This is a genomic window from Onishia taeanensis (genome assembly GCF_013349955.1).
Classification (GTDB): domain Bacteria; phylum Pseudomonadota; class Gammaproteobacteria; order Pseudomonadales; family Halomonadaceae; genus Onishia; species Onishia taeanensis_B.
This window is the reverse complement of the sequence record NZ_JABVXC010000006.1, coordinates 1-114,580: the sequence shown is the minus strand read 5'-3', so window position 1 is coordinate 114,580 and position 114,580 is coordinate 1. Positions and strand designations below refer to the sequence as shown.

101 protein-coding genes, 3 pseudogenes and 2 CRISPR repeat arrays (1 of these 106 cut by a window edge) are annotated in these 114,580 nt (G+C 63.8%); of the genes and pseudogenes, 45 read left to right on the top strand and 59 right to left on the bottom strand.

Annotated features, from left to right (window positions below; all coding sequences use genetic code 11):
- The 8 genes from HUS66_RS09365 to HUS66_RS09330 form a co-directional block, all read right to left on the bottom strand.
- Window positions 1-214, bottom strand: partial view of a thermostable hemolysin gene (locus HUS66_RS09365; protein ID WP_175070640.1) — the 5' portion only. 629 nt of this gene lie to the left of the window's left edge; 214 of the gene's 843 nt are visible here — the first part of the coding sequence; it begins with the start codon at window positions 212-214; its stop codon lies off the left edge, out of view.
- A 97-nt stretch (window positions 215-311) separates the two neighbouring features.
- Window positions 312-614, bottom strand: a complete 303-nt coding sequence (locus HUS66_RS09360; RefSeq protein WP_175070639.1) for a hypothetical protein — start codon at window positions 612-614, stop codon at window positions 312-314.
- A 91-nt stretch (window positions 615-705) separates the two neighbouring features.
- Window positions 706-1,509, bottom strand: coding sequence for an ABC transporter ATP-binding protein (locus HUS66_RS09355; RefSeq protein ID WP_282848535.1), 804 nt, complete (start codon window positions 1,507-1,509; stop codon window positions 706-708).
- Complete coding sequence (locus HUS66_RS09350; RefSeq protein WP_282848533.1) at window positions 1,497-2,258, bottom strand: ABC transporter permease; 762 nt, start codon at window positions 2,256-2,258, stop codon at window positions 1,497-1,499. The genes HUS66_RS09355 and HUS66_RS09350 overlap by 13 nt, the downstream gene beginning before the upstream one ends.
- Window positions 2,255-3,316 (bottom strand): ABC transporter substrate-binding protein, encoded by a 1,062-nt coding sequence (locus tag HUS66_RS09345; RefSeq protein ID WP_175070638.1) that lies wholly within the window; start codon window positions 3,314-3,316, stop codon window positions 2,255-2,257. Before HUS66_RS09345 ends, HUS66_RS09350 begins: the two co-directional genes overlap by 4 nt.
- Before the next feature lie 182 nt (window positions 3,317-3,498).
- A complete protein-coding gene (locus HUS66_RS09340; RefSeq protein WP_175070637.1) occupies window positions 3,499-4,137 on the bottom strand; it encodes a peroxiredoxin in 639 nt (212 codons plus the stop codon).
- Window positions 4,138-4,296: 159 nt separating this feature from the next.
- Window positions 4,297-4,803, bottom strand: a complete 507-nt coding sequence (locus HUS66_RS09335) for a C40 family peptidase (RefSeq protein WP_175070636.1) — start codon at window positions 4,801-4,803, stop codon at window positions 4,297-4,299.
- Window positions 4,804-4,916: 113 nt separating this feature from the next.
- A complete protein-coding gene (locus HUS66_RS09330; protein ID WP_175070635.1) occupies window positions 4,917-5,210 on the bottom strand; it encodes a ribbon-helix-helix domain-containing protein in 294 nt (97 codons plus the stop codon).
- Between the two features lie 250 nt (window positions 5,211-5,460).
- Here HUS66_RS09330 and HUS66_RS09325 point away from each other — a divergent pair, with 250 nt between their 5' ends.
- From HUS66_RS09325 to HUS66_RS09310, 4 genes are all read left to right on the top strand, one after another.
- On the top strand, window positions 5,461-6,027 hold the full coding sequence (locus HUS66_RS09325; protein ID WP_254628769.1) for a twin-arginine translocation signal domain-containing protein: 567 nt from the start codon (window positions 5,461-5,463) through the stop codon (window positions 6,025-6,027).
- A gap of 45 nt (window positions 6,028-6,072) precedes the next feature.
- A complete protein-coding gene (locus HUS66_RS09320; protein WP_175070634.1) occupies window positions 6,073-7,656 on the top strand; it encodes a GMC family oxidoreductase in 1,584 nt (527 codons plus the stop codon).
- Window positions 7,657-7,750: 94 nt separating this feature from the next.
- Window positions 7,751-8,284: a lactoylglutathione lyase gene (gene gloA / locus HUS66_RS09315; protein WP_175070633.1), complete on the top strand. Its 534-nt coding sequence runs from the start codon at window positions 7,751-7,753 to the stop codon at window positions 8,282-8,284.
- A 211-nt stretch (window positions 8,285-8,495) separates the two neighbouring features.
- Complete coding sequence (locus HUS66_RS09310) at window positions 8,496-9,464, top strand: ABC transporter substrate-binding protein (RefSeq protein WP_254628768.1); 969 nt, start codon at window positions 8,496-8,498, stop codon at window positions 9,462-9,464.
- A gap of 240 nt (window positions 9,465-9,704) precedes the next feature.
- Here HUS66_RS09310 and HUS66_RS09305 read toward each other — a convergent pair whose 3' ends face one another.
- From HUS66_RS09305 to HUS66_RS09270, 8 genes are all read right to left on the bottom strand, one after another.
- The gene (locus HUS66_RS09305; RefSeq protein ID WP_175070632.1) at window positions 9,705-10,067 is read right to left on the bottom strand and encodes a DUF6482 family protein; all 363 of its coding nucleotides are present in this window, start codon (window positions 10,065-10,067) and stop codon (window positions 9,705-9,707) included.
- 264 nt (window positions 10,068-10,331) lie between these two features.
- Window positions 10,332-11,597 carry a lipocalin-like domain-containing protein gene (locus HUS66_RS09300; RefSeq protein WP_254628767.1) on the bottom strand — a complete coding sequence of 422 codons (1,266 nt, stop codon included), beginning with the start codon at window positions 11,595-11,597 and terminating at the stop codon, window positions 10,332-10,334.
- Window positions 11,594-14,146, bottom strand: a complete 2,553-nt coding sequence (locus tag HUS66_RS09295; RefSeq protein WP_254628766.1) for an FtsX-like permease family protein — start codon at window positions 14,144-14,146, stop codon at window positions 11,594-11,596. The genes HUS66_RS09300 and HUS66_RS09295 overlap by 4 nt, the downstream gene beginning before the upstream one ends.
- Before the next feature lie 35 nt (window positions 14,147-14,181).
- On the bottom strand, window positions 14,182-14,850 hold the full coding sequence (locus HUS66_RS09290) for an ABC transporter ATP-binding protein (protein WP_175070631.1): 669 nt from the start codon (window positions 14,848-14,850) through the stop codon (window positions 14,182-14,184).
- A 102-nt stretch (window positions 14,851-14,952) separates the two neighbouring features.
- Window positions 14,953-16,068, bottom strand: a complete 1,116-nt coding sequence (locus HUS66_RS09285) for a metal ABC transporter solute-binding protein, Zn/Mn family (protein WP_175070630.1) — start codon at window positions 16,066-16,068, stop codon at window positions 14,953-14,955.
- A 38-nt stretch (window positions 16,069-16,106) separates the two neighbouring features.
- A complete protein-coding gene (locus HUS66_RS09280; RefSeq protein WP_175070629.1) occupies window positions 16,107-16,997 on the bottom strand; it encodes a metal ABC transporter permease in 891 nt (296 codons plus the stop codon).
- Window positions 16,990-17,718, bottom strand: coding sequence for a metal ABC transporter ATP-binding protein (locus HUS66_RS09275; RefSeq protein ID WP_175070628.1), 729 nt, complete (start codon window positions 17,716-17,718; stop codon window positions 16,990-16,992). The genes HUS66_RS09280 and HUS66_RS09275 overlap by 8 nt, the downstream gene beginning before the upstream one ends.
- The gene (locus tag HUS66_RS09270; RefSeq protein WP_175070625.1) at window positions 17,718-17,858 is read right to left on the bottom strand and encodes a hypothetical protein; all 141 of its coding nucleotides are present in this window, start codon (window positions 17,856-17,858) and stop codon (window positions 17,718-17,720) included. The genes HUS66_RS09275 and HUS66_RS09270 overlap by 1 nt, the downstream gene beginning before the upstream one ends.
- Before the next feature lie 380 nt (window positions 17,859-18,238).
- Between HUS66_RS09270 and HUS66_RS18110 the strand changes: the two are divergent.
- A pseudogene (locus tag HUS66_RS18110) lies at window positions 18,239-18,514 on the top strand (HD domain-containing protein); the annotation flags it as partial.
- Window positions 18,515-18,674: 160 nt separating this feature from the next.
- Window positions 18,675-18,743 carry a type I-E CRISPR-associated endoribonuclease Cas2 gene (locus HUS66_RS18105; protein ID WP_425340081.1) on the top strand — a complete coding sequence of 23 codons (69 nt, stop codon included), beginning with the start codon at window positions 18,675-18,677 and terminating at the stop codon, window positions 18,741-18,743.
- A 266-nt stretch (window positions 18,744-19,009) separates the two neighbouring features.
- A CRISPR array of direct repeats spans window positions 19,010-22,946; the repeat unit is 29 nt; unit sequence CCGATCCCCGCAGGCGCGGGGCTCAACCG.
- A 279-nt stretch (window positions 22,947-23,225) separates the two neighbouring features.
- On the opposite strand, the gene HUS66_RS09255 is transcribed toward HUS66_RS18105, so the two are convergent.
- Entirely contained in the window at window positions 23,226-23,795 is a 570-nt protein-coding gene (locus HUS66_RS09255; protein ID WP_175070627.1) for a DUF2335 domain-containing protein, read from the bottom strand.
- Window positions 23,767-23,964 (bottom strand): hypothetical protein, encoded by a 198-nt coding sequence (locus HUS66_RS09250; RefSeq protein WP_175070626.1) that lies wholly within the window; start codon window positions 23,962-23,964, stop codon window positions 23,767-23,769. The genes HUS66_RS09255 and HUS66_RS09250 overlap by 29 nt, the downstream gene beginning before the upstream one ends.
- Before the next feature lie 376 nt (window positions 23,965-24,340).
- On the opposite strand from HUS66_RS09250, the gene HUS66_RS09245 reads away from it, so the two are divergent.
- On the top strand, window positions 24,341-24,634 hold the full coding sequence (locus HUS66_RS09245; protein ID WP_217487974.1) for an HD domain-containing protein: 294 nt from the start codon (window positions 24,341-24,343) through the stop codon (window positions 24,632-24,634).
- Here the strand turns inward: HUS66_RS09245 and HUS66_RS09240 are convergent.
- Both HUS66_RS09240 and HUS66_RS09235 read right to left on the bottom strand, forming a co-directional pair.
- Window positions 24,597-25,137 (bottom strand): annotated as a pseudogene (locus HUS66_RS09240) (metal ABC transporter ATP-binding protein). The gene HUS66_RS09245 and the pseudogene HUS66_RS09240 sit on opposite strands and share 38 nt — an antisense overlap.
- Window positions 25,137-25,277, bottom strand: a complete 141-nt coding sequence (locus tag HUS66_RS09235) for a hypothetical protein (RefSeq protein WP_175070625.1) — start codon at window positions 25,275-25,277, stop codon at window positions 25,137-25,139. The pseudogene HUS66_RS09240 and the gene HUS66_RS09235 overlap by 1 nt, the downstream one beginning before the upstream one ends.
- Window positions 25,278-25,620: 343 nt before the next feature.
- Between HUS66_RS09235 and cas3 the strand changes: the two genes are divergently transcribed.
- From cas3 to HUS66_RS09190, 9 genes are all read left to right on the top strand, one after another.
- Window positions 25,621-28,284 carry a CRISPR-associated helicase Cas3' gene (gene cas3 / locus HUS66_RS09230; protein ID WP_175070624.1) on the top strand — a complete coding sequence of 888 codons (2,664 nt, stop codon included), beginning with the start codon at window positions 25,621-25,623 and terminating at the stop codon, window positions 28,282-28,284.
- A 499-nt stretch (window positions 28,285-28,783) separates the two neighbouring features.
- Complete coding sequence (gene casA, locus HUS66_RS09225) at window positions 28,784-30,463, top strand: type I-E CRISPR-associated protein Cse1/CasA (RefSeq protein ID WP_175070623.1); 1,680 nt, start codon at window positions 28,784-28,786, stop codon at window positions 30,461-30,463.
- The gene (gene casB, locus HUS66_RS09220) at window positions 30,460-31,116 is read left to right on the top strand and encodes a type I-E CRISPR-associated protein Cse2/CasB (protein WP_175070622.1); all 657 of its coding nucleotides are present in this window, start codon (window positions 30,460-30,462) and stop codon (window positions 31,114-31,116) included. Before casA ends, casB begins: the two co-directional genes overlap by 4 nt.
- A 40-nt stretch (window positions 31,117-31,156) precedes the next feature.
- The gene (cas7e, locus tag HUS66_RS09215; RefSeq protein ID WP_175070621.1) at window positions 31,157-32,230 is read left to right on the top strand and encodes a type I-E CRISPR-associated protein Cas7/Cse4/CasC; all 1,074 of its coding nucleotides are present in this window, start codon (window positions 31,157-31,159) and stop codon (window positions 32,228-32,230) included.
- Window positions 32,231-32,239: 9 nt separating this feature from the next.
- Window positions 32,240-32,992 carry a type I-E CRISPR-associated protein Cas5/CasD gene (cas5e, locus tag HUS66_RS09210; protein ID WP_175070620.1) on the top strand — a complete coding sequence of 251 codons (753 nt, stop codon included), beginning with the start codon at window positions 32,240-32,242 and terminating at the stop codon, window positions 32,990-32,992.
- On the top strand, window positions 32,992-33,693 hold the full coding sequence (cas6e, locus tag HUS66_RS09205) for a type I-E CRISPR-associated protein Cas6/Cse3/CasE (protein ID WP_175070619.1): 702 nt from the start codon (window positions 32,992-32,994) through the stop codon (window positions 33,691-33,693). Before cas5e ends, cas6e begins: the two co-directional genes overlap by 1 nt.
- A gap of 37 nt (window positions 33,694-33,730) precedes the next feature.
- Complete coding sequence (gene cas1e, locus HUS66_RS09200) at window positions 33,731-34,651, top strand: type I-E CRISPR-associated endonuclease Cas1e (protein ID WP_175070618.1); 921 nt, start codon at window positions 33,731-33,733, stop codon at window positions 34,649-34,651.
- Between the two features lies 1 nt (window position 34,652).
- Complete coding sequence (cas2e, locus tag HUS66_RS09195) at window positions 34,653-34,946, top strand: type I-E CRISPR-associated endoribonuclease Cas2e (protein ID WP_175070617.1); 294 nt, start codon at window positions 34,653-34,655, stop codon at window positions 34,944-34,946.
- A 110-nt stretch (window positions 34,947-35,056) separates the two neighbouring features.
- Window positions 35,057-37,832: direct repeats of the CRISPR family, unit length 29 nt; unit sequence CCGATCCCCGCAGGCGCGGGGCTCAACCG.
- A gap of 192 nt (window positions 37,833-38,024) precedes the next feature.
- Window positions 38,025-38,606: a DUF4202 domain-containing protein gene (locus HUS66_RS09190; RefSeq protein ID WP_175070616.1), complete on the top strand. Its 582-nt coding sequence runs from the start codon at window positions 38,025-38,027 to the stop codon at window positions 38,604-38,606.
- Window positions 38,607-38,697: 91 nt separating this feature from the next.
- On the opposite strand, the gene HUS66_RS09185 is transcribed toward HUS66_RS09190, so the two are convergent.
- Window positions 38,698-39,621: a glycerophosphodiester phosphodiesterase gene (locus HUS66_RS09185; RefSeq protein WP_175070615.1), complete on the bottom strand. Its 924-nt coding sequence runs from the start codon at window positions 39,619-39,621 to the stop codon at window positions 38,698-38,700.
- 262 nt (window positions 39,622-39,883) lie between these two features.
- On the opposite strand from HUS66_RS09185, the gene HUS66_RS09180 reads away from it, so the two are divergent.
- Entirely contained in the window at window positions 39,884-40,132 is a 249-nt protein-coding gene (locus HUS66_RS09180) for a hypothetical protein (protein ID WP_175070614.1), read from the top strand.
- Window positions 40,133-40,328: 196 nt separating this feature from the next.
- On the opposite strand, the gene HUS66_RS09175 is transcribed toward HUS66_RS09180, so the two are convergent.
- The 5 genes from HUS66_RS09175 to HUS66_RS09155 all read right to left on the bottom strand — a co-directional run bounded on the left by HUS66_RS09175 (window position 40,329) and on the right by HUS66_RS09155 (window position 45,844).
- Window positions 40,329-41,585, bottom strand: a complete 1,257-nt coding sequence (locus HUS66_RS09175) for a dicarboxylate/amino acid:cation symporter (RefSeq protein WP_175070613.1) — start codon at window positions 41,583-41,585, stop codon at window positions 40,329-40,331.
- 145 nt (window positions 41,586-41,730) lie between these two features.
- On the bottom strand, window positions 41,731-42,462 hold the full coding sequence (locus HUS66_RS09170; protein WP_175070612.1) for a dienelactone hydrolase family protein: 732 nt from the start codon (window positions 42,460-42,462) through the stop codon (window positions 41,731-41,733).
- A gap of 122 nt (window positions 42,463-42,584) precedes the next feature.
- A complete protein-coding gene (locus tag HUS66_RS09165) occupies window positions 42,585-42,911 on the bottom strand; it encodes a hypothetical protein (RefSeq protein ID WP_175070611.1) in 327 nt (108 codons plus the stop codon).
- A 233-nt stretch (window positions 42,912-43,144) separates the two neighbouring features.
- A complete protein-coding gene (typA, locus tag HUS66_RS09160; RefSeq protein WP_175070610.1) occupies window positions 43,145-44,974 on the bottom strand; it encodes a translational GTPase TypA in 1,830 nt (609 codons plus the stop codon).
- A gap of 330 nt (window positions 44,975-45,304) precedes the next feature.
- Entirely contained in the window at window positions 45,305-45,844 is a 540-nt protein-coding gene (locus HUS66_RS09155) for a hypothetical protein (protein ID WP_175070609.1), read from the bottom strand.
- 640 nt (window positions 45,845-46,484) lie between these two features.
- On the opposite strand from HUS66_RS09155, the gene glnA reads away from it, so the two are divergent.
- Window positions 46,485-47,891, top strand: a complete 1,407-nt coding sequence (gene glnA / locus HUS66_RS09150) for a glutamate--ammonia ligase (RefSeq protein ID WP_175070608.1) — start codon at window positions 46,485-46,487, stop codon at window positions 47,889-47,891.
- 146 nt (window positions 47,892-48,037) lie between these two features.
- Here the strand turns inward: glnA and HUS66_RS09145 are convergent, their stop codons facing one another.
- Window positions 48,038-48,217: a hypothetical protein gene (locus HUS66_RS09145; RefSeq protein WP_175070607.1), complete on the bottom strand. Its 180-nt coding sequence runs from the start codon at window positions 48,215-48,217 to the stop codon at window positions 48,038-48,040.
- Here HUS66_RS09145 and HUS66_RS09140 point away from each other — a divergent pair.
- The 7 genes and pseudogenes from HUS66_RS09140 to HUS66_RS09110 all read left to right on the top strand — a co-directional run bounded on the left by HUS66_RS09140 (window position 48,216) and on the right by HUS66_RS09110 (window position 53,680).
- A complete protein-coding gene (locus HUS66_RS09140) occupies window positions 48,216-48,815 on the top strand; it encodes a DUF4124 domain-containing protein (RefSeq protein WP_175070606.1) in 600 nt (199 codons plus the stop codon). The two genes, HUS66_RS09145 and HUS66_RS09140, sit on opposite strands and share 2 nt — an antisense overlap.
- Before the next feature lie 379 nt (window positions 48,816-49,194).
- Window positions 49,195-50,259: a nitrogen regulation protein NR(II) gene (gene glnL, locus HUS66_RS09135; RefSeq protein ID WP_175070605.1), complete on the top strand. Its 1,065-nt coding sequence runs from the start codon at window positions 49,195-49,197 to the stop codon at window positions 50,257-50,259.
- A gap of 52 nt (window positions 50,260-50,311) precedes the next feature.
- A complete protein-coding gene (gene glnG, locus HUS66_RS09130) occupies window positions 50,312-51,721 on the top strand; it encodes a nitrogen regulation protein NR(I) (protein ID WP_175070604.1) in 1,410 nt (469 codons plus the stop codon).
- Between the two features lie 33 nt (window positions 51,722-51,754).
- Window positions 51,755-51,899: pseudogene (locus tag HUS66_RS18100) on the top strand (helix-turn-helix domain-containing protein); the annotation flags it as partial.
- Between the two features lie 106 nt (window positions 51,900-52,005).
- Entirely contained in the window at window positions 52,006-52,077 is a 72-nt protein-coding gene (locus tag HUS66_RS18095) for a hypothetical protein (RefSeq protein WP_175070703.1), read from the top strand.
- 106 nt (window positions 52,078-52,183) lie between these two features.
- The gene (locus HUS66_RS18090) at window positions 52,184-52,255 is read left to right on the top strand and encodes a hypothetical protein (RefSeq protein WP_175070702.1); all 72 of its coding nucleotides are present in this window, start codon (window positions 52,184-52,186) and stop codon (window positions 52,253-52,255) included.
- Window positions 52,256-52,342: 87 nt separating this feature from the next.
- Complete coding sequence (locus HUS66_RS09110) at window positions 52,343-53,680, top strand: deoxyguanosinetriphosphate triphosphohydrolase (RefSeq protein WP_175070603.1); 1,338 nt, start codon at window positions 52,343-52,345, stop codon at window positions 53,678-53,680.
- Window positions 53,681-53,714: 34 nt separating this feature from the next.
- Here HUS66_RS09110 and HUS66_RS09105 read toward each other — a convergent pair whose 3' ends face one another.
- A complete protein-coding gene (locus HUS66_RS09105) occupies window positions 53,715-54,545 on the bottom strand; it encodes an ATP-grasp domain-containing protein (protein ID WP_175070602.1) in 831 nt (276 codons plus the stop codon).
- 306 nt (window positions 54,546-54,851) lie between these two features.
- On the opposite strand from HUS66_RS09105, the gene HUS66_RS09100 reads away from it, so the two are divergent.
- The gene (locus tag HUS66_RS09100; protein WP_254628765.1) at window positions 54,852-55,685 is read left to right on the top strand and encodes a ribonuclease T2 family protein; all 834 of its coding nucleotides are present in this window, start codon (window positions 54,852-54,854) and stop codon (window positions 55,683-55,685) included.
- A gap of 101 nt (window positions 55,686-55,786) precedes the next feature.
- On the opposite strand, the gene HUS66_RS09095 is transcribed toward HUS66_RS09100, so the two are convergent.
- Window positions 55,787-56,698, bottom strand: coding sequence for a nuclease-related domain-containing protein (locus HUS66_RS09095; RefSeq protein WP_175070601.1), 912 nt, complete (start codon window positions 56,696-56,698; stop codon window positions 55,787-55,789).
- Between the two features lie 174 nt (window positions 56,699-56,872).
- On the opposite strand from HUS66_RS09095, the gene HUS66_RS09090 reads away from it, so the two are divergent.
- A complete protein-coding gene (locus HUS66_RS09090) occupies window positions 56,873-57,757 on the top strand; it encodes an NAD-dependent protein deacetylase (protein ID WP_175070600.1) in 885 nt (294 codons plus the stop codon).
- 18 nt (window positions 57,758-57,775) lie between these two features.
- On the opposite strand, the gene HUS66_RS09085 is transcribed toward HUS66_RS09090, so the two are convergent.
- From HUS66_RS09085 to HUS66_RS09020, 14 genes are all read right to left on the bottom strand, one after another.
- Window positions 57,776-58,150: a translation initiation factor Sui1 gene (locus HUS66_RS09085; protein ID WP_175070599.1), complete on the bottom strand. Its 375-nt coding sequence runs from the start codon at window positions 58,148-58,150 to the stop codon at window positions 57,776-57,778.
- Window positions 58,151-58,381: 231 nt separating this feature from the next.
- On the bottom strand, window positions 58,382-59,065 hold the full coding sequence (locus HUS66_RS09080) for an HAD family hydrolase (protein WP_175070598.1): 684 nt from the start codon (window positions 59,063-59,065) through the stop codon (window positions 58,382-58,384).
- A 377-nt stretch (window positions 59,066-59,442) separates the two neighbouring features.
- On the bottom strand, window positions 59,443-60,111 hold the full coding sequence (locus HUS66_RS09075; protein WP_175070597.1) for an HAD family hydrolase: 669 nt from the start codon (window positions 60,109-60,111) through the stop codon (window positions 59,443-59,445).
- 64 nt (window positions 60,112-60,175) lie between these two features.
- Window positions 60,176-61,483 (bottom strand): TRAP transporter large permease, encoded by a 1,308-nt coding sequence (locus HUS66_RS09070; RefSeq protein ID WP_175070596.1) that lies wholly within the window; start codon window positions 61,481-61,483, stop codon window positions 60,176-60,178.
- On the bottom strand, window positions 61,480-62,091 hold the full coding sequence (locus HUS66_RS09065; RefSeq protein WP_175070595.1) for a TRAP transporter small permease: 612 nt from the start codon (window positions 62,089-62,091) through the stop codon (window positions 61,480-61,482). The genes HUS66_RS09070 and HUS66_RS09065 overlap by 4 nt, the downstream gene beginning before the upstream one ends.
- Window positions 62,092-62,149: 58 nt before the next feature.
- Window positions 62,150-63,121: a TRAP transporter substrate-binding protein gene (locus HUS66_RS09060; RefSeq protein ID WP_254628764.1), complete on the bottom strand. Its 972-nt coding sequence runs from the start codon at window positions 63,119-63,121 to the stop codon at window positions 62,150-62,152.
- A gap of 138 nt (window positions 63,122-63,259) precedes the next feature.
- Window positions 63,260-64,348, bottom strand: a complete 1,089-nt coding sequence (locus HUS66_RS09055) for a LacI family DNA-binding transcriptional regulator (protein WP_175070593.1) — start codon at window positions 64,346-64,348, stop codon at window positions 63,260-63,262.
- Window positions 64,349-64,698: 350 nt separating this feature from the next.
- On the bottom strand, window positions 64,699-65,685 hold the full coding sequence (locus HUS66_RS09050) for a 2-hydroxyacid dehydrogenase (protein WP_175070592.1): 987 nt from the start codon (window positions 65,683-65,685) through the stop codon (window positions 64,699-64,701).
- Window positions 65,686-65,798: 113 nt separating this feature from the next.
- The gene (locus HUS66_RS09045) at window positions 65,799-66,809 is read right to left on the bottom strand and encodes a sugar kinase (RefSeq protein ID WP_175070700.1); all 1,011 of its coding nucleotides are present in this window, start codon (window positions 66,807-66,809) and stop codon (window positions 65,799-65,801) included.
- 116 nt (window positions 66,810-66,925) lie between these two features.
- On the bottom strand, window positions 66,926-67,771 hold the full coding sequence (locus HUS66_RS09040; RefSeq protein ID WP_254628763.1) for a sugar phosphate isomerase/epimerase family protein: 846 nt from the start codon (window positions 67,769-67,771) through the stop codon (window positions 66,926-66,928).
- A gap of 80 nt (window positions 67,772-67,851) precedes the next feature.
- On the bottom strand, window positions 67,852-68,901 hold the full coding sequence (locus HUS66_RS09035; RefSeq protein ID WP_175070591.1) for a LacI family DNA-binding transcriptional regulator: 1,050 nt from the start codon (window positions 68,899-68,901) through the stop codon (window positions 67,852-67,854).
- A 222-nt stretch (window positions 68,902-69,123) separates the two neighbouring features.
- Entirely contained in the window at window positions 69,124-70,212 is a 1,089-nt protein-coding gene (locus HUS66_RS09030) for an asparaginase (protein WP_175070590.1), read from the bottom strand.
- Between the two features lie 2 nt (window positions 70,213-70,214).
- A complete protein-coding gene (locus HUS66_RS09025; RefSeq protein ID WP_175070589.1) occupies window positions 70,215-71,615 on the bottom strand; it encodes an aspartate ammonia-lyase in 1,401 nt (466 codons plus the stop codon).
- A 168-nt stretch (window positions 71,616-71,783) separates the two neighbouring features.
- Complete coding sequence (locus HUS66_RS09020; protein ID WP_175070588.1) at window positions 71,784-73,256, bottom strand: alanine/glycine:cation symporter family protein; 1,473 nt, start codon at window positions 73,254-73,256, stop codon at window positions 71,784-71,786.
- Between the two features lie 189 nt (window positions 73,257-73,445).
- On the opposite strand from HUS66_RS09020, the gene HUS66_RS09015 reads away from it, so the two are divergent.
- Together HUS66_RS09015 and HUS66_RS09010 are read left to right on the top strand one after the other, a co-directional pair.
- Window positions 73,446-74,270: a helix-turn-helix transcriptional regulator gene (locus HUS66_RS09015; RefSeq protein WP_175070587.1), complete on the top strand. Its 825-nt coding sequence runs from the start codon at window positions 73,446-73,448 to the stop codon at window positions 74,268-74,270.
- A gap of 12 nt (window positions 74,271-74,282) precedes the next feature.
- On the top strand, window positions 74,283-74,966 hold the full coding sequence (locus HUS66_RS09010) for a histidine phosphatase family protein (RefSeq protein ID WP_282848513.1): 684 nt from the start codon (window positions 74,283-74,285) through the stop codon (window positions 74,964-74,966).
- A gap of 13 nt (window positions 74,967-74,979) precedes the next feature.
- On the opposite strand, the gene HUS66_RS09005 is transcribed toward HUS66_RS09010, so the two are convergent.
- The 6 genes from HUS66_RS09005 to HUS66_RS08980 all read right to left on the bottom strand — a co-directional run bounded on the left by HUS66_RS09005 (window position 74,980) and on the right by HUS66_RS08980 (window position 80,171).
- Window positions 74,980-75,288, bottom strand: coding sequence for a hypothetical protein (locus tag HUS66_RS09005; protein ID WP_175070586.1), 309 nt, complete (start codon window positions 75,286-75,288; stop codon window positions 74,980-74,982).
- A gap of 64 nt (window positions 75,289-75,352) precedes the next feature.
- Complete coding sequence (gene fba / locus HUS66_RS09000) at window positions 75,353-76,417, bottom strand: class II fructose-bisphosphate aldolase (protein ID WP_175070585.1); 1,065 nt, start codon at window positions 76,415-76,417, stop codon at window positions 75,353-75,355.
- Between the two features lie 134 nt (window positions 76,418-76,551).
- Window positions 76,552-77,724, bottom strand: a complete 1,173-nt coding sequence (locus HUS66_RS08995) for a phosphoglycerate kinase (RefSeq protein WP_112056137.1) — start codon at window positions 77,722-77,724, stop codon at window positions 76,552-76,554.
- 86 nt (window positions 77,725-77,810) lie between these two features.
- Window positions 77,811-78,881 (bottom strand): type I glyceraldehyde-3-phosphate dehydrogenase, encoded by a 1,071-nt coding sequence (locus tag HUS66_RS08990; protein ID WP_175070697.1) that lies wholly within the window; start codon window positions 78,879-78,881, stop codon window positions 77,811-77,813.
- Between the two features lie 193 nt (window positions 78,882-79,074).
- On the bottom strand, window positions 79,075-79,797 hold the full coding sequence (locus HUS66_RS08985; protein WP_175070584.1) for an LrgB family protein: 723 nt from the start codon (window positions 79,795-79,797) through the stop codon (window positions 79,075-79,077).
- Complete coding sequence (locus HUS66_RS08980; protein WP_175070583.1) at window positions 79,794-80,171, bottom strand: CidA/LrgA family protein; 378 nt, start codon at window positions 80,169-80,171, stop codon at window positions 79,794-79,796. Before HUS66_RS08980 ends, HUS66_RS08985 begins: the two co-directional genes overlap by 4 nt.
- Window positions 80,172-80,329: 158 nt before the next feature.
- Between HUS66_RS08980 and HUS66_RS08975 the strand changes: the two genes are divergently transcribed.
- From HUS66_RS08975 to HUS66_RS08965, 3 genes are all read left to right on the top strand, one after another.
- Window positions 80,330-80,788 carry an Hsp20/alpha crystallin family protein gene (locus tag HUS66_RS08975; protein ID WP_175070582.1) on the top strand — a complete coding sequence of 153 codons (459 nt, stop codon included), beginning with the start codon at window positions 80,330-80,332 and terminating at the stop codon, window positions 80,786-80,788.
- Between the two features lie 11 nt (window positions 80,789-80,799).
- Window positions 80,800-81,234 carry an Hsp20/alpha crystallin family protein gene (locus HUS66_RS08970; protein ID WP_175070581.1) on the top strand — a complete coding sequence of 145 codons (435 nt, stop codon included), beginning with the start codon at window positions 80,800-80,802 and terminating at the stop codon, window positions 81,232-81,234.
- A 195-nt stretch (window positions 81,235-81,429) separates the two neighbouring features.
- A complete protein-coding gene (locus tag HUS66_RS08965) occupies window positions 81,430-82,482 on the top strand; it encodes a class I fructose-bisphosphate aldolase (RefSeq protein WP_175070580.1) in 1,053 nt (350 codons plus the stop codon).
- A gap of 96 nt (window positions 82,483-82,578) precedes the next feature.
- Here HUS66_RS08965 and HUS66_RS08960 read toward each other — a convergent pair whose 3' ends face one another.
- Window positions 82,579-83,547 carry a diguanylate cyclase gene (locus HUS66_RS08960; protein ID WP_175070579.1) on the bottom strand — a complete coding sequence of 323 codons (969 nt, stop codon included), beginning with the start codon at window positions 83,545-83,547 and terminating at the stop codon, window positions 82,579-82,581.
- A gap of 386 nt (window positions 83,548-83,933) precedes the next feature.
- Entirely contained in the window at window positions 83,934-85,937 is a 2,004-nt protein-coding gene (tkt, locus tag HUS66_RS08955; RefSeq protein WP_175070578.1) for a transketolase, read from the bottom strand.
- Between the two features lie 343 nt (window positions 85,938-86,280).
- Here tkt and metK point away from each other — a divergent pair, with 343 nt between their 5' ends.
- The 6 genes from metK to HUS66_RS08925 all read left to right on the top strand — a co-directional run bounded on the left by metK (window position 86,281) and on the right by HUS66_RS08925 (window position 93,172).
- Window positions 86,281-87,501 (top strand): methionine adenosyltransferase, encoded by a 1,221-nt coding sequence (metK, locus tag HUS66_RS08950; RefSeq protein ID WP_175070577.1) that lies wholly within the window; start codon window positions 86,281-86,283, stop codon window positions 87,499-87,501.
- Between the two features lie 175 nt (window positions 87,502-87,676).
- Window positions 87,677-88,924: a cation:proton antiporter gene (locus HUS66_RS08945; RefSeq protein WP_175070576.1), complete on the top strand. Its 1,248-nt coding sequence runs from the start codon at window positions 87,677-87,679 to the stop codon at window positions 88,922-88,924.
- A 174-nt stretch (window positions 88,925-89,098) separates the two neighbouring features.
- The gene (gene ahcY / locus HUS66_RS08940) at window positions 89,099-90,508 is read left to right on the top strand and encodes an adenosylhomocysteinase (protein WP_217487973.1); all 1,410 of its coding nucleotides are present in this window, start codon (window positions 89,099-89,101) and stop codon (window positions 90,506-90,508) included.
- A gap of 93 nt (window positions 90,509-90,601) precedes the next feature.
- Window positions 90,602-91,264, top strand: coding sequence for a glutathione S-transferase family protein (locus HUS66_RS08935; protein ID WP_175070575.1), 663 nt, complete (start codon window positions 90,602-90,604; stop codon window positions 91,262-91,264).
- 144 nt (window positions 91,265-91,408) lie between these two features.
- Window positions 91,409-92,227 carry a UDP-2,3-diacylglucosamine diphosphatase gene (locus tag HUS66_RS08930; RefSeq protein WP_175070574.1) on the top strand — a complete coding sequence of 273 codons (819 nt, stop codon included), beginning with the start codon at window positions 91,409-91,411 and terminating at the stop codon, window positions 92,225-92,227.
- Window positions 92,228-92,413: 186 nt separating this feature from the next.
- Complete coding sequence (locus HUS66_RS08925) at window positions 92,414-93,172, top strand: helix-turn-helix transcriptional regulator (protein WP_175070573.1); 759 nt, start codon at window positions 92,414-92,416, stop codon at window positions 93,170-93,172.
- Here HUS66_RS08925 and HUS66_RS08920 read toward each other — a convergent pair.
- Window positions 93,133-94,074 carry an AEC family transporter gene (locus HUS66_RS08920; protein WP_175070572.1) on the bottom strand — a complete coding sequence of 314 codons (942 nt, stop codon included), beginning with the start codon at window positions 94,072-94,074 and terminating at the stop codon, window positions 93,133-93,135. The genes HUS66_RS08925 and HUS66_RS08920 overlap by 40 nt on opposite strands.
- A gap of 216 nt (window positions 94,075-94,290) precedes the next feature.
- On the opposite strand from HUS66_RS08920, the gene HUS66_RS08915 reads away from it, so the two are divergent.
- Both HUS66_RS08915 and metF read left to right on the top strand, forming a co-directional pair.
- Window positions 94,291-95,199, top strand: coding sequence for a DMT family transporter (locus tag HUS66_RS08915; protein WP_175070571.1), 909 nt, complete (start codon window positions 94,291-94,293; stop codon window positions 95,197-95,199).
- A gap of 304 nt (window positions 95,200-95,503) precedes the next feature.
- The gene (metF, locus tag HUS66_RS08910; RefSeq protein WP_175070570.1) at window positions 95,504-96,346 is read left to right on the top strand and encodes a methylenetetrahydrofolate reductase [NAD(P)H]; all 843 of its coding nucleotides are present in this window, start codon (window positions 95,504-95,506) and stop codon (window positions 96,344-96,346) included.
- 231 nt (window positions 96,347-96,577) lie between these two features.
- Here metF and HUS66_RS08905 read toward each other — a convergent pair whose 3' ends face one another.
- From HUS66_RS08905 to prlC, 4 genes are all read right to left on the bottom strand, one after another.
- A complete protein-coding gene (locus tag HUS66_RS08905; protein WP_175070569.1) occupies window positions 96,578-98,773 on the bottom strand; it encodes a TRAP transporter permease in 2,196 nt (731 codons plus the stop codon).
- A gap of 82 nt (window positions 98,774-98,855) precedes the next feature.
- Window positions 98,856-99,890, bottom strand: coding sequence for a TAXI family TRAP transporter solute-binding subunit (locus tag HUS66_RS08900; RefSeq protein ID WP_175070568.1), 1,035 nt, complete (start codon window positions 99,888-99,890; stop codon window positions 98,856-98,858).
- Window positions 99,891-100,216: 326 nt separating this feature from the next.
- Complete coding sequence (locus HUS66_RS08895) at window positions 100,217-100,459, bottom strand: YheV family putative zinc ribbon protein (protein ID WP_175070567.1); 243 nt, start codon at window positions 100,457-100,459, stop codon at window positions 100,217-100,219.
- A 34-nt stretch (window positions 100,460-100,493) separates the two neighbouring features.
- On the bottom strand, window positions 100,494-102,572 hold the full coding sequence (prlC, locus tag HUS66_RS08890) for an oligopeptidase A (RefSeq protein WP_175070566.1): 2,079 nt from the start codon (window positions 102,570-102,572) through the stop codon (window positions 100,494-100,496).
- A gap of 236 nt (window positions 102,573-102,808) precedes the next feature.
- Between prlC and HUS66_RS08885 the strand changes: the two genes are divergently transcribed.
- From HUS66_RS08885 to HUS66_RS08875, 3 genes are all read left to right on the top strand, one after another.
- Window positions 102,809-104,149, top strand: coding sequence for a sodium-dependent transporter (locus tag HUS66_RS08885; protein WP_175070565.1), 1,341 nt, complete (start codon window positions 102,809-102,811; stop codon window positions 104,147-104,149).
- A gap of 79 nt (window positions 104,150-104,228) precedes the next feature.
- Entirely contained in the window at window positions 104,229-104,774 is a 546-nt protein-coding gene (locus tag HUS66_RS08880; RefSeq protein ID WP_175070564.1) for a gamma carbonic anhydrase family protein, read from the top strand.
- A 98-nt stretch (window positions 104,775-104,872) separates the two neighbouring features.
- On the top strand, window positions 104,873-105,544 hold the full coding sequence (locus tag HUS66_RS08875; RefSeq protein WP_175070563.1) for a metal-dependent hydrolase: 672 nt from the start codon (window positions 104,873-104,875) through the stop codon (window positions 105,542-105,544).
- 34 nt (window positions 105,545-105,578) lie between these two features.
- Here the strand turns inward: HUS66_RS08875 and HUS66_RS08870 are convergent, their stop codons facing one another.
- The 3 genes from HUS66_RS08870 to HUS66_RS08860 are packed head-to-tail and all read right to left on the bottom strand — an operon-like array spanning window position 105,579 to window position 109,667.
- Window positions 105,579-106,958 (bottom strand): sigma-54-dependent transcriptional regulator, encoded by a 1,380-nt coding sequence (locus HUS66_RS08870; protein WP_175070562.1) that lies wholly within the window; start codon window positions 106,956-106,958, stop codon window positions 105,579-105,581.
- Entirely contained in the window at window positions 106,951-108,897 is a 1,947-nt protein-coding gene (locus HUS66_RS08865; RefSeq protein WP_175070561.1) for a sensor histidine kinase, read from the bottom strand. Before HUS66_RS08865 ends, HUS66_RS08870 begins: the two co-directional genes overlap by 8 nt.
- The gene (locus HUS66_RS08860) at window positions 108,894-109,667 is read right to left on the bottom strand and encodes a GntR family transcriptional regulator (protein WP_175070560.1); all 774 of its coding nucleotides are present in this window, start codon (window positions 109,665-109,667) and stop codon (window positions 108,894-108,896) included. The genes HUS66_RS08865 and HUS66_RS08860 overlap by 4 nt, the downstream gene beginning before the upstream one ends.
- Window positions 109,668-110,116: 449 nt before the next feature.
- Between HUS66_RS08860 and lldD the strand changes: the two genes are divergently transcribed.
- Window positions 110,117-111,271: an FMN-dependent L-lactate dehydrogenase LldD gene (gene lldD / locus HUS66_RS08855; protein WP_175070559.1), complete on the top strand. Its 1,155-nt coding sequence runs from the start codon at window positions 110,117-110,119 to the stop codon at window positions 111,269-111,271.
- The gene (locus HUS66_RS08850; protein ID WP_175070558.1) at window positions 111,272-114,181 is read left to right on the top strand and encodes an FAD-binding and (Fe-S)-binding domain-containing protein; all 2,910 of its coding nucleotides are present in this window, start codon (window positions 111,272-111,274) and stop codon (window positions 114,179-114,181) included.
- Window positions 114,182-114,580 lie beyond the last annotated feature (399 nt).

Sequence of the window (114,580 nt, the reverse complement as noted above, 5' to 3'; positions counted from 1 at the left end):
CTGAACGGTCAGACGATCGTTCGGCCGAGCTTACGCCGGGCAGCGGATCGGGCAAGTTGTTGGCAAGCGTACCGCCAAGAGTGCGGTCACGAGTACCTTCAAGAGTACCTTCAAGAGTACCCGACGGGGGAGCGGAGAGGGTGCCCGGTAAGGTGGCGCCGGCTCGGCCTTCTAGCGGTGCATCGAACAGGGACGTAGCTGGGTGATAGGACATCAGGGTCGCCTCCATGAGCTTCCCTGACAGTGTGGTCGGCGAGTATTAACGCTGGCTTAAGATAGCCACCCCCATTCGAATATGTGTGGGGATATTTTCAACAGCGGATATAGCCCCATCCAGCGGCCTGATGCTCGGCCAGGGTGACCACCGCCGCTTCGACTTCCTCGATGCCTGCCGGGTTCTCGAGCCCCTGGGCCGTCAGCGAGTTGCGGCACAGCCGCAGCAGCGGGTCGGTGGCCGCATCGGGGGTTTCCAGCGCCGCCGCAACACCGCCGCCGTTGGCGACGATCAGCACCTCGGCGCTTGGGCGCGCGGCCAGCAGGTTGACGGCATTGCGCCGGGCCCTGGCAAGCGAGCCGGGGGTGGGGGCATGCAGCAGTACGTTAAGGGTCGACATGGCGAGACTCCAGACATGATGTAAAACGCGACGTAAAGGCTGGCCGCTCGGTTAATTTTCACCTTCATGCTGCATGTTCAGAGAGCGCGTATCAGGGCGCATCGTTGGCAGCCGAGGTGCCGATCAGGCCTTCGATGCGCTGCACGCACTCGGCGAAGCCGGGGTGCTCGCGGCGCTCCTCTTTGGGCAGCGCGACATCGATCACATCGCGCATGCCGGCCGGGGTGTCGTCCTTTCCACCGCCCAGCACCAGCACCCGGTCGGCCAGCAGCACGGCCTCCTCGATATCGTGGGTGACGAAGACGATGGCGGCGTCGCTTCGGCGCCGCAGGTCGACGAGCTCGTTCTGCAGGCGGCGCCGGGTGATGGCATCCAGCGCCGAGAAGGGCTCGTCCATGAACAGCACGCGCGGCCGCACGGCCAATGCCCGGGCGATGCCGACCCGCTGCTGCTGGCCGCCAGACAGGGTATGCGGCCAACGCTCGGCGTAGTCGTCGAGGCCGACCAGCGCCAGGGGCTCCAGGGCGCGCTCGCGTCGTTGGGCCCTGGACAGCGACAAGCCCTCGAGGCCCAGTTCGACGTTGGCGCGCACCCGGCGCCAAGGGAAGAGGCGCGGTGCCTGGAAGACCATCGACCAGGCGCGGGTGTCGGGGCTGTTGCCGGCGGGGATCTCGACCTCTCCCCGGCGGGGGGCGATCAGCCCGGCCAGGGCGCGCAAGAGGGTCGACTTGCCGACCCCCGAGGCGCCGACCACGGCGACGAACTCACGGGGCTGCACCTCGAGATCGACGCCTTGCAGGATGGTGGTGCCGCTAAAGCCGAGGCTGACTCCCTGGGCGCGCAGCACCGCCGAGGACGCATCATCTTGAAGGGGAGTATCGCTCAGGGTTGCCACCGCAGCATCCTCCGTTGCACGACCATGAACAGCGCATCGAACAGCGCATAGAGTCCGGCGATGGTCAGCATGTAGACCACCACGATATCGGTGGCCAGCAGGCCCGAGGCTTCCATCATGCGCTGGCCAATTCCGGGAATGCCGAATAGCTCGGCGGCGACCACGGTCATCCAGCCCTGGCCGAGGCCGGCGCGCAGGCCGCCGAGGATGCCCGGTGCTGCGGCCGGCAGGCTGACCTTGGCCAGGCGGTCCACGAAGCGCTGCTGGCCGAAGGCGATGGCGACCTCGTCATAGCCCGGGTCCACCGAGCGCACCGCGCTGTAGCTGGTGAAGTAATTGATCCAGAACACGCCGATGCTGATGATAAAGGCCGCCGCGGTGGGGTTGACGCCGAACCAGATGATGGCGAACGGAATCCAGGCCAGCGGCGGAATCGGTCGCAGCAGCCGGGCGAGCCAGGCGTGCAGGGCGTTGAAGGTCGGCACCAGGGCGGCGCCGACACCGACCGTGATGCCGAGCAGCGAGCCGATCGCCACGCCCACGGCGTAGTGCGACAGGCTGGAGCGGACCACTTCGAACCAGATGCCGTCGGCGATCTCGGCCCAGAATACGCCGGGAATGGTCGACGGCAGCGGCACCAGGTTGCCCGGCAGCAACCCGGCGCGCAGGCTCACCTCCCACAGGGCGATGAAGCCGGCAAGCCCCAGGGCGCTGATCAATAGGCGGCGGGGGCGAGACAGGCGACTCACGGCGCGCTGGCCTCGCCGTCGTTGCCTTCATCCAGCTCGGCCTTGGCGGCGTCATAGAGGCCGGTATCGAACAGCGCCTCGATATCCACCGACTGGCGCAGGGTGCCGTTGTCGAGCTGGAAGTCGCGCATCACGCGGGTAGCGTCGATGATCGCGTGGGGATCGCTCAGATAGTTGGACGACGGCGAACGCAGGGCGGCCTCGACGGTGGCCAGCGGCACCAGGCGCTTGCCGACGAACTCGCGCACATGGGGCGCGGCGCGCTCGGGGTCGTCGACCAGCATGTCGGTGGCACGGATGTGCAGCGCCATCAGCCGCTGCATGGCCTCGGGCTGATCGGCGAGTACGCTTTCGCGGGCGGCCAGCACGGCGCCCGGCTGGTTGGGCAGCATGTCGCCGCCGCGGGCGACCACGCGAGCGCTGTCATCGCGCTCCTGGACGGTGGTCAGGATCGGCTCGAGGATCGAGGCGGCATCCACGGCGCCGGCGAGTAGCGCCTGCTGCACCCGGTCGGCGCCCATGGCGACGATGTCCACGCTATCCAGTGACAGGCCCAACTGCTGGGTCAGGTAGTAGCGCAGTACGGTGTCGGGTACCGAGCCCTTGGGGAAGGTGGCGATCTTGGGCTTGCGGCCCTGCGTCTCGGTGAAGTGGGCGATGGCTTCCTGGGCGGTGGCGTTCTCGAACTCACCGGCGAAGTCGCCGCGGGCCACCAGGCCGATCTGTTCCTTGATGCTGGCGGCGAGCACCTTGAGGGGCACGCCATTGGCGCGGGCCACCATGGCGGGGCCGATACCGAAGTACATGACATCCAGCTCGCCGGAAGCCAGCGCCTGAACCATGGCCGGGCCGCTGGAGAAACGGGTCAACTCGAGATCGAGGCCCGCCTCCTCGGTCCAGCCTTCGCCTTCCATGACGAACAGCTGTGCGACGGGCAGGATCGGCATATAGCCGACCTGAAGGGTGGTGGCGTCATCGGCGGTGTTTGCTTGGGCCAGGCCGGGCAGCGCGAGCAACAAAAGGGCCATGGCGCCCAGGCGGCGGGTGAAGCGCAACATGAGCAGTCTCCGGAAGGCGTAAGGGGCCGCCGATCATATCGGTTGGATCAGTGGCTCGGAAAGTTCTGCTTGGACGATTTGCTTATAACCATATCAATAAAAAAAGACCGCCGCCCCCAAGGGCGACGGTCGGCTGCCGGTGCTCAGCGTTCAAGCCGAGCTGGCGGCACTGGATGCTTACCTCAGCCCTTGTTGGGCTGCTTGGTCACGCGCAGGTAAGGCTTCTTCTCGTCCCAGCCTTGCGGGAACAAGGTCTTGGCTTCCTCATTGCTGACGGCAGGCACGATGATGCAGTCATCGCCGTCGCGCCAGTTGACCGGCGTGGCCACCTTGTAACCGTCGGTGAGCTGCAGGCTGTCGAGCACCCGGAGGATTTCGTCGAAGTTGCGCCCGGTGCTGGCCGGGTAGGTGAGGGTTAGGCGCAGCTTCTTGTTGGGGTCGATGATGAAGACGCTGCGCACCGTCAGGGTGTCGTTGGCGTTGGGATGAATCATGCCGTACAGGTCGCTGACCTTGCGGTCGGCATCGGCCAGCAGCGGGAAGTTCAGCGCCTGGCCCTGGGTCTCCTGGATGTCGCCGACCCAGGTCTTGTGATCGGCAAGCGGATCTACTGACAGGCCGATCGCCTTGGTGTGGCGTTTGTCGAATTCTGGCTTGAGGCGCGAAACCTCGCCTAGCTCGGTGGTGCAGACTGGGGTGAAGTCCTTGGGGTGCGAGAACAGGATCACCCAGCTATCGCCGGCCCACTCATGGAAGTTGATCGGGCCGTCGGTGCTGTCCTGGGTGAAGTCCGGAGCGATATCGCCAAGTTGCAGAGCCATGCTGTCCTCCTTGGAAGTCTGTGATCGTCACATCTTGCCTCACCCTCTATATCAGGACGAGGCGGCCGGGAAACAAGGGCTGCGATAAGCCGATTTCCCATAAGGATATGGTGAAAAATAACCCGCGCGGCAGGATGCCGTCGCAGCTTGCCAACGTTTTCAGGGCGCCGGCGCGGCGGCACCCAGAAAGCGTTTCTGCCAGTAGTCCAGGTCCAGCGAGGTCGTGGTGACCTTTCGTCCGCGTCCCGGAGCGTGAATCATCTGGCCGTTGCCTGCATAGATGCCCACATGGCTGGCGCGGCGACCGCTGCCGAAGAACAGCAGGTCTCCCGGACGTGCCGCCTCGATAGGCGGTAAAGCCTGGTACTGATCATCGGCGGTGCGCGGTACTTGCAGCCCTGCCGCGCGGTAGCTGACCAGCACCAGTCCCGAGCAGTCTAGCCCGTTGGTCGAGGCGCCGCCCCAGCGATAGGGCGTGCCGAGGGCGTCACGGGCCTGGTCGAGCACCAGCAGCCGCTCGATGGAGAGCCCGGCGGCGCGATCATCGGTGGCGAGCTGCGGGCTGGCGCAGCCGGCAAGCAGGGTCAGTAGCAGCAGTAACGGCAGCACGGATGCTGGCAGGCCTATCGGCCTTGATCGTCGAGATATCGCCAGAAGACTCTGCATATCGTTGCGCCTTTGCCTTTCGTGGTGTCGTCGTCTCTCGCCGTGCCTGTTCATTTCTTTTTATCTGTTTGTTTCGGCGTGTCTTTTTATTACCAGTCTTTTTTATTGCGCGGCTAGGCCGGTTGGTGCGATAGCGTTGTCGGCACATTGCTGAGGTGAAGATGGACGGCACAAGCCACGCGCAGCATCGATGCCAGATTGGGCACGCTGCCCTTTTCCGCGATGACTTCGCCATAGAGTTTGCTGATGAAGCGTCCGGCCGTCATGCCCTGATCGTTGGCCAGACAATCGAGGATATCCCAGAACTCGTTTTCCAGCCTGACGCTGGTCACGCTGCCCTGCAGACGGACCGAGCGAGTAGTGCTTTCGTAGCGCTTGGGATGCGTTGATGCATAAACATGACACATGGAATTACCCGCCACATAGGATGCTAATAATTTCTACATTAGCTTCGCTATGAGCAGAGAGCCATGTTGAAGCGCTTAACTTCTACCTTCGGCTAAGTAGTAATCCGCTGTTACCCCGCCTCCCTATTTCAGGCATAGCCTCGGAATCAGATGTCTGTCGCCATGCCGCTGGCATGGTGAGTCATCACCACCTGCGAGGTCGCCGCGAGATGTTGTGACCTCTCTGCTCGATCCCATGGGGAGATTCGTCATGCCGTCCACATCGCTATCACGCCGCACCTTCCTGAAAACGACCGGTGGTGCCCTGGTCGGTACCCTGGCCTTCGCCAGTGGGCCTATCGCTCTGTTGGCCCCCAGTCGTAGCTGGGCCATGCCGCTCGATGCGCTGAGTTCACACGAAGGTGAGGTGTTGCTTCAGGTCACGAAACACCTGTTCCCGCATCCCGGGCTCGAGGATGCCGTCTATGCCTTCGTAGTCAAAGACCTGGACCGTGCCGCCGAGGCCGAGGCTAACCGCACCCTGCTACAGGGAGGGGTCAAGGCGCTCGATGATGATGCCAGCGGCGATTGGCTGGCTCTCGCACCAAATGATCAGTATCTGCGGGTCGCCTCGCTTGAAGGCACGTCCTTCTTCGAGAAGGTCCGCTCCACTGCCATCGTCTCGTTATACAACAATCCTTTGGCCTTCACGCATTTCGGCTACCAGGGCGAGGAGGGCGACAAGGGCTACCTCTACAACGGGTTCAGTGACCTGACCTGGTTGCCCGAACCGCCACAGCCCGCCAACGGCTATATGCCCGGCGAAGTGCCGTCCTGAGTCCTAAAAAAGACAAAAAACGCGACAAAGTAGAGGAGAATCATCATGGCCATGACTGACAACCAGACACGTTTCCAGCACGACGACGATCATGTGGCAGTGATCATCGGTTCCGGCGCCGGGGGCGGCACCCTCGCGAACGAACTGGCCCAACAGGGCATCGATGTCGTCGTGCTCGAGGCCGGCGCGATTCATACCCGCGATGACTTCCTGGCCGACGAATGGGCCTCTTTCAGCCAACTGGCGTGGCTGGACCCGCGAACCACCTCCGGCAGCTTTCGGCTGGCCAAGGACTTCCCGAATCTACCGGCCTGGATCGTCAAGTCGGTGGGGGGCACCACGGTACACTGGGCCGGCGCCAGCCTGCGTATTCAGCCCCATGAGTTTCGGGCCCTGAGCGAATACGGCAAGGTCGAGGGGGCCAATCTGCTCGATTGGCCGGTGACCTATGATGAGCTGGCGCCCTATTACACGCGAGCCGAAGACCGCATGGGCGTTACCCGGACCAATGACATTCCCGGGCTGCCGGGCAATAACAACTTTCATGTAATGTACACCGGAGCCAAGAACCTGGGTTATGAATGCAACACCGGGCATATGGCGATCAACAGCCAGATTCGAGATGGCCGAGCGTCCTGTCAGCAGCGCGGCTTCTGCTTCCAGGGCTGTCGCACCGGCGCCAAGTGGTCGACGCTTTACACCGAGCTACCGGCGGCGATCGCCACGGGGCACATGGAGCTGCGGCCCCAGTCGCATGTGGCCCACATCGAGCACGATGCCCAGGGCAAGGTGACAGGCGTGGTCTACTTCGATGCCAATGGCGATCAGCAGCGTCAAAAGGCACGGCTGGTGGCCGTCGCCGGTAATTCACTGGAAACGCCCCGGCTGCTTCTCAATTCGGCGTCATCGCTGTTTCCGGATGGTCTGGCCAACAGCTCAGGCCAGGTTGGTCGCAATTACATGCGCCACACCACCGGCTCGGTTTACGCCACCTTTGACGAGCCGGTCCACATGTATCGCGGCACCACCATGGCCGGGATCATTTCCGACGAAGCGCATCATGATCCATCGCGGGGCTTTGTCGGCGGTTATGAAATGGAAACCGTATCACTGGGCCTGCCGTTCATGGCCGCTTTCTTCGATCCTGGCGCCTGGGGCAGCGACTTCACCGGCGCCCTCGACCAGTACGACCACATGGCCGGGATGTGGCTGGTGGGCGAGGATATGCCCAGGGAAAGCAATCGCATCACCCTGAATACCGATCTCAAGGATGCCTTCGGCATGCCGGTGGCCAACGTCCACTATGATGATCACCCCAATGACATCGCGATGCGCGAACATGCCTATCGTCAAGGCTCGGCGATCTATGAATCGGTGGGGGCCAAGAATATCTATCGCACACCGCCCTATCCCTCGACCCATAACCTGGGCTCGTGCCGCATGAGCCAGCGCGCCCAGGACGGAGTTTGCAACGGCTTCGGGCAGAGCCACGATATCCCCAACCTGTTCATCTCCGATGGCAGCCAGTTCACGACATCCGCAACAGAGAATCCGACGCTGACCATCGTCTCGCTGGCGATTCGCCAGGCCGAGCATATTGGCCAGTTGATGAAGGAAGGCATCGTTTAGGAAAGCCTGCGCATTCCACGGGGGTGGAAGTCGTGCCGGCCCGCCCCCATACCCTACTCAACCGCAACGACTAAACGACTAGAAGGGAGATACCATGAGCTTTACCGGAGAGCAGCATCCCGGCGTTCAGGCGCCCACCGCCGAGTCCCAGGGCTTTCGCCTCAACCACACCATGGTGCGGGTCAAGGATCCCGAAAAGTCGCTGGCCTTCTATACCCGCGTGTTCGGCATGCGCGTGCTGCGCAAGCTGGACTTCGAGGAACTCGGCTTCTCGCTGTATTTCCTGGCGCGGCTCGAAGACGGCGATGAGGTGCCCGAAGACAAGGGGCAGCGCACCGTCTGGACCTTCAGCCAGAAGGGGCTGCTCGAGCTGACCCACAACTGGGGCACCGAGAACCAGGAAGACTTCGCCTACCACGATGGCAATGCCGAGCCACAGGGCTTTGGCCACATCTGCTTTTCGGTACCGGATCTCGACGCCGCCGTTGAGTGGTTCGATGCCAATGAGGTCGAGTTCGTCAAGCGCGCCGATCAAGGCAAGATGAAGGACGTGGTCTTCGTCAAGGATGTCGATGGTTACTGGATCGAGATCGTCGAAGCCGCACGCCTGGCCAACATCGGGGACTGACCCGCGGATGCCTTTGAGAACGGAACTGAGGACAGAGTTGAGGACGGTGTTGGCGATTGTGTCGGCGACATAGGCCGCAACCCCGTCGTCAACTCCTGCCGTGGAGTGCCCAATACGCCCCGCCTGTGCGGGGCGTTTTTGCGACCAACGGTAGATAGGAGTAGCGTTGCTCCGAACCCATTCATGGCATGACCTGCCAAGGATTCATCCCTTGAACAACCCCAACCGTCCCATGACCCGCATCCTCGCTAGCGGCCTTATCGCCGCACCGTTGGCCCTGCTGCCGGCTTTCGCCTCCGCTGATGAAAGCGCTGAGATCCGTTTCGCCACGCCGTCCTGGCCGGGCGTCACGGTCAAGACCCAGCTCGCTGCCGAGCTGCTGGAGGCACTTGGCTACGAGCCCAGCCAGCAGGAAATTGGCGCGACGATTGCCTACGAGGCACTGAACCTGAATGAAGTCGACGCCTTCATGGCGGCTTGGCTGCCCGCTCAGCAGCCGATGTATGACGCCTCAATGGAAAAGGACACCCTGGTCGACCTGGGCAACAACGTCGATGGCGCCCTGATCGGCTTCGCCGTACCGCGTTACGTGGCCGAGGCCGGCGTGAAGCAGGTCGGTGACCTGGACAAGCCGGAGTTCGCCGATAAGTTCGGCCGTGAAATCTTCTCCATCGAAGTCGGCTCCGGCATGAGCGACACCCTCAACGAGGCCATCGATAACGACACCTATGGCCTGGGTGACTGGAAGCCGGTGGAAACATCGACACCGGGCATGCTCAGTGCCGTCAAGAACGCCATCAGCAACGATGAATGGATCGTCTTCGCCGGCTGGACGCCGCACTGGATGAACATCGAATACGATGTGGTCTATCTCGAAGACACCGAGGACATGTGGGGCCCGGACGGTGGCGGCAGTGATGTACGCACGCTGCTTAACAAACCCTATTCAGAGGCGCACCCCAATGCGACTCGTCTGCTCGATCAGCTGACCTTCAGCGCCGACGATCAGAGCGCGATGATCTACGAGTTCAGCTTTGAAGAACGTGACCCGGACGAAGTCGCGGTCGAGTGGATCAACCAGCATCCGGATCGCATCGAAGCCTTTGTCGATGGTGTGACCACCATCGACGGCAAGCCGGCCTGGCCTGCCCTGCAGGAAGCCTTCGACTTCGAGTCCTGAGCGCTGCGCTGCTGCCCTGACGCAAGGGCAAGATCGTAACGACAACGTTAGCGATAGACCGCCTTCGGGCGGTCTTTTTGGTGTATCAGGGATGATTCGTCAGAACCCGTTCGTCACGATGCGCTCTTCGCGACTCGTTCGTCAGGGCTTGCTTGAAAAGACGTATTTCTCGTAAAGAAGAACTTCGCAAGAGTCGTTCGTCGGTCTGGCCCGCGGGTCTTGGAGTGTATGCCATCGCGCTCAGCGAAAGGCAATGCGGGTGCCGTAGGTGAGCATTTCCTCGACGGTGATCGGTTTGCTGGGCACGCCAATCATTTCGTCACCGCACTGGTCTGCCCAGGTCAGCACACCATGAGTCAGGCCAAGCGAGCCCATCAGGTCGCGGATTTCGCCGGTACCCTTGAAGGTACAGACACTCCCTGACTCGTCGACCAAACTCGACATGCCCTTGGCATGATGGAAGCGCACCGAGTAGATGCCATCCATGGACTTGACCTCGACAATCGGCGACATGCCCTGATGGAGAGCGTGGGATAGGCTGGCGAGAGTGAACTGCGCCTCTGGCACGGGATAGTCTTCAATGGGCGTGTCGTTGGCGGCCATGGTGTGGGCTCCAGAATAGGGGTTTGTACAATTAATGTAGAATTTTTTGGCCGACTGTCCAGTGCTTTGTGAGCCGATAAAGGCGATATAAACGCTCGCTGGTGAACGATAGCGCGTTAGGCGCGTGCAGCGCTGCGGGTACTGGCTGATAGCTCTGTATAAGTTTTATCGTTGATTGATCCTCGGCTGGCTGATCCATGGCTGGCTGATCCATGGCTGGCTGATCCATGGCTGACTGATCTGTGGTGGCTTGAGTCCGAGCGCTTAGTAGCCGGTCATTTCCAGATAGCCTTCCCCGCGCGGCCGGCCGTCGGGGCCTGCGACCGTCACCGCGCCTTCCCAATAGGGCACTTGCGTCGTCATCCAGCGGTTGGGGTTGCGTGCGGCGATCGTCAAGTCGAGCCCCTGGCCGGGTACCTCGAGTCGCCAACGGGTGGGTAGCCGCCGACCGGCTACCGAGCTCTCGGCAAGTGGCGTCAGCGAAAGCTCGGTGGGGCCAAGCGGTGTGAGGATGCCATCGGTGCTGATCAGGCTGCCGGACAGGTAATCAGCGCTATCGTCTTGCGCGTTTCCTTCATCCGCCGCGCCACCGCGCAGGCGAAAAGCCATCAGCTTGCTGCCATCGGCGAGATGCAGCGACAGCCAGTCCCAGCCTTGCTGAGCCTCGCCGAGCAGTTGGCTGCTCCATTCCCGGTCGAGCCATGCCCGGCCGCTGACGCGGTGGGTCTCACCGTTAAGGGTCACCTCACCCTCGGCTTGATAAAAGGGCTGGCTGTAATAGAAGGAACCCTGGCCGTCGGCGGCCTTCTGGCTGAAGCCGGCCTCGCCGTGGGCGACGAGCGGCCCCTTGGCGGTCAGCGTCAGCCGATAGCGGGTGGCCTCATCCAGGGTGGCGCTAACGCTCAGCTGGCTCAGAGCATCGGCAGTGCTTGAGAGAGCACTGGGGACGGTGCCGGTTAGCTGCCAGTCGTCGACCCAGGCGGCGAAGGGCGCGGCGCGCACCCCTGCCGGGCCGGCAAGGCCATCCGGGCTGCCGCGTGACAGGCGCTCGGCGACCACATGTTCCTCGCCCTGGGAGACGGCAGCGTGGGCCATCCATAGCTGATTCGAGGCCCAGGGATTGGTCATGCCGGCTGCCTCGCTCGTGCCTCGAGGGGCCAAAGGCGGCGCCAGCGCCTGGCGAAACAGCGTCCACTGCACGCCCAGCGGCCGGCCCTGCTCATCGTGGAGGTTGGCGGTGAGGTACCACCATTCGGTACGAAAGCCGGGATGCGCGCCGTGATCCTCGGGGAAGCGCAGTACCTGGCCGGGCCTCGCCTGCGTGAAACCCTCGGCCGCGCGGCCAAGGCCCGCGAAGCCGCCGTTCGACGCCTGGGCCGCAGGTGGAGTCGAGTGGCGTGTTGGCCAAGCCAGCAGCGCGAGGCTAAGCACAAGCCCCAGCACGAGTGCCAGCATAAGTCCCGCCAGCAGCATGCGCTTCCAGCGTGGAAGGCGGGTAAAAAGACGACGTATCGTCGAGCGACGGTTCATGAGGCGGAGAACTCCTCGAGCAGCTGACGCGGCGGCGCGCGCCATAGCCGCCAGGCCGGCAGCGCGGCGGCCAGCAGGGCCACCAGCACGGCGAGCCCTAGCGCCTGCACCCAGGCGGCGGGGAAGACGTGCAGCGGCAGCCGCCAGCCGAAGGCGGCAACATTGATCTCGGCGACCAGGGCCCAGTTCAACGCGACCCCCAGCGGCAGCGCAAGCAATGCCGTGGCCAGTGCCAGGCCACCGAGCTGAGCCAGTGTCACGCCGAGCAGGGTGGTGCGGCCAAGGCCCAGCGCCCATAGCGGCGCCAGCCGGGCACGGCGCTCGCGGGCCTGGGCCAGCAGGCCGGTGAACAGCGCCAGCGCGGCGACGCCAAGGGTCAGGCCGGTTAGCGCGCGGGTCACGGCGAAGGTGCGCTCGAAGACCTGGCGGGCCTGACGATGCACGCTGCGCTGGTCGACCAGCGATGGTGCCAGCGCCTCGCCCGACGCCGGCAGAGGGCGCGTCAGCCTCTGGCGCAGGGCGGCTTCATCGGCCGCCGCCAGACCTGGAGTGAGCACCAACCCCATTGAGCCCGGCTTGGCCGCGAAGCGCTGGATCAGCCGCTCCACCGTCAGGGTCACTTCGCCGCGAGGATTGCCGTAGTCCGGATAGATGCCTGCCACCTGTGCGGTGAAGGGCCCGCTGGGGCTGGCAAGCGTCAGCATATCCCCCGGGGCCAGGCCGGTGGCAATTGCCAGCTGCTCGTTGATCAGCGCCGCCCCTTCGCGCAGCGACTGCCAGGCCGCCGCTCGGTCAGCGTTCAGGGTCGCCAGTAGCGGCCAGCTTGCGGTCAGCGCCGGGTCGGCGCTGATGCCCTGCAGGGCCACCGGGCGCTCGCCCTCTGCGCCGATCAGGCGGGTATCGGTCTCGCGGCGTTCGAGCAAGGTGGCGATCTCGGGCCGGGTTTCGAGCCAATCGCGCCAGCTGTCATAGGCTGCGGGTGGCGGACGCAGATAAAGGTCGGCGACCAGGCGCTGATCGAGCCAGTCGAGGAAGGTAAGCCGAAAGCCGCCCACCATGCCGGTGACGCCGAGATTGGTGGCAAGCGCCAGCAGCAGCGCCATCATCGCGAGCTGCAGCCGGGGCAACTGCAGCTGAAGGTCGGCCAGCGCCCAGCGAATCAGGGCGGTGCGCGGCGAGTTGCCACCCAGACAGCGTTTGAGGCCTTCCAGGGCCGCGCCAAGCAGCACCGGCAGGGCAAGGGCGCTGCCGGCCAGCGCCAGCGCGACCATGGCGAAACCGGCGATCAAGCTGGGCGTGCCGGAGGGCGCCGGCCATGCCCACAGCCCGAGTGCAAAAACCCAGGCCAGGGTAGCGAGCCCCGCCTGGCGCCGCTGCCGGCGGCGACTGTCCGCGTGGGATGACAGGGCGTGACCGAGGGCGAGAATATCCAACCGTGCCGTGCGCCACAGCATCCCGAGGCCGGCGGTGGCCAGGCCGCCCAGGGTGATGGCTAGGCTGCCGGCCCAGAAATGCCAGGGCAGCGACAGGCTGGCCCCGACCGATGCCGAGAAGAGCGCTTCGAGGCTTGCCGCAACGTCCGGCAGCAGGATGTTGGCCAGCCACAGCCCGGCGAGAATACCGGGCAAGGTGCCAGCCAGCCCCAGCAAGACGAGCTCGACGGCCAGCAGGGCGACCAGGGTACGTCCCGGCACCCCCAAGGCGCGCAGGGTACGCAGTAGCCCCAGGCGCTGCTCCAGGGCAAGACCCAAGGCGGCATGCACGATCAGCAGCCCCACCACCAGCGCCAACAGACCCATGGCGGTCAGGTTGAGATGGAAGCTCTCGGTGAGCTGGCCGGGCGACAGCCCCTGGGCGGCGGGCGTTCGTCGATAGGCCGCGGGCAGCGCTGCCGGTGTGCCCGGTGCCAACAGCAGGGTATCGATGCGGGGGCCGCGCTTGAGCAGCTCGGCGGCGCGAGCGATATCCACCAACAGAGTGCCCGGCGGTAACTGGGCGTCTATGACAAGCGGTGGCAGACGTTCGCCGCCTGCGGTGATAGGGCGCTCTCCCGGGGAAAAATTCAGGGTGGCGAGGGTTTCAGGGGCGAGCCGAGTCTGGCCGGGGGGCTGCAGCAGGCCGAGAGGATTCGCGCCATCCTCACCGCCATTGCCGGTGCGGCGATCTTCACCGATGCCGCCTGCCGGCAGGCTTAGCGGCTCGATGCCCAGCACATTCAGACGCTGGCCGTCGTTAAGCTCGATAGTGCCTTCGATCAGCGGCGATACCGGCAGGCCGGCGCGGCGCAGGGTGGTGAAGTCGGCGTAGCCAAGGGGCGCACCGTCACGGCGTTCGAGGCGCTCGAGGCGGGGGGAGAGCAGCGCCTCGGCGCGGGCGTAGCTGTCGCGGGCCGAGGCATTGATCGCCTGCACGCCGCTCCACAGGGCGCTGGCGACCCACAGGCCGACCAGCAACATGGCCAACTGCCCTGGATGACGGCGGTAGTGAGAAAGCAGCGTGATCAGCGCGGTGCGCGCCATGGCCAAATGAGGAACCAAGTGAGGAGCCATGCGAGAAACCAGACGAGGAGAGCGACGCCCCGTGATCATCGCGCCTCCTCGGCCAGCAGCCGACCATGGGAAAGCGTCAGGCGCCGTTCCAGGCGGCTCGCTACCCGCGTGCTATGGGTTACCATCAACAGTGCACAGCCGCTGTCGCGAACCAGTTCCAGCAGCAGGGTCAGCACCGTTTCGGCGCTGGCCTCATCCAAGTTGCCGGTGGGCTCGTCGGCCAGCAGCAGGGCCGGGCGCCCGGCCAGGGCGCGGCCGATGGCGAGACGCTGCTGCTGGCCACCGGAGAGCTGCTCGGGATAGCGGTCGGCCATCTCGGCAAGCCCCAGTCGCGTCAGCAACTCCCCGCTCCAGTCCGGCGTCTCGCGCCCCGCCAGGCGCGCCTGCAGGGTCAGGTTGTCGGCGACCGACAGGCTCGGCACCAGGTGGAACTGCTGGAAAACCAGTCCCAGCCGCGTGCGGCGCAGGCCAGCCCGAGCGGGTTCGCTGGCCGCCGAGAGGCGCTGGCCGTCGAGGCTGATTTCACCGCTATCGGGGGTATCGAGGCCGGCGGCCAGGTGCAACAGGGTCGACTTGCCGCTGCCCGACTCGCCCATCAGCGCCAGGCTCGCCCCGGCGGCAAGGCTGAGATCGACCCCCTCGAGCACCGACAGCGGCCCTTGTGGGGTGGCGTAGGCCTTGCGGATATCGCGCATCTCGAGCATGACGCCTCCTGGCGAGCGTGAGCCTTGTGCCGACAGCATCCCATAAAAAAGGCGCCCCCCGCAGGGAGCGCCCGATGAAGCGGCTTTTTAACGCCTTAACGCTCAGTGGTCGTGACCGCTGTGATCGTCGGCTAGCTCGTGCTGCTGGTCATATTCATGTGCATGGCCATGGTCGTGACTCTCTTCATGGTCATGCATCTGTTCAGGCGCCCGCTCGGCCTGATGGCCGGCCACGCCCAGGGCGTTATGCAGCACCTCGGCGTTGTGGCGCATCATGCCCAGGTAGGTCGAGGCCTCGCCTTCGGCGGAAAGGGAGCCGGAATACAGGGTGCCGGCGATTGGCAGACCGGTTTCCTCGGAAAGCTGCTCAAGGGTCGCGGTGCTGGTCATGCTCTCGTTGAACAGCGCGCTGACGCCTTCGTCACGGATCACGTCGATCAGTCGGGCCAGGTCGGCCGCCGAGGGCTCGGACGAGGTGGAAAGTCCGCTCGGTGACAGGAAGGTGATGCCATAGGCGTTGGCGAAGTAGTCGAAGGCTTCATGACCGGTGATCACGCTGCTGTTGGCGGGCACCTCGGCGAGCAGGGCGTGGAGTTCCTCATCCAGCGATGTGATGGCTTCGCTGTAGCGGCTGGCATTAGCGCGGTAGGCATCGGCATGGGCCGGGTCGGCGGCGATCAGGCCGTCGCGGATGTTGGCGACATAGGTGATGGCATTGCCGAGATCCTGCCAGGCGTGTGGGTCCGGGCTGCCCTGCTCATGGTGATGGCCACTTTGATCATGATCGTCGTGGCCATGGTGGTCGTGATCGTGTTCTTGGCCGTGAGTTTCATGATCATGACCGCCGTGGTCGTGCCCGTGGAAGGTCAACGGCGTGATGCCTTCGGTGGCGGTGACCATGGCGCCTTGATAGTCGCTGGAGTCGATCAGCCGCTCCATCCAGCCCTCGTAGTTCAGGCCGTTGAAGACTACCAGGTCGGCCTTGGCGACCGCGCGGGCCTCGGTGGGGCTCGGCGAGAACATGTGCGGGTCGCTGTCGGGGCCGACCAGCGCCGTGACCGAGACGTGATCGCCGCCGACTTCTTCGACCATATCGGCAAGCACGCTGAAGCTCGCCACGACATTGATAGGTACGTCGGTCGGCTCATCGGCATAGAGGGGCGTGGCGGTCGCCATCGTGGCGGCCAGGGCAAATCCCAGTGAAATGGAATGGCGCATGGCATGGGCTCCTGTAGGGGATATGGGGATGGCTCGGCCTATTCAGCGGCGCGAGGCTCCAGTGGTGCATCACGGCGGCGCAGTTTTGCCAGCAGGCTGTTGTAGCGACCCAGCAGCGCCGAAAACACATAGCAGGCCCCGGCGAGCAGGATGATGCTCGGCCCCGAGGGCAGCTCCAGATGGTAGGAGAGCAGCAGCCCGCCGCTGGTCGCGAACATGGCCAGCAGAATGCCCAGGCCGATCAGCCCCTCGAGGCGCTTCGACCAGAAGCGGGCGGTGGTGGCCGGCAGCATCATCAGACCCACCGCCATCAAGGTGCCCAGCGTTTGGAAGCCGGCCGTCAGGTTGAGCACCACCAGGCCCAGGAAAATGCCATGCACGAGGCCACCGGCCATGCCCTGGCCACGCAGGAACAGCGGGTCCAGGCATTCGACCACTAGGGCACGGAACACCACCGCCAGCACCACCACGATCAGGGTGCTGATGGCCGCGATCAGTATCAGGGCGGTGGAATCCACGGCGAGGATCGAGCCGAACAGCACATGGGTCAGGTCCACGCTGCTGCCGCCCAGCGACACCAGCATCACCCCGGCGGCCAGCGAGATCAGGAAGAAGCTGGCCATTGCCGAGTCCTCCCGGTGCCCGCTCATGTGTGAAACGCTGCCGGCGAGCCCGGCGACGAGCAACCCCGAGAGAATGCCACCCAGGCTCATCGCCGGTAGCGAGAAGCCCGCCATCAGGAAGCCCAGCGCCACCCCGGGCAGGATGGCGTGCGCCATGGCGTCGCCGATCAGGCTCATGCCGCGCAGCATCAGAAAGACCCCCAGCGCTGGGGCGGCCAGCGACAGCGCCAGTCCCGCGACCAGCGCCCGCTGCATGAAACCGTAGTCGAAGGGCGCGATGAACAGACTATTCAACAGTTCAAGCATGGGGCGTATCCGCGTCTTGGGTCGGCATGAACGGCGAGACCCGGCGGGTGCCGCGCGTAGGCTGGTCGATAACGGCCTGAGGCGTTGTCCAGCGCGCATGGCCGTTGTCTAGCAACAAGACCTCGTCGGCGAGCCGGGTCAACTGGTCCAGGTCGTGGAGCACCACGATGATGGTGGTGCCTTGCCCCGCCATGTCGCGCAGCACCCCCGTCAGTACCTCGACGGTCTCGATATCGACATTGGCGAAGGGCTCGTCGAGCAGCAGCAGTTCGGCCTCCTGCATCAGCGTGCGGCCGAACAGGGCACGCTGGCGCTGGCCGCCGGAGAGCTCGCCCAGCGGGCGGTGGGCCAGATGCGAGATACCAAGCCGCGCCATCACCTCCCGCGCCTGGCGATAGTGGGGGCCGCAGTAGCCCTTGAGCGCCCCGTGGCTTGGCCAGGTGCCGGTCATCACCAGCTCCTCCACGCTCATCGGGAAGGACAGGTCCAGCGCCAGCTGCTGGGGCAACCAGGCGCGGCGTTCTCTGGGCACGGCGCACTCAATGCGACCCCGGGACGGCTTGAGCAGGCCCATGATGCCCTGGATCAGCGTGCTCTTGCCGGCGCCGTTGGGGCCGATCAGCGCCGTGATGGCGCCATCCGGAAACTGCCCCTCGACGTGTTCGAGCACGGTACGGCCGCCCTGGGCGAGGCTTAAATCGTGCAGTGCCAGGCGCCCCATCAGGACCACCATCCCGCGGCCCAGGACACCGCGAGCCACAGGACCGCCAGCGGCGCCGCGGCCAGTAGCAGACGCCGCGCCCAGGACAGCGACATCAGTGAAAAATGACAGGGGCCTTCCGGCCGATGGCGGTGTGCCATGGTGCGGTCTCTTGGGATGTGGTCGTGAAACTGGGTCGTGAAGCTGAGTCTTGAAACGAGGCGAAGGTTATAACATAACAATTGCGGTTGCGGCTAGGGGGAATCGGGTTAAGAGAAAAAGGTAGCGCCTGAAGCGCTGTGTACGGCAAATCGCTTGAAAGAGGACGGCGCGTGACAAGAGAAGGCAGGTGTTAGCGGCCTCTTGAAGGCATAGGTATCCGCAAAAGAAATGATGTTCGTCACCTTGGTTAGAGTGAGAACCTGCTAGCGAATGCAGAGTGGTGGCAGGGAAGTTGCTTGGATGCTTATATGAGCGGGGTAAGCTCAATACGAAAGGGATTTCGTGGGTGAGTTACTATCGCTATTGAGGGAAGGCCAAGCCAGCAGGCGACGGCGCTCCTTATCATCTGTTGCCTTATCACTGCCTCGACGTGGCCGCCGTCGGTTGGCAGTTGCTGAGCAAGAGTTACTGGATGGAATGGCTGAAAGACGGCACGCTTTGTTGGCCGCGGTGGTGGCAAGACCGAAGCCACTGTATTCTGACCCAGCGACTGCTGGCGGCCGGGCATGGCGAGGGGCTGTATTCGTTCTACCCACCATGGCGATCTCCAACCCCTGTACACCCGAGTTGGCGCCCAGCACCGCCGTTTCTATAGCACAGACTCTCACTCATCTTTCGTGCTCGCCCACGGTGCCAGCAAGCTGAATGAAGGATTTCATCCTGGCCATTGATCGGCCCCAACCTGGTGATCGCGACTACGAAGCGGGTGAGCCACGGCGACGGCTCAGTGCAACCGCTAGCTCGCCATCTGGCTATTGGAGATTCGTGCGGGTGTCTATGTGGGCGATGTCAGCCAACGCATTCGCGAAATGATCTGGGAGTAGGTCGATGCATTGGCCGAAGACGGTAATGTTGCCATGGCCTAGTCTAGCAACCACGAATCCGGGCCTGAATTTCAGGCCTACGGTACCAATCGACGCTAGCCTATCGACCATGATGGGTTGCGTCTGGTGCGCTTTTTACCCCAAGAAACCAACTGATTGATTTTATTGGATCTTTAACAAAACGCACTGATCAAAAAATGAGCAAAATCGCTGGTGGAATTTCCAACAGCGATTTTGTTCTTTTTAAACAATCGTCTACGATTAGTCCGATCCCCGCAGGCGCGGGGCTCAACCGACCTGGGGATGCGGCACATCGAGTTGCGGCAACCCGATCCCCGCAGGCGCGGGGCTCAACCGCCGAAATGGCGCAGCAACTCGACTAGGATCGGCCGATCCCCGCAGGCGCGGGGCTCAACCGCTTCTTGCCGGCGGCGCCTCCGCCCTGGCTGCCCGATCCCCGCAGGCGCGGGGCTCAACCGGTTTCGAGGATGATGCCGCCACCGTCGCTGACCCGATCCCCGCAGGCGCGGGGCTCAACCGGTGCGCTCGGTCTGCTCGGGCTCCACGATCTCCCGATCCCCGCAGGCGCGGGGCTCAACCGAATCTTGCCCAATCTGTTTTATAGCATTAGAACCGATCCCCGCAGGCGCGGGGCTCAACCGGGTGTAGCTGTCGGTGATGTCGTCCCAGGTGGCCGATCCCCGCAGGCGCGGGGCTCAACCGCAAGGCACCGCGCGAAGCGGCGGCCTGACGCTCCGATCCCCGCAGGCGCGGGGCTCAACCGCCCACGCCTGACCCGGCCCCGCCACGCAATCGCCGATCCCCGCAGGCGCGGGGCTCAACCGGTAGCTGGCCGGGTCTCTCACCACCCGGCCAGCCGATCCCCGCAGGCGCGGGGCTCAACCGTTACGCAACAAGGCCAACAGCGCCGAGGTGTACCGATCCCCGCAGGCGCGGGGCTCAACCGTCGATGCCCGAGATCCTCGAGGAGCTGCGCGGCCGATCCCCGCAGGCGCGGGGCTCAACCGCGCCTATCGTCAGCTCAACCATCTGCCACAGGCCGATCCCCGCAGGCGCGGGGCTCAACCGCATGGAACCCGAGTTCCACTCGGGTGACCGCACCGATCCCCGCAGGCGCGGGGCTCAACCGGTATTGCGAGGTTTTTCGGCCCGCCCAATGGGCCGATCCCCGCAGGCGCGGGGCTCAACCGCGGATAACCTCCCAACGCCGCCGAATAAGCCACCGATCCCCGCAGGCGCGGGGCTCAACCGCTGAGCGAGCGAGCGGCGAACAGAACTCGCAACCGATCCCCGCAGGCGCGGGGCTCAACCGCATGCTCGTCATGATGATTAATATGGTTTATCCCGATCCCCGCAGGCGCGGGGCTCAACCGGTGCCTCTTAATGTCTTCAAGGTTTACGGCTCCCGATCCCCGCAGGCGCGGGGCTCAACCGGTGTTGATCCTCCCCCTTATATGACTCCTGATCCGATCCCCGCAGGCGCGGGGCTCAACCGGCGTCTTCAAGGATGACGGCGGCATTCTCGGCCCGATCCCCGCAGGCGCGGGGCTCAACCGGTCGAAGCGTTGCTGGCGGATGCCGGCCGCCCCCGATCCCCGCAGGCGCGGGGCTCAACCGGTATATACACGTCGCGGTTGGCTGATTGTCGACCGATCCCCGCAGGCGCGGGGCTCAACCGCCTGCCTCTATCACCCAGGAGCAATCCGCATGCCGATCCCCGCAGGCGCGGGGCTCAACCGCGGGTGGCGTGCAGCTGGTGGCGGCCGACTTGCCGATCCCCGCAGGCGCGGGGCTCAACCGGCGCCGTACTGGCTGACCTGAAAATCCAGGGCCCGATCCCCGCAGGCGCGGGGCTCAACCGCGGATAGGGTGAACCCTGAGTGTGTAGAAATGCCGATCCCCGCAGACGCGGGGCTCAACCGGCTACGAATGTTCTGAAAGTCATCGCCGCTATCCGATCCCCGCAGGCGCGGGGCTCAACCGCCACTTAGGCCGTCGTCCTATTCCCTGCCAAACCGATCCCCGCAGGCGCGGGGCTCAACCGTTGTATGTGTGCTCCTGGGCCGCTCGATTGATCCGATCCCCGCAGGCGCGGGGCTCAACCGACCCGCTGAAAGCGGGCCAAGGGGGGAGGGATCCGATCCCCGCAGGCGCGGGGCTCAACCGCAAACCTCTTTCGCAGTGCCATAGAGGTAGCCCCGATCCCCGCAGGCGCGGGGCTCAACCGTGCCCTTCCTGTGGCTGATCCACCAGAACGAGCCGATCCCCGCAGGCGCGGGGCTCAACCGCTGTCATCAAACTTGGCGATGGAAAATATTGTCCGATCCCCGCAGGCGCGGGGCTCAACCGCTGGCATCCCGGTCAGCGTTCTCGATAGGACCCCGATCCCCGCAGGCGCGGGGCTCAACCGCCAGGGCATGAGCCCGAAGAGCGCGAGATCGTCCGATCCCCGCAGGCGCGGGGCTCAACCGCTGGATAACGACATCGGCTGGCACAAGACGCTCCGATCCCCGCAGGCGCGGGGCTCAACCGCCAGTGGCCCAGACATCTAATGCCTCGGTGCCCCGATCCCCGCAGGCGCGGGGCTCAACCGCGACCTATACCTTGGAGCAATGGCGGAAGGTTCCGATCCCCGCAGGCGCGGGGCTCAACCGGCGGGCGTCGATGCTGACGGCACGCACCAGACCCGATCCCCGCAGGCGCGGGGCTCAACCGTCGCCGCGGATGCGCTGGTCGCCGTTCTCGCCCCGATCCCCGCAGGCGCGGGGCTCAACCGACGCTGCTTGGTGTCGAACAGCTTGTTCAGTTCCGATCCCCGCAGGCGCGGGGCTCAACCGTACAGCGTGGTCTTGACCGGCTCTTCATCAAGGCCGATCCCCGCAGGCGCGGGGCTCAACCGGTCACGCGCAGTTCATAGCGCGCGCCCTGCCACCGATCCCCGCAGGCGCGGGGCTCAACCGCACGGCAACAACGAAACGCCCTGGATCAAGTGCCGATCCCCGCAGGCGCGGGGCTCAACCGATCACGTCCCAGCCCAACTTTCGAGCGTGCAGCCGATCCCCGCAGGCGCGGGGCTCAACCGTGAAAGCGGCATGACCCGACCACGCGCGCACACCGATCCCCGCAGGCGCGGGGCTCAACCGGTACGATGCTATCGGCAGTCCCTGACTTCTCCCCGATCCCCGCAGGCGCGGGGCTCAACCGAGCTGTGGACCGTTGAGCGTGCGACGTCCAAACCGATCCCCGCAGGCGCGGGGCTCAACCGTCGCTATTCGAGAAGGCGCGCACCTTTGTTGGCCGATCCCTGCAGGCGCGGGGCTCAACCGTCGCCGCGGATGCGCTGGTCGCCGTTCTCGCCCCGATCCCCGCAGGCGCGGGGCTCAACCGATCCGCGAGCTGCTGCGTCGCCTGTTCCCGATCCGATCCCCGCAGGCGCGGGGCTCAACCGTCGTGGCAGGCCGTTACCGATCGCGAACAGCACCGATCCCCGCAGGCGCGGGGCTCAACCGGTATAGGTGAGGATCTGTTTATCGTCGGCCTCCCGATCCCCGCAGGCGCGGGGCTCAACCGATGCTCCTATCGGGGCGACGGGCGATGAGCGCCCGATCCCCGCAGGCGCGGGGCTCAACCGGGCACGTCGCTCTCGATCTTGATGTCGGTCAGCCCGATCCCCGCAGGCGCGGGGCTCAACCGCGTGCCGCCGACGGTGAGGCCGGTGACTTTTTCCGATCCCCGCAGGCGCGGGGCTCAACCGTAACCTGTCTTGGCCCCGGACTCGCGGAATTCCCGATCCCCGCAGGCGCGGGGCTCAACCGCGACCTATACCTTGGAGCAATGGCGGAAGGTTCCGATCCCCGCAGGCGCGGGGCTCAACCGGCGGGCGTCGATGCTGACGGCACGCACCAGACCCGATCCCCGCAGGCGCGGGGCTCAACCGTACAGCGTGGTCTTGACCGGCTCTTCATCAAGGCCGATCCCCGCAGGCGCGGGGCTCAACCGGGGGGGGTAAATCCCTACAGCCTTTCGCCAGCCCGATCCCCGCAGGCGCGGGGCTCAACCGCTGGGACGCATTCTTTCAGCACAGTCAGACCGCCGATCCCCGCAGGCGCGGGGCTCAACCGTATCCTCATTCCGTAACTTTCAGAGTTTGGAGCCGATCCCCGCAGGCGCGGGGCTCAACCGACTCGCTCGTCGTCCTTCGACTGCGCCTCGATCCGATCCCCGCAGGCGCGGGGCAACCGGTCAGTACCTGGCTGCGGTTCTCCCAGTCGCGCCGATCCCCGCAGGCGCGGGGCTCAACCGGTCGAAATGTACGGTGTCCCCTGCATGAACCGCCGATCCCCGCAGGCGCGGGGCTCAACCGTGTTGGCATCGACCGCTGGTAGCGTATCGAAGCCGATCCCCGCAGGCGCGGGGCTCAACCGTAAGCGAAAGTAGTCGGTGGTATTCAGGGTGGGTGCGCTAGGCGTCGTCTTCTGGAGACTTGCTGCCTGTACGTTGCTTTTCCAAGATGCGAGGAGCAACGAATATCGCGACCATGCCAACGAGATCCAGCGTTCCGATCACACCCGCAGCGACAGAGCTGAAGGGTGCGATCACGGTGGCTGCCACGAGGCCGACGATGGCAACGGTCAGCCCGTATCGTTGTCCACGTTCATCTTTCTTGATCGCACCCTCCAGACCCTTGCGACGCATGTCGTGCGTATGGTGCTGTTCGTCGACGGCCATATTCACGATGAGGCGGCGCGTTTCCTCATCATAGGCATTCAGTTGCTCGGGAGGCGGGAGGGGGCCTTGATAGCTCACTTGCCGCATCATGGCGACGGATTGGTTTTGGGGCTCAGGGGCGGGGGCATTGACGATCAAATCGCCTAACCGTACCTGTTCTTCCTCGGAAAGCTGTCCATGATGCAACTGCTCAATAAGGTCGACGAGCTCCTTTTGGGTTTCCTCGTCGACCTGTTGCTCGTCTTGAAGGGAGAGGTCGCGCTGAGAAGGCTGCTCACCGTTTGGCGGTGTGGTTGACGGCATATTGGCTCAAGGCTGAACGGAGGTGGCTGCCAACGGTGTTCCAATGCTGGGCGATACGTTCTTGATCACTGCCTTTGGGCATGTACTGGGCGTAGCTTTCGACTGGCCAAATATCCATCACGGAGCCTGCTGCACGCAGGGTACGGCTGCTCGTTGCGCGACGTTTCATGACCTTACTCCTGAACGGTGGCTTCCAACGCTATACGTTCAGCACGCTATCTTGCCGACGTTGCAACGCTAGGAAGTTAGAATCCTATGTCAAAGATAGCGCAAAATAAACCGTACTGTGCGGGCCCACTCCCGCGTGACTTGGCCATGTACATGTTATCAAAGTGTGAATCTTACGGTGCCAAGCATCATCATTCAGCTCCCCGCAAGCGCGGGTATCAACCGACGTTGTGCTTATAGCCACCGCCGTTGAGCCATCGTTCCCCGCAGACACGAGGCCCCATCTCGCTTTATGGTCTTCCAGGTATAAGGGCGGCCTGGTCGGTGCGAATCCAATCAATGGGTTTCGTTACCGGTCCCCACCGAAGGAGCTGAGTATGTCGGTAGAAAATGGCTCGATTGCTTTTTATCACCGCTACGCGGGTAAGGCGATGCCCGGCCAGCCGGGCGATGCGTGTCATCTTCTGGCGTGGCACAGCCTGGATGTCGCGGCCGTCGGCTGGCATTTGCTGTCGCCAGAGCGCCCACTGACGCAACAGCTGGCGCTACGGCTCGGCATCGAGCCGGAACCGCTGCGGCGACTGCTGCATGAAGCCGTAGTCGAAGGGCGCGATGAAGAGGCTATTGAAGAGTTCAGGCATGGGGCGTGTCCGCGTCTTGGGTCGGCATGAGCGGCGAGACCCGGCGGGTGCCGCGGGTTGGCTGGTCGATCACGGCCTGAGGCGTTGTCCAGCGCCCGTGACCGTTGTCCAGCAGCAGCACCTCGTCGGCGAGCCGAGTCAACTGATCGAGGTCGTGGAGCACCACCAGAATGGTGGTGCCTTGATCTGCCATGTCGCGTAGCACCCCGGTCAGTACTTCGACGGTCTCGATATCGACATTGGCGAAGGGCTCGTCGAGCAGCAGCAGTTCGGCTTCCTGCATCAGCGTGCGGCCGAACAGGGCGCGTTGGCGCTGGCCGCCGGAGAGCTCGCCCAGCGGACGGTGGGATAGATATACGACCCTGGGAAGGCTTGAACAGGCCCATGATGCCCTGGATCAGCGTGCTCTTGCCGGCACCGTTGGGGCCGATCAGCGCCGTGATGGCGCCATCCGGGAACTGACCCTCGATATGTTCGAGCACGGTGCGGCCGCCCTGGGCGAGGCTTAGATCGTGCAGAGCCAGGCGCGCCATCAGGACCACCACCCTGCGGCCCAAGACACCGCGAGCCACAGCACCGCCAGCGGTGCCGCAGCCAGCAGCAAACGCCGCGCCCAGGACAGCGACATCAGTGAAAAATGACAGGGGCCTTCCGGCCGGTGGCGGTGTGCCATGGAGCGGTCTCTCGGGGTGTGGTCTGAAACTGGCTCATGAAGCTGAGTCTAGAAACGAGGCGAAAGTTATAACATAACAATTGGTCTTGAGGCTAGGGGTGAGTGGCTAAGAGAAAGACAGGCACTGAATCGCTTAGCAAGAAAAAACTCATGGAAGAGGCCAGGGCGTGAAATAGAGGAGCAGGCGCCACTGAGCTTATGGGGGCATGGGCATTCGCAAAAGAATGATGCTCGTCACCTAAAGCAGAGTGAGGGCCTGATACGTAATGGGAGTGGGGTGGCAGGCAAGAAGCTCGGATGCTTATATGGGCGGGGTAAGCTCAATACGAAAGGGAGTTCGTGGGTGAGTTACTATCGCTATTGGGGCAAGGCCAAGCCAGCAGGCGACGGCGCTCCTTATCATCTGTTGCCTTATCACTGTCTCGACGTGGCCGCCGTTGGTTGGCAATTGCTGGCGCCGGAACGGGCGCTGACGCAGCGCATGGCCGCGCAGTTGGACATGACCTCCGAGGCGTTGCAACGTTTCTTTGTTTTCCTGCTGGGACTTCACGATCTCGGTAAGTTTTCGCGGGCGTTTCAGGGGCTCGCCCAGTCGCAAGGCGGCAGGCTGGTGCCTGCCTTACCTCGTTGCAAGTACAGCGAGCGTCACGACCGGCTGGGTGCACTGCTGTGGCAAGAGTGCTGGATGGAATGGCTGAAAGACGGCACGCTCTGCTGGCCCGGTGGCATGCCGGAGCGACAGTCCCGCCGCCGGTTGACCGAGTCGCTGCCCACCTTGCTGGTTCCCCTGTTTGGCCACCACGGTCAACCGGTGACGGGGGGAGCGCTAGAGCTGGCGTGCTTTTTTGGCAGTGATGACGTTGCCGATGATGCCACTGCTGCCAAGCAATTCGTTGCCGACTGGACACGCCTGATTGAGGTCGAGTGGCCCGTCGATAAGCTGATATCGGACGAGTGGCTTCAGGCCTTCCAAGTTCTGAGTTGGACTATTGCCGGTTGGGCGACTCTCAGCGACTGGTTGGGGTCGAACCAGACGCATTTCCACTACTGCGTCGAAGAGATGTCGCTCGCCGACTATTGGACGCACTATGCCCAGCCGCGTGCCGAAGAGGCCCTGAGTGACACCGGGTTCAAGCGGTTGCCTGAGCCGCTGCCCTACAAGGGACTGTCGTCCTGGTTCGATGGCCAAGCCGTGACGCCGACCCCTTTGCAGCGTGAGGCCGAGACGCTGACGCTATCGCCGGGGCCACAGCTATTTATCCTCGAAGACATCACCGGCGCCGGCAAGACGGAGGCCGCCTGCATTTTGGCGCAGCGACTGTTGGAGGCCGGGCATGGTGAGGGGCTGTATTTCGCCCTACCCACCATGGCGACCTCCAATGCCATGTACACCCGCCTTGGTGCCCTGCATCGCCGTTTCTATAGCGCAGACTCTGATCCATCTTTCGTGCTCGCCCATGGTGCCAGCAAGCTGAATGAAGATTTTACCCTGGCTATTGATCGGCCCCAGCCGGGTGATCGCGACTATGAACCGGGTGAGGCCACAGCGACAGCTCAGTGCAACCGCTGGCTCGCCGATTCGCGTAAGAAGGCGCTATTGGCTGATGTAGGCGTGGGCACCATTGACCAGGTGCTGATGGGGTTGCTGCCGTTTCGCCATCAGTCGCTACGACTCTATGGCCTGGCGCGCAAGGTGCTGATCATCGATGAGGTCCACGCCTACGATCACTATATGCAGGCGCTGCTCGGTCAACTGCTGAGCTATCACGCCCAGCAGGGTGGAAGTGCCATCCTCTTAACGGCCACCTTACCTCAGGCCATGCGCGATGCCCTGGGAGCGGCCTGGCGGGCAGGGCTTGGCTTGGGGCCCCAGCAGATGATGAAGGACGATTTCCCCCTGCTAACGCAGGTTACTGAGGACGAGCCTAACGAAGTTGCCTTGAAGGCTAGGCTTAAAGTGTCGCGGGCCGTCGGCGTCGATTGGCTCACTCAGGAAGATCAGGCCATAGAGGCTATCATGGCAGCCGTTGAGGCCGGCGAATGCGTCGCCTGGGTGCGCAATACCGTGGATGACGCCATTCGCGCCTTTGAGGCCATTCGCGAGCGCCACCCCACGCCGGATCGTTGCTTGCTGTTCCATAGCCGCTTTGCCATGTGCGACCGCCAGCGTATCGAGTCTGACGTCATCGAGCGGTTGGGCAAGGATTCCACGGCCGATATCCGTCGTGGCCAGGTATTGATCAGCACGCAGGTCTTCCAGGAGTCGCTAGATTGCGATGTCGATCTCATGGTCAGCGATCTGGCTCCCATCGACTTGCTGATTCAGCGTGCCGGTCGCTTGCAGCGTCACGTTCGCGGCAACCGGCGTTCGCCTGTGCTTCAGGTGCTGGCGCCCGAGTGGACCGAAGACCCCGACGAGCACTGGCTGAAGCGCACCCTGCCGGGTAGCCATTTCGTTTATCGCGACACTTCCCTTGCGTGGCTCACCCAACGTGTCTTGCGCGAGCAGGGCGAGATTCGCATGCCCGAGCAAGCCAGAACTTTGATCGAAAGCGTATACGGCGAGGTCGCAGACCTTGTCCCCGATGGACTACAGGCGGCGCGCTGGGAGCAGTGCGGCATGCAGAACGTGGCTGGATCAATGGCGAACTTCAATGCTCTGGTCCTCGAGGATGGCTACGTATGGAACCGTCATCAATGGCAGGAAGAGCAGGAGATTGGCACCCGGCTGGTCGACGAACCGACCCTCAACATCGCGTTGCTGACCTGTGACAGCGACGGCGCCCTGGCGCTGTGGGCCGACGCCGAGCGTCATGCCGATATGCTGAGCCAGCTCAAGCTACGCCAGAGCCAGGTAGCCAAGCTGGCCAGCTTGCCGCCGAGTTACCAGGCCCAATGGGAGGCTCTGCAAGAACGTTATAAGGCACTGCGCTTCGTGCAGCCCTGGTTGGCCGAGGCCGATGATGGCTGTCGATATGATTGCCGGTGGGGCCTGCTCCTCGAATGAGGAGCAGGCAGCCCCGCCAGGGCGGGGAACGTGCGGTCGATTTATTATGACTCGGTTCATCACCACTAGGTGGTGAGCGATAAGGCCGGACAGCAACGACTTGACACTCTCTATGTTGAGAGAGTATTGATGTACTCGAGCTTCTCAACTAGCTAGTCGAGTTATTTTGACTCTTTTTATTTGTGAAGCTCGAAGCGGCGACGTTCACCGACTCGAGCCTGTTGCACGCAACGACAAGCTATGTGATTCGGTCCGCTCATGCAAGTGAGCCGTCGCCTCCAATTTGAGCCGTTAAACGGTATGGAGGTTTCAGGATGATATTTCGTCGGTATAGAAGGACTAAAAACGGGAAGGTGCTCGATGCGCACGAGTACGGCTATCAGGCGTGGCCAATCAGGCCTAGGAAAACGAGGAAGAAGAAGCGCTAGGTAAGATCAGCGCCTGCCTACGGGCAGGCGCATCATACCAACATCCCTTATTTTATGGGTGGCTTACCGATATGAATCTGCTGAAAGACCCTTGGCTTCCCTTCCGTGCCCGGGATGGAAGCACTACCTATCGCCCGCCTTCGGCTATTGCCTGCCCGGATGTCGTTGATCTGGCCTTGCCACGGGCGGACTTCCAGGGTGCGGCGTATCAGTTTCTGATCGGCTTGCTGCAGACGGTGTACCCTCCTCAGGAGTACGGCGAATGGGTGGACCGCAGTATCGAGCCTCCTAGCGTTGCGGCACTGGAAGAGGCATTCGCGGATTTCGCAGCGGCCTTCGAGTTTCAAGGCGACGGTGCGCGCTTTATGCAGGATCTAGACCCGCTCGAGGATGCCAAGCCTGGCCCGGTTGCGGGGCTTTTGGTCGACTCGCCAGGGGCCAACGGCCTTAAGTTGAATACCGATCATTTCGTCAAACGAGGTCGAGTCGAGGCGATCTGTGAGGACTGCGCGGCGCTAGCCTTATTCACCATGCAGATCAATGCGCCATCCGGCGGTGCGGGCTATCGCGTTGGGCTGCGGGGCGGTGGCCCCCTGACCACGCTAGTGCTTCCTGACCAGGCGGATGCAACCCTCTGGGAGCGGCTGTGGCTGAATGTGATGCCCCTCAAAGCGTTCACTGCTAAAGGCCGCGTTGCTGACCGGCGCCCCGATGACGACACCCTTTTCCCTTGGATGGGGCCGACGCGCGTCAGCGACAAGAAAGGCAGCGAAGTACTGCCGGAACAGATGCACCCCCTGCATGCGTATTGGGCCATGCCACGGCGTTTCCGGCTGGACGTCCGTTCGGATGAGGGCTGCTGTGACCTTTGTGGCCGCCCGGTATCGCAACGGGTGAGCGAGATCCGCGCCAAGAATTATGGTGCCAACTATGATGGCCCCTGGCAGCACCCTCTTACGCCTTACCGCCGCGATCCCAAGAAGCCCAACGAGCTGCCGCTTTCAACCAAGGGCCAGCCCGGCGGATTGGGCTACCGGCACTGGTCGAATCTGGTTCTTAGCGATGCAGAAGGAAGCGGCGCCCTGCCAGCGGGCGTGATTCATGACTATCTCAGCCACAAAGTGGATTTCGTGGCCCAGGAGCGGCGTGCCGGTGAGGAGATAGATGCGTTGCTAAAGCCCCGGCTATGGGTCTTCGGCTACGACATGGACAACATGAAGCCGCGTGGCTGGTACAGCGTGGAAATGCCGCTGGTCGCAGTGCCGCCGGATCAACAGGAGCGACTGCGCACCTGGGTGCAGGCATTCATCGAGCTTTCCCGCCAGACGGCCTGGATGTCCCGTACGCAGATCAAAAACGCTTGGTTCTCGCGCCCTGCCGATGCCAAGGGTGACCTGACGCCTATCGACAGTCAGTTCTATGAAGCCACGCAGGCTGAGTTCTTTCGCGCCTTGTCTGGGCTTCAGCAGGCCCTTCAGCAGGGTGAGGGGCCGCATATGCCGTCTCAGGTGGCTAAGGCCTGGTATTTGGCGCTTCGCCGTGAGGCACTGACACTGTTCGAAACCCAGGCCCTAAGTGGTCCCTTCCCCGAGTTGGATATGAAGCGTATTACCCGCGCGCGCCGCCAGCTTTCGGCGTGGCTGTCGGGGAAAAGTAAGGGCAGTAAGGTCGTGACCCAATTTGCCCAGCAGGGTGGTTTCACGCTGACTGACGCCAAAGCAAGCCCATCAACCGAAGAGGCCGCACCATGAGCCAGAGCGAAACGCCGGAGATGGCCGATACGCCGTCATCAGAGAAAAAGGTGCCGGAGAGATTGCTGGCGCTGTCGCCGGGTGAGGCCTTCAAGGTGCGGGTCTGGTGGCAGCATTTGACCTTGTCCCCGCAGGAGTTGGCGACACACACCAAGGCGCCGCCCTGGCCGAAAGGCATGCGTGCTCGGCTGCGGCGCTGTGAGTCGACCGAAGCCGCCATGCTGAGTGAAGGCTTCCGACATCTGTGGCAGTCCTTGCCCGAGCAGCCCACTCAGTATCGTGATGAGCGCTTGCAGCAGTGGAGCTGCATCGCCTTGGTACTGGCCGAGGTGCGTGCAGAAACCCCCAGTGCCTCTCTGGGTAGCCGGCTGGGGCAAGAAAAGAATGGCACCGGTAAGCCTTGCATGAGCGAGCTGCGTTTTCAGCAGTTGATGGACTGCCATTCTCCACAAGAGCTTGTGCAGCGGCTGCGCCGTGCACTGGCGCTGATTGATAAACGCGACATCAGCGTGGTGCATTTAGCGGACAACATCGCCCTATGGTGGCGTGAATACCGTGGCCGTTTACACGCCGAGCCTTCGAAGCGGCTGGGTTTCGTGTGGGCCAACGACTACTTCGACGCGCTGGCGAAGTACCAGCGCGATAGCGACTGATCGACTTTTCATCACCTATACGACGACAGGGACTTTGACCATGAGCCACTTCATCCAGCTACATTTGCTGACTTCCTATCCGCCGGCTAACCTCAATCGCGATGACCTGGGGCGACCCAAGACCGCCATCATGGGGGGCGCCAAGCGTCTGCGGGTATCGTCGCAGAGCCTCAAACGCACCTGGCGTACCTCTGCACTGTTTGAAGAGGCGCTGGGCGAGCATCGCGGGCAGCGTACAAAGCGAGTGGGAATAGAAGCCAATGATCGCTTGCGCGAAAAAGGCGTGAAGGAGAAAGATGCCAGGACTTGGGCAACCGAGATCGCCAAGGTGTTCGGTGACGTAGCCAAGAATGAGCTGGCAACCAGCCAGCTGGTGCATGTCGGTCCCGAAGAGCAAGCCGCAGTGGATGCCCTGGTCGAGACGCTGGCGGCCGAGAACCGTGCTCCTGATAAAGCCGACCTGGACCTGTTGAGGCATAAGCCGGCGGCTGCCGATATCGCTTTGTTTGGCCGCATGCTGGCAGCGGTGCCCGCCTACAACGTCGAAGCAGCTTGCCAGGTGGCGCATGCCATTACCGTGCACGCCGCCGAAGTCGAAGACGACTACTTCACAGCGGTTGATGACCTCAAAGAGGGAGACGAGGATCGCGGCGCCGCCCATATCGGCGAGGCGGGGTTTGGTGCGGGCCTGTTCTACACCTATATCTGTATCGACCGCCGGCAGCTAGTCGATAACCTTCAGGGCAACAGCGAGCTGGCCGAGCGTGCCATCGCTGCGTTGGTAGAGGCCGCCGTGCGTACCTCTCCCAAGGGCAAGCAGAACAGCTTTGGCTCACGAGCTCATGCCAGTTACGTGCTCGCTGAGCAGGGCGACCAGCAGCCGCGCTCCCTTTCCGCAGCCTTCCTGCGTCCCGTACAGGGCCAGGATCAGGCGCTGGAGGCCATCACTCGCCTGGAGCGCCAAGCCAAGGCCTTCGACACCGCCTACGGCCCCGGTGCCGAGCGACGTTTCGTGGTATCCGCTGAGCCGGATTACGCTAAGCCCGATCTCGACGGCGAGGTGCATACCGGCAGTCTCGCGTCGCTGATCGAGTTTCTTCACGCTGCGCAGTAAGGAGCCGATATGACGGACTATCTGGTCTTTCGGCTTTATGCGCCGCTCGCCAGTTGGGGCGAGGCGGCTGTGGGTGAAACGCGTCCCACCGCCACCCATCCTGGGCGTGGTGCGATCATCGGACTGCTGGGCGCAGCGCTGGGCATCCGCCGCGACGACGATGCCGGCCAGCAGGCGCTTGGCGAAAGCGTGCGCGTCGCCATAAAGCAGCGCTCGCCCGGCACCTTGCTGAGGGACTATCACACCGCACAAGTTCCCTCGACCCAAAACAAGGTGACCTATCGCACTCGGCGGGATGAACTCAACGCACCGCGCAAGGTGCTCAACACGATTCTTTCCAGTCGCGATTATCGCTGTGATGGCCTGTGGACCGTGGCGGTTTGGGCCACCGCATCGGCCACGATATCGCTCGAAGCCTTGGAAAAAGCACTAGAGCGACCGTGTTTTCCACTCTTCCTGGGGCGCAAATCATGCCCGTTAGCGGCCCCTTTGGCGCCGCGCCGGGTACCCGCCGAGACATTGCGGGCTGCCCTCGATAGCGACTTCGAGCCCATCCTTCCTGGCGAGAGGCATTTGCTGAGATTGCCGGATGAAGTGATGTACTACTGGGAAGGCGACGCCGAGTGCCTCGACGGCGAGGGTCAAGGTGCGGAGTCCAGCGAAGTCTGGGATCAACCGCTGAATCGGCGCCGCTGGCAGTTTGGGCCACGCGTCGAATATCGGCGCTTCGCTCGTGATGCCAACGCCAAGGAGGCGCGCTGATGTATCTCTCACGTGTTCGGGTCGATCTCAACGGCCTCTCCCGCGAGAGCCTGTTCGAGATCATGGAGGGCGGCGCTTATGCGGCCCACCAATTGCTGTGGCAGCTGTTTCCGGGCCATGAAGGCGCCAGGCCTTTCCTTTTCCGCCAGGAGATGGAAGAAGGTGATGCTAGCCAGAGCAAGGTGCCCAAGGGGTTGCCGCTATTCTATGTGCTTTCAGATCGCGAGCCGGCCGCGCGACAAGGGCTGCTGGACGTGCAGTGCAAGCTTTTCGAGCCGAGCCTGTCGGCAGGCGATCAACTGGCCTTTCGGCTGCGCGCTAACCCCACGGTAGCTAGGCGCGTTGAAGGTGCCAAGCATTCGCCGCGCAGCGACGTGTTGATGGCGGCGAAGAAGCCGTTTCCACCCGGGCAACGCACCAGCGAAGAATGCGTGCAGGCGATGGATCAGGCCGCACGTGACTGGCTCAAGACCCGTGCTGGTAGCAGCGGCTTTCGCCTGGTCGCGGATCCGGAAGTGGGCGGCTATCGTCAACATGCCCTAAGCAAATCAGGGCGGCGCGATGCCATCCAGTTCTCCAGCGTGGATTACGAGGGCCTGCTGGAGGTTACCGACCCGGGGAAGCTGGTCGAGACGCTGGCTACAGGGTTGGGGCGCGCCAAGGCCTTCGGCTGCGGATTACTGCTGGTACGTCGCCCCTGATCCGTCACCCTGAAAGAGCAATGGCAAGGAGGCCAAGATGGGTTTTATTCCCCTCAAGCCGATCCCTGAGAAAGATCGCATGTCGATGATCTTCGTCGGCATGGGACAGATCGACGTGCGTGATGGCGCCTTCGTCGTCATTGATGAAGTGAACGGCGAGCGCATGCATATTCCCGTCGGCTCAGTGGCCTGCTTGCTGCTTGAACCAGGCACCCGGGTCTCTCATGCCGCTGTCAAACTAGCGGCGACCGTGGGCACCTTGCTGATCTGGGTGGGCGATGCTGGCGTACGCCTCTATAGCGCGGGTCAGCCCGGAGGTGCGCGTTCCGATAAGCTGCTTTATCAGGCGAAACTGGCGCTGGATGACTCCTTGCGGCTGAAAGTCGTCCGCAAGATGTTCGAGCTGCGTTTCGGTGAACCGCCACCCTCGAGACGTAGTATTGAGCAGTTGCGCGGCATGGAAGGCGCTCGGGTCCGCAAGACCTACCAAATGCTGGCCAAGCAGTATGGCGTGAAGTGGCAGGGGCGTCGCTATGACCCAACGCAATGGGAGTCGTCAGACGTGGCCAATCAATGCCTATCTGCCGCCACCGCCTGCCTGTATGGCATCACCGAGGCCGCGATTCTAGCGGCAGGCTACGCGCCTGCCATCGGTTTTTTGCATACCGGCAAGCCTCAGAGCTTTGTCTATGACATTGCCGATATCGTCAAATTCGAGACCGTAGTCCCCGCGGCCTTTCGCATTGCCGCGCGTCAACCCGCGACGCCCGAGCGCGAGGTGCGCATCGCATGCCGTGATGCCTTCAAGAAAAGCCGTGTGCTGCAGCGTCTGATTCCCATGATCGAAGACGTATTGGCGGCAGGCGATATCGAGCCGCCTCCGCCAGCGCCGGAAGCCATGTTGCCCGCCATTCCCGAACCCGCCTCCGTGGGTGACCAGGGACACAGGAGCAAATGACATGGCCATGCTTGTCGTTGTGACAGAAGCCGTGCCACCGCGTTTGCGCGGTAGGCTCGCCATCTGGCTGCTGGAGATTCGTGCTGGGGTCTATGTGGGGGATGTCAGCCAGCGCATTCGCGAAATGATCTGGGAGCAGGTCGATGCATTGGCTGAAGACGGCAACGTTGCCATGGCCTGGTCCAGTAACCACGAATCAGGCTTTGAATTTCAGACCTATGGTTCCAACCGACGCGAGCCTATCGACCACGATGGGCTGCGTTTGGTGCGCTTTTTACCTCAAGAAACCAACTGATTGATTTTATTGGATCTTTAACAAAACGCATTGATCGAAAAATGAGCAAAATCGCTGGTGGAATTTCCAACAGCGATTTTGTTCTTTCTAAACAATCGTCTACGATTAGTCCGATCCCCGCAGGCGCGGGGCTCAACCGGCCGCGCAGGCAGCGGCCGGGATGAGAACGTCCCGATCCCCGCAGGCGCGGGGCTCAACCGTTTGCCGGTGACGACATAAACAGCCATTAGATACCGATCCCCGCAGGCGCGGGGCTCAACCATCAAGAGTCCCGAAATTAACTAGAAAATCGACCCGATCCCCGCAGGCGCGGGGCTCAACCGTCGGCCTCGACCGGATCGGAGGCCATGACGCCCCGATCCCCGCAGGCGCGGGGCTCAACCGCGACCAGATGCAGGGGTTCGAGATAAATGTGGCCGATCCCCGCAGGCGCGGGGCTCAACCGCTCGTTATCTGAGCCCTTGCCGACGCCGATCTCCGATCCCCGCAGGCGCGGGGCTCAACCGGGACTGTCAGACTCCACCGCTATCGCCGGATACCGATCCCCGCAGGCGCGGGGCTCAACCGCCCAACGATCAGAACTACAAGGTGGACTGGACCCGATCCCCGCAGGCGCGGGGCTCAACCGTTTACTGAATCGCGGTATGACTTTCTCTTATACCGATCCCCGCAGGCGCGGGGCTCAACCGTCCTGCCATGGTGTCACCTCCCGGTGAGTGTTCCGATCCCCGCAGGCGCGGGGCTCAACCGCTGAATGCCGGTGACATCGCCGGTGCCTGTAACCGATCCCCGCAGGCGCGGGGCTCAACCGGCAAGAACCATGTCAGACACCGACTATAACAGCCGATCCCCGCAGGCGCGGGGCTCAACCGGTCATCGTCGGTATCCCAGCCCAGCAGGCGAACCGATCCCCGCAGGCGCGGGGCTCAACCGCCGACCTTCATCAAGGGGTATCGCGCCGATACCCGATCCCCGCAGGCGCGGGGCTCAACCGCGCCCGCGCGGCCCTGCTCCACCCAGGCGCGCCCGATCCCCGCAGGCGCGGGGCTCAACCGCGCTCATAGCCATCGACTCGCCGGAAGCCGCCCCGATCCCCGCAGGCGCGGGGCTCAACCGCCATCGCCAACGGCGCGCTGAATAACTCGGAGCCGATCCCCGCAGGCGCGGGGCTCAACCGCGCGTAATTCTTCGTCTAGCGACCGTTCTTCTTCCGATCCCCGCAGGCGCGGGGCTCAACCGGTCTTTTCATTCTTCTGATCGGTTTTGGAATGCCGATCCCCGCAGGCGCGGGGCTCAACCGCGATCGGCACCGGCAACGACTCTTACGACGAACCGATCCCCGCAGGCGCGGGGCTCAACCGCTTCCAGGGAGTCGGTCAGGCTGTCGGCGGTGCCGATCCCCGCAGGCGCGGGGCTCAACCGTTCAGCCTGAGGGGGGCGATAGTGATGGTTAGCCGATCCCCGCAGGCGCGGGGCTCAACCGCATCCATTTCAGGCCGTAACGCAGGCACCAGGCCGATCCCCGCAGGCGCGGGGCTCAACCGTGCCAACAAATTTTCAGTTGATTGTGTAAAGCCCGATCCCCGCAGGCGCGGGGCTCAACCGGGTCAGGAGGTTTCAGACCATACGAACCGCCGCCGATCCCCGCAGGCGCGGGGCTCAACCGGTGCATACCCGCGTTACCGGCACCGCGGCCAGCCGATCCCCGCAGGCGCGGGGCTCAACCGGGAGGGACACCCATTGAAACCGATAGACGTACCCGATCCCCGCAGGCGCGGGGCTCAACCGAATGCCCGGCTGCAGGCCATTGCCGATGCGGCCCGATCCCCGCAGGCGCGGGGCTCAACCGAATGAGGCATGGTCGGCATTCATCGAGGATCCCCGATCCCCGCAGGCGCGGGGCTCAACCGCGCAGCGGAACCGCCGGTGACCGCATGGGCCACCGATCCCCGCAGGCGCGGGGCTCAACCGTATTACGGCGTCGGCGCCCTGCTGGCCCTGGACCGATCCCCGCAGGCGCGGGGCTCAACCGCCGGGAGGTGCCGAGTGACCCAACCCACCCACCCGATCCCCGCAGGCGCGGGGCTCAACCGCGCATGAAGCGCCCGTCCGACGGCGGATTATCCCGATCCCCGCAGGCGCGGGGCTCAACCGCGTCGCCAGTTGCGCGACTACACCCTGGTCATCCGATCCCCGCAGGCGCGGGGCTCAACCGGTCGCCCAGCAGCGACTGGCGATCCTCGAGGACCGATCCCCGCAGGCGCGGGGCTCAACCGTCGCCTAGCACGTATCCCGGATCTGTTGCATGCCGATCCCCGCAGGCGCGGGGCTCAACCGCAAAGCCCCACCGCCTTCGGGCGGTGGGGCTTCCGATCCCCGCAGGCGCGGGGCTCAACCGGGGGACATATTGATGGCTTTATGTGACATAAACCGATCCCCGCAGGCGCGGGGCTCAACCGCAGATACGTCGGCGAACCTGGTTGCCACCATTCCGATCCCCGCAGGCGCGGGGCTCAACCGGTTCGGTTGTCGTCATCGAAGACCCGCTTGGCCCGATCCCCGCAGGCGCGGGGCTCAACCGAACACGCACCTGAGCCGCGAGGTCCGCCAGGCCCGATCCCCGCAGGCGCGGGGCTCAACCGGGCACGAGGGTGAGTAGACGGAGCGCAAAGGTCCGATCCCCGCAGGCGCGGGGCTCAACCGAGAGCGTCTTCCCACCAGATCGAGGCAGTGTCCCGATCCCCGCAGGCGCGGGGCTCAACCGACCGGGACGCCGCCGAGGACATGGCGCTAATCCCGATCCCCGCAGGCGCGGGGCTCAACCGGCGCCCGATTCATTCGTGATGCCGGCCTGCGACCGATCCCCGCAGGCGCGGGGCTCAACCGTACCAGAATTACGCCCGCGACTCGGCATTCGGCCGATCCCCGCAGGCGTGTTCACTGCCGCCCAGGCAGCTAGAGCGAGTGCTATCAACAGCACCGGTGAAGACACCGAGTATGGTATGAGGTGGTCTTAGGTGTTGGCCCCGCTGTTTCAGCGTTAGGCTGATTGTCCATATCCACCAGTGGAGTGCTGCCATGACGTCTTCTTTTGATCAGGCGCTTGCCGCTCTCGATGCCTTGCATGGGCAAGACCCAAGAAGTGTCGAGGTCGAGGGCGAGTTGCTACCCCGCGAGCTGTGGCATGCGCGGCGGATGAGTGCCTGGCTGTCGAGCCTGCGAGATTCGCCGGATGAGTTGTTGTGGCTGGCGGTACGCGGTCAGCATCTGCAGCGCTGGCAGGTGCCGCGCGAGGATTACCCGGAGGGCCGAGTAGGGTATCTCACCTGGCGGCGCGATCAGGGCCGGCGGGCCGGCGAGATCACGGCGAAGGCGATGGAAGAGGCCGGTTACTCGTCCGAGCAGGCCGAACGCGTGGCGCAAATGATCCGCAAGCAGGGCCTGGGGCGTGATGAGGGCACTCAGGCGGTGGAGGATTGCGCTTGTTTGGTGTTTCTGGAGAACTACTTCGCCGACTTCTCGAAGCAGATAGAACACGGCCATCTGATCCGCATCGTGCAGAAGACCTGGAAGAAGATGTCGCCGGCCGCGCATGAACTGGCGCTTGAGCTGCCGATGACGCGGAAGGCGCGCGCTTTGGTAGAAGAGGCGCTGGCATAAGAACGCCGTGGAACGCTTGGCGCTCTAGCGGTAGCAGCTAGCCCGGCTCAAATGGCCGGGCCAACCTTGTGAGGCTTGGTGAGGGGTGGCCTCACTCGACGATGGCGTTCAACCGGTCGGGGAAGTTGGTGAACATGCCGTCGACGCCCCAGTCGAGCAGCCGCTGCATGGCGTCTGGCTCGTTGATGGTATAGGGGTGCACCAGCAGGCCGTTGGCGTGGGCCTGTGCGACGAAGTCGGCGTCGATCACGTCCTGGCCGTCATAGACAACGTTGGGGCCGATGCCGATGGCGTAGTCGGCGATGGCCTTGAAGTCGGCGTCGGTGATCTCGGCGGGGGCCGGGGTCACACCGGTCCATTCATTGAGGCCATCGCCGTCTTCAGCGGTGGAATACCACACCAGTTGTACCAGTGGGATATCGGCATTGAGCGCATGGATCTGCTCGAGGCTGTCCTGGCTGAACGACTGGATGACCACGGCACCGGCGTCCACCAGGCCTTCGGCTTCAAGCGTCTCGACCAGGGCACGCTGCAGTTCGGGGTAGCGTTCGGGCGACTTGGTCTCGATGTAGTAGCGCACGTCGTCGCCGTAGCGGCCGATCACTTCGTCCAGGGTCAGCAGCTTGGCGCCGGCATAGTCGTCGTTGGCGTACTCGGGGTGGGCCTGGTTGAACCAGGAGCCGGCATCCAGGGCCTTGAGGGCGTCAAGGCTGTGATCCTTTACGTTGCCTTCGCCATTGGTGGTGCGCTCCAGGGTGTCGTCATGAATCACCATCAGTTGGTTGTCGGCGCTCATGTGCAGGTCCAGCTCGAGGTAGTCGGCCCCCATGTCGCGGGCTTTGTCGTAGGCGAACCAGGTGTGCTCCGGGGCGTAACCACTGGCCCCGCGGTGGGCGATGATCTGGAAGCCCTGCAGGTCTTCGAGCTGTTGTTCGAGGGCATCGGCCTGGGCGGCGAGTGGGCTGATGCCAAGCGCGAGAACGGCGGCGAGCGGTAGACGAGAATGGTGTTTCATAAGGCGCCTTTTATTGAATGTGTGTGCAATAACCTAGCGTGCCTATTGTGCATTGGCAAAGTCATGTGTTGGCAACATCAGGTCACGCCTGGGAAGAAGGCCGGGAATGAAGGTCTGCTGGCTGATACCAGCGCAGTCGAGATGAGGACAGAGGATGAAAGAAGTGCAGATGGGAGGCTGATGACGTTGACAGGCGGCCTAGGGGTGCCTAAATTGCAAATGACAATCGTTATCATTTATTGGCCCTATCAAGGAGAGCATCATGCCCTATCAGATCGATACCCGTCTCAAGGGAGCCAATCCTAGCCTGCAGATTCGTGATTCAAGCTCTGGCTCTGTGCGCTTGGCCTGGGAATACCCGCGCCAGGCGGCGTCGGATGGTGAAGATGAGGAATTGCTGGCGCTCAAGCGCGAGGAGGCCATCCATGAGCTGTTCCGCCGCCTATTCCTGCTGACCACAGAGCAGTACCTGAAAGGTGAAGCCGGTGATGGCGGAGGCACACGGATGTGAGCGGCCTAGCGAGTGCGCCGCGCCCGGTGTGTGGGCGCGGCGACTCGGCAATGTCTGAAAAGTACTGCGCTCGCCCATACGGCGTTAAAAATAAGCTCAAGATGCTCATTTACACCCCGTAAACTCCGCTCTTTCGCCGATTTTTGCCTTGTCTGGCCTTCGCTCGTCGACTTTTCGGGCACAACCTAGGCGCTAATCAGCTTTTGTGGCGGGCGTTATAGACGCTTTCGTCGAGTTCGCCTTCGCTCTTGCCGACCAGGGTGGTGACCATCAGGTCGCCGGCGACGTTGACGCTGGTGCGTGCCATGTCGAGGATGCGGTCGATGCCGGCAATCACGGCGATGGCTTCCAGCGGCAGACCGATCTGGGCCATGACGATGGATAGCATGACCAGGCCGGCGCCGGGCACGCCGGCGGTGCCGATGGAGGCCAGGGTGCCGGTGACGATGATCATGCCGTAGTCGGCCATGCTCAGATCGACCCCCAGCAACTGGGCGATGAACACGGCCACCACGCCCTGATAAATGGCGGTGCCATCCATGTTGATGGTGGCACCTACCGGCAGTACGAAGCCCGCCACGCCTTCGGAAACCCCCAGATTCTTCTGGGCGCAGCGCAGCGAGACCGGCAGGGTGCCGGAAGATGACGCGGAAGAGAACGCGACCACCAGGGCATCGAGAATGCCCTGCAGGTAGCGCAGCGGGTTCAGGCGGCCAAGCAGGGCCAGCAGCCCCGAGTACACCAGCAGCACGTGCAGCACGCTTGCCAGATAGGCCACGCCGATGACCTTGGCCAGAGGCAGCAGCACGTCGAGGCCGTAGCTGCCGGCCACATGGGCGATCAGGCCGAACACGCCGATGGGCGCAAAGGCCATGACGATGTTGGTGAGCTTGACCATGGCCTCTGAGAAGCTCTCGAAGACGCGCACGGTGGGCTCGCCTTTTTCGCCGATCAGCGTAAGCGAGATGCCAAGGCCGATGGCGAAGACGATGATCTGCAGGATATTGCCGCTGGCCAGGGCGTCGATGGGGTTCTGGGGCACGAGACCCACCAGGATCTCGACCAGGCTCGGCGCTTCCTTGGACTCGACGCCAGACTCAAAGCTCATCTCAAGCCCCACGCCGGGCTGAAATACCCAGGAGGCGAGCAGGCCGATGGCGATGGCGAAGGCCGTGGTCAGTAGGTACAGAGCGATGGTGCGTGCCCCGATGCGCCCCATCTTCTGAGGGTCGCGCATGGCGGTGATGCCGACCACCAGGGTCGAAAATACCAGGGGCACGATCAGCATCTTGATGGCATTGATGAAGATATCGCCAAGCGGTTTGAAGATGCTGGCGTCCTTGCCCATCAGGGCGCCGGCCAGCACGCCGAGTACCAGGCCGGCGAGGATTTTCTGCCAAAGCGGGATGCGCTGCCAGGCATTGTGGTCGGTGGCAGTGGCGTGATTCGACACGTCAGACTCCTTTCTGTGTTGTGGTTGTGCAGTGGTTCATCATGCTGCAGGCCGACAATACTACAGAAAGGAGCGGAGGTTTATTTGCTGATCAGTAATAGATATTTCTGTCGATGAGACATACTGAATGACGCCACGACAGCGGTTACAGCACTTCTTGGAGCAGGTCTTTGAAGGCCGCCCAGGAGTGCTGATCGGCGCGGGCGTCGTAGCGATCGCTGCCCAGCACGGTGAAGGCATGCGGGGCACCGGAGTAGATCTGAATCTCATAGGTGGCGCTGGCCGCTTCAAGCTCCTGGGATAGGGCGGCGACCTGGTCCATGCCGATCGACTCATCGGCGCCGCCGTGAGCCACCAGCAGCGGCGGCATGTCGGCGGGGTAGGCTTGGCCTTCCGGCGTCGCCAGGCCGCCATGGAAGGTGGCGTAGCCCTTGATGTGCTCGGCAAGGCCGGAGCGAGCCAGCTCGAGGACCACCGCGCCGCCGAAGCAATAGCCCATCACCACGGTGTCGCTGGCGCCCAGTCGCTGCGCCTGGGCGAGGGCCGCCAGGGTACGCTCGCGCATGGCCTCGCGGTCTTCGTAGAGCTTGGCGGTCTCGGCTTTCTTGGCGTTGGTATCCACCGGGCGGTTGCCGGCGCCATAGAGATCGGCGGCGAAGGCGTCATAACCCTGCGCTGCCAACATGTCGGCGCGACGGATCTCGTAGTCGGTCAGCCCATCCCAGTCGTGAATGATCAGCACGCTGCCCTTGGACTCGCCCTGAGCGGTGGCATGGTAGCCCTGATAGGGCTGGCCGTTGATCTCGTAATTGACGGCCTGGCCGGCCAGCGCGGTGGTGGCAGTCAGGCTCAACAGCAGCGAACACAGGACTTTCATGGCATTCTCCGCGTCGGGGCTGAAGAAGCACTGGCCCCGGGGTTGGGATAGATAGGCTGAGCCCAGGTGCGGGGCAGCGCGAACAGGGGCGGCGAAACGCCGCTCAGCGACCGTGAAGAGGCTCAGTTGTCGTCTGCGTCGTCCTCGTCATCGGGGAGCCGAGGCTCGAGGGTGCGCATCTCATCGGGTAGGCGGACCATGTCGCCAAGTGCGAGCTTGCCGTGGGCCTGCATGCGGTCGCCGGTGCGCGGATGGATCAGCGCCACCACCTCGCCGATGCTGGTATCGCCGCCAACGAAGGCCTCGACCCGCACGCGCACGCTTATCCCCTCGTAATGGGCGTTGATGATGCTGCCAGGGTGCGGGTCGACGTACTCGCCGGGGTTGTGGGCGTAGAAGGCGAGTACGCTGTACTTGCCGGGATCATCCCATTCCACGTGCTTGTGCATCTTGGCTCTCCTTATGCGGGCAATGAGTCGGGGCTGTAGTGCTGAGAAGCTGTAGTACTGAAAAGTGTAAGTACTGAAAAGTGTTAGTGCTGGGAAACGAATGCTTCCCTTAGATTAGCCATTTTTGCGCCCAACGAAAAAGCCCACCGCCAAGGGTGGGCTTCCGTGATCCTGACGCGCAGCGCCAGGATCTTCAAGGAGGCGACGCTCGAGAGCGTTCGCCGGGGCGTGACTTAGCCCTTCTTGGCGCGCTTGCGCTCGTTTTCCTTGAGATGCTTCTTGCGCAGGCGAATGTGGTTCGGAGTGATTTCGACCAGCTCGTCGCTGTCGAGAAACTCGATGGCCTGCTCGAGGGTGAAGCGAATCGGCGGCGTGAGCACGAGGTTCTCGTCGTTGCCCGAGGCGCGCATGTTGTCGAGTTTCTTGGCCTTGGTCGGGTTGACCACCATGTCGTCGGCGCGGTTGTTGATGCCGATCAGCATGCCTTCGTAGACCTCGGTGCCGTGCTCGACGATCAGCTTGCCGCGATCCTGCAGGGCGAAGAGGGCGTAGGCCAGGGCCTTGCCGGGGACCATGGAGACCAGCACGCCGTTGCGACGCTCGATGGAGGCATCGGGCTTGAGTTCGCCGTAATGGTCGAAGCGGCTGGTGAGGATGCCGGTACCGGAGGTCAGGGTCAGGAACTGACCGCGGAAGCCGATCAGACCACGTGCCGGGATGATGAAGTCCAGGCGTACACGACCCTTGCCGTCCGGGTTCATGTTGGTCATCTCGCCCTTGCGATAGCCAAGCTCTTCCATGATGGAGCCCTGATGCTCCTCTTCACAGTCGATGATGACTTCTTCGTAGGGCTCCTGCTTGACACCGTCGATCTCGCGGATGATCACTTCGGGGCGGCCCACGGCCAGCTCGAAGCCTTCACGGCGCATGCTTTCGATCAGCACCGAGAGGTGCAGCTCGCCACGGCCGGAGACCTTGAACTTCTCGGGGGTTTCGCCTTGCTCGACGCGCAGCGCGACGTTGTGGATCAGTTCCTGTTCGAGGCGATCCTTGATGTTGCGGCTGGTGACGTACTTGCCGTCACGTCCGGCCATCGGCGAGTCGTTGACCTGGAAGGTCATGGACACGGTCGGCTCGTCGACGGACAGCGCCGGCAGCGCCTCGACGTTGGCCGGATCACAGATGGTATCGGAGATCGCCAGGGCGTCGATGCCGGTGATGCAGACGATATCGCCAGCGGTGGCCTTTTCGGTCTGCACGCGCTCCAGGCCCATGTGGGTCATTACCTGGCCGATCTTGCCCTTGCGGGTGTTGCCTTCCTTGGTGATGACGCTGATCTGCTGGCCGGGGCTGATGGCGCCGCGCTTGATGCGGCCAAGGCCGATGACGCCGACGTAGCTGTTGTAGTCCAGCGCGGAAATCTGCATCTGCAGCGGGCCGTCGAGTTCGACCTTGGGCGGCTCGACGATATCGACGATGGCGCGGAACATCGGCGTCATGTCATCGGCGAGGGCTTCCGGCTCTTCACCGGCGACGCCGTTCAGGGCCGAGCAGTAGATGATCGGGAAGTCGAGCTGCTCGTCGCTGGCGCCGAGGTTGTCGAACAGATCGAAGATCTGGTCGATGACCCAGTCCGGACGTGCGCCGGGGCGGTCGATCTTGTTGACTACGACGATCGGCTTGAGGCCCTGGTCGAAAGCCTTCTGGGTCACGAAGCGGGTCTGGGGCATCGGGCCATCGACCGCATCGACCATCAGCAGCACGGAATCGACCATCGACATCACGCGCTCCACCTCACCACCGAAGTCGGCGTGTCCCGGCGTGTCGACGATGTTGATGTGGTAGTCGGTGTCGGCGCTGGTGTCGTGCCAACGGATCGCGGTGTTCTTGGCCAGGATGGTAATGCCGCGTTCTTTCTCCTGGTCATTGGAGTCCATGATCCGCTCTTGGCCTTCGGCCTTGCGGTCGAGGGTGCCGGACTGACTGAGGAGCTTGTCGACCAGCGTCGTCTTGCCGTGGTCAACGTGGGCGATGATGGCGATGTTGCGAAGATTCTCGATCACGAAGGGATCCTGCTGCGAAAATTGGGCGACATTATAGTATCCGGGCCGGTGCCCCTACCAGCGCTGTAGGCGAATTCTCGCCGCGGTCAGCACCAAGTCCTTGATACCCAGCGCTTGAATCCTGGTCCTGATTGCCTTGAATGAGGATGACATCCGGCATTGGCGGACTCGATCGGCGTTGGCCGCACGACACGCAGGACGTGATTGAGACGTGGAGAAGGGCCAGGGGTGATCGGGACGGGCGCGAGGGTGATCCGGGGATACTCTACTTTAACGCGTTACTTCAACGCGTCCTTAGCTCGTTGCGTTGCTCCATGGAGGAACGCGGAATTATAGCGATATTTCCATGATACGCGCATGACAAGCGCGCAGACGCTCCACCAGGTCCTCGTGAGCGGTGTCGTCGAGGCCGGTATCAAAGCCTCCGATGCGCTCGAACCACTGGCGGGCGATGCACAGGGTACCGGCTGGGGTGGCGACATGCCACAGTCGCCGCAGGGTCGTCATCAGCGCGGGGGCATGGGGCTGGAAGATCATGGCATCCCACTGCTGGTGCTCTAGCAGGTTGTCGACCTCGCCTAGCCAACTGCTGCGCAGCCGTCCGTGAGGAGAGAGAAAGACCAGGATGTCGGCAGAAGTCAGGCGGGCGATGGCGTTGCCGCGGGCGCCGAAGGTGGCGTGATCGCAGACGGTGAAACGGCCGCCGAAGCGTCGGCTCAGTGTCGCCAGGCGGGCATTTTCGGCGGTGCCGATGACCTGAATATCGACCCGTGCCGGATGCCGTCGCACGGCTTCGTTGAGAGTGGCCATGCAGCGTGGCAGTTGAGCGCCCATCAGCCTGGAATCGACGATAACGCTATAGGCATTCATCTGCGGTGACGCTCCTGCGTGGGCTTATGCAACGCGCTCATGGGGGCGTGTCGCGGTGTGGGATGTCACCGTTTCAAGGCATATCAGACAACGAGGGCGCCAGGCTGCGCCCTTGTTGTGTAATAAAGTGTAGCTTTGAGTTTCACGAGGTAGCAATACTATATTTAGCTGATATGACCGGGGGCAGAGCGTTTGGTTCGGCTCATCCAAACTGGTGGGTCGGCTCAACGTGGCACGCGGCTCCATGGATGTGTTGTTTTGGTGCGCTTCAGATCAAGAGTGTTCAATTTTGGTGCATTGAGCGCGCCGACCAGACGCGAGGTGCGCTAAAAATAACCATTAATGGACTCTTTTCTTTAGTCTAAATAAGGGAAAAAGTATTTTTAATCAGTTGGTTATTTGTTTTTCTTGGCCATTGTGCGCCATTTTGGCACGTCCCCTGCATTGTACTTTCCAGTGACATATCGCAGTGACATGACGCCGTTCATGTCCTGTACCGGCGACCATGGGCCTGAGGCCTTTGGCATGGTACAAACGATTCGGTCCCGTTTTGCTGTGGCGGCGGGGTCGAGACACGTAACCACCTCGCCGGGCACGCACGCCAACCACAAGAGCCATCGCTCATCCTCTGGAGGACACCATGTCTGAGAAGACCCTCGCACTGATCGAAGAACACGACATCAAGTGGGTAGACCTACGCTTCACCGATACCATCGGTAAAGAGCAGCATGTCACCATTCCGGCGCACTCCGTGGACGAGGAATTCTTCGACAACGGCCAGATGTTCGATGGTTCTTCCATCTCTGGCTGGAAGGGCATCAACGAGTCCGACATGATCCTGCGCCCGGAAGACGGCAGCGCCTATCTGGACCCGTTCACCGAAGACGCCACCCTGGTGCTGCGCTGCGACATCATCGAGCCGGCTACCATGCAGGGCTACGAGCGTGACCCGCGCTCCATCGCCAAGCGCGCCGAGGCTTACCTGCAGTCTACCGGCCTTGGCGACACCGCCTTCTTCGGCCCGGAGCCCGAGTTCTTCATCTTCGACGAAGTGCACTGGAAGTCCGACATCCAGGGCTCCATGTACAAGATCACCTCCGAAGAAGGCGCCTGGGCCACTGACAGCGTCGTCGAAGGCGGCAACCTCGGCCACCGCCCGCGCGTCAAGGGCGGCTACTTCCCGGTTCCGCCGGTGGATAGCTTCCACGACATGCGTAGCGCCATGTGTAACACCCTGGAAGCCATCGGCCAGAGCGTCGAAGTGCACCACCACGAGGTGTCCAACGCCGGCCAGAACGAGATCGGGGTCAAGTTCAACACCCTGGTCAAGAAGGCCGACGAAGTGCAGTCCATGAAGTATGTGATCCACAACGTGGCGCATGCCTATGGCAAGACGGCCACCTTCATGCCCAAGCCGCTGGTGGGTGACAACGGTTCCGGCATGCACGTCCACCAGTCCTTCTGGAAAGACGGCGTCAACCAGTTTGCCGGTGACGAGTATGCGGGCCTGTCCGAAACGGCCCTCTACTACATCGGCGGCATCATCAAGCACGCGCGTGCCCTGAACGCCTTCACCAACGCGGCGACCAACTCCTACAAGCGTCTGGTGCCGGGCTTCGAGGCGCCGGTAATGCTGGCCTACTCGGCGCGTAACCGCTCTGCGTCCATCCGCATTCCCTACACCGCAAGCCCGAAGGGCAAGCGCATCGAGGCCCGCTTCCCGGACCCGACCGCCAACCCCTACCTGTGCTTTGCGGCGATGCTGATGGCCGGCCTCGATGGCATCAAGAACAAGATCCATCCTGGCGATGCCATGGACAAGAACCTCTATGACCTGCCGCCGGAAGAGGGCAAGGCCATTCCCACCGTCGCCGAGAGCCTGGACCAGGCCCTGGACGCGCTGGATGCCGATCGTACTTTCCTGACCGAAGGTGGCGTGTTCACCGACGACATGATCGATGCTTACATCGAGCTCAAGGAAGAGGACGTCGAGCGTCTGCGCATGACCACGCATCCGGTCGAGTTCGACATGTACTATAGCTGTTAAGAACAGCTGCTAAGAACAGCTGCTGATTGCCACCGTCGGCTCAAGGGCCGGTGCGTTGGTTAGTCGCCAAAGGGGGCCGCTCACGCGGTCCCCTTTTTTGGTTACACTCGGCGTAGCCAGTCGTCGACCGTCGATAGGGTAAGCAGCTAGGGAGAGCAAACGATGCTAAGCGTCAGGAGAGTCGCCACAGGCGTCAGGTCGGCGATGTTGTCGCAGAAGTGGCCGTTGAGGATGCTGCCGCTCAGACAGACGCGGTCAGGTTTGGTGCCGTTGAGAGTGATGCTGTTGAGAGAGTTGCCGTTGAGAGAGTCGCCGTTGAGAGCCATGTCGTCGAAAGTGATGTCGCTGGGCGTGGCGGCGCTGGTGCTCGCCCTGCTGCCGCTCATCGCGTCGGCGGCCACGGTATACCGCCACGTCGACGAGCAGGGCAACGTCAGCTACTCCGACCGTCCGGATAGCGGTGAAAAGATGACGCTTGCGCCGTTGACCGTGGTGCCGGCGACTCCCGATGCTTCTTCGTCCTCCTCCCTCAACAATCGCTCGCAAAGTAGCAATCGCAATAGCCAGCCGGCGGCGCCCCCCTTCCTGCCTTATTCGACCTTTCGCATCGCGTCCCCCACCAATGAGCAGACGCTGCCGACGGGCTACGCCGGCAATGTCCAGGTCGAGCTGTCGATCGAGCCTGCGCTGCGCGACGACCATCGGGTGCGCCTGTTGGTCGATGGCCAGGTCAGCCAATCGGCAATGCACTCGTCGGTGTTCATGGTGACCGGTCTTGAGCGCGGCGAGCACCAATTGGTCGCCGAACTGTTGGATGCCGATGGCCGGGTGCGTCATAGCAGTGAGCCGGTAACGCTCTTCGTGCAGCGTGCCAGCGTCAATCTGCCTCGCAATCCGAATAACTCCAGCAATACTGGCGGCTGACATAGCGCGGCGCCATAACCGGCGCCACTCTTTTTGATCCCGCTCCTTGATCCCGCTCCATGACGCCGCTTCATACTGCCACGCATTCATGATGCCACTCTCTGGCTTCGCCGCAGCGCCCTTCATCACGATGGCCCACACCGAGACACCTAGACGACACGCCGTTCGCTATACGCCCCTTAGCGCAGCGTTTCTCGTCCCGCCGTCTCACCGTAGCAGTCGTTTATGGTGAGGCCTGCGGCGACAGCGGGCAAAGTTTTGCACTAACATGGTGCATTCAATGATGACCGTTATTTCCCTATGACTGTAGTGGCGGCCTTGTTAAGGCTGGCGCGCTTCTTGCACAGCTATAGGGAATGCTGACCGAGCGAAGTGCACCATGTACCAACGTCTGCTGGAGCATCTGAGTGCGGCCGTCCTGCTGTTGGACGGCGGTCTTCGGGTGAGCTGGATGAACCCTGCCGCTGAGGCGCTGTTGGCCGTCAGCCTCAAGCGGGTTCGTGGCACCTGCCTCGAACCTCTGGAAGGCATCGATGGCGCCATTTCCGAGGTGCTGTGCAAGGCCCGCGATGAGCTGCACCCGTTCACCCAGCGTGAGGCGGTGCTGACCACCGGCAGCGGCGAGGTGGTAACCGCCGACTTCACGGTGACCCCGCTGTCGAAAGAGGAGCTGCTGCTTGAGATCGAGCCCCGTGACCGCTTGATGCGCATTTCCCGAGAGGAGGCGCTGATCGCCCGTCAGCAGACCATCAAGACCCTGACCCGCGGGTTGGCCCACGAGATCAAGAATCCGCTCGGCGGGATTCGCGGTGCGGCTCAGCTGCTGGAACGCGACCTGCCGGACCCGTCGCTCAAGGAGTTCACTCGCGTCATCGTCGAGGAGGCGGATCGGCTGCGTGACCTCGTCGATCGCATGCTTGGCCCCAATCAGCCGGCCCATGATGCGCTCTTCAACATCCACAAGGTGCTGGAGAGAGTGCGTTCGTTGATCACCGCCGAACACCCGCAGGTGCGGCTGGTGCGGGATTATGACCCCAGCCTGCCGGAACTCCAGGGCGACGAGGCGCGCATGATCCAGGCGGTGCTCAACATTGCCCGCAATGCGGTCGAGGCCATGGGCGATGCCGGCACCAAGACCCCGAGGCTGACGCTGCGCACCCGCGCTCGTCGCCAATTCACTCTCGGCACCGAGCGCCATCGGCTGGTCTGCGAGGTGGCGATCATCGATAACGGCCCGGGTATTCCCGAGTCGCTGAGCGAGACCCTGTTCTTTCCAATGGTGTCCGGTCGCGCCGAGGGCAGCGGCCTGGGACTGTCGATCGCCCAGTCCATCCTGCACAAGCACCAGGGGCTGATCGAATGTGACAGCGAGCCGGGTGCCACCGAATTCCGGTTACTGGTGCCGCTGGATGCGCCGCCGCAACGCAAGGAAGCCCAATCATGATGGGCATTAACGTCTTTCTCACTGCTTACGCCCTGACCCTGCTGGAGGCATCATGACCGATCCCGCGCGTATCGTTATCGTCGACGACGACCGTGCCATCCGTTGGGTACTGGAGCGCTCCCTGGCGCAGCCGGACCTTTCGGTCGAAAGCTTTGAACGCGCCGATACGGCGCTGGCTAGCCTGGAAGCATCGCCACCCGATGTGCTGGTCACCGACATTCGCATGCCGGGTCTCGATGGCCTCGAGCTGATGGCGCGGGTCCGCGAGCGACATCCGGATATGCCGGTGATCGTGATGACCGCCCACTCGGATCTCGACAGCGCCGTGGCGTCCTATCAGGGCGGTGCCTTCGAGTATCTGCCCAAGCCGTTCGATGTAGACGAGGCGCTGGCGTTGGTGCGCCGCGCCGTGGCGCACGCCCGCGAGCGCCAGCGCCCGGCCGAGGCGCCAGAGGGCCTGAGTGCTGAGATCATCGGTGAGGCGCCGGCGATGCAGGAGGTGTTTCGCGCCATCGGTCGGCTCTCGCATTCGCACATCACCGTGCTGATCAACGGCGAGTCCGGTACCGGCAAGGAGCGTGTCGCCCAGGCGTTGCACCAGCACAGCCCGCGGGCCGGCAAGCCTTTTATCGCCCTGAACATGGCAGCCATTCCCAAGGACCTGATGGAATCAGAGCTGTTCGGCCACGAGAAGGGCGCCTTCACCGGCGCTGCCGCTCAGCGCCGGGGCCGCTTCGAGCAGGCCGACGGCGGCACGCTGTTTCTCGACGAGATCGGTGACATGCCGCCGGATACCCAGACTCGGCTGCTGCGAGTGCTGGCCGACGGCGAGTTCTATCGGGTCGGCGGCCATGTCTCGGTGAAGGCCGATGTGCGTATCATTGCCGCCACCCACCAGAACCTCGAAACCCTGGTCAGCGACGGCCGCTTTCGCGAAGATCTGTTCCACCGCCTCAACGTGATTCGCGTGCATCTACCGACCCTCGCCGAGCGCCGCGAGGATATCCCGCGCCTGATGCAGCACTTTCTCGCCGAGGCGGCCAAGGAGCTTTCCACCGAGGCCAAGGTGCTGACCCCGGAGGCCGAAGCACATCTGGCGCGACTGCCCTGGCCGGGCAACGTGCGCCAGCTCGAGAACACCTGCCGTTGGCTGACCGTGATGGCGTCGGGGCGCGAGGTGTTGATCGACGATCTGCCGCCGGAACTTCGCTCCACCGAGGGTACTGAAGTGGCCGCCGGTGACTGGCGCAGCGCTTTTCGCGAGTGGGCCGACCGGGCGCTGGCCGCCGGGCAGACGCATCTGCTCGAGGAGGCCGTACCGGACTTTGAACGTATCCTGATCGAAACGGCGCTCAAGCACACCGGCGGGCGCAAGGGCGAGGCTGCCGAGCTACTCGGCTGGGGGCGCAATACTCTGACCCGTAAGCTGAAGGTGCTGCTGCCGGCGCTGGCCGACGACTGAAAGCCGGAGGCCGTGCCGCTTGCCAGAGTTCCCGAGCGTATCCTGATCGAAACGGCGCTCAAGCACACCGGCGGGCGCTCTCCACAAGACCGGCGAGGCTGCCGAGTTGCTCGGCTGGGGGCGTAATACTCTGACCCGTAAGCTGAAGGTGCTGCTGCCGGCGCTGGCCGACGACTGAAGGCCGGAGGCCGTGCCGCTTGCCAGAGTTCCCGAGCGTATCCTGATCGAAACGGCGTTCAAGCACACCGGCGGGCGCTCTCCACAAGACCGGCGAGGCCGCGGAGTTGCTCGGCTGGGGGCGCAATACTCTGACCCGTAAGTTGAAGGTGCTGCTGCCGGCGCTGGCCGACGACTGAAGGCCGGAGGCCGTGCCGCTTGCCAGAGTTCCCGAGCGTATCCTGATCGAAACGGCGTTCAAGCACACCGGCGGGCGCTCTCCACAAGACCGGCGAGGCCGCCGAGTTGCTCGACTTGGGGCGCAATACTCTGACCCGTAAGCTGAAGGTGCTGCTGCCGGCGCTGGCCGACGAATGAGGGTTGATCTGCACTGCGTGAGTGTCAGGGCACTGGCCCGGTGATGAGGGGGGTGCCAGAATGGAGGCCCTGACCTTAGGAGGCGTCATGACGCTGATGCACTGGGAACGCCTGCTGGATCCTCACCGGCTCAACGACAAGCCCCGCGCGACACGCGAGGAGCTGGGCCGCAGCCCCTTCCACAAGGACCATGACCGGATCGTTTTCGCCGGCTCCTTTCGGCGCCTGGGGCGCAAGACGCAGGTGCATCCGCTTACCGACAATGACCATATCCATACCCGCCTGACCCACTCGATGGAGGTCGGCTGCGTGGGCCGTAGCCTGGGCATGATCGTTGGCGAGGGGCTGCGCGAGCGGCTGCCCGATTGGATTACTCCCGCCGACCTGGGTGTCATCGTGCAGGCGGCGTGCCTGGGGCACGACATTGGCAACCCGCCCTTCGGCCATGCCGGTGAATATGCGATACGCGACTGGTTCAAGCGCGCCGAGGCCGATGGCCTTGGCTATCTCGAGGAGTTATCGCCGCTCGAGCGCCGTGATCTGCTGACCTACGAGGGCAACGCCCAGGGCTTTCGCATCGTCACCCAGATCGAGTACAACCAGTTCAATGGCGGCATGCGCCTGACCGGGGCGACGCTCGGCACCCTGCTCAAGTATCCCTGGACGGTGGAGCACGGCGGCGGGGCCGGCAAGTTCGGCTGCTATCAATCCGAGCGCGAACAGCTCGCCGAGGTGGCTCATCGGCTGGGCCTCAAGCAGCGCGACGACTGGGCCTGGTGTCGCCATCCGCTGGCTTATCTGGTCGAGGCCGCAGATGACATCTGCTATGCGCTGCTGGATCTCGAGGATGGCCTCGAGATGGGCATTCTGCGCTTCGATGAGGTCGCCGAGATCCTGGTCCAGATCGCTGGCGGCGAACCGGAGGACTATCACGCCATGAGCGAGCAGGGCGTGTCCCAGCGTCGTCGCATCGCCGCGCTGCGTGGCGCGGCCATGGAGCGGGCGGTGAATGATGTCGGTGCGGTCTTCGTTCAGCATGAGCAGGAAATGCTGGCAGGAACCCTAAGCGATGATCTGCTGGAGCTCTGCCACCCGGATCTCGGCTGGGGTGTCAGTGCTGCCAAGCAGTTGGCCCGCGAGCGCATCTTCCAGAATGAGCGCAAGGCCAAGCTGGAGATCGGCGCCTACACGACGCTCGGCATCCTGCTCGAGGCATTTATCGGCGCCGCCCACGAGCTGCACACCACCGGGCGCTCGACCTTCAAGCACCAGCGGGTGCTGGCGCTGATCGGCGAGAACACCCCGCGGCCATCCTGGAGCCTCTATGACAGCTATCGGCGCATGCTGGATTTCATCGGTGGCATGACCGACCACTACGCGGTGGACCTGGCACAGGAAATGGGCGGTCGCTTGAAAGCCGACTGATCCCGGCGCCGGCCGGCGTGGCTTATTTTGCCGCTCAGGCAGTCATCTTGAGCGGCGGTTCACCGTCCGGGTCGCGCTCTGGGTCCAGATCCGGGTCGATGTCATTGCCAATGCCCAGCACGCGCTTGATGGCGTGGCCGATGCGCTTGCTGCTGTCGGCGATGCCCTGGTTGCCGAACAGGCGGTTGAATTCGAATACATAGGGATGGCCGTCGACCATGGCGATATCGAAGCCGGCATGGTCGATATCGAGTTCCCTGGCCAGGCGCAGTGCCAACGCGGTGGCCGCTTCGGGGATGTCATCATGCTCGACGCGCCCGCCCTGGCTGACGTTGGCCCGATAGCCGCCGAGCGGCGTGACCCGCCAGTAGGCGGTGAGCACTTCGCCGCCGACCACCACGATGCGCAGGTCACGATCGACCGGCAGCCGCTGCTGGGCGTAGAGCACTGGCTCATCCTCGATATGAGCCTCCAGCGCCTCGCGGCAGTCGATCAGGCTGACGCCGTCACCCATCGAGCTCTTGATGCGCTTGGCGATGAAGGGATAGCCGAAACGTGCTTCGACAAGCTCAAGCGAGGCCCGCGACGTGCCGAGAATCTCGGTAGGCGGCACATGCTCAGGGCAAATCGCCATGAAGGCGCGAGTCTGTTCGACCTTGTTGTGCCCCAGGTGATAGCTGGCCAGACTCGGGAAGATGCGCGCCTTGAGTCCGTAGACCAGGGTATGCACCTGCCAATAGGCTGGGAACAGCAGCCAGTCGGCGGCCTGGATCTCGTCGAGATGATCGTACATGCGCTCGGGTTTGATGTAGCGAACGCCGGCCAGCCCCAAGGTGCGAAAGACGTCGAACGTGATTATCTTCATTAGTTAAGTTTGGAGAACTCCCATGAAAGGCGCGGATTATTATCCGAGCCATCTGGGTCTGGCAAGCATTATCGATCATCGTTTGATAACTCCTTGAGACGCCCGTTAATTCCGCTGACGCTTTGCCCCTGTACCCTTGAGCTAGTGATCTCTGAGCCAATGACTCTTGGATCCGTGACTCATGGACCAGTGACCCATGAAAGAGGAGCGAACATGCCTAGATGCTCGAGTTGGCCCGTTCGGCGTCGCGGATGGACAGGCTCCGCGCTGCCTGGCCGGTCGTCGAAAAGGTGGCGGAGCCGGTCGTTGAGCAGCTGGTTGAGCCTGTCACTCGGCCTAGCGATGGCGTTGGCGTTGAGCGGCCCGGCCATGGCCCGCTCGGGCGCGGAGTCGGCCGCGCCTTCCGCGCCTTCCGCGCTTGCTGCCCTGGCGGCGCTTTCCGGCAGGTCCGACGGCTCCGGCTTCGCCCACTACACCCTGGCACTGACCTGGCATCCCGGTTTCTGTAGCACCCGCCGCCAGCCGCCGAGAGAGTGTCGTGACGCTTCGCTTTCCCGGGGCGCGGCGGATGGCTTCGTGCTGCACGGCCTGTGGCCCTCGCTGCCGGCCCGCTTTGCCAAACAGGGGGTGGTGCGCCAGGAGTGGTGGCGCCAGGGCTGCTTCATCGAGTCCCCGCGGGCAAGCGGTAGTTTTTGCCGTGCCCATCCCCCTTTTCATCTACCAACGTCGCTGGATCAGTCACTGGACCGTGCCATGCCAGGGCGGGCGAGCTGCCTGGATCGTTATCAGTACGCCAAGCACGCGGCCTGCCTGGCGCTGCCGGTCGATGACTATTTCGCTGCCGCCGTGGCCTTGCGTGACACGGTCAATGCCAGTGCCTTTGGAGACTTCGTTAACCAGCATCGTGGTGGAGAGGTTGCGCGTAATGCGCTGATCACTGTCTTTGAAGCCGTCTTTGGCGAGGATACGGGGCGGGCGCTGCGACTCGAGTGCGGAGGGCGCGGCAACCGAGTGCTCACCGAGATTCGTATCGGCATTGATGCCGAGCGCCTGGCGGCCTTTCCCGATGCGCCCAGCCTGGTGGCGCTGGGGCGCGGGCGGTGTTCGACCCGGGTGCGCGTGATGGCAGGCACCCCCTAGCGGCCTTGAACTTACTGCCAGGACTGGCGGCAAGGGCCGGCGGCAAGGGCCGGCGGCAAGGGCTATGAGGAATCGGGAACAACAGCCATGAGATCAAATGGCTAGAGCGAGGGACCGGCAAGATGAGTGGGCAGCAGGTGAGTGCCTCGGCGCATCAGGGCCTGGTTGATGCGTTCATGAAGCTCGTCGGGCAGCGGCGCGAGCCGGGTCTCGGTGATCAGGGTCGCGAGCCGGTCGCCGTCGACGACCTGAATGTCCGATGGGGCGTCGCTGCTGTCGATGTCCCAGCCTGGCAGGGCGAGGATACCGGCTACCGGCACCTCGGTACCGCATTCGCGGCTCAGCCAGTGGCGCAGCCAGGCTGCGGCTTGGCGGGTCTTGCGCATTGGCTGGCGCTCGCTCCAGCCGGGGAAGCGCAGCCGAGTGCCCTCTACCACGACCTGCGTCTGCGGCACACCGCGTGCGTTCAGGGGCTGAGTGCGGGCGCGTGTCTCGACCACGAAGACCCCATGGGGCGTGACCGCCACATGGTCGATGCTATAGGTATCGGCGGGGATATCGTGGAAGATGAAGAAAGGGTGGGTTTCGGGGCGAATCAGGCGCTGCAGTTCCTGACCCACCGCCAGTTCGCAGGCGAGCCCTAGCTTGAGGCGGCGAATACGCTGGAAATCCCGGATCAGGCGCAGGCAGCAGATCAGCACCAGGGCCGTGCTGAGCCCGCCGTAAAGCGACCATTCGAGCCAGTTCTGGCGATTGGCAAAGAGCATTCGCCCCATGCCGTAGACCATCGGCGCGAGCACCACGATTGGGCCCAGGGCACCGTCCAGGAACAGGCCCGCGAAGGCGTGGTCGAGTCGGTCGCGCAGCGCCTGGCCGGGGCCTCGCAGCGGATGGGCATCGAAGGGCGAGCTCACGCGGGCGTCGTGCAGGTTGCGCAGCGCCACCACGCTCACTGCCATGGCCGCGAGCGGGAACAGGAAGATCAGCGGTAGCAGGTATTCCAGCCAGGCCATCGAGGCCTCCTTGCCCGAGAGGATGCGAGGGATTCATTCTAGAGGGCCACGGGAGTCGAGACTATGGCCTCGGCCTTCGACAGTTCATCAATCGTCGCGATCAATCATCCGCAGCGACGTGCGAACAGTATCGAGCTATCCAATCCAGCGATCTATCAACCCTAGAGAGAGACCATGCTCCCGTCATCTCCTACCTCCTCAACGGGCCATGATGCCATCGCCGATCAAGGGCATGTCGCGGCGCTAGCAGCCTTCGTGCGTGCCCATCCGCGACTGGTGGTGCTGACCGGTGCCGGTGTCAGCACCGAGAGCGGCATTCCCGACTACCGAGATGCGGCCGGCGATTGGAAGCGTCCTCCGCCCATGCAGCACCAGCGCTTCATGCAGAGTCACGCCTCTCGTCAGCGCTATTGGGCACGGGCTTTGGTTGGCTTCCGTGCGCTCAGCGACGCGCGACCGGGGCCCGCCCATCACGCCTTGGCTCGGCTCGAGGCCCTGGGCCATGTGCACACCCTGATCACGCAGAACGTCGATGGCCTGCATCAGCGCGCCGGCAACCGGCGGGTCATCGATCTGCACGGCCGGGCCGAGCTGGTGCGCTGCATGAGCTGTCAGGCGCTACGCATGCGTCACGACCTGCATGCCGAGCTCGAGGCCAATAACCCGCACTGGCTTGAACTCGATGCCGCGGCGGGGCCGGATGGCGACGCCGACCTGGAGGTCGACTTCTCGGACTTTCGGGTGCCGCCCTGCGGCCGCTGTGAGCAAGGCGTGCTCAAGCCGGATGTGGTGTTCTTCGGTGACAGCGTGCCGGCTTCCCGCGTCGAGATGGCATTGGCGGCCGTGAATGACGCCGATGCGCTGCTGGTGATCGGCTCGTCGCTGATGGTGTATTCGGGCTATCGCTTTGCTCGGGCGGCGGCTCAGCGCAATACGCCAATCGCCTGCCTCAACCTGGGCCATACCCGGGCGGATGAGCTTTATGCCCTCAAGCTCGAGCGGCCGATCGGCACCACGCTTGCTGCCCTGATCGCGGCGCTCGAGGCGCCGCCGGCCTAGCTTTCGTCTGAAGCGTGCCTAACCGCCGGCCAGCTTGACCTTGTAGCCCTTGGCCTCCAGGGCGTCCTTGAGGGCCTCGCGCTGATCGCCCTGGATCTCGATGATCCCGTTCTTGACGGCGCCACCGGTGCCGCAGCGCTTCTTCAGGGTCTTGGCCAGGGCTTTCAGCTCGGCCTCGGGCAGCGGCACGCCGTCGATGGTGGTCACGCCCTTGCCCTTGCGGCCGCTGGTCTCGCGGCGGATGCGCACAATGCCATCCAGGCCGGCGAGGCGCTCGCGTTCGGCCAATGCCTGGCACTCGCAGTCGTTGATCGGCTGTCGGCAGTCGGGGCAGGTCTCGCCATGCTCGGTGGAATAGACGAGGCCACGCAATTGATCATGCAGGGAAGCCATGTCGCGCTCCTGACGGTGAAGAATGTATGCCGCCATGATAACGCAGCACCGAACACGACTCATGGAGCGGGTTATCCACACCCCCTCTACCTCAGCCAATTACCCACAGCCAGTTATCCAAATCCACCGAAACAAAGCCACCTAAACAAAGCCACTTAAGCAAAGCCCTGAGCGTGCATCGCAGGCGATGGGTATGGGTGGCGGGTGATGACGCCACGGGTGGAGAAACCGTCAGATTGACAGGCTGGCGACCGCTTCATGCGCCAGATGGGCGATCACGGTGGGCAACTGGTGCATGTTGCTGATCTGGATCGCGCCTTCCGGGGTGGTCTCCACGTCCGGGAAGCGATTCAGGTGAATCACCTGCATGCCGGCGGCCAGGGCTGCCTTGACACCGACGATGGCATCGTCGATGGCGATGCACTCGCGTGCCTCATAGCCCATCAGGGAGGCGGCATGCAGGTACAGGCAGGGGTCCGGTTTCCAGCATTGGACGGTATAGCCGCTGATCAGCCGGTCGCCAAAGTAGTCGCTCAGGCCGGTGGTCGTGAGGCCAGTGCGAATCTTGGACTCCGGCCCGTTGGAGACCACCGCTCTGGGATAGCCGGCCAGGGCGTCCAATGCCTCGCGAACGCCGGGCAAAGGGGTGAGCTCGCTGGCCAGCCTTTCGGCCAGGCGTGCACGCATGCCGCTTTCGCCGAGACGCAGGGCTTCGGGGTCGATGGCGCCGTGGCGGCGCTGCAGTTCGGCAACGATATTCATGAAGCGGGCGCCGCGGAACTCGCCCATGTAGTCACTGGATGCGAAGGGTAGGCCCAGCGCCGTTAGGCTGGAGGCCATCTCGGCGGCGAGCAGGGGTTCGCTATCGACCAGGGTGCCATCGCAATCGAACAGCAGGCATCGCGGAATTGTCATCGCCGATCCTCTGAGGCAAGACAGGGGGACATCATACCAATGTTACAGCTATCGGCACGTCTCGCCGGAGATTGAATCGCGGCGTGACGGGCATATCGTCAGTATAGTCAATTTTTGAACAGTGTTCTTTAATTCGCCACATTAAAAGCCATGCCGCGAGCACGGCGGCTTATTCCCTATATGAGATGTTACCGCCACAGGTGGAGCTTGAGGACACCGTAGGATCGCTGGAATGACGCCTACCCATGGGGGCAGGACACGCTGCCGATATCACTCGGCAGCGTTGATCGGCGAGGACTGGGGCTGAATCAGGGGCGAGTGGCGAGTGGCGAGCGAAAAGGCGGAGATGGCAGAGCAGAAAGGGCGGCCTCAGGTCGTCAGGCGCTGCGACCTGACAGAGCGCCGATCACGGCCGGCAACTCGCGAGCATGGTGAATCCCATGCGCGCCTGCGGGGGTAGCTTCCTGACCGGCAAAATGGTTGAGGTGCACCACCTGCATGCCGGCGGCGAGCCCTGCTTCAACGCCCACCGCGGCGTCATCGATGACCACGCAGCGCTCGGGCGGATAACCCATGGCCTCGGCGGCCTTGAGGTAGAGCGCCGGGTCGGGCTTCCAAACGCCGAGGGTATAGGCGCTGAACAAGTTGTTGTCGAAGTGGTGTGCCAGCTCGGCGCTTTGCATGGCGCAGCGAATCTTGGCCTCGGGGCCGTTGGAGACGACGGCCTTGGGGTAGGCGGCCAGCGCCTCCAGCGCATTTGGCATGCCGTCGATCGCCAGCAGCTCGTTTTGCATGCGCGTCGCCATGCGCTCTCGCATGGCGGCTTCCATCGCCGCCAGTTGCGTCTCGTCGAGTGCACCGAAGCGCGTCTCTAGCTCCCGGACGATCGACAGGAAGCGCACGCCACGAAACTCATCCATGTACTGACGAGCGCTAAAGGGCAGGCCGAAAGGGGTGAGGGTTTCGGCCATGACCTCGGCGAGCAGGAACTCGCTATCGACCAGGGTACCGTCGGAATCGAAGAGCAGGCATAGGCGGTTGGGCATGGGAATCTCTCGGCAGAAACATGAATGGGCCCTTCGCGAGGGCCCATGAACTCAATAATGCAGGTCACACGAAGTCAGGTGCGATCAGGCGCGGAATGGCCAGCACCAGGTCAGGATAAACGATCAATAGCACGATCACGGCCAGCATCACGGTCAGGTAGAGCATCGTGGTGCCCAGGGCTTTCAGCAACGGAATGCCACCGATCTTGGCCGAAATCATCAGGCACAGGCCATAGGGCGGGGTGATCAATCCAAGGCCTAGCGCCATGACACCAATGACCCCGAATTGTACGGGATGTACCCCGGCCTGCATGGCCAGCGGCTGAAAGATGGGCGCCATGATCGCCATGGCCGGCAGCGAATCCATGAAGGTGCCGATCACCAGCATCACCGCCGTCATGATCAGCAGCAGCACGACCGGGTCGCTGATGCTGACGCCGGCCATCAGCTTGGGGGGAATCTGGTAGAAGCTGATCAGATAGCCGAAGATCGCCGCACCGACCAGGCTGAACAAGGACAGCGAGCACAGCCGCACGGTGTCGGTGGAAGCGTTGAGCACCTGGCGCAGGCTGAGCTCACGATAGACCACGAAGCCCAGCGCCAGGGCATACAGCACGGCGATGACGGCGGCTTCGGTCGGGGTGACCAGCCCAAGCGTGATGCCGCCGATGATCACCACCGGGATGCCCGCCGCCAGCAGGCCATCCTTGCCGGAGCTCATCAGCTCAGCAAGCGACGCACGCTTTCTTACCGGTACCTGGTAACGGCGCACATAGCCCATGTTGAGCGCGAGCTGGGTGACGCCGATCATCACGCCGGGCAGGATGCCGCCAAGAAACAACCCGGCGATCGAGGTGTTGGTCAGCGCGCCCCAGACGATCATGTTGATCGACGGCGGGATGATGATGCCCATCACCGACGAGGCGGCGGTGACCGCGACGGCGAAGTTGACCGGATAGCCTTCGCGCTTCATGGCCGGAATCAGCACGGTGCCGACACCGGCGCTATCGGCAGTGGATGAACCGGACACGCCGGCGAACAGCATGCTCACCAGGACGTTGACGTGGGCCAGCGCGCCCTTCAGGTGACCCACCAGGCGCATGCAGAGGGTGATCAGGCGGTCGGTGATGCGGGCCGCGTTCATCAGGTTGCCGGCCAGCAGAAACAGCGGGACGGCCAGCAGCACGAAGGAGTCCATGCCGTTGTACATGCGCTGGAACATCACCCAGTAGGTCAGCCGCGGGTCCAGGGTGATGACGCCGACAGCGGTCAGTACCAGGGCCATGGCGATCGGCACACCGGCGATGATCAAGACGCCGAGTAGCCCGAAAAGCAGCCACGGCAGCACGAAGATCCAGTCCATGGGGATCATGAAGGACTCCTGTCACGGTCGTTAAGGGCGGGGGCAAGCTCACCGAGCTCGGCGCTGTTCGGATCGCCGGACTCGGGGATCGACTCGATCTCGCTTGGCGTGTTGAGGGCCGCTTCCATGCGCTCCATGCCTGCATACAGGGCATGCAGCAGCCGCTGGGCGCTGAACAGTGAGATGAAAATGCCGCTTACAAGGAAGGCCGAATAGACGTAGACCATCGATAGGCCAGAGGCAGTGGCGTTGCGTCTGAGGCCGGACAGGGCGAAGTCCTTGCCGTAGACGATGAAAATGATCCCTACCGCCAGGCAGGCCAGATCCCGGATCCAACGGGTGACCCGGTCGGCCCGCGAACCACGAGGGAAGGCCTCCAGCACAAAGTGATCCGCGTGCAGCACGCCCACGGCAGTGCCCAACATGATCATCCATTGGAAGGCAAAACGGCTGAATTCTTCGGTCCAGTAAAGCCGTGGCAATAGCGGCAGATTGCGGCTGACGATCTGGTAGATGATCAACGCAATGAAGCCGGTCAGCAGGGCCAGCAATATCAGGTATAAACCGCGCTCCAGGAGTCGGTTGAGGCGAGACAGACCGTGAATCAGAGTCGGCATGACGCTGTCCTCGGTTGGAAAGTGAGGAAGATGCCGGGGCGTGGCCCCGGCACGGGCATTAACCGGCGTTGATGATCTGCTGGTGGAGCTCGGTCAGCCCCATGTCTTCTATCACCTTGGCCAGCGGCGCCTTGACGATCTCCTGCATGCGCTCTCGATCGAGCTCGTGGAGCGTCGCGCCCTCTTCAACCAGTTGGTCCAGAGCCTCGGCGTCCTGCTCGAGCTGTACCCCACGGGCGTAGGTGGCAGCGTCCTGCGCGGCTTCCATGACGGCCTGTTGAGCATCGGCATCGAGTCGGTCCCAGGTCATCTGCGACATGGTCAGCAGGCGCACGGTGATATCGTGCTGCGAGAGCCCGATATGGGGCGCCACCTCATGAAAGCGCATGCGATGGATCCATTCGGCCTCATTGAGCAGGCCGTCGATGGCGCCCAGCTGAAGACCGGTGTAGATCTCTTTCCAGGCCATCACCGTGGGCTCGGCGCCCAAGGCGGACCAGGCGGTAATCAGGGGCTTGGTCGGGTTGGTGCGCAGCTTCATGCCTTCCAGGTCCTCGAGGCTCTCGAGCGGCCGGGTGCTGACGATCTGACGTTTACCGCCGCCGAAGAAGGCCAGCACCTTGACGTCAGTCTCGTCCTCGATCTTGTCGGCGATCTCGCGACCCACCGGGCCGTCGAGTACTGCACGCCAGTGGTCGACGTCGCGATACATGAAGGGAATCGAGAAGACATTGGCGGTCGGCGAAAAATCGGTGATCAACCCGGGGTTGATGATCGACATGTCCAGGGCGCCCGCCATCTGTTGCTCGAACATCTCTGTTTCATGGCCGAGCACTGAGTTGCCGAGGATCTGCACGCCGATCTCGCCATTGCTGTTCTCGCTGACCAGTTCCTGGAATTTCTCGGCCCCCAGCTGATAGGCGGTATCCTCGGTGCCGCCGTGTCCAAAGCGTAAATCGAATGCCTGAGCGGCGCCCGCCATGCCCATTGCCGCTGCGAGCAGAGCACCGGTCACCAGGCCGCGTTTCATGGAATGCTGTTTTTTTGGATCGATCCATTTTTGAGTCATCTTGCTACCTCTCTAAGCGTTCGTTGTTGTCGTTGCTGGTCGTGCTTATGTCGTGCTTGGACGCCACCGGCAGTCATCACAACCAGTGGCTGGGGCTGCTCAGGCTATCGAGTCAGACGTGGTTGGCGATGCGGGAGCCGTTGCCTGTGATGCGTTGCCGCAGGATTCGCGGACCTGAAGATGCGGGGCCAGCACGACCTGCTCGCGGGCCCCGCCGGGATCGGCGATGCGTCGCAGGGCGAGGCGTGCGGCTTCTTCGCCGATGGCATAGGGATGGGTGGCGACACTGGTCAAGGCCGGGTCGCTGAGTGCGGCCTCCTCGACGTCATCGGTGCCGATCACCGCGCAGTCGACGCCGGGGGCCAGGCCCATGCGCTTGAGGCCGAGCATGGCACCGAAGGCCATCAAGTCGTTGTGGCAGATCACCGCCGTGGGGCGTGGTGTCTCCCGCATCAGCGTTTCGATCAGCTCCAGGCCGGCGCGACGCGTCACCTGTCCGCGCATTAGGCTCTGATAGGCGAGATCGTGATGGGCGAGGGCCTCTGAATAGCCCTGCCAGCGCTCCTGGGTCGCCGAGTGTTGGGCATGGCCACCCAGAAAGGCGATGCGACGATGCCCCAGGTCGACCAAGTGGTCGACGGCCTGGTGGACGCCGCGGGCGAAATCGCTGCTGGCATAGTCGAAGGGCGGCTCGCCGATGTGGCGCAGCACCTGTACACAGGGCAGCGACCAGTCGGCCAGTGTCTCGATCAGCGAAGCAGGCGTGCCTTCGGCCGGGCACAGCAGAATGCCGTCGACGCGATGTTCGCGCATGCGCTCCAGAAAGCGCTGCTGGCGCTCCGGGGAGTCTTCACTGTTGGCCAGGAAAGAGACGTAGCCCTCGCGATTCAAGGCCGCATCGATGCCCGCCACCATGGCGCCGAAGAAGGGGTTGGCGATGTCGTAGACCACCACGCCGAGCGTTGCGGTATGACTGCCGCGCAGGGCGGCGGCACCGCGGTTGTAGACATACCCCAGCTCCTTGATGGCGGCTTGTACCTTGAGGCGGGTGCGGTCGGCGACCAGTGGGCTTTCGCGCAGTACCAGCGACACCGTCGAGCGCGACACCCCGGCATGTGCGGCGATATCCTGCAGCGTGACGCTGCCGGAATCGCGACGGCTCGAGGGGGGGACGGTGTCTTGGGTCATGCGGTGCTCCATCGGGGTTGAAGTAGGTTGAATAGATGTTTTTGGATTGATCCAAATCTAGAAGAGCTACAGCCGATCACCAATTAACCTTTAGTCGTGGCAGGCGTCATCAGTGGCAGAGGGGGTAACCACCGGCGGAGAAAGGGGCGCGATCGGCGTGAGAGTCACGCTGACCCTCTGTGTTCATATCGCGCTCGAAGCGTACGGCACGCTGGCGCACGCCTGCTTGGCGGCGTAGATGCCGATGGAGCAGGCGCGAGTGGTGAAGACAGCGGAGTCCTGCGCCTTGGCGAGTCGACAACTTGGGCTGCTCGCCGAGATACGCCTCGGCGAGCGGCTCTGAGGGGAGATCAGTCGTCGAGTGTCGCCCAGGCATCGGTGTTGACCGGGCTGATGGGGCGCTGGTCACTCAGCGCCAGGGTGATGTTGTCGACGGCCCGCTGGGCCATGGCGGTGCGGGTTTCCACCGTCGCCGAACCGATATGGGGTAGCGCCACCACGTTGGCCATTTGCGGTAGCGGCGAGTCCTTGGGCAGGGGCTCTTGCTCGAAGACATCGAGGCCGGCGGCGCGAAACTCTCCCTGCTCGAGTGCCGCGATCAGGGCGGCTTCATCGACGACCTTGCCGCGGGAGATGTTGATGAAGATCGCCGAATGGCGCATCAGCGCGAACTCCCGGGCACCGATCAGGCGTTCGGTCTGGGCGCTGAGAGGCACCGTGACGCAGACGAAGTCGGCCACCTCGAGCAGTTCGTCGAGCTCGCAGCGTCGCGCTCCCAGTTCCTCTTCCAGGGCCGGCTTGGGCGAGGCGTTGGAATACAGAATTGGCATGCCGAAGCCGAGTGCGCCGCGTCGAGCGATGGCGGCGCCAATGCGGCCGAGACCGACCATGCCCAGTGTCTTGCCGTGTACGTCAGAGCCGAACTGTGCCTCGCCGATGCTTGACTGCCAGTCGCCGCGCTTGACGAAGTCGGCGAGCTCCACGGCACGCCGGGCCGTGGCCATGATCAGCAGGAAGCCGGTATCGGCGGTGGTTTCGGTCAGCACGTCCGGGGTGTTGCACAGCAGGATGCCGCGCCGGGTGAGCTCATCCACCGGGTAGTTGTCATATCCCACCGAGATGCTGGCGATGGCTTCAAGGTGCGGTGCCTTGTCGAGCAGCTCCGGGGTGATCTTGAGGCTGGCGCCGACCAGCCCGTGCGCCTGCGCCAAGGCCGCGAGGAAGGCCGGGTCGTCGGCGGATTCCAGTTGGTCGAAATAATCGACGTGGAAATCGCCACGCAGCTGATCAAGCTGGTCGTCGTTCAGGCGGCGAAACGCCACGATACGCTTTTTCATCTCAAACTCCTTGTGCAGAGGCCACGGTTTACCCGGCGTCTTTGCACGTTCACCGGGTCACTGGTTTTACATCACTGGCTTCAGTTCACTGGTTGCAAGTCACTGGCGTCATTTCACTGCCGCGTGGGCAAGCGGTAGAGGGCTTCGAGCTGCTCCAGGCGGGCGCGATGGGGCAACCCTTCCATATCGCCTCTGACCTGCACCGCCTCGGCGCCAATCAGGTTGCCGCGATGCAGGGCTTCGTGGGGTGAGCGGCCATCGAGCAGAGCGCTGATCACCCCCACGGCGAAACCGTCGCCGGCGCCGACGGTATCGACCACTTCCGTGACCGCCAGGCCGGGCACCATGAAGCTTTGCTCCCGGCCGCCAATCACGCCGCGATAGTAGCTACCCTCAGGCCCTAGTTTGATGATGACTGCCTTGGCGCCGCGCTCGAGATAGAAGTCGGCGATGTCTTGATGGGCCGAGAGTCCCGTCAGACGCTGCCCCTCGGCTAGTCCTGGCAGCACCCAGTCTGACTTGGCGGCCATGGCATTGAGGGTAGTCGCCATCTCGGCATCGCTGCTCCAGAGGCTGGGGCGCAGGTTGGGGTCGAATGAGATGCTGGCGCCCGCCTCTCTTGCCTTGTCGAGCATGTGCCAGGAGAGCTCTCGGCAGCTAGCCGACAAGGCCGGTGGGATACCGGTGGCATGCAGGTGGCGCAGGGCATCGAAGTCCACCGCTGCCGCATCATGCAGCGAGAGGTGGCTGGCGGCGCTGCCGCGACGGAAGTACTCGACGTGCGGGTCGGCACCACCGGCGGCGCGTTCCTTGAACACCAGCCCGGTCGGGTGTTCCGGGTCATCGGTCAGATATCGGCAGTCCAGGCCCTCGGCTTCCAGGGTGCGACGGATATAGCGACCGAAACCGTCATCGCCGACGCGGCTTAGCCAGCCGACGTGCCGACCCAGGCGTGCCAGGCCGATGGCCACATTGGTGTCTGCCCCGGCGATGCGGCGCTGGAAATGCTCGATGTCAGACAGCGCTCCCGGGTGTTCGGCCACGAACATTGTCATCGCTTCACCGAAGGCCAGTAGCTCTGGTGAAGGGCATGGCGACGGGGATGGCGAATTGTCTGGCGGCATGCCTGCTGCCTTGTCGAGTGACGGCATAAAGGCTCCTCTTTTAATCAGCTTTAGTTGGTTATCAGCCGTAGATGTTTATTCGTTGGTGATGGCGAGCGGCGCGCCAGGGCCTGAGTTCAGGCATGTAGCGCTCGCAGCCGGTTGAGCTGTCCGTGGGTAAAGTCCTGGAGCTGTGGCGACTGCAAGGGATATTCGATGGCCCGCGTCACGCCCTGGGGAAAGTGCGCCATTAGCCTTGGCCAGCCCTTGAGCTCTTCCGTGTCGGGCACGCTGGCGTGGGGGCGCCCCTGGCCGAATACCACGCCCTTGCAGTGCAGGTAGCGCACATAGGGCCCCAGGCGCTCGGCGGCCGCCAGCGGATCGGCGCCGACCCAGTGCCAGTTGCCGATGTCGAAGGTCATGTAGAGCGGACAGCCGGCGGTTTCAGCATCGGCAAGGCTCGCCGCGAGCGGGGCGAGGGTGCCGCCGTCCTGTGTCTGGTCGTTCTCGACCAGCAGCAGCGGTGTCTTGGGATGCGCCAGCTGTTCGTTCAGGTGCTGCCAGGCGTTGGCGCGAGATGAGGGCGAAGCATCAGGCGAGTACTGCCCCAGTGAGAATTTCACGGCTGCCGCGCCCAGGCGCCGGCTTTCCTCCAGGCGAGTCATGAGCCCCGGCGCAAGGCTATCGTCGTTCCAGAGTGCGTCTGCCGCCGAGTAGATCAGGCCCAGTGACTGCTCTGCGCAGGCATCACCCAGCGCTTCGAAGTCGTCGAAGCCTTCGGGTAGCAGCTCGCGACGAATCTCCACGCCATCGGCACCGGCGGCTTTCAACCAGGGCAGAATCGCCGCCTGGCCGTGCTCGGCGATCAGCGCTTGACCGAATGCCGAGGCGGCGACCAGCACCGAGGGTGGGCCTGAAACGCTGATGGAGTGCGATGGGAACGTTACCATCGTGGTGCGTGAATCCTGGTGTGTGGCCATCATGGTCTCCTGAGGTGCTAAGCGGTTGGTCAGCGAGGCATAAGCGTTGGTTCAGCGCAGCATAGGCGGTGGTCTATTGAGGCTTAAGCGGTGCTGGTGGGTGGACCTTGGGTCGAGCCGCGAGCCAATAGTCTGGGTTGATAATGGATGCGCCGAGGCGGCGCCGCCTCGCCATGCGACTCCAAGCGCTGCAGCAGGGTCTCCGCGGCGGCACGACCGATATCCTTGGTGGGCTGGGCCAGCGTGGTGATCCCGGGGGTCACCAGCTGACACCAGTCGAGTTCGTCGATGCCCATCAGGCCGATGGCGCCCGGCACTATGCCCTTGGCCTGCAGTGCCCGGGTGACGGCGAGCGTGACGTTGCCATTGCCGCAGAGCAGCGCCTTGGGGCGCTGGGAGGGCGCTGCCAGAAAGTCCGTGACGGCCTGCTCGAGTGATGAGGCGTCCTTGTCCAGCGATAGGCTTATTGCCTGCCCCATCAGCCCGCGTAGCTCACGCTGCCGCTCAAAGCGTTCCAGGCGAACCTGGCGTGAGCTTGCCTGTGACGTGGGCTCGCTGAGATATAGCAGATCGCCGTAACCTTGCGATGCGAGATGGTCCAGCGCCATGTCGATGGTCCGGGCGTTATCGAGGCCGACTTCGTCTGCCCTGAGCTCACCCAGCGAGCGGTCCAGCAGGACCAGCGGCGTGCCCTGCTCGGCGAGCTGCTTGAGCTCGCGGCTGGGCTGGCCGGCGGCATTGATCACCAGGCCTTCTATCCGGTAGGTCGCGAGCAGAGCGAGGTGGTCGCGCTCCTGCGCCGGGTCGTTGTCGGTGTTGCACACCACTAGTGAGAAACCCCTTGCCCGGCAGGCTTGCTCGACGCCATGCATCACCGCCACCGAGAAGGGGTTGAGGATGTCCGCGATGAGCATGCCGATCAGGCGTGAATGGCCGCCTTTGAGGCCGCGAGCCATTTGGTTGGGGCGATAATTCAAGCGTTTGGCGGCGCTGGCGATGCGCGTTTGCATGGTTTCCGACAGGCGGTCGCGTTCGCCGCTGAAGTAGCGGGATACGCTGGTCTTGGAAACCCCGGCCTGCTGAGCCACTTCGAGAATGGTGGCGCAACGCGACGCGGCCTTGGATGACGACATGCTGTTACCTGCTCAATGGAACCGTTCCCATTGTAGTCTGTAACCCCTGATCGCGGCTGTCGAGATGATATAGACCATGGTCGAGGCCTCCAGGCCCCGCGCTCATGGTCGTTGGGCGTTCGGAAAACGTGTGCAGGCGACGGGCTGAGAAAACTGGCCAAGAAGGCATGCTTAGAAGGTGCTCTCGGAAGCTGCGCCTCGAAGAACAGCAAGGCCGCCCTGTCAGCCGGGGCTCATCTCGCCGCGCAGCGGGGCGGCCAGCGCGGCGCGCAGTCCTGCGCCCTTGAAACCATCGGCGATCAGCACCTGCAGCTTGGTCAGCGCAGCCTCGGGGGTCAGGTCCGCACCGGGAATCACGCCGGCGGCATTCAGTGCACCGCCGCTGGCATAGGCGCCCTGAACGACCTGCCCCTGCTGACACTGGCTTATGTTGAGTATCGCGATGCCGGCCTGGCTTGCTCGTGCCAGGCGGTCGATCAGCGCGCCATCGAGGCTCGGAGGATTGCCCACCCCGTAGGTCTGCAGCACCAGCCCCTTGAGGGCCGGGTCGCCGAGCACGGCATCCAGCATGGCCGCTGACAGGCCAGGGTGCACCGGCAGCATGGCCACCGCGCCGGGGGCAAAGTGACGCGGTGTGAGGTCCGGCGTGAACGCAGCGGCGGAATCGCCCGTGGCGCGAGAGTCTGCTTCGGGCTGGCCCGGCGCCAACGCCAGGCTGGGTGTGAAGGATAGGGCGATGCCGGCCTCACCGAGCCAGGGCGCGTCAGGGGAATCGAAGGCATCGAATCCCTGGCTTCGTACCTTGCGCGCCCGGTTGCCGCGCAGCAGCCGGTCATGAAAGGCGATGCAGACTTCCGGCGGGGCGGCGGGGTCGGCGGCCATCGACAGGGCGGTGGTCAGGTTGTTGATGGCATCGCTACGTGGCTCGCCGAGCGGGATCTGGGCGCCGGTGAGCACCACCGGCTTGTCCAGGGGCCCGAGCATGAACGACAGCGCAGATGCCGTGTAGGCCAGGGTGTCGGTGCCGTGCAGCACGATAAAACCCTCATAGTCGTGCCAGTGCTCGGCCAGGGCCGCGACGATACGGTTCCAGTCGACAGGGGCCAGGTCGGCGCTGTCGATCAGCGGCGCGAGCTCGATCAGCCGGTAGTCGGGCAGCACGGCTCTGCCATGGTCGCCAGGCTGAGTGTCCAAGCTTTCGCAAAGGTGATGGGCCAGGCGGTCGGGAAAGCCTGCGGCCGGCACATAGCCCGTCGGCGAGGGCTGCATACCGATGGTGCCGCCAGTGTGCAGGATCAGCAGTCGCGGCATGGTCAGGCCTCCTGGAAGGGGGCGAGCATGGCCTGGGGGCTTAACAGCCGGTCCAGCTGGGCCTCGTCGAGCAGCCCCTCACCGATCACCAGTTCGCGCACGGTGGCGCCGCTGGTCAGGGCCTTGGTGGCGATACGCGAGGCGTTCGAGTAGCCGATGTGGGGCACCAGCGCGGTGATGATGCCGATGCTGTTATCAACGTGCCGGGCGCACTGCTCGCGATTGGCCTCGATGCCCTCGATGCAGCGGGTCTGCAGCATGGTGCAGGCCGAGCACAGCATGCGCATCGAATTGAGCAGGTTGTAAACGATCATCGGCTCCATGGCGTTGAGCTGGAGCTGGCCGGCCTCGGCGGCCAGGCTCACGGCGAGATCGTTGGCGATCACCTGGTAAACGGTCTGGTTGACCGCCTCAGGAATCACCGGATTCACCTTGCCCGGCATGATCGAGGAGCCCGGCTGCATGGCGGGTAGGGCGATCTCGCCAAGCCCCGTGCGTGGGCCGCTGGAGAGCAGGCGCAGGTCGTTGCAGATCTTGCCGAGCTTGATGGCGAAGCGCTTGAGTATCCCCGACAGGAACACGAAGGCCCCCATATCGGAGCTGGCCTCGACCAGGTTCGAGGCGGGCACGATGGGCTTGCCCGAGAGCGTGGCCAAGTGGCGGACGGCCAGCGCCTGGTACTGCGGGTGGGTGTTGATGCCGGTGCCGATGGCGGTACCGCCCAGGTTGACCTCGCAGAGCAGGCGGCAGGCCTCGGCGACGCGCTCGATGTCCTCGCCCAGGGTCACGGCGAAGCCCTCGAATTCCTGACCCAGCGTCATCGGCACCGCATCCTGCAGCTGGGTGCGCCCCATCTTCACCACGTCGGCGAATTCCGCACCCTTGTGCTCCAGCGCCGTCTTCAGGTCGGCAATCGCCTGGGTCAGCCGTTCGGCGGCGAACTGCAGGCTCAGGCAGGCCGCGGTGGGGTAGGCGTCATTGGTCGACTGGGAGCGGTTGACGTCGTCGTTGGGGTGCAGCTTGGCGTAGTCGCCCTTTTCGAAGCCAAGCCGGGTGAGTGCCAGGTTGGCGATCACCTCGTTGGCGTTCATGTTGGTCGAGGTGCCGGCGCCGCCCTGGATCAGATCGACCACGAAGTGCTCGTGCAGGGCGCCGTCGATGATCTCGGCGCAGGCCGCCTGAATGGCCTCGGCCTTGTGTGAGGCCAGCACGCCGACGTCGGCGTTGGCCTTGGCCGCCGCCGACTTGACCATCGCCAGGGCGCGAACCAGCTCGGGGAAGTGGCTGATCGGTACGCCGGTGATCTTGAAGTTGTCCACTGCCCGCTGGGTCTGGATGCCGTACCAGGCCTCGCTTGGCAGCGTCATGTCGCCGAGCAGGTCGTGTTCTGTGCGTGTTGTCATGGTGTCGTTCACTCAGCAAGCGAAGAATCGAGGCTGTGCCTGAAAAGTCGACGAGCGCCGTACTTTTCAGGCATTGCCTAGGAGGAAAATGATGCGGCCCCGCCCGACCGGGCGGGGCCGCTTGAGCCTTGGCGTGCACCCGGCCGGTCGTGCCGGGTGGGGCAGGGCTCAGTCCTTGGCGCTGGCCGGTGTGTTGCCGAGCACGTCATGCATGCGTGCCAGGTCTTCCGGCTCGATTTCCCAGGCCTTGGGGTCCAGGTTCATGTCCGGGTGCTGCTTGGCATCGAAGATCGGCTGCTTGAGGCCGCTGCGAATCTGGCCGTCGAAGTCCTTGAGGATGCGCAGGCCCGGTTTGAACAGCATGATCAGCGCGATCAGGTTGGCCACCGCCAGAAGGCCCATGGTCACGTCGGCGAAGCCGAACACGGTACCCAGATCGGTGGTCGCACCCCAGCAGACCAGCAGCACGATGGCGACGCGGAAGGCGTTGAACAGCGTCTGGTTATCGCGGCTGAAGAAGTTGAGGCTGTTTTCGCCCAGATAGTAGTTGTAGAGGATGGTGCTGAAGGCAAACAGCAGCAGGGCCAGGCTGACGAAGGTACGGCCCCATTCGCCGACGTGGTCGGCCATTGCGGCCTGGGTCAGGGCTATGCCCGCCACTTCATTGGTGGAGGCCGGATCGTAAACGCCGCTGAGCAGGATCATGAAGGCCGTGGCCGAGCAGATGATCACGGTATCGATGAACACCGAGAAGGCCTGCACGATGCCCTGGTTGGCCGGGTGCGGCACATAGGCCACCGCCGCCACGTTCGGTGCGCTACCAAGCCCCGCCTCGTTGGAGAACAGGCCGCGCTTCACGCCCATCATGATCGCCGCGCCGATGCCGCCACCGATCGCCGGTTCGAGGCCGAAGGCGCTCTTCACGATCAGCGTGACCACGTCCGGAATCTTGTCGATGTTGAGGCCCAGCACCAGCAGCGCGATGAGGATGTAGCCGCCGGCCATGAAGGGCACCAGTACCTCGGAAATACGCGCGATGCGCTTGATGCCGCCGAAAATGATCAGGCCGACCACCATCGCCAGCGCAAGGCCGCTATAGAGTACCGGCACGCCGAAGGCATCACCGAAGGAAGTGGCCACCGCATAGGACTGCAGGGCGGTGAAGCCGAAGCCGAAGGTCACCAGCAGCAGCACGGAGTAGAGCCCCGCCAGCCAGGTCCAGCGGCTGCCCAGCCCCTTGACGATGTAATAGGCCGGCCCACCGCGATAGGTGCCGTCGCCACTGGCCTGCTTGTAGGTCTGTGCCAGGGTGCACTCGAGGAAGCTGGTCGCCATGCCCATCAGGCCGACCATCCACATCCAGAACACCGCACCCGGGCCGCCCAGGGTGATCGCCACGGCGACACCGGCGATGTTGCCGCCGCCGACGCGCCCGGCCACCGACAGCACCAGCGCCTGGAAGGAGCTCAGGTGGCCGTGCTTGTCGCGCTTGAAGGCCTGGCTGGCACCGAGAATCTGGAACATGCGACCGAAGTAGCGAAACTGCACGAAGCGCGAGGCTACCGTGAAGCCGACGCCGACCGTGATCAGCAGCACCAGCAGGACCTTGCCCCAGAGCAAGTCGTTGAGGAAATCCAACATGAAGATGTCTCCGCTATTGTGTTGTTGTGAGCTGTTGTTGCGTGTTGTTCTTGCGAGTCGTCCACGCGATTTAACCAGCCCGCCCAGCACAATGGGATTTGACGCTCTGTTGCGCCCTGGCGCAGTATCATGCGCACCAAGTGCGCCAGACTGCGCCATGTCGGGCAGCGACATGGCCGAGGACTCGACATGCATGATGACTTTGCGGCCAACCTCCGCCTGCTATGCAGCTATTATCGCTCCATCGCCGAGGTGTGCCGCCGGCTCGATATCAATCGGCCGCAGTTCAACCGCTACCTGAGTGGACGTTACCGGCCCTGCGACAGCATCATGCGGCGTATCTGTGACTTCTTCGGGGTCGAGGTTCACGAGATCCTGCTGCCCCATGACGACTTCATGCCGCTGATCAGGCTACGCCCCCGGCCGGCCGATGAGGCGGCTGAAGAGCCCCAGGAACCGCACAGCTCGCTGAGCTTGCCCGATGCGCTGCTTACTCAGGGCAGCCGCGGCATGTCGCGCTATGTTGGCTGCTACTACGAGCACTATCTCTCCATGTCGCAGCCCGGCAAGGTGCTGCGCACCCTGGTCTGCCTGGAATCCCACGAGGGCAGTACCCTCTACCAGCGCACCGAGCGAATGACCTCCTCAACCGACCAGCGGCCCTACCACAACCGCTATCGCGGCGCCGCGCTGTTCCTGACCGACCGCATCTTCATGGTCGATTACGAATCGCTCAACGGCCACGAAGTCACCCAGACCATTCTGTTCCCCAGCTTTCGCAGCCATGTCTCGCGTCTTACCGGGCTCAAGCTTGGCGTGGCCGATAGCAGCGAGCGCATGCCCTGCTGCGTGCGGGTGGTCTATGAGCGACTGAGCGAACCGGTCAACCCACGCCGCGCCCTGGCGCGCTGCGGTCTCTTTGAGCTCGACGACCCCGAGCTGGACCCTTCCCTGATCGAGGCCATTCGCAACGATGTCGGTGATGATGAATGGCACTTCCGCGCCCGGTTCTAAACGAGGCCCCAGGTGGTATGGACTAGGCTGAAGGCACGACGCTACTTCTGCCGCTACGACGGCATGAATGGCCACCCGCTCTTCACCCGTGAGGTCCCGATGATTCGACGCCCGACGCTATCGCTGCACGCCTTTTCGATGCTGGCGCTGCTCTTACTGGCCGCCATCGGCTTGGTCGCGCCTCGTGACGCCGAGGCGCAAGAGGACAACGCCGCTTGGGCCGCGCTTGCCAGTGGCGGTCACGTTGCCCTGATGCGCCACGCTTTGGCGCCCGGCACCGGCGACCCAGCGGGCTTTGCACTGGATGACTGCGCCACCCAGCGCAACCTTTCCGCGGAGGGCCGTGCCCAGGCCCGCGCCATCGGCGAGCGGTTTCGTGAACGGGGTATCGCGGTGACTGAGGTGCGCGCGAGCCGCTGGTGCCGCTGCCTCGACACCGCCGAGCTGTTGGGGCTTGGCGAAGTGATACCTACCCCGGCACTCGACTCCTTCTTTCGCGATCGCGGCGCCGCCGACCGGCAGACCCGCGAACTAGGCGAGCTTATCGACGCCTGGAACGGCGAGGGAGCGTTGGTACTGGTCACCCATCAGGTCAATATCACCGCACTCACCGGCGTTTATCCGCGCTCCGGCGAGATTCTGGTGCTGGCGCCTGAGGATGGCGCACTCGAATTGGTGGGGCGGCTCAAGAACTGAGGCGCTCAAGTGATTATTCGGGCAGGTTATGGCAGTTGTCGCGATACTGCGGGGCATCGGTGCCCAGCGCCAGGCTTTCGGTGGCGGTGTTGTAGTAGAAGCGGCCGGTCTCGTCGCCTGACAGCGCATAGTCGCCGCAAACGCCATAGCCCTTGTTGACCCGCGCCAGATGGGAAATCTCGGCCGGCACCTGGCTGTCGAGGCGTTCACTGATCAGCTCGGCGATATGGGCATCGCGCTTTGCCTCGGAATAGGCCTGGCCACCGAAGATCATGCCGGCAACGGCGAGGATGGCGACGACGGGAATCCAGAGGTTATGCATGGCGGGTCCTCAAAGGAGAGCCTCAAAGGGTGCCCACCGGCGCAAGGCCGGTGGGCGATAGGGCTTACTTGACCTTGGGGTCCAGTTCGCCGCGCTCGTAGCGCTTGAACATTTCTTCCAGGTTGACCGGCTTGATCTTCGAGGCGTTACCGGCGGTGCCGAAGGCTTCGTAGCGGGCGATGCAGACATCGCGCATGGCGCTGACGGTTTCCTTCATGAACTTGCGCGGATCGAACTCGGCCGGGTTGTTGGCCAGGAAGCGACGCACGGCGCCGGTGGAGGCCAGACGCAGGTCGGTGTCGATGTTGACCTTGCGCACGCCGTGCTTGATGCCTTCGACGATCTCGGAGACCGGCACGCCGTAGGTTTCGGGGATGGCGCCGCCGTACTCGTTGATGATTTCGAGCCATTCCTGCGGCACCGAGGAAGAGCCGTGCATCACCAGGTGGGTGTTGGGGATGCGGGCGTGGATTTCCTTGATGCGCTGGATCGAGAGGGTGTCACCGGTGGGCGGCCGCGTGAACTTGTAGGCGCCGTGGCTGGTGCCGATGGCGATGGCCAGGGCATCGACGTGGGTCGCCTTGACGAAGTCGGCGGCCTCTTCCGGGTCGGTGAGCAGCTGGTCGTGATCGAGCTTGCCTTCCGCGCCGATGCCGTCTTCCTCGCCGGCCATGCCGGTCTCGAGGCTGCCCAGGCAGCCCAGCTCGCCTTCGACGGAGACGCCGCAGGCATGCGCCATCTCGACGGTGCGACGGGTCACGTCGACGTTGTAGTCATAGCTGGCCGGGGTCTTGCCGTCTTCGCCGAGAGAGCCGTCCATCATCACCGAGGAGAACCCTAGCTGGATGGAGCGCTGGCAGACCGACGGGCTGGTGCCGTGGTCCTGGTGCATGGCGATGGGGATATGCGGGAATTCCTCGATGGCGGCGAGGATCAGGTGGCGCAGGAAGGGGGCGCCGGCGTACTTGCGGGCCCCGGCGGAGGCCTGAACGATGACCGGAGAATCGGTCTTGTCAGCCGCTTCGAGGATGGCGCGCATCTGCTCGAGGTTGTTGACGTTGAAGGCCGGGACGCCGTAGCCGTGCTCGGCGGCGTGATCCAGCATTTGGCGCATGCTGATAAGTGCCATGAACTCACCTGTTGTACATAAGGACGGCGTGGCTGGGCCACGCCGTGAAGATCAAGGGATGTGGGGGACTGGTTAGTGTCTCAGTGACTATCTCAGTGACTATCTCACTGACTGTCTCAAGTTGACTGCCTGGGTTATTTTGCGGCCTCGAAGGCATCGCGAAGCGCCGTGACGGCCGGCAGGGTCTTGCCTTCCACGTACTCGAGGAAGGCGCCGCCGCCGGTGGAGATGTAGGACACCTTGTCGGCGATGTCGTACTTGTCGATGGCTGCCAGGGTGTCGCCGCCGCCGGCGATGGAGAAGCCGTTGCTCTCGGCGATGGCCTTCGACAGCGCTTCGGTGCCGTGGCCGAACTGGTCGATCTCGAACACGCCGACCGGGCCGTTCCACAGAATGGTGCCGGCGTCCTTGAGCAGGCCACCCAGGCGGGAGGCGGTGTCGGGGCCGATATCGAGGATCATCTCGTCGTCCGCCACCTGGTCGACCGGCTTGGTCACCGCGGAGGCGTTCTCCGAGAACTCGGTGGCGACCACCACGTCGGTGGGCAGCGGGATCTCGACCTTGGCCATCAGCGCCTTGGCCTGGTCGACCAGGTCGGCTTCATGCAGAGACTTGCCGACGTTGTAGCCCGCCGCGGCGATGAAGGTGTTGGCGATGCCGCCGCCGACGATCAGCTGGTCGCACTTCTCGGAAAGCGCGGTCAGCACGTCGAGCTTGGTGGACACCTTGGAGCCGCCAACGATGGCCACCATCGGGCGTGCCGGCTTGGCCAGCGCCTTTTCCAGGGCTTCGAGCTCGGCGGCCAGCAGCGGTCCGGCGCAGGCGGTTGGCGCGAAACGTGCCACACCGTGGGTCGAGGCCTGGGCGCGGTGGGCGGTGCCGAAGGCATCCATCACGAAGATGTCGCAGAGCTCGGCGTACTGCTTGGACAGCGTCTCTTCGTCTTTCTTCTCGCCTTCGTTGAAGCGCACGTTCTCGAGCAGCACGACTTCGCCATCGGACACGTCGACGTTGGCACCAAGGTAGTCCTTGACCACGCGCACCGGGCGCTCGAGCAGCTCGCCGAGACGTTCGGCGACCGGCGCCAGAGAGAATTCCTCGGCCGGCTCGCCTTCGGTGGGACGCCCCAGGTGGCTCATCAGCAACACCTTGGCGCCCGAGTCGCGGGCCGCCAGGATGGTCGGCAGGCAGGCGCGCAGCCGTGCATCGCTGGTAACGCGGCCGTTCTTGATCGGCACGTTGAGATCTTCGCGGATCAGCACGCGCTGACCGGCGAGGTCCAGGTCGGTCATCTTGCGAACATTCATCGGGGCAGTGTCCTCTGGGTTGCAAGCCAGGTGAGAGAGACGGAAACGGCGCTCATACCGGGGCCTTCAGGCATTTCCTTGCCGGGTCATCGCTCGTCGATCGTGGGAACAACGCCTAGCTTTGCCAGTCGTTCGGTGACGTCGAGCATGCGGTTGGCGTAGCCCCATTCATTGTCGAACCAGCACAGCATCTTGATCAGCCGGCCGCCGGCGACACGGGTTTGGGTGGCGTCCACGATACCGGAGCGCGGGTCGTGGTTGAAGTCGACCGAGGCCATGGGCTCCTCGGTGTAGCCCACCAGGCCCGACAGGCGCTCGTGGCAGGCTGTCTTGAGCAGCGCATTGACGGCCTCGGCGGTGGTGTCTCGGCGCACGCAGATGGCCAGGTCCATGGCCGAGACGTTGATGGTGGGCACCCGCACGTGCAGGCACTCGAAGCGATCCTTGAGGTGAGGCATCAGGCGATTGATGCCCCTGGCCAGCCCGGTGTCGACCGGCACGATCGACTGCATCGCCGAACGGGTCAGGCGCAGATCGGTCTGGTGGTAGGCGTCGATCACCGGCTGGTCGTTCATCGCCGAGTGAATGGTGGTGGTCACGCCGTGCTCGACCCCCAGCGCCTCGTCGAGCATGGTCAGCACCGGCACCAGGCAGTTGGTGGTGCAGGAGGCGGCGGAGACGATGCGGCAGTCAGGCGTCAGGTCGGCGTCGTTGATGCCGGTGACGATGGTGGCGTCGACGTCGCTCTCGGCGGGCTGGGAAAACAGCAGACGCTTGGCGCCGGCGTCGAGATGGCGGCTGGCCGTGGCGCGGTCCTTGAAGCTGCCCGAGCACTCGATCACCAGGTCGATGCCCAGTTCCCGCCAGGGCAGGCGGTCCGGGTCTTGCTCGCTGAGCACGCGAATCGGCCGGTCATTGATGAAGAGGTGGCCGTCGCGGCCCTCGACGCGGCCGGGAAAGCGCCCATGGGTGGTGTCGTAGCGGGTCAGGTAGGTGATGGTATCAAGATCGGAGAGCTCGTTGATCGCCACCACCTCGAGGAGAGGTGAGGCCTCGTCCAGCGCCTCGCCGGTAGCCTTCGTCTGGCGCTCGGTCAGCGCTCGCAGCACGCATTGGCCGATGCGGCCATAGCCGTTGATGGCGATCCGATAGGCCATGGGACGAGGCTCAGCTTCCACGATGTCGATTCCACTCACACAAAGGACACGAAAATCACTCTAAAACGAAAGCGCGCGCCCGGTGGAGGCGCTCGGTGACGACAGGGCAACGATTCTAGCGCAAAAGCGCCGGCCTTGCAGGCCGTGCAGCGCGCAGGTGTGCGGGCGGCATGAAAGACCCGCGAGCGACCTGCTAGAGGCCCAGTAGCCGCCAGGCTAGCGGCAGGCACAGGGCCGTGAAGATGCCGGTCAGGCTCATGCCCAGCGAGGCGAAGGCGCCGGCAGCAGGGCTCATTTCGAAGGCGCGCACGGTGCCGATGGCGTGGCCGTTGATGCCCAGCGCGAAGCCGAGGATGCGATGATCGCGAATCCCCAGCGGCGCGGCCAGCAGGCTGACCGCCAGGGTCGCCATCACGCCGGTGATCAAGAGCCCGCCCATCAGCAGCGGCACCGAGCCGCCCAGCTCGTCGATGATGCCCAGGGCAATCGGCGCCGTCACCGACTTGGGCGCAAGGGACGCGAGCACTTCCGGGCTGGCGCCCAGCACCCAGGCCAGCGTCAGGGAGTAGCAGGAGGCCAGCGCCGCCGCCGGAGGCAGGCAGAGCGCCAGCGGCTTCCACAGCGCGCGAATATGATGCAGCTGCTGGTAGAGCGGTACGCCAAGTGCCACCGTCGCCGGTCCCAGCAGCAGCATCAACCAGCCGGCGCCGCGCTGATAGTCGACGACGTCGACCGACAGTGTCCATAGGCTGGCGGCGACCAACAGTGCCGCCAGCAGGACCGCCGGGCACCAGCTGGGACGCCCGATGCGCTCAACGACCCACAGCGCGGCGAGATAGGCGGCAAGCGTCAGGGCGATGGCCGACAGCGGGGTGGCCAGCAGGGCCTCGCGCAGCTCGATCAGCGAAGCACTCATGACGACGTCTCTTTGGCTGCGGCGGCGCTAGGCTCGGGAGGCATGAAGCGTCGCATCAGCAGCAGGGTGGTCAGCACGCTGGCCAGGGTGCCGCCCACCAGGGCCACCGCCACGGCAAGCCACTGGCCGGCAAAGTCGTCGGCGACGAAGAAGACGCCCACCACGCCAGGCATGATCAGCATCGCCAGCAGGCCGATCAACGGCTGGCTGGCGGCGGCGATGTCCTCGAGTCGTCCGACACGCAGCATCAGCATGCCGGTCATCAACAGCATGCCGACCACCCCGGCCGAGACGGGCAGGCCGAGCAGCACGACCAGCGTCTCGCCGAGGAGCCAGAAGCCCGTCAGCCATAGAAACCCGCGTAGTAGTGCCATGGTCATCCTCTTGGTACGAAGTGCATCAAACAGCGTGTCTCGTGCGCTTGAAAAGCGTCGAAGCGGCCCTATTTTTGGAACTGAGGGAGGCGGCGTAGGCCCGTTCCCGTGGGTATCTTAACTGCAAGGGGGTATCCCCGCCGAAGGAGGTGTTCGTTATGTTCGAGGATCTCAGGCGTTTTGATATCGGCTCGTCATCCGAGCGCGACGTTTTTCAGCAATGGTTGGATAGCTTGTTGAGCCCCACTGGCATTACGGATCTGCGTGCAGTGCCCAGAGGAAGCTACCCCATGATCAATGTCGGGCGCACTGATGACGCGGTACGGATCTATGTCTTTGCTGCAGGACTGGGGCCGGACGATCTCGAGCTGAACGTGCAGGACAATCTGCTGACGGTCAGCGGTCAGCGCCAAGCGGAGGCGTCGAGCGATCAGACACAAGGGCGCCCGCAGCTGCGTCGCGAGCGCTTCCAAGGGCGTTTCAAACGCACCATATCGTTGCCCGATGGGCTGGATACAGAGAAAGCGGAAGCGCGCTGCAAGGATGGTGTTTTCGAGATCCATATTCCTAAACGCGAGGAGCTGAAGCCCCGCCGCATAGAAGTTCAGGTAGCCTGAGGAGGTGTGCTATGAACGATGTCACCAAGCAAAATGGCAATGCAGGCGTCGCATCAACCGGTGAGGTCCTGAATGGCGAGCGGCAGGAGGGTGCTGGCGCGACGGAACCCCGTACCCAAGCGCTGGTGCCGCCGGTCGATATCGTTGAGCAGGACGACTGCGTGCGGATCATCGCCGACCTTCCGGGAGTCAATCGGGATGCGTTGAGTGTTGAAGTGGATGATGGCGTCCTGAGTCTTCAGGGTGAGGTGCGAATATCGACCCCTGAGGGCTTGTCGGCCACCTACGCAGAGCTGCGGGGCCAGCGTTTTACTCGGCGCTTCTCGCTGAGCAGCGAAATCGATACCGACGCTATCGAAGCCGGAATCGACTGCGGCGTTTTGACCCTCACGCTTCCCAAGAAGGCCCTCCGTCGGCCGAGGCGCATTGAGATCACCCCGGCCTGATGACCCTCGGCGCGCCCCCTCCTGGGGGCGCGCCTGCTTGCCCTGCCCGTGTCAGCCGTTTGGCCCATGATTCCTGTGGCATGACGAGTACCGCCACGTCTTGCGAGGGGCTGTGCAGTGCCCGGGGGGATGGCTACGCTTGATGAATGTGTCACAGTCCTATGCCTTCCATATCTTCTTGAGGAGCGTGCCGCCATGGGTGAGACCGCCAATATTCTGGGCGATGAAGCGAGTTACCTGCTGGAGCATCGCTGCAGCGCGATTCCTCGCGAGCAGCTACACCTGCCGGGGCCGGACTTCATCGACCGCGTGATGATCGACAACGACCGCAGTCCTCAGGTGCTGCGCAACATGCAGGCCCTTTACAGCCACGGTCGGCTGGGCGGCACCGGCTATTTGAGCATTTTGCCGGTTGACCAGGGCATCGAGCATTCCGCTGGCGCCTCCTTCGCGCCCAACCCGCTCTACTTCGACCCGGCCAACATCGTCGAGCTGGCGATCGAAGGCGGCTGTAACGCCGTGGCTTCCACCCTCGGCGGCTTGTCCTCGGTGGCCAGGCGCTATGCCCACAAGATTCCGCTGATCTTGAAGCTGAACCACAACGAGACCCTGACCTACCCGACGATGCATGACCAGACGCTGTTCGCCAGCGTCGAACAGGCTCATGACATGGGCTGTGCGGCGGTGGGCGCGACCATTTACTTCGGTTCGCCGGAGTGTCGCCGTCAGATCGAGGAAATCAGCGCGGCCTTCGAGCGCGCCCATGAGCTTGGCATGGTCACGGTGCTGTGGGCCTACCTGCGCAACCCGGCCTTCAAGCAGGACGGTACCGACTACCATGTCGCCGCCGACCTGACCGGCCAGGCGATTCATCTGGCGGCGACCCTCAAGGCCGATATCGTCAAGCAGAAGCTCGCCGAGACCAATGACGGCTATCGGACGATCGGCTTCGGCCACACTCACTACAAGGTCTACAGCGAGCTGACCAGCGAACACCCCATCGACCTGGCGCGCTATCAGGTAGCGAGCTGCTACATGGGCCGCGCCGGGCTGATCAACTCCGGCGGTGCCTCGGGTGGCGAGAGCGATCTGGCGCAGGCGGTGCGCACTGCGGTGATCAACAAACGCGGCGGCGGCATGGGGCTGATCTCAGGCCGCAAGGCCTTCCAGAAGCCGATGGCCGAAGGCGTTCAACTGCTCAACGCCATCCAGGATGTCTATCTGGACCCGCAGGTGACCATTGCCTGAGCCATGCTGGCGCCCCGCCTCTGGCCCTGTTCACGGCTCTCGTTCGCGGGGGGCCGTCATCGACCCCTCATGACCTTCATGAGGGGTGGGGCTGCTTCAGTCCTGCCAGCTGACCTGGTTGCGCCCGGCTCGTTTGGCGCGATAGAGGGCTCGGTCGGCGTACAGCATTAGATCGTTCAGGGACGAGACCGCGGGTTGCAGTTCTGCTGCGCCGATACTGACCGTTACCGTGATGGTTTGCCCGTTGATGAGCGGGATATCTTGCGTGGCAATGCGCTCACGTAGTCGCTCGGCGAGCGCCAGCGTGTTGCGCAGCGTGGTTTCTGGCAGGACAACGGCGAATTCTTCGCCGCCGATTCGCCCTACGGTGTCGACCTGCTCGCGGGTCTGCTGCAGGCAACAGTCGGCGACGGCGCGAATGACCTGATCGCCGGCGACATGCCCCCAGGTGTCGTTGACCCGCTTGAAAAAATCGATGTCGATGATCATTAGCGCCAACGGGTGCTCGAAACGTTGGGCACGGTGAATTTCTCTTTCACCGACCTCGATCAGGTGGCGGCGATTATAGAGGCCGGTCATCGAGTCGTAGGTGGCCAGCATGTGAAGCTCGGCGTTCATTCGTTCCAGCAGCATGTTCTGCTCGATCAGCTGCTCATTGAGCGCCTGTAGCTCTTGCTCCTGATGTTTCTTTTCATCGAGGTTGAAGCACACGCCGGTGAACCGAGTCATGGAGCCGTTGTCTTCGACGATCTTCCCGTAGTTGGCGTACCACACCCAGGCGCCGTGCTTGGCGCGAATGCGAAATTCGCTGTAGTAACGTTCGGTGATGCCGCTGATGTGGTCGTCGACCGCCTGAGTGACCGCTGAAACGTCGTCGGGATGTACGAGCTGGAAGATATCATCGACGTAGGTTGCCGTTTCGTGGGGCTCGTAGCCGAGATCGGCGAATACCTTGGTCAGACCGAAGACGACTTCTCCCGTTGAGAGGTCGTTCTCCCACAGGTCGAGACCGCTGGCCTCAAGGGCGAGCTCAAGACGCTTCTTGTAAAGGGCCTCTTTATCCACAAGAGGTACCCCCGGCCATCGGGGGGCGACATCCTGGCATGGTCGGCGCTTTGCAGGTGGCGATGGCGTTGCATAAGCGCCCAAAGCCCAATGATGCGGCGCTTATGCGAGCGTCGTTGAGTCCGAGTTGCTGTGTCATGTCGTTTCGCTCTTGGCCTTGACGTTCTGAAGGCGTTGGCGGACACGAGAGGCCTTCAGGTAGCGGTAATTCGGCAGCGCCAAGGCATGCTTTTTCGGCGCCAGCCTCTAGAACCGTTATCGCCTGACGAGGCGAAAAGTTGAGGAGCTACTGGGGATTACGAGACGGAAGGAGGCCAGAGCAAGCAAAAAGCCCGAGCCCCTAAGGGGCTCGGGCGAGGTGAGGTATGGCAGGCTAGCTAGGCCGTTTACTCGGCGGCGTCGTCCAGTAACTGTTCGGCTTCGCTCACCAGGTTCTCGACGGTGAAGCCGAACTCCTTGAACAGGTCGCCGGCCGGGGCGGACTCGCCAAAGCTGTCCATGCCGATGACGCGACCTTCAAGGCCCACGTACTTGAACCAGAAGTCGCGATGGCCGGCTTCGATGGCGATGCGCGCACCGACTTCCAGCGGCAGTACCTTCTGACGGTAGGCGGCATCCTGGTCGTCGAAGACGTCGGTGGACGGCATCGACACCACGCGTACGGCGCGGCCCTGCTCGCCAAGCTGTGCGGCGGCGTCCATGGCCAGGCCAACTTCGGAGCCGGTAGCGATCAGGATCAGCTCCGGGGTGCCTTCACAATCCTTGAGGATGTAACCGCCACGCTGGATGTTGCTCAACTGGTGCTTGTCGCGGGCCTGGTGTGGCAGGCCCTGACGGGACAGTACCAGCGCGCTGGGACCGGAATGACGCTTGAGGCCGGCGTGCCAGGCGGCAGCGGTTTCGACGGCATCGGCGGGGCGCCAGGTCGACAGGTTCGGCGTCGAACGCAGGGTGGTCAGCTGCTCGATCGGCTGGTGGGTCGGACCGTCCTCGCCCAGGCCAATGGAGTCATGGGTGAAGACGTGAATGGCGCGCTGGCCCATCAAGGCCGCCATGCGCAGGGCGTTGCGCATGTATTCCGAGAAGATCAGGAAGGTCGCGCCATAGGGCACGAAGCCGCCGTGCAGGGCAACACCGTTGATGATCGCGGCCATGCCGAACTCGCGCACGCCGTAATGCAGGTAGTTGCCGCCGGGCTCGGTCTGGCTGATGGCCTTGGCACCCTTCCAGAAGGTCAGGTTGGACGGCGCCAGGTCGGCGCTGCCGCCCAGCAGCTCGGGCAGCTGCGGGCCCAACTCATTGAGCACGCCCAGCGAGGCCTTGCGTGAGGCGATGCTCTCGCCCTGTTCCTGGGCCTGTTCGATCAGCGCTTCGCTGGTCAGGTCGCGGGGCAGCTCGCCCTTGATGCGGCGAGTGAACTCGCGGGCCTCGGCCGGGAAGGCCTCGGCATAGCGCTGGAAGCGCGCGTTCCACTCGGCCTCGCGGGCCTCGCCGGCCTGGGTGGCGTCCCAGCCCTTGTAGATGTCTTCCGGCACATGGAAGGGCGCGTGGGGCCAGTCGAGCTGAACGCGGGCGGCGGCCACTTCGTCATCGCCCAGCGCCGCGCCGTGGCACTCTTCCTTGCCCTGCTTGTTGGGGGCGCCGAAGCCGATGATGGTCTTGCAGATGATCAGGCTCGGGCGGTCGTCGTGGCTCTTGGCGAGCTCCACGGCGGCCTTGATCTCTTCGGGCTTGTGGCCGTCGACGTTGGGCACTACATGCCAGCCGTAGCTCTCGAAACGCTTGGCGGTGTCGTCGGTGAACCAGCCGCCGACTTCGCCATCGATGGAGATGCCGTTGTCGTCATAGAAGGTGATCAGCTTGCCCAGACCCTGGGTGCCGGCCAGCGAAGCGACCTCATGGGAGACGCCTTCCATCAGGCAGCCGTCGCCGACGAAGCAGTAGGTATGATGATCGACGATATGATGGCCGTCGCGGTTGAACTGGGCGGCCAGGGTGCGCTCGGCCAGTGCCATGCCTACGGCGTTGGCCAGGCCCTGGCCCAGCGGACCGGTTGTCGTCTCGACGCCCGGCGTGTAGCCGAACTCGGGGTGGCCCGGGGTCTTGGAGTGCAACTGGCGGAAGTTCTGCAGGTCCTCGAGGGAGAGCTCATACCCGGTCAGGTGCAGCAGCGAGTAGACCAGCATGGAACCATGGCCGTTGGACATCACGAAGCGGTCGCGATTGGCCCAGTGCGGGTTGGCCGGGTTATGGCTCATGAAGTCGTTCCAGAGGACTTCGGCGATATCGGCCATGCCCATGGGGGCGCCGGGGTGGCCAGACTTGGCTTTCTGCACGGCATCCATGGACAGCGCGCGAATGGCATTGGCCAGTTCGAAACGGGACGGCATTGACAAGCTCCTCGCCTGCGGCAAGTTAGGCAGTGCCCGGGTGGCTCCGCGCGGCAGGGCGGGCGACTCGAGCAAGATGGCGGAATGGTACCGCAGCATGCGGCACGCTGGATTCAGGGGGCGTATTGTCGCCGAGAAGGGCGCAACCATCAATTGCCGCGCCTCGCGGGGCTTCTAGGAACCGATGACCGCTCTGGTGTAGAATCGCCGCCCTGAGGCCCTTTGGCCCGTCGCGTGTCGCGTCTGCCACCCAGGAAGGCAGTCGGCGATGCAGCTTCAGCCGCCGTGCTGTGCCCCCACGCCGTTATTAACAGGCCGTTATTGATAGAGGGTCGAGGACGCCATGAGCGAATACTCCCTGTTTACTTCCGAGTCCGTGTCCGAAGGACATCCGGACAAGATCGCCGACCAGATTTCCGATGCGGTGCTGGATGCCATCATCGCCCGCGACAAGCAGGCTCGCGTGGCCTGCGAGACCCTGGTGAAGACCGGTGTGGCCATCGTTGCCGGCGAGATTTCCACCACGGCCTGGGTCGATCTCGAGGAGCTGGTACGCCAGGTTATCCTGGACATCGGCTATACCTCCTCCGACGTCGGCTTCGACGGCGAGACCTGTGGCGTGCTCAACCTGATCGGCAAGCAGAGTGTCGATATCGCCCAGGGTGTCGATCGCAGCAAGCCCGAAGATCAGGGTGCCGGCGACCAGGGGCTGATGTTCGGCTACGCCACCAATGAGACCGACTCCTTCATGCCGGCGCCGATCCACTACTCGCACCGGCTGGTCGAGCGTCAGGCGGAGCTGCGCAAGAGCGGCATGCTGCCCTGGCTGCGTCCGGACGCCAAGAGCCAGGTCACTTTCCGCTACGGTGACGACGGCAAGCCGGTGGCCGTCGACGCGGTGGTGCTGTCGACCCAGCATGACCCGGAAATCGACCAGAGCGACCTGCGCAAGATGGTCCGGCGCGAGATCATCGAGCAGGTACTGCCCGCCGAGTGGCTGACCGACAGCACCCAGTACCATATCAACCCGACCGGCAAATTCGTGATCGGCGGTCCGGTGGGTGACTGTGGCCTGACCGGCCGCAAGATCATCGTCGACACCTACGGCGGCATGGCCCGCCACGGCGGTGGCGCCTTCTCCGGCAAGGACCCGTCCAAGGTCGACCGCAGCGCCGCCTATGCCGGCCGCTACGTGGCCAAGAACCTGGTCGCTGCCGGGCTTGCCGACAAATGCGAGATCCAGGTCTCCTACGCCATCGGCGTGGCCGAGCCGACCTCGGTGTCGGTCAACACCTTCGGCACCGGCAAGATCAGCGATGCCAAGCTCATCGAGCTGGTGCGTGAGCATTTCGACCTGCGCCCCAATGCCATCACGCGCATGCTCGATCTGCTGCATCCGATGTATCAGCTGACGGCGGCCTACGGTCACTTCGGCCGCGAGCCGTTCGAGACCAGCTATCAGTGGACCGACGTCAACGGCGAAGTACAGACCGAGACCTTCACGGCCTTCCCCTGGGAGAAGACCGACAAGGTCGAGGCCCTCAAGCGCTCCGCCGGTATTTAAGTCAGTGCTGAAAAGTCGTTTTGAGGGGACCCGCTTCGGCGGGTCCTTTTGTAGGTGCTATTTGTAGGTGCTATGTGTATCGGTAGGTAAACACCTGCCTGTGGCCAAGGTTCGCTGCCATCCCGCTCCTCGTCACGCCCGCTAGTCTGTTGTCATTCGCCAAGGACGCGCCTGAATGCTCAATCTTGCTGCCCTCTTCATCACGCTCACTGCGCTGTGCATGTGGTTCAACCAGCGAGTGCTACGCCTGCCACCCACCATCGGGGTGATGGCGATCGCCCTGGCGATGTCGTTGATGGTCATCGCCCTCGATCATGTCACGGTGACCACGGTATTTGCCCAGACCGCCGAGGCCTGGCTTGCGCGCATCGACTTCAACGTGCTGTTGATGGACGGAATGCTGTCGCTATTGTTGTTCGCTGGCGCCCTGCACGTCGATCTCTCGAAGCTTCATCACTACCGGGTCTCGATCGGTTTGCTGGCAACCCTGGGGGTGTTGGTCTCCACCGTGGTGATCGGTACTGCGGCCTGGTGGCTGTTTCAGCAGGTCGGGATGGGGGTGCCTTATGCCTTCTGCCTGGTATTCGGCGCGCTGATCTCGCCTACCGATCCCATCGCGGTGCTCGGCATCATGCGCAACGCCGGGGCCCCGGTCGATATGGAAATTCGCATCGTCGGCGAGTCGCTGTTCAATGACGGCGTGGCGGTGGTGGTGTTCACCGCTTTGCTGGGAGTGGCCACTGCCTCTGGCAGCGAGGGTATCGACATTGGGCACCTGGGGCTCTTGTTCATCGAGGAAGCCGGCGGTGGCATCCTGCTCGGCTTGGCTCTCGGGGGGCTGGTCTATCGGCTGATGAACAGCATCAATCAGTATCAGGTCGAGGTGATGCTGAGCCTGGCCCTGGTGGTCGGCGGCTATGCGCTGGCTCAAGCCCTGCATCTCTCGGGGCCGATTGCCATGGTGGTGGCGGGTCTGATCATCGGCAATATGGCGCGCAGCGGTGCCATGTCAGAAAGCACGCGCCGCTATCTTGATGCCTTCTGGGAACTGATCGACGAAATTCTCAACGCCGTGCTGTTCGTGTTGATTGGCCTCGAGCTGGTGCTGATGCCGCTGAGCATCGAGGTGGTCGGCATTGCACTGGCGCTGGTGGTGGTGATTCTGGTATCGCGTTTTTTGATCATTGGCGTGCCGCTCAGGCTGCTGTCGAGCCGCCATGACTTTCGTGCCGGCACGACCCGCGTGCTTACCTGGGGTGGGCTGCGTGGCGGTATTTCGGTGGCCTTGGCGCTGTCACTGCCAGACGGCGAGATCCGCAACACTCTGGTGGTCACCACCTATGTGATCGTACTGTTCTCGATCCTCGTTCAGGGCCTGACCATTGGTCGGCTGGTTCGGCATGTATTGAAGGCGCCGCGCTAGGCTCTGTACGAAAACTACCTTCGCTCGCTGACTTTTCGCACAAACCCTAGGCGCCTTGGTTGGGAACCCAAGCCGCTCGGTCGGCGTGGTGAGAGTCGGGTAAGCCTCCTATATTAGGTGGCAGTACTGCTGTCAGGTATCCGTACCCTCTCGCTTCGTTGACCGAGGTGCCGCATGAATCGACCCGCCATGTCCGCTGTGCCCGTGGGTGACCACAAGGTCGCCGATCCTTCCCTGGCCGATTGGGGCCGCCGCGAGATTCGCATCGCCGAGACGGAAATGCCGGCGCTGATGAAGATTCGTGAGAAATACCGTGGTGCTCGGCCTCTGGCCGGTGCGCGAATCAGCGGTTGCATCCACATGACCATCCAGACCGCAGTGTTGATCGAGACCCTGGTCGCGTTGGGGGCCAGCGTGCGCTGGTCGTCCTGCAATATCTTCTCGACCCAGGATCATGCCGCCGCTGCAATCGCCGCGGCGGGTATTCCGGTGTTCGCCTGGAAAGGTGAGAGCGAGGAAGAATTCTGGTGGTGCATCGAACAGACCGTCGAAGGCCCCGATGGCTGGGTGCCGAACCTGGTACTCGACGACGGCGGCGACCTCACGGCGCTGTTGCATGAGCAACGCCCCGAGCTGCTGGAGCGGATTCACGGCATCTCGGAGGAGACCACCACCGGCGTGCATCGCCTGCACGAGATGCTGCGTGATGGTCGCCTCAAGGTGCCGGCCATCAACGTCAACGACGCGGTCACCAAGTCGAAGAACGACAACAAGTACGGCTGTCGTCATTCCCTGTCGGATGCCATCAAGCGCGCCCTCGATCACCTGCTGGCCGGCAAGCAGGCGCTGGTGGTGGGCTATGGCGATGTCGGCAAGGGCTCGGCGGCCTCGCTGCGTCAGGAGGGCATGATCGTCAAGGTCTCGGAGATCGACCCGATCTGCGCCATGCAGGCCTGCATGGACGGCTTCGAGGTGGTGTCTCCCTATCTCGAGGGCCATAACGGCGGCGTGGCCAGCATCGATCTGGCCCTGCTCGGCAAGATCGATTTGGTGGTCACCGCCACCGGCAACATCGATGCCTGCGACGCCGTGATGCTCAAGGCACTCAAGAAGGGCTGCGTAGTGTGCAACATCGGCCACTTCGACAGCGAGATCGATACTGCCTACATGCGTCGCCAGTGGCACTGGGAGGAGATCAAGCCGCAGGTTCACAAGGTCTACCGCGACAGCGACCCGGGCGACTTCGACCCCGAGAGCGACGATTACCTGCTACTGCTCGCCGAGGGCCGGCTGGTCAACCTGGGTAACGCCACCGGGCATCCGTCGCGGATCATGGATGGCTCCTTCGCTAACCAGGTGCTGGCGCAGATCCACCTCTTCGAGGGCCGCTTCGCCGATCTGCCGCTGGACGAGCGCGCCGCCGCTCTGACGCTTTCCGTGCTGCCTCGCCATCTCGACGAAGAGGTCGCCCGCTACATGGTCGAGGGCTTCGGCGGGGTGATCACGCGCATGACTCAGGCGCAGTCAGACTATTTGGGGCTCCCCCCCGAGGGCCCCTTCAAACCGGATAGCTATCGCTACTAGCCACCTTTGAGGGCCCGTCTTCGCTGCAGGCGTCGTCGGCCATGGCCAGCCCCCGGCCGCCTGCCATTGATTCCCAGCCAAGGAGCAGTCCAGATGACCGCGTCAGTCCATATCGTCGGCCCCCAGTTCAGTACCTTCGTGCGTAGCGTTCAGCTTTGCTGCGAGGAAAAGGGCATTGCCTATAGCCTGGGGGCCGAGCTTGATGGCCGCCCCATGGTGCTGCACTCAGCCGAGCACTATGCGCTGCATCCTTTCGGCAAGGTGCCCATCCTGCTGCACGGGGAGCGGCGTCTGATCGAGACAGCGAGCATCTGCCGCTACCTGGATGCGGCCTTCGAGGGGCCCGCCCTGCAGCCGGAAACGGCTTGGCAGCGGGCGCAGGTCGACCAGTGGAGCGGGCTGCTTGCCCTCTACGTCGATCAGGCCCTGGTGCGTCGCTATCTGCTGGAGTTCGTGTTTCCCAAGGGGGAGGGCGGGATCGTCCGCGAGGATGCCGTGGCGGCGGCGCAGCCGGAAGTGGTGCGCCATATGAACCTGCTGGAACAGCAACTGGTCCTGGGTGACTACCTGGTCGGTGACGACTTCACGATCGCCGATGCCATTGCCGCACCGATGCTCGACTATCTGGCTGGTATTCCAGCTGCCAAGGATGTCCTGGCCGAGACGCCGCGCCTGATGGCGTATATCGAGCGGCTACGGGCCCGGCCTGCGGCGGCCAAGGTGCTGGTGGCGCCAGATTTGGGGAGCAGAGCTTAGCCGGCCCGCGCAAGGCGCTGCGGGTGGCTGGCGGTGCTTGGCGAATCCCGGCTGTTGCCAACTGTCACGGTATCGTCACTGCCACGCCATAGGGGCGTCACGGCAGGGCTGCATGGTGAGGGGGCGTTCGAAGGAGGCCGCCCCATGACTGACTCGTCCATTGCCTTGACCGATGCCCGTACCCTATTCATTTCTGACCTGCACATGGGGACGCCGGATTGCCAGGCCGCTCTGCTCGATAGCCTTCTGCGTCGGGTGCGTCCCAGGCGGCTATATCTGGTCGGTGACATCATCGACCTGATCGCCATGCGCAAACGCGCGGTGCTGCCCACTGCCCAGCAGCGCCTGGTGGCGCGCGTTTTACGCCTGGCCCGCGGTGGCTGCGAGGTCATCTACATTCCCGGCAACCACGATGCCGCCCTGCGCAAGCTGTGTGGCCTCAAGCTCTACAACGTGCGTATCGAACGGCGCATGATCCACGTCACGGCCGACAACCGGCGCCTGCTGGTCAGCCACGGTGACGAGTTCGACACCCATGTGCGCATGGCCCCCTGGCTGATGGCGCTCGGTGATGGCATGCACCAGTTCGTGCTGTCGTTGAACCGCTGGTGCAATCACGGGCGCCGCCTGTTGGGCATGCCTTACTGGTCGCTGGCCGCTGCCTTGAAAAACCAGGTGGGGGCGGCGCGCCGCTACGTCGAGCAGTTCGAACAGGCGGCCCTGCATCAGGCCGCTCGGGAAGGCCTGGATGGCTATATCGGTGGGCATATCCACAAGGCCGGTTTCGCCACGGGGCCGGGCGTGCTGTACTGCAACGACGGTGACTGGGTCGAGCACTGCACGGCGCTGATGGAAGATGGCGAGGGCCGGCTCAGCCTGATCGACTGGCAGGGGCGGGTGATCGGCAAGGAGCCGGCGGTTGAGCCGCGTCCCATGGCAGAGCCGTCGCTGGCCCGGGCCTGATCACCCGGCGCTCTTGTCCAGGGCTCTCGACCGGAGCTGTTATTCGGGACTCTTATTCGAGACTCTTACTCGAGACTCTTATTCAAGGCTTATGACACCGGCCTATCCTGCTCCTGTCCATTGTCTTGTCCATCGAACGGCCTTGTGCGTCGCTGGGGGTATGCTTCAATGGGGCAGGAGGTTGTCATGACCGTCACCGATTCCCCAGCGTCTCCCCTTATTGCCGTACGCTCCTATCCGGACCGCGTGCTCAGCGACCGCCATGGCTATCACCAGCTGCTGCTCGGGCTCGAGGGCGCGGTCGAGCTGGAAGTGGCCGGCCGAGGCCGGCGCGTCGAGCCCGGCATACTGGTGCCGATTCCCTCGGGCGATACCCATCATTATCTGGCGCCGCGGGATAACCGCACCCTGGTGCTCGACCTGCCGGAAGCCTGGTGCGAGACCCTGGCCCTGGACGATGGGCTGACGACCCAGGTGAGGCGTCTATCGCCTTCGCTGATGGCCGGGGCGCGGCAACTCGAGGAAGGCGACCCGGCGGCGCTGGCGACTTGGCTCGGCGGTGCCTTGAGGGAACCGTCGAAGACGGCCGGCGAGCCGCGTCTGCGCTTGTTGCGCCTGTTGCCTGAGATCGAGGCCGACCTGGCGCGGCGCTGGCGGGTCCGGGACTGGGCGGCTCGCTGCCACTTGGCCGAGGCGGCCTTTGCGCGCCAGTTCCATGCCCTGACCGGCCGTTCGCCGCATGCCTGGCTGGTCGAGCGGCGCCTCGCCAAGGCCATGACGCTGATGGCTGAAACCTCAGCCAGCATCACCGAGATCGCCCTGGCCTGTGGCTTTGGCGATACCGCCCATTTCTCGCGCACCTTCCGTGACCGCCATGGCCTATCGCCGCGGGCCTGGCGGCAGGCTCAGCCCGTCGCCACCAGTGCCAGCAAGCCTTCCAAGTAGAACGGCATCACCAGCGGGGCGATCAGGGTGCTGATCAGCACGGCCACCGCGGCCTTCTCGGCCCGGCTGCCGAGCTCCATGGCCACCACCACTAGATTGGCGGCCAGCGGTACTATCCCGACCAGCAGCAGTGCCAGCGCCAGTTCTTCGCCGATGCCGAGCGTTGCCTGCAGGGCCAGGACGGCAGCCAGGCTGACCAGCGGCCAGAGCCCGAAACGCACCGCCAGCGAGGCCCCGATAAAGCGCAGGTCCAGCTCGCCGAAACGGACGCGCCCAAGGGTCATGCCGATGATCATCATACCCAGCAGGGTGTAGGTAGGCGGGAAGACCTCGAATCCTTCCATCAGCGCTGTCGGCAGCGGCAGCGCCAGGCCGCTAACGATCAGCGCGGCAAGGAAGGCGTAAATCAGCGGCAGACGCAGGATCTTGTGCAGGCTCTCGCGCACCGAGAAGCGTCCTCGGGCGCCCACGTAGAAGCCCAGCGTGAATTCAAAGAGGTTCATGCCAAGCAGGCAGAACAGGTACTGGGTCACGCCCTCGGGTGACAGCAGCACCATGGCCACCGGCAACCCAAAGTAGCCGGTGTTGGCGGTGCCAGCGGAGAAAGCCAGCAGAGAGGCTTCCTCGGCGGCGAAGCAAGAGCGGGCGAGTCGGCCGACCAGCAGACACATCAGGCTGGCGATGACGAACACACCCAGCGTCAGCAGCAGATAGGCCGGGGTAGGGCCGCCCAGCACCAGGCCGCGGAAGACCGTGACCGGGGCGATCACGTAGATCAGCAGGCTGGCGATCGGGCGTGGATCAAGAGCCAGCCGTCGGGCACAGATCACCCCCAGGCCAACGAAGGCCAGCAGCATCCACAGCGGCGCCATCAGGGTGGCGCCAAGGTCGAGCTCCGCCATCGGTATCTCCTGATATAAAAATCACATCATGCCTGCCAGTTGCCCGTCTGTCAGGGTGTTAGATGCCAGATGTCTTAGCTTTCATGACGCTCATCTGTCATTAGTCGCGTGCGTGGATGATTCGGCCGGCGAGGGTCAGAATTCGACAAGTTATCGGCGTGGGCTTCTGCAAGCCTAGGGGGCTTATTGCCACCCTCGTCAACCTGGAGCCATGCGATGACCGATGCCACGCCCCCCGATTCACGTGCCACCGCCATCGGGGCGACGACCGTGCTCAACTGGGCGCTGCTGGCGGCTCTGACCCAACTGGCCGGTCCGGTGCCGCCGTTTCTGCTCACGTCCTTGGCCTTCGCGGTCGCCTTCGTCTGTTTTGCCGTCTGGCTGACCCTGCGCGGGGAGTCGCTTGCCATGGCGATGCGACTGCCGCCGGCGGTCTGGGCTCTGGGAGTTGGCGGTCTGTTCGGCTATCACGCCCTCTACTTCGTGGCGCAGCAGAACGCTCCGGCGGCCAATGCCGGGCTGATCAGCTATCTATGGCCGCTTTTGATCGTGCTGTTCGTGGCGCTGTTGCCGGGGGAGCGCTTGAAGGCGGTGCATGTGATCGGCGCCCTGCTGGGCTTCGCCGGCGCGGCCCTGCTGATCGGCGGTGATGTGTCGGGGGAGGGCTCTGTCCTTGGATACGGGGCGGCGATTGCCTGTGCTTTCCTGTGGAGCGGCTATTCGGTGCTGTCTCGGGCCGTGCGCCAGGTGCCGACCGCGGCCGTGGGCGGTTTCTGCCTGGTCACCGCGGTGCTTGCCGCGCTTGGCCACCTGCTGTTCGAACCGTCGCGCTGGCCCGAGGGGCTAGGGTGGCTTGGGGTGCTAGGGCTCGGCCTGGGCCCGGTTGGCAGCGCTTTCTTCACCTGGGATCGGGGCGTCAAGCACGGCGATCTTCGTCTGTTGGGGCTGTTGTCCTACTTCACGCCGCTGCTCTCGACTCTGGTGCTGATCGCCTGCGGCTATGCCGAGCCGACCGGCTCGCTGGCCCTGGCCGCCGGTTTGATCACTCTTGGCATGCTGATCGGCAGCGGCTGGCTGCGCTGGCCGTCGCGGCGCGATGTCACGCGATCCAGGGAGAGACCCTAGCGGTGGCAGTCTATGGAAGACACGCTAGACACGATGCCTCGCATGGTGTTTCGCTTCAGCGTTAGACCTGCTGGTTATGCTCGTTTGGTTTTTTATATGAATGAAATCGATACGGGAGTGGCGAAACTTTCATTAGTCGGGGCGCAAGGGGGACGTCACAATGAGCCTATCTCACTAGGCCTTGCCGGCCTGCTCTGCCCTCTTCCGTTGCCCTGCCTAGCCAAGCGGGACATCGGATGGGGGCGAGATCATCAAAAATACACAGCGAGAGTCGCCGTACAGGTGACCGACGAGGGTTGAATCCATGAGCGCACAAGAGCATCCGCTAGGCATCAGTTTCGAGTTCTTTCCGCCCAATACCGAGGCGGGCAAGGAAAAACTGCTCGGCGTGCGTGATGCCTTGGCCGCCCGCAACCCGCGCTTCTTCTCGGTGACCTACGGTGCCGGCGGCTCGACCCAGGCCCGCACTACCCAGACCGTCAAGTCGGTGCGCGAGTCCGGCATCAACACGGCGCCGCACCTGTCCTGCATCGGCAGCGACAAGGGCGCGATGCGTGAGCTCCTGGCCCAGTACCGCGAGGATGACATCAACAGCCTGGTGGCGCTGCGCGGCGACCTGCCCTCGGGCATGGGCGGCATCGGCGAGCTGCGCTATGCCAACGAGCTGGTCGAGTTCATCCGTGAGGAGACCGGCAATCACTTCGAGATCGCCGTGGCCGCCTATCCGGAAAGCCATCCCCAGGCGCCGAGCTTCGAGCGCGACCTCGAGAATTTCGCGCGCAAGGTCAAGGCCGGTGCCAACCTTGCCATCACCCAGTACTTCTTCAACCCGGACGCCTATTTCCACTTCGTCGAGCGGGCACAGAAGCTGGGCGTCGAGACGCCGATCATTCCCGGCATCATGCCGATTACCAACTACACCAAGCTGGCGCGCTTTTCGGACGCCTGCGGGGCGGATATCCCGCGCTGGATTCGCAAGCAGCTCGAAGCCTACGGCGATGACAGCGAAAGCATCCAGGCCTTTGGCGAGGAAGTGATCACTCGCCTCTGTGAGCGGCTGCTCGACGGTGGGGCGCCGGGACTGCACTTCTACACTCTTAACCAGGCCAAGGCCTCGCTGAAGGTGCTGGATAACCTGAGGGCCTGATAGCGGCTTTGAAAAGTGTGTTGCACCGGTCGCTGGGTAGCGCCGTTTAACGCAGGCACAACGCAACGGGGCCCCGCCATTGGCGGGGCCCCGTTGCGTTGAGGTGGCGGCTTCTCCCGGTGGCAAGCCTTCGCGAGGAAGCTGTGCCCCTGTCCTTGGGCGCTACCTTTGCCATCCCTGGCAAAGGTAGCGCCAGCTTGCTATCGCTCGCCCCCGAGAGCGCGGTGAGCGTCAGGCGCTGGCTGTGGCGCCATTGCCGCCGTCGCCATGTCGGCGCTGCAGCAGGAAGACGGCGGCGCCGATGGCGATACCGGCCAGGTCGGTGATCAGGCCGCCGTAGATCATGCAGACGGCGCCGGCCAGCAGCACCAGGCGGATCAGGCCGTTGATATGGCCGAAGAACCAGGCCTGCACCGAGGCCGCCAGCAGCACGATACCCAGGGTCGCGGTGACACCGACCCTAAGGATCTGCATCCAGGAACCTTCCATCAGGATGCCCGGGCTGTAGAAGAACATGAAGGGCACGATGTAGGCGGCCAGGCCGATCTTGAACGAGGTCACTGAGGTCTGCATGGCATTGGCACCGGAAATGCCCGAAGCCGCGTAGGAGGCCAGGGCCACCGGCGGGGTGATTGCCGACACGACCGCGAAGTAGAACACGAAGAAGTGCGCGATCAACGGCTGGATGCCGATGTCGATCAGGCCCGGGGCCACCACCGATGCCGCCACCGCATAGGCCGCCGTGGTCGGCATGCCCATGCCCAGCAGGATCGAGATACACATGGCGAAGAACAGCGCCAGTAGCTGGCTGACGCCTGCCAGGCCCAGCAGCAGCGAGGAGAAACGGGCGCCGACGCCGGTCAGCGAGATCACGCCGACGATGATGCCGGCACAGGCGCAGACGGCGATGATCTGGATGGCCATGGTGCTGGCCAGCTCCATCGCCTTGATAATCGCGCGGATGCCCATCTTGTTCGGCGAAATCCAGCTCACCACGGCGGCCGAGGCGGTGGCCAGGGTGCCGGCACGGATCACCGAATAGCCCATGAACAGCGCGGCGATCAGGATGATGATCGGCGCGAACAGATAGACCTGCTTGATCAGCTTCGAGAACAGCGGAATCTCGTCCTTGCGCATGCCGCGCATGCCCTTCTGGGCGGCCTCGAAGTCGACCATGAAGTAGACCGAGGCGAAGTAGAGGATCGAGGGGATGATCGCGGCGATGGCGATCTCGGTATACGGGATCCCGGTGATCTCGGCCATGATGAAGGCGCCGGCGCCCATGATCGGCGGCATGATCTGGCCGCCGGTCGAGGCCGCGGCCTCGATGGCGCCGGCACTGCGTGCCGGGTAGCCGACCTTCTTCATCAGCGGGATGGTCAGCGAGCCGGTGGAAACCACGTTGCCGGCACTGGTGCCGTTGATCATGCCCATCAGGCCAGAGGCGAAGATCGCCACCTTGGCGGGGCCGCCCCGGGCGCGACCGGCGCAGGCGAAAGCGAAGTTGACGAAGTAGTCACCGACCTTCGAGGCCTGCAGGAAGGCGGCGAAGATGATGAACAGAATGATGTAGGTCGAAGACACCGCGGTGGTCGGGCCGAGGATACCGGCGTCGGTATAGACCTGGCTGAAGAAGCGGCCCACCGAGAGCCCGGGATAGCCGAGGAAGCCTGGCAGGTAGGGGCCGGCGAACACATAGGTGAGGAAGACCGCGGCAATGATGACCAGCGCCAGGCCGGCGACCCGGCGGGTCAGCTCGAGAATCAGCAGCGAGCCGGCGATGGCCGCATAAGAGATGCCGATCGGGGCGAAAGGAGTGCCGGTCGACATGCGCAGCGGCGAGTTGTACATGACCAATAAATAGCCGGCGCTGGCGATGGCGCAGATCATCAGCACCAGGTCAGGAGCGCTGATGCCGCTGCGGGCGTGGCGAGTGGCCCAGGACAGCAGGATGGCGGCACTGGTGGCCGCAATCAGCGGCAGGCCGAAGTGCCAGGTTTCGACACTCGGGTCGATGCGCATGGCGCCGCCGGCCATGGTCTGCTGCATCAGCACGACCTGGACCAGCGCATAGAGGGCCGGCAGCAGCAGGGCGTAGCCGAAGAGCCTGAGGCCACGGCTGCTGGCCGGGGTGGTGTCGTCGGCGAAACGGGCGCCAGCGTAGAGGCCATAGCCGAGCACCAGGGCACCGCAGATGTGCACGATCCGGAACGACCAGGTCTCGAGCGGATAGGCGTTCAGTGAGACCAGGTGGAAGGTGGAGTAGAGAACGGCCGCAATGCCGAACAGCCACCATTGCCAGCCGGTGAACAGGCGACGGTTGGACTCGATGACATCCTCGTCGACGCCTTGGGCGAGGGCCTCGGGCGGGGTAGCCGAGGACGCGTTCGCCTCGGAAGCCGGCCCCTTAGGTGATGACTTGCTCATGGGAGGTTCACCCTTGAGTGGAAGAAGGAGTCCCGGCCCTGGCCACGAGGCCAGAGCCGGGAGGCTGGTGCGTGTCAGCGGATCACTTGATCAGCGACGGATCGATCTCGTAGCCGTTTTCCTCGTACCAGCGCGCGGCCCCCGGATGGAACGGCAGCACCTGGTTCTTGCCGACATTTTCGGGGATGGTCGTCGCGGCGCTGCGGTGCACCGACATCATCTTGTCGTTGTTCTCCATGGTGATCTTGGTCGCTTCGTAGACCAGGTCTTCCGGCAGGTCGCAGCCGGCGATGGCGAAGTTCCACATGGAGACCGCGTTGGCGTCTTCATCCAGCGTGGAGTAGGTGCTGGCCGGAATGGTGAACGGCGCGACCGGGAAGGCGGCAGCGGCCTTGGCCTGCTCTTCTTCGGTGAACTCGATGATGTTGACGTCGGTCTGCACCTCGAGCTGGCTGACGGCCGGAATCGGGATGCCGGCGGCGAAGGCGATGACGTCGACCAGGCCGTCCTGCAGTTGGCCGCCCAGGTCATTCCAGCCGCCGTTGCGACGCTCGAAGTTCACGCCCAGCTCTTCGAGGATCTGCGGGAAGTAGGTGTCGGAGGTAGAACCGGCCGGGCCGAAGCCGATGGTGGCGCCGTCCGGGATCTCGTCGATGGAGGTAATGCCGGAGCTCGACAGGGTGGCAATCGAGAACGGGGTCTCGTACATCGGGAACATGGCGCAAACGTTGTCCATCTTCAGCCCCGGTGCCAGCGGGCTCTTGCCGTTCACTGCATCCGCGGCCGGACCCATGGTGGTCAGGCCGAAGGCGATGTCGCCGCTGTGGACCAGCGCCAGGTTCTGGGTCGGGCCGCCGGTGATCTCGCCGCCGCCGGACAGGCCGAGTTCATCGGCGATCAGGTTGGCCCAGCCGGAGCCATAGACGAAGTAGGTGCCACCCTGACTGGCGGTGCCCACGGTGAAGCTCTCCGGCCACTCACTGCGGTCGGCCTGAGCGGCGCTGACCATCATCAGGCCGCCGAGCATCACGCCGGAGGCGAGGGCCAGGCGGCGGGCGGTATGACGCTTGTGGGTGAGCGTGGTAGCCGCTTTGGAAGTGTGCTTGATAGCTGACATGCGACGTCCTCTTTTATTGTTGCCTTGGGAGTGATCGTATTGGCGCCCTATTTAGAGCAACCTGCATGCCATATATGTAAATGTTTCTTTTATATCAGGTGGTTGTAAAAATTCTTTTCGACCAAGGTCGATAGCGTTCGAGCGCCTGATGTCCGAGAGTCCGCACGAAACCCAGTGTTGGCATGTGCGGATTTACGCACACCACCGTGCGGTTGTCGTCAGGCAGTCTGTCGCTGGAGGACTATTTCTAGGCGGTGGCCGCAAGACCGAGAAGCTCCAGCACTCGACGTGGCGGGCGCCGACTGTGGAGGATCCCGGTCATGGGCTCAGCCCTTGGGGTCGAGGATCTTGACCGTCTGCACGTCCTGGCGCTGCTGCTCTTCGCGGACCCGGTTGACCCGGGTCTCCATCTCGGGAAGCGATTCGTCCTCGATGGGTAGCTGTTCGAAGAAGTCGCAGCTCACGCAGTCACGGTAGCGAATGCCGTGCTGCTCCCAGCTGCGCACCCGGTCCATGGCCGCGCAGCGGGGGCAGATGACGCCGGCGATAAAGCGTTTGGTGACGGGCATGAGGTCTCCTGGTTAGTAATGGGGTGATCGACGCTTAGGCGGCTCGGATACCGCTATGACGCAGCAGCGGCTCGATGCTGGGCTCGCGGCCGCGGAAGGCCTCGAACAGCACCGCCGCATCTCGGGAACCACCGCGCTCGAGAATCTCGGTGCGGAAGCGCCGGCCGGTGGCCGGGTCGAAGATACCGGCTTCCTCGAAGGCACTCCAAGCATCGGCGGACAGCACTTCGGCCCACTTGTAACTGTAGTAGCCGGCCGCATAGCCGCCGGCGAAGATATGCCCGAAGCTGTTTTGAAAGCGGTTGAAGGAGGCCCTTGGCACGACAGCGATGGCGTCGCGTACTTCGTCGAGCAGCGCCTGGATGTCGCCAGCGCTGGGCGAGGCGAGTTCATGGTGAAGGCGGAAGTCGAACAGCGAGAATTCGATCTGGCGGATCATGCCCATCGCCGACTGGAAATTCTTGGCGGCGATGAGCTTGTCGAACAGCGCCTCGGGCAGCGGCTCGCCGGTATCCACGTGGCCGGCGATCAGGTCGAGCCCCTCGCGCTCCCAGCAGAAGTTCTCCATGAACTGGCTGGGCAGCTCCACTGCGTCCCAGGCCACGCCGTTGATGCCGGAAATATCGGCGACGGTCTGGCGGGTCAGCATGTGGTGCAAACCGTGGCCGAACTCGTGGAACAGGGTGGTGACCTCGTCGTGGGTCAGTAACGCGGGCTTGTCGCCTACCGGGCGGGTGAAGTTGCAGGTCAGGTAAGCCACCGGCAGCTGCACGCCGTGCTCGGTCTGCCGGCGCACTCGGCACTCGTCCATCCAGGCGCCGCCGCGCTTGCCTTCCCGGGCATAGAGATCCAGATAGAAACCGGCGATGGGCGCATCGTCCTCGAGGATACGGAAGTAGCGCACATCCGGATGGTAGCGCGGCGCCGATTCGTCTTCCTCGAAGCGTACGCCGTAGAGCCGCTCGACGACCTTGAACAGGCCCTCGGCCACCTGGGGAGCCGGGAAGTAGGGGCGTAGCTGCTCGTCGGAGATGGCGTAGCGCGCCTCGCGCAGCTTCTCGCTGGCATAGCCCACGTCCCAGGGCGCCAGCTCGCTCATGGCAAGCGATTCGCGGGCGAAGGCCTCGAGCTCGGCATACTCCTCGCGGGCCTGGGGTACCGCGCGAGTGGCCAGGTCGTCGAGGAAGCCGATCACCTGGCCGGGGCCGTCGGCCATCTTGGTGGCAAGCGAGTAGTCGGCATAGGTCGCGAAGCCCAATAGCTCGGCCAGCTCGCGGCGCAGGGCCAGGGTCTCTTCCATCACCGGGGCGTTGTCGAACTCGCCGGCATGGGGGCCCACGTCGGACGCCCGGGTGACGAAGGCGGTGTAGACTTCCTCGCGCAGGGCGCGGTTATCGGCATAGGTCATCACCGGGAAGAAGCTCGGGAAGTCCAGGGTGATGCGATAGCCCTCGATGCCCTTGGCCTCGGCGTTGGCCTTGAGGGTGTCCAGTGCGCTCTGGGGCAGGCCAGCCAGGGCGTCGGCCTCGGTGACCTCCTGCTCGGAAATGTCCTTGTGCCAGGCCTGAGTGGCGTCCAGCAGCTGGTTCGAGAAGGTGTTGGCCAGTTCGGAAAGCCGCGCCTGAATCTCGCCATAGCGGCGCTTCTGCGCCTCGGGCAGGTCGACGCCGGCCAGGCGGAAGTCGCGCAGGGTGTTGTCGATGCTGCGCTGCTGCGATTCGTCCAGGCGGCTGAACGCCGGCGACTGCTTGAGCGCCTGAAAAGCGCGGAACAGCCCCGAGTGCTGGCCAAGCCAGGTGCTGTATTCGGACAACATGCCCAGGCAAGCCTGATAGGCCTCGCGCAGGGCCGGCGAGTTCATGGTGCCGTTCAGGTGCGAGATCGGCGACCAGGCCTGGGAAAGCCGGTCGTTGAGCGCTTCCAACGGGGCGGCGAGGCTCTCCCAGGTGGGCGTCTCGCGCTCGGCATCGGCCACCAGGGCCTCGATGGCGGCGCGGTTGTCGGCGAGCAGTTCCTCGATGGCCGGCACCACCTGATCGGGCTCGATCTCGGCAAAGGGCGGCAGAACATGGGAATCTAGCAGCGGGTGGCGGGCCTGCGGGTTGCGGGACATGGGCAGCCTCGTGAACAGGGGCGTCTTAGGCGCCCGGGTGAAATCCGTGTGACGCCGTAGCGTCATTGGCTTGATTGTTCCCTTAGATGGAGGCGGGCGCCAGGGGTTTCAATACGCCGGCCGGGCGTCGTGACGGGGACTGGCGTTGGCCGGCCCGATTGGCCCGCCGTGACGGGCCTGCTAGGCTTGCGCCTTCTTTGCCCCTTGCGATGCGCGCAGCTTAAGGAATTGATCAGATGAACGAGACACTGGACCGCTGGACGACCCGGCGCGCCTTCATCCTCGCCGTGACCGGCGCCGCGGTGGGCCTGGGCAATATCTGGCGCTTCCCCTACATGACTGGCGAGAACGGCGGCTCTGCCTTCCTGCTGCTCTACGTGGCCTTCGTGCTGCTGCTGGGGCTGCCGGTGATGATGGCCGAGATCCTGGTCGGTCGCGCTGGCCGGCGCAGCCCGAGCCAGTCGCTGGCGCACCTGGCGATGTCGGCTGGCCGCTCGCCACACTGGCGCTGGCTCGGCCTGTTCGGGGCCCTGACGGTGTTCCTGATCCTGTCCTTCTACTCGGTGGTATCCGGCTGGTCGATCGAGTACCTGATCGAGGCGCTCAACGGTGACTTCGTCGGCATGACGCCTCCCGAGGTCGGCGGCATGTTCGACAGCTTCCTCGCCGATCCGCTGCGCATGACCTTCAATCATACGCTGTTCATGTTGCTGACCATGGCGGTGGTCGCCGGCGGGGTCTCCAATGGTCTGGAGAAGCTCAACAACCTGCTGATGCCGATGCTCTACCTGCTGCTGATCGTGCTGGCGGGCTATGCGGCCACCACCGATGGCTTCGGCCCGGCGCTGGCCTGGCTGTTCACGCCTAACCCTGCCGCGATCACCATCGAGGTGGTGCTCAACGCCATGGGCCACGCCTTCTTTACCCTGGCGGTGGGCGCCTGCGCGCTGATGGCCTATGGTGCCTACATGCCCGATCATCAGAGCCTGCCGCGGGCCGCGGTTGCCGTGGCGTCGCTGGACGTGCTGGTGGCGCTACTGGCCGGTATCGCCATCTTCTCGGTGGTGTTCTCTCAGGGCATGGACCCGGCCGAGGGCCCGGGGCTGATGTTCGTGACCCTGCCGATCGCCTTTGCCGAGCTGCCCGGCGGTTCGATCTGGCTGGCAATCTTCTTCCTGTTGCTGCTGCTGACCACCTGGACGTCCTCGATCAATCTCGCCGAGCCCATGGTGGCCGGCCTGCAGGGCCTGGGGCTGAAGCGTGGCCAGGCCGCTGCCATCGTCGGCGTGGCGGTGTGGTCGCTGGGCCTGCTGTCGGTGCTGTCCTTCTCGACCATGAAGGACGTCGACTGGATCGGCGGCATGAACTTTTTCGAGCTGGTCACCACCGTGCCCACCGACCTCTTCCTGCCGATAGGCGGCCTATTGATCGCGATCTTCGCCGCCTGGGTGATGTCCCGCGATACCGCCCTGCGGGCGCTGGATGCCGGACCCAACGGGTTTCGCGTCTGGCAGTTCCTGGTGCGCTACGTCTCGATTCCGCTGGTGGTGGTGGTGCTGGCGTCGGGGCTGATCTAACACTCACAAAGCGCTGTTATACGTCGCCGGCGGGCCTGCTCCGCCGGCCAAGTGAGAGACGACGAAGGAGGAGGGACGCATGCAAGACGGTCTACGAACCCACCAGGGCCACACGCCGCGGCTTGGCGAGCGAGTCTATATTGATCCTGCCTGCGTGGTGCTGGGCGACGTGGAGCTGGGCGATGACTGCTCGGTGTGGCCGATGGCCGTGGTGCGGGGCGATATGCACCGCATCCGCATTGGCGCCCGCACCAGCATCCAGGATGGCAGCGTGCTGCATATCACCCACGCCAGCGACTTCAACCCCGGCGGCTACCCGCTGACCGTTGGCGATGACGTGACCATCGGCCACAAGGCGATCCTGCATGGCTGCACTCTGGGCAATCGCGTGCTGGTGGGCATGGGGGCCACCGTCATGGACGGCGCCGTGGTCGAAGATGAGGTGATCATCGCCGCTGGCGCCCTGGTGACGCCAGGCAAGCGACTGGAGAGCGGCCATGTCTATGGCGGCAGTCCGGCCAAGGCGCTGCGCCCGCTCAAGGACAGTGAGCGGGCCTTCTTTACCTACAGCGCCGGCAACTACGTCAAGCTCAAGGACCAGTATTTGAGCCAGGCCGCGAGCTAAACGCTGGCGTTGGCCGGGCTAGGGGCATCCAAGTCGTTGTTTTTTCATGCCAGGGCGCGCGATAATCTGGTTTTCTATCCAGTGTTCGAGTCCCCGGCATGGCCAATTTTGCAACTCACATCGGCGTGGCCGCCGCCGGCGGTGCCTTGGCGGCCATCAGCGGCTGGCAGGCCGGCTGGTGGAGCGCGGCCGATGCGCTGCCGCTGGCTGCCCTGGTGTCCTTCGGCGGCATCCTTCCGGACATCGATTCCGACCATTCCAAGGCGATCCGCCTGATCTTCAACCTCTTTGCGGTGTTTGCGGTGATCGCTGGCGCTTTGATGCTGCAGGCGCGCCTCACGCCGGGGCAACTGGTGGTGGCCTGCGGCGGGCTCTATCTGGGTGTGCGCTACCTGGCCGGGGCGGTCTTCAAGCGCTTCACCGTACATCGTGGTATCTGGCATTCGCTGCTGGCCAGCGGCCTGTGTGCGTTGATCACCACGGCGCTGAGCTATCGGCTGTTTGCCCAGGATGCCGAGATCGCCTGGCTGCAGGGGTTGGCGCTGTGGCTGGGTAGCGTGATTCACCTGCTGCTCGACGAGCTCTACAGCGTTGACCTGATGGGCGGGCGTCTCAAGCGCTCCTTCGGCACGGCGCTCAAGCTCTGCGACCTGCGCGAGCCCGGCAACTCGGTGCTGATGCTGCTGCTGGCCGCCTGCCTCTCGCCCTGGCTGCCGCCCTGGCCGGTGCTGCTGGGCATCTTTCATCACGGCACCTGGTTCTTGAGATAAGCTCTTGCGCTGAGCGGCGGATGCTCGGGTGGCGCTAGTCGGCGGCGGCTTGGCGATAGTCCTCGGGCTTCAGGGCGTACTTCTTGAGCTTGTCGTAGAGCGTCTTGCGGGGCAGGCCGAGGTGCACGCAGATGTCATGGATGCGACCCCGGTGGCTGGCCAGCGACTGGCTGATCAGGCTCTTTTCGAACAGCTCCACCTGCTGAGGCAGCGCTAGGTCGCTGGCGCCCGTTTCGGCCCCTTCGAGCAGCGCATCCAGCCGGTAATCGGAGGCGGCGCCGAGCAGCACGAAGCGCTCGGCGAGGTTTCTGAGTTCGCGCACGTTGCCCGGCCAGTCGTGGGCGAGCAACACCGAGATATCGGCGGCGGTGAGCGGCGGTGCCTCGAGGCCGCTGCGGTTGGCGGCGACCACCGCGAAGTGCTGGAACAGCAGCGGGATATCCTCGCGACGCTCGCGTAAGGAGGGAATCGGCAGAGTCACCACGTTGAGCCGGTAGTACAGATCCTCGCGGAAGCGCCCGGCCTCGGCGGCGGCCTTTAGGTCGACCTTGGTGGCGGCGATCACGCGGATGTTCAGCGTAACCGGCTCGTTGGCACCCAGGCGCTCGACCATTCTTTCCTGCAGCACCCGCAAGAGTTTGACTTGCAGCGCCAGCGGCATCGACTCGATCTCGTCGAGGAAGACGGTGCCGCCGTCGGCGTGTTCGAACTTGCCGATACGCCGCTCCATGGCCCCGGTGAAGGCGCCCTTTTCGTGGCCGAACAGCTCGGATTCGATGATGCTCTCGGGAATCGCGCCGCAGTTGATGGCGACGAAGGGCTGGCCGCCGCGGCTGCTGCGCTCGTGTAGCGAACGGGCCACCAGGTCTTTGCCGACGCCGGTCTCGCCGAACAGCAGCACGTCGGTCTCGACCTGGCTGATGCGCTGCACCATCGAGGCCAGGTGCTGCATGGCCTGGGTGCGACCGACCAGCCGTGGCCCGGGGGCCGACTGCTGGGCTTCCAGTTCGGCCTTGAGCTGGCGGTTCTCGAGACTCAGACGGCGCTTCTCGATGCCGCGCCTGACCATCTCCACCAGCCGTTCACCGGCGAAGGGCTTCTCGAGAAAGTCCCAGGCGCCTTCGCGCATGGCTTCCACCGCAGTGGAAATGTCGCCGTGGCCGGTGACCAGGATCACCGGCAGGTCCGGGTCTCGCTTGCGCACCTCACGCAGCAGCGCCATGCCATCCATGCCGGGCATACGGATATCGCTGACCACCACGCCGGGGAAGTCTGGCGCCAGGGCAGCGAGGGCCGACTCGGCGCTGGCGAAGGCTTCGGGCGTATAGCCGGCGAGTTCTAGGGTCTGTCCGGCGGTGATGCGCAGGTGCGCCTCGTCGTCGATGATCAGCACCGGGGTCGCCATGTCAGGCATGTGAGGAAGGCTCCTGAAGGGATGAAGTGTCGCGTCGGGGCGCCGTATCGGCGGGCAGGGTGACGGTGAAAATGGCACCGCCCTGTGGCTGGTTGCCGACCGTCAGCCGCCCGCCCAGGTCGTCGATGATTCTCGATGAGATCGACAGCCCCAGGCCCAGGCCGCTGCCCGGTGACTTGGTGGTGAAGAAGGGCTCGAATATCCGGGCCAGGTGTGCCGTCTCGATGCCTGGGCCGTTATCGGCGACGCTCAGGCGTACCCTGTCATCGATCGGCTCGATGGCCAGCGTCAGGCGTGGCATCGGGGTCTCGCTCATGGCCTGGAGGGCATTGCCGATCAGGTTAACCAGCACCTGCTCGAGGCGGACCAGGTCGGCACGCACCCAGGTCTCCGCCTCGGGCCAGGCGTAGATGACCTCGACCCCGGCCTCGTTGAGGCGGGCCTGGTAGAGGCGCAGCGCATAGCCGAAGCAGGCCGGCACCGAAACCGCTGTCAGGGTGTCGCCGCTTGGCCGCGAGAACTGCTTGAGCTGGGCGCTGATCTCGGCCATGCGCTCGGTCAGCTCGACGATCTGGGCCAGGTTGGCATCGGTGGTTTCGGCGCGCCCCTGCTCGAGAAAGCGTCGGGCGTTCTCGGCGTAGGCGCGGACCGCCGCCAGGGGCTGGTTGAGTTCGTGATTGATGCCGGCGGCCAGTTGGCCGAGCACGGCCAGCTTTGCCGCCTGCACCAGTTCATCGCGGGTCTGGCGCAGGCTCTGTTCGGCGCGACGGCGCTCCTCGATCTCATCGGAGAGCCGGCGATTGGAGTCGACCAGATCGCGGGTGCGGCGCTCGACGTTGCGCTCCAGCTCGTCACGGGCTCTGGCCAGGGTGCGCCGTTCACGCTCGGCAAACTGCTCGCGTTCGCGACGCAGCCGGCGGCGCTGCCAGCCGAAGCCGCCGGCCATGGCGACCATGCCGTAGAGGCCGCCTGCCAGCAAGGCGGCCTGCCACTGGGCGGTTTGCACCGGCGTCAGTGGCTTGAGGATATGCATCTGCCAGTCGAACTCGGGCATCTCACGACGCAGCCGCAGATAGGGGGTGCCGGCCAGCGGTCCTTGGCGGAAACTCACTATCTGGCCACCGTCCTGGCGACGCTCGAGGGTCTCGAGGCCTGCCGGTGGTAGCGGGGCGGCGGCGTAGCGGCGCGAGTCGCGCAGCGCCTGGCGCTGTGCCCGTGAGAGGGGGCGCAGGGCATGCAGGCGCAACTCCTTGCGGCTGGCCATGAAGATGATGCCGTCACGGTCGGTGATCATCAGTTCGGCGCTCTGCGATGCCCAGGCGGCTTCCACGCTGTCCAGCAGCAGCTTGACCACCATCACGCCGTCGGCGGTCTGGGCCTCGTGATTGGCCAGCCAGATTGGCGCCGAAAAGTAGTAGCCGCGAGCCTTTGAGCTGGTACCCAGGCCATGGAAGCGGCCCAAGCGCCCGGCCACGGCGTCCTGATAGTAGTCGCGGAAACGGTAGTTCTGGCCGATGAAGGTGTCGGGGCGCTGCCAGTTGCTGGCGGCCAGGGTGTCCCCCTGGCGGTTGAGCAGGTAGATGTCCGAGACATCGGCGGTTTCGCGCACGCTGTCCAGCAGGCGATTGACCGGCATCGCCTCCAGCTTGTCGGGGGTGGCCAGGAAACGGTGCACTACCTCGCGGGAAGCGAGCATCTCGGCCAGGTAATCGTGGCGCGAAAGATGACCGCGCAGCCCCTCGGCGGAGAGGCGCAGTTCATTATGGGCTTCGTCGGTGAGGCTTGAAAGCGCCTGCTCCCGGGCCAGTCGAGCCGCCTGCCAGGTCACCAGCACCAAGCCTGCGGCGAGCACTACCAGCAGCGTCAGGCGCCAGGAGCGTGAGAGACGAGTGGAGTGTGCGACGCTCGAGGTGGCGCTGGCGGGCGGGCGCTTGCTCATGGCGCCCGCTCGGGAATGGCCTGGGCGCGGCGCAGGGCGCGCTGGGCGCGGGTCTCGGCGCGTTCGACTTCGAGCAGCCCCTCTTCCACGAACACCAGATGTTCATGGGCCCGCAGCCTGGCGTCCTCGGCGCGGCCTTCGAGGATGGCATCGAGTAGGGCCCGATGCTGTTCCATCAGCAGCGGTCGCGAGTCCGGCTTCTCGAACAGGTGAGCCAGGTTTTTGACGATGCTCTGTTCCAGCATGTCGAAGACGCCACGAATGGTATGCAGGATCAGCACATTGTGCGCCGACTCGGCGATCGCCAGGTGGAAGGCGGCATCGGCCTTGGCCTCGCGTACCGGGTCGCGGCCCTCGAAGCTCGCCTTGAGTTCCTCGAAGCGCCGGACCAGCAGCTCCTTGTCGGCGGGCGTCGAGCGCAGCGCGGCGTAGTAGGCGGAGAGGCCCTCCATGGCGTCGCGGAATTCCAGCAGGTCGAGGTGGAACTCTCCGTGGCGAGACAGCATTTCCAGCAGCGGGTCCTTGTAGCGGTTGTTGAGTTCCTCGGTAACGAAGGTGCCGCCGCCCTGGCGACTGGTCAGCAGTCCGCGAGCGGCAAGCTTCTGGATCGCCTCGCGCAGCGAGGGGCGCGAGACGCCGAAGCGCTCGGCCAGTTCGCGCTCGGGAGGCAGGCGCTGGCCAGGGTTAAGGCTGCCTTCTATGATCATGGCCTCAAGGCGTTCGGTGATTACGTCGGCGATGCGCGGTTGGCGGACGGTCTGATAGGCCATGGGCTCACCATCATTTAGGGTTGGTTAAATTGGTAAGACCAATAATAGGTCATTGTCTGCAAGCCTGACAAGTTTGCTTGCTGTTCAGTAACGTCTGTTTTTCAATGGGTTAAAAAGAATCTTTGAGCGCCGATACCAAAGTATAACTGGTATGGCGGGCCGGAAGTTTGACACCGGTTGCGGGGCGCTTCTAGAGTTCGCTTCATGCTATTTGTAAATTGGTTTTACCAATTGCCCGGCAAGACGGGTGCTGGTTAGGAGTGCAGGCTGGGGCTGTTCGTGTATGAGGCTTTGATGCCGCGCTAGCGCTACCCGGCCAGGCCGATGGCTATCATAGCCGGATGCGGATGGTGTGCACCGCCAAGCAGGTAGCTTATTCGCTCCTATTGCCTTCCATGCCAGTAGCTATCCATGCCAATAGATAGCGCATCCATTACACAGGGTTCGCCATGATTATTTCCGCTCCCACGGATTACCGCCAAGCCGCCAAACGTCGTATACCGCCCTTTTTGTTTCACTACGCGGATGGCGGGTCTTATACCGAGCATACGTTGCGGCATAACGTCGAGGACCTGGCGGGCGTCGCGCTGCGCCAGCGTGTGCTCAAGGATATGTCCAGCCTGTCACTGGAAACCGAGTTGTTTGGCGAGTCCATGGCCATGCCGATCGCTCTGGCTCCCGTGGGCTTGGCTGGCATGTATGCTCGCCGAGGCGAGGTTCAGGCGGCGCGAGCAGCGTCGCAAAAAGGTATTCCGTTCACGCTGTCGACCGTCTCGGTATGCCCCATCGATGAGGTGGCCGCGGCCATTGATCGCCCGATCTGGTTTCAGCTTTATGTGTTGAAGGATCGGGGCTTCATGAAGCATGCCCTGGAGCGCGCCAAGGCCGCTGGTGTCAAGACGCTGGTCTTTACGGTCGATATGCCGGTGCCTGGGGCGCGTTATCGCGATGCGCACTCGGGCATGAGCGGCAAGCTTGGGCCGATGCGGCGAATGGCCCAGGCGGCGATGCACCCATCCTGGGCTTGGGATGTGGGCATTCATGGCCGTCCTCATGATCTGGGCAATGTGTCAGATTATCGCGGTCACCCGACGGAGCTGGAAGATTATATCGCCTGGCTGGGGCAGAATTTCGATCCCGCTATCTCCTGGAAAGACCTGGAGTGGATTCGCGAGTTTTGGGATGGCCCGATGATCATCAAGGGGATTCTCGACCCCGAGGATGCCCGTGAGGCGGTGCGTTTCGGCGCCGACGGTATCGTCGTTTCCAACCACGGTGGTCGTCAGCTCGATGGTGTTCCGTCTACCGCTCGTGCGCTGCCGGCCATTGCCGATGCGGTCAAGGGCGATATCGCCATCTTGGCCGACTCCGGGATACGTAGCGGTCTCGATGTCGTGCGGATGATCGCCCTGGGGGCCGATTCCGTATTGCTGGGGCGTGCTTACCTTTATGCCCTGGCCACTGCCGGTGAGGCGGGCGTGGCTAATCTGCTTGACTTGTTTGAAAAGGAAATGCGGGTCGCGATGACGCTTACCGGTGCTCGCCGCATCGCGGATCTCGGCCCGGACTCGCTGGTGTCGGGCATCAACCGCGGTGTTGAGTAAATGAAAGCTCTCTACAGTGAATTACTCGAAGCGCTGCGCAACACGCTGCCTGCCGAGCGTCTGATTCATGACCCCTTGCGCCTGCTGGCTTATGGCAGCGACGCCAGCTTCTATCGGCTGATACCGCAGCTGGTCGTGCGTCCGCGCGATGAGCAGGAATTGGTGACGGTGTTGCGCGAATGCCATGCGCGGCGGCTGCCGGTGACCTTCCGCGCTGCTGGCACGTCGCTATCGGGTCAGGCCGTAACTGACTCGGTGCTGATCCAGCTCAGCCAAGGCTGGCGCGACACCCAGGTGCTCGACGAGGGGCGGGCGATTCGCCTGCAGCCGGGGGTGATCGGCGCTCGCGCCAATCAGCTTCTGGCGCCTTATGGTCGCAAGATCGGCCCCGACCCGGCTTCGATCAATAGCTGCATGATCGGGGGCATCGCCGCCAATAACGCCTCGGGCATGTGCTGTGGCACCGCGCAAAACAGCTACCGCACCCTGCGTGATATGCGCCTGGTGTTGGCCGACGGCGCGGTGCTCGACACCGCCGATCCGGCAAGCGTGGCGGCGTTCCGCCAGAGCCATGCGTCTCTGATCGACGGCCTGGAGCGGCTTTCTGTTACTACCCGCACCGATGTGGAACTGGCCAAGCGCATTCGCCACAAGTACCGGCTCAAGAACACTACCGGCTATGCCCTTAACAGCCTGGTGGACTTCCGTGATGGCCTCGACATCCTCACTCACCTGATGATCGGCTCCGAGGGCACGCTGGGGTTCATCAGCAGCATCACCTACGACACCGTGCCCGATGAGCCGGTGAAGGCGGCGGCGCTGGCCTTCTTCCCTGATATGGCGACGACCTGCCGGGCGACCATCGCCCTCAAACAGACGCCGGTATCGGCGGTGGAACTGATGGATCGTGCCGCCCTGCGCTCAGTGCAGGATCAGCCGGGCATGCCCGAGGTGCTGAAGTCCTTGCCCGAGGGAGCGGCGGCGCTGTTGATTGATGTGCGCGGCGATGACTCGGCCATGGTCGAGGCCCGTGAGGCTCGGGTGCATGAGGCCCTGGAGGGTATACGCTCGCTGGAGCCGCTGTCTTTTACTCACGATGCCGACCAATACGCCCTCTACTGGAAGATCCGTAAGGGGCTCTTTCCGGCGGTGGGCGCCGTGCGCGAGACCGGCACTACCGTGGTCATCGAGGACGTGGCTTTTCCCGTCGAGCGCCTCGACGAGGGAGTGCTGGCGCTCACCGAGATCTTCCATCGCCACGGCTATCACGAGGTGATCCTGTTCGGGCACGCCTTGGAGGGTAATCTGCACTTTGTTTTCCCTCAGGGGTTCGAGCGCGACGGCGAGGTCGAGCGCTACCAAGCGCTGATGGATGACGTAGCTCAGCTGGTCGGCGTCGAGTACGGTGGTTCACTGAAGGCCGAGCATGGCACCGGGCGCAACATGGCGCCCTATGTGGAGCTCGAGTGGGGCTCCGATGCCTATGCACTGATGTGGCAGCTGAAGGCGTTGTTCGACCCCGACAACCTGCTCAACCCTGACGTGATCCTGAGTCGCAACAAGACCTTGCATCTCGAGAACCTGAAACCGCTGCCCGCCGCCGACCCGCTGGTCGATAAGTGTATAGAGTGCGGCTTCTGCGAATCAGTGTGCCCGTCGAAAGACCTGACCCTGACCCCTCGGCAGCGCATTGTAGTGCGTCGCGAGTTGGCCCGCCTTGATGCCTTGGTAGAGGCGGGTGAGGCGGCGAGTGCGCAAGAGCGCGAGCGACTTGCTCAGCTGTGGCAGGACTATGCCTATCAGGGCATTGAAACCTGTGCTGCCGATGGTCTGTGTGCCACTCAGTGTCCGGTTGGTATCAATACCGGCGATCTGGTACGCGATCTTCGCCATGAGCGTAATACCGGACAGGCGGCCATGGCGCATCGCCTGGGCCGGCATTTCTCCGGCACTACACGATTGGCGCGCGGCGCACTCAACCTGGCAACACTCGGTCATGCAGTGCTGGGCGATAGCGGTGTCGAAAAGATGGGGCGTGCGCTGCATCAGGGAAGCGGCGGCAGGCTGCCTCAGTGGTCGCCGACTACCCCCAAGGCGGCGCCAGTGCGGGTGTTGGGGCCGTATTCCCCGGATGGTGCTAAAGGCAGCGCTGAGAAAAGAAGTCGCAAGAAGTTAAATAAAGAAGGGCTTCAGCAGGCCAGTCACGACAAGGTCGTTTACCTGCCTTCCTGTGCGACTCGCGTGTTTGGGGTCGGCCACCATGACCCTGAGCCTCGCTCGGATATGGAACTGACGCTGGCGCTTCTCGACAAGGCTGGCTTTGAAGTGATCATTCCGGCGATTTCCGGGCATCTTTGCTGCGGAATGGCCTTTCAGTCCAAAGGGCAGTATGCAGAAGCCGACCACAAGGCGCGGGAGCTCAATCGCGAGCTGCTGGCGGCTAGCCAGAACGGCCGTTACCCGGTGCTCTGTGACACCAGCCCCTGCACCCTGCGCATGCAGGAAACCCTGGATGGGAGGTTATCGCTGCAGGAGCCGGTCGCCTTCGCCCACGACTACCTGTTGTCGCGTCTCGAACTGACGCCGGTCGACGAATCCGTGGCGGTACACGTAACCTGCTCCAGCACGCGTATGGGGCTTGCCGACAAGTTCGTAGCCTTGGCCAAGGCCTGTGCCCGCGAGGTGGTAGTGCCTGCTGAGATCACTTGCTGCGGCTTCGCTGGCGACAAGGGGTTTACCACTCCTGAGCTCAATGCCTCGGCCCTCGACGGCCTGGCGGAACAGGTGGCTGGGTGCCGTGTCGGCTACTCCAACTCACGCACCTGCGAGATAGGCCTCAGTCAGCATGGCGGCATTCCCTATCGCTCCATTCTGTCATTGCTTGATCGAGCCAGCCGCGCCAAGCCCTGAAGCTCCCGGGGCTTTTCTCTTTAATCTCGCGCCTTCGCTCTACCTCTTCATCCCACCTTCAGATCGGCCTTGATGGCCGGTCGAAGGGATGTCCATCGCCACCTGAGTAGGCGGTGTATGACACCTTGGTCGTTTTTTATGAGGCGGTGGGCAAAAAGCCCTTGCGTGGCCCGCCGATAATCCGTAAAGTACGCATCCGCTGCCGCCGACGGGCAAACGTCGGACGCGGTGAAGGGTGTTGGAAGCACTTGTTTTCGTTAAGGTTTTTCGGTTCGCTTGAGTCGATAAGCATTGACAAAAACGCCGGAAACGGTAAAATGCTCCTCCACTCGATCGGCGCTCAACTCGCCGCTGGTTCACCCGGTCATCTACGGTGAGCAACAACAGCAAGGGTTGACA

Coding starts and splice junctions, on each gene's coding strand:
- HUS66_RS09360 (WP_175070639.1), bottom strand. CDS start 614: ATGTCGACCCTTAACGTACTGCTGCATGCCCCCACCCCCGGCTCGCTT.
- HUS66_RS09345 (WP_175070638.1), bottom strand. CDS start 3,316: ATGTTGCGCTTCACCCGCCGCCTGGGCGCCATGGCCCTTTTGTTGCTC.
- HUS66_RS09340 (WP_175070637.1), bottom strand. CDS start 4,137: ATGGCTCTGCAACTTGGCGATATCGCTCCGGACTTCACCCAGGACAGC.
- HUS66_RS09335 (WP_175070636.1), bottom strand. CDS start 4,803: ATGCAGAGTCTTCTGGCGATATCTCGACGATCAAGGCCGATAGGCCTG.
- HUS66_RS09330 (WP_175070635.1), bottom strand. CDS start 5,210: ATGTGTCATGTTTATGCATCAACGCATCCCAAGCGCTACGAAAGCACT.
- HUS66_RS09325 (WP_254628769.1), top strand. CDS start 5,461: ATGCCGTCCACATCGCTATCACGCCGCACCTTCCTGAAAACGACCGGT.
- HUS66_RS09320 (WP_175070634.1), top strand. CDS start 6,073: ATGGCCATGACTGACAACCAGACACGTTTCCAGCACGACGACGATCAT.
- gloA (WP_175070633.1), top strand. CDS start 7,751: ATGAGCTTTACCGGAGAGCAGCATCCCGGCGTTCAGGCGCCCACCGCC.
- HUS66_RS09305 (WP_175070632.1), bottom strand. CDS start 10,067: ATGGCCGCCAACGACACGCCCATTGAAGACTATCCCGTGCCAGAGGCG.
- HUS66_RS09300 (WP_254628767.1), bottom strand. CDS start 11,597: ATGAACCGTCGCTCGACGATACGTCGTCTTTTTACCCGCCTTCCACGC.
- HUS66_RS09295 (WP_254628766.1), bottom strand. CDS start 14,146: ATGGCTCCTCACTTGGTTCCTCATTTGGCCATGGCGCGCACCGCGCTG.
- HUS66_RS09290 (WP_175070631.1), bottom strand. CDS start 14,850: ATGCTCGAGATGCGCGATATCCGCAAGGCCTACGCCACCCCACAAGGG.
- HUS66_RS09285 (WP_175070630.1), bottom strand. CDS start 16,068: ATGCGCCATTCCATTTCACTGGGATTTGCCCTGGCCGCCACGATGGCG.
- HUS66_RS09280 (WP_175070629.1), bottom strand. CDS start 16,997: ATGCTTGAACTGTTGAATAGTCTGTTCATCGCGCCCTTCGACTACGGT.
- HUS66_RS09275 (WP_175070628.1), bottom strand. CDS start 17,718: ATGGGGCGCCTGGCACTGCACGATTTAAGCCTCGCCCAGGGCGGCCGT.
- HUS66_RS09270 (WP_175070625.1), bottom strand. CDS start 17,858: ATGGCACACCGCCATCGGCCGGAAGGCCCCTGTCATTTTTCACTGATG.
- HUS66_RS09255 (WP_175070627.1), bottom strand. CDS start 23,795: ATGCCGTCAACCACACCGCCAAACGGTGAGCAGCCTTCTCAGCGCGAC.
- HUS66_RS09250 (WP_175070626.1), bottom strand. CDS start 23,964: ATGAAACGTCGCGCAACGAGCAGCCGTACCCTGCGTGCAGCAGGCTCC.
- HUS66_RS09245 (WP_217487974.1), top strand. CDS start 24,341: ATGTCGGTAGAAAATGGCTCGATTGCTTTTTATCACCGCTACGCGGGT.
- HUS66_RS09235 (WP_175070625.1), bottom strand. CDS start 25,277: ATGGCACACCGCCACCGGCCGGAAGGCCCCTGTCATTTTTCACTGATG.
- casA (WP_175070623.1), top strand. CDS start 28,784: ATGAATCTGCTGAAAGACCCTTGGCTTCCCTTCCGTGCCCGGGATGGA.
- casB (WP_175070622.1), top strand. CDS start 30,460: ATGAGCCAGAGCGAAACGCCGGAGATGGCCGATACGCCGTCATCAGAG.
- cas7e (WP_175070621.1), top strand. CDS start 31,157: ATGAGCCACTTCATCCAGCTACATTTGCTGACTTCCTATCCGCCGGCT.
- cas5e (WP_175070620.1), top strand. CDS start 32,240: ATGACGGACTATCTGGTCTTTCGGCTTTATGCGCCGCTCGCCAGTTGG.
- cas6e (WP_175070619.1), top strand. CDS start 32,992: ATGTATCTCTCACGTGTTCGGGTCGATCTCAACGGCCTCTCCCGCGAG.
- cas1e (WP_175070618.1), top strand. CDS start 33,731: ATGGGTTTTATTCCCCTCAAGCCGATCCCTGAGAAAGATCGCATGTCG.
- cas2e (WP_175070617.1), top strand. CDS start 34,653: ATGGCCATGCTTGTCGTTGTGACAGAAGCCGTGCCACCGCGTTTGCGC.
- HUS66_RS09190 (WP_175070616.1), top strand. CDS start 38,025: ATGACGTCTTCTTTTGATCAGGCGCTTGCCGCTCTCGATGCCTTGCAT.
- HUS66_RS09185 (WP_175070615.1), bottom strand. CDS start 39,621: ATGAAACACCATTCTCGTCTACCGCTCGCCGCCGTTCTCGCGCTTGGC.
- HUS66_RS09180 (WP_175070614.1), top strand. CDS start 39,884: ATGCCCTATCAGATCGATACCCGTCTCAAGGGAGCCAATCCTAGCCTG.
- HUS66_RS09170 (WP_175070612.1), bottom strand. CDS start 42,462: ATGAAAGTCCTGTGTTCGCTGCTGTTGAGCCTGACTGCCACCACCGCG.
- HUS66_RS09165 (WP_175070611.1), bottom strand. CDS start 42,911: ATGCACAAGCACGTGGAATGGGATGATCCCGGCAAGTACAGCGTACTC.
- HUS66_RS09155 (WP_175070609.1), bottom strand. CDS start 45,844: ATGAATGCCTATAGCGTTATCGTCGATTCCAGGCTGATGGGCGCTCAA.
- glnA (WP_175070608.1), top strand. CDS start 46,485: ATGTCTGAGAAGACCCTCGCACTGATCGAAGAACACGACATCAAGTGG.
- HUS66_RS09140 (WP_175070606.1), top strand. CDS start 48,216: ATGTCGTCGAAAGTGATGTCGCTGGGCGTGGCGGCGCTGGTGCTCGCC.
- HUS66_RS09145 (WP_175070607.1), bottom strand. CDS start 48,217: ATGGCTCTCAACGGCGACTCTCTCAACGGCAACTCTCTCAACAGCATC.
- glnL (WP_175070605.1), top strand. CDS start 49,195: ATGTACCAACGTCTGCTGGAGCATCTGAGTGCGGCCGTCCTGCTGTTG.
- glnG (WP_175070604.1), top strand. CDS start 50,312: ATGACCGATCCCGCGCGTATCGTTATCGTCGACGACGACCGTGCCATC.
- HUS66_RS09110 (WP_175070603.1), top strand. CDS start 52,343: ATGACGCTGATGCACTGGGAACGCCTGCTGGATCCTCACCGGCTCAAC.
- HUS66_RS09105 (WP_175070602.1), bottom strand. CDS start 54,545: ATGAAGATAATCACGTTCGACGTCTTTCGCACCTTGGGGCTGGCCGGC.
- HUS66_RS09095 (WP_175070601.1), bottom strand. CDS start 56,698: ATGGCCTGGCTGGAATACCTGCTACCGCTGATCTTCCTGTTCCCGCTC.
- HUS66_RS09090 (WP_175070600.1), top strand. CDS start 56,873: ATGCTCCCGTCATCTCCTACCTCCTCAACGGGCCATGATGCCATCGCC.
- HUS66_RS09085 (WP_175070599.1), bottom strand. CDS start 58,150: ATGGCTTCCCTGCATGATCAATTGCGTGGCCTCGTCTATTCCACCGAG.
- HUS66_RS09080 (WP_175070598.1), bottom strand. CDS start 59,065: ATGACAATTCCGCGATGCCTGCTGTTCGATTGCGATGGCACCCTGGTC.
- HUS66_RS09075 (WP_175070597.1), bottom strand. CDS start 60,111: ATGCCCAACCGCCTATGCCTGCTCTTCGATTCCGACGGTACCCTGGTC.
- HUS66_RS09070 (WP_175070596.1), bottom strand. CDS start 61,483: ATGATCCCCATGGACTGGATCTTCGTGCTGCCGTGGCTGCTTTTCGGG.
- HUS66_RS09065 (WP_175070595.1), bottom strand. CDS start 62,091: ATGCCGACTCTGATTCACGGTCTGTCTCGCCTCAACCGACTCCTGGAG.
- HUS66_RS09060 (WP_254628764.1), bottom strand. CDS start 63,121: ATGAAACGCGGCCTGGTGACCGGTGCTCTGCTCGCAGCGGCAATGGGC.
- HUS66_RS09055 (WP_175070593.1), bottom strand. CDS start 64,348: ATGACCCAAGACACCGTCCCCCCCTCGAGCCGTCGCGATTCCGGCAGC.
- HUS66_RS09050 (WP_175070592.1), bottom strand. CDS start 65,685: ATGAAAAAGCGTATCGTGGCGTTTCGCCGCCTGAACGACGACCAGCTT.
- HUS66_RS09045 (WP_175070700.1), bottom strand. CDS start 66,809: ATGCCGCCAGACAATTCGCCATCCCCGTCGCCATGCCCTTCACCAGAG.
- HUS66_RS09040 (WP_254628763.1), bottom strand. CDS start 67,771: ATGATGGCCACACACCAGGATTCACGCACCACGATGGTAACGTTCCCA.
- HUS66_RS09035 (WP_175070591.1), bottom strand. CDS start 68,901: ATGTCGTCATCCAAGGCCGCGTCGCGTTGCGCCACCATTCTCGAAGTG.
- HUS66_RS09030 (WP_175070590.1), bottom strand. CDS start 70,212: ATGCCGCGACTGCTGATCCTGCACACTGGCGGCACCATCGGTATGCAG.
- HUS66_RS09025 (WP_175070589.1), bottom strand. CDS start 71,615: ATGACAACACGCACAGAACACGACCTGCTCGGCGACATGACGCTGCCA.
- HUS66_RS09020 (WP_175070588.1), bottom strand. CDS start 73,256: ATGTTGGATTTCCTCAACGACTTGCTCTGGGGCAAGGTCCTGCTGGTG.
- HUS66_RS09015 (WP_175070587.1), top strand. CDS start 73,446: ATGCATGATGACTTTGCGGCCAACCTCCGCCTGCTATGCAGCTATTAT.
- HUS66_RS09005 (WP_175070586.1), bottom strand. CDS start 75,288: ATGCATAACCTCTGGATTCCCGTCGTCGCCATCCTCGCCGTTGCCGGC.
- fba (WP_175070585.1), bottom strand. CDS start 76,417: ATGGCACTTATCAGCATGCGCCAAATGCTGGATCACGCCGCCGAGCAC.
- HUS66_RS08995 (WP_112056137.1), bottom strand. CDS start 77,724: ATGAATGTTCGCAAGATGACCGACCTGGACCTCGCCGGTCAGCGCGTG.
- HUS66_RS08990 (WP_175070697.1), bottom strand. CDS start 78,881: ATGGCCTATCGGATCGCCATCAACGGCTATGGCCGCATCGGCCAATGC.
- HUS66_RS08985 (WP_175070584.1), bottom strand. CDS start 79,797: ATGAGTGCTTCGCTGATCGAGCTGCGCGAGGCCCTGCTGGCCACCCCG.
- HUS66_RS08980 (WP_175070583.1), bottom strand. CDS start 80,171: ATGGCACTACTACGCGGGTTTCTATGGCTGACGGGCTTCTGGCTCCTC.
- HUS66_RS08975 (WP_175070582.1), top strand. CDS start 80,330: ATGTTCGAGGATCTCAGGCGTTTTGATATCGGCTCGTCATCCGAGCGC.
- HUS66_RS08970 (WP_175070581.1), top strand. CDS start 80,800: ATGAACGATGTCACCAAGCAAAATGGCAATGCAGGCGTCGCATCAACC.
- HUS66_RS08965 (WP_175070580.1), top strand. CDS start 81,430: ATGGGTGAGACCGCCAATATTCTGGGCGATGAAGCGAGTTACCTGCTG.
- tkt (WP_175070578.1), bottom strand. CDS start 85,937: ATGCCGTCCCGTTTCGAACTGGCCAATGCCATTCGCGCGCTGTCCATG.
- metK (WP_175070577.1), top strand. CDS start 86,281: ATGAGCGAATACTCCCTGTTTACTTCCGAGTCCGTGTCCGAAGGACAT.
- HUS66_RS08945 (WP_175070576.1), top strand. CDS start 87,677: ATGCTCAATCTTGCTGCCCTCTTCATCACGCTCACTGCGCTGTGCATG.
- ahcY (WP_217487973.1), top strand. CDS start 89,099: ATGAATCGACCCGCCATGTCCGCTGTGCCCGTGGGTGACCACAAGGTC.
- HUS66_RS08935 (WP_175070575.1), top strand. CDS start 90,602: ATGACCGCGTCAGTCCATATCGTCGGCCCCCAGTTCAGTACCTTCGTG.
- HUS66_RS08930 (WP_175070574.1), top strand. CDS start 91,409: ATGACTGACTCGTCCATTGCCTTGACCGATGCCCGTACCCTATTCATT.
- HUS66_RS08925 (WP_175070573.1), top strand. CDS start 92,414: ATGACCGTCACCGATTCCCCAGCGTCTCCCCTTATTGCCGTACGCTCC.
- HUS66_RS08920 (WP_175070572.1), bottom strand. CDS start 94,074: ATGGCGGAGCTCGACCTTGGCGCCACCCTGATGGCGCCGCTGTGGATG.
- HUS66_RS08915 (WP_175070571.1), top strand. CDS start 94,291: ATGACCGATGCCACGCCCCCCGATTCACGTGCCACCGCCATCGGGGCG.
- metF (WP_175070570.1), top strand. CDS start 95,504: ATGAGCGCACAAGAGCATCCGCTAGGCATCAGTTTCGAGTTCTTTCCG.
- HUS66_RS08905 (WP_175070569.1), bottom strand. CDS start 98,773: ATGAGCAAGTCATCACCTAAGGGGCCGGCTTCCGAGGCGAACGCGTCC.
- HUS66_RS08900 (WP_175070568.1), bottom strand. CDS start 99,890: ATGTCAGCTATCAAGCACACTTCCAAAGCGGCTACCACGCTCACCCAC.
- HUS66_RS08895 (WP_175070567.1), bottom strand. CDS start 100,459: ATGCCCGTCACCAAACGCTTTATCGCCGGCGTCATCTGCCCCCGCTGC.
- prlC (WP_175070566.1), bottom strand. CDS start 102,572: ATGTCCCGCAACCCGCAGGCCCGCCACCCGCTGCTAGATTCCCATGTT.
- HUS66_RS08885 (WP_175070565.1), top strand. CDS start 102,809: ATGAACGAGACACTGGACCGCTGGACGACCCGGCGCGCCTTCATCCTC.
- HUS66_RS08880 (WP_175070564.1), top strand. CDS start 104,229: ATGCAAGACGGTCTACGAACCCACCAGGGCCACACGCCGCGGCTTGGC.
- HUS66_RS08875 (WP_175070563.1), top strand. CDS start 104,873: ATGGCCAATTTTGCAACTCACATCGGCGTGGCCGCCGCCGGCGGTGCC.
- HUS66_RS08870 (WP_175070562.1), bottom strand. CDS start 106,958: ATGCCTGACATGGCGACCCCGGTGCTGATCATCGACGACGAGGCGCAC.
- HUS66_RS08865 (WP_175070561.1), bottom strand. CDS start 108,897: ATGAGCAAGCGCCCGCCCGCCAGCGCCACCTCGAGCGTCGCACACTCC.
- HUS66_RS08860 (WP_175070560.1), bottom strand. CDS start 109,667: ATGGCCTATCAGACCGTCCGCCAACCGCGCATCGCCGACGTAATCACC.
- lldD (WP_175070559.1), top strand. CDS start 110,117: ATGATTATTTCCGCTCCCACGGATTACCGCCAAGCCGCCAAACGTCGT.
- HUS66_RS08850 (WP_175070558.1), top strand. CDS start 111,272: ATGAAAGCTCTCTACAGTGAATTACTCGAAGCGCTGCGCAACACGCTG.